Annotated in this window: 100 protein-coding genes, 1 tRNA gene and 2 pseudogenes (1 of these 103 running past the window's edge); 62 read left to right on the top strand and 41 right to left on the bottom strand. The window is 64.1% G+C overall.

The genetic code is table 11. From position 1 onward, the window contains the following. Nucleotides 1-116, bottom strand: partial view of a DUF6894 family protein gene (locus tag ABIB91_RS27505; protein WP_007600593.1) — the 5' portion only. The gene continues 118 nt to the left of window position 1, outside the view; only the first 116 of its 234 coding nucleotides appear in the window; it begins with the start codon at nt 114-116; its stop codon lies beyond the left edge, outside the window. Nucleotides 117-322: 206 nt separating this feature from the next. Between ABIB91_RS27505 and ABIB91_RS27500 the strand changes: the two genes are divergently transcribed. From ABIB91_RS27500 to ABIB91_RS27490, 3 genes are all read left to right on the top strand, one after another. Further along, nucleotides 323-2,395, top strand: a complete 2,073-nt coding sequence (locus ABIB91_RS27500; RefSeq protein ID WP_354168944.1) for a PQQ-dependent sugar dehydrogenase — start codon at nt 323-325, stop codon at nt 2,393-2,395. Then, entirely contained in the window at nt 2,352-3,293 is a 942-nt protein-coding gene (locus tag ABIB91_RS27495; protein WP_354168941.1) for an SMP-30/gluconolactonase/LRE family protein, read from the top strand. The genes ABIB91_RS27500 and ABIB91_RS27495 overlap by 44 nt, the downstream gene beginning before the upstream one ends. Nucleotides 3,294-3,419: 126 nt before the next feature. Beyond that, entirely contained in the window at nt 3,420-4,445 is a 1,026-nt protein-coding gene (locus ABIB91_RS27490) for a histone deacetylase family protein (protein ID WP_354168938.1), read from the top strand. A 170-nt stretch (nt 4,446-4,615) separates the two neighbouring features. Here ABIB91_RS27490 and ABIB91_RS27485 read toward each other — a convergent pair whose 3' ends face one another. The 4 genes from ABIB91_RS27485 to ABIB91_RS27470 all read right to left on the bottom strand — a co-directional run bounded on the left by ABIB91_RS27485 (nt 4,616) and on the right by ABIB91_RS27470 (nt 13,334). Then, nucleotides 4,616-5,593 (bottom strand): LLM class flavin-dependent oxidoreductase, encoded by a 978-nt coding sequence (locus ABIB91_RS27485; protein ID WP_354168935.1) that lies wholly within the window; start codon nt 5,591-5,593, stop codon nt 4,616-4,618. Next, nucleotides 5,590-6,321 carry a 4'-phosphopantetheinyl transferase family protein gene (locus ABIB91_RS27480; RefSeq protein WP_007600598.1) on the bottom strand — a complete coding sequence of 244 codons (732 nt, stop codon included), beginning with the start codon at nt 6,319-6,321 and terminating at the stop codon, nt 5,590-5,592. Before ABIB91_RS27480 ends, ABIB91_RS27485 begins: the two co-directional genes overlap by 4 nt. A 245-nt stretch (nt 6,322-6,566) precedes the next feature. Further along, nucleotides 6,567-6,737 (bottom strand): hypothetical protein, encoded by a 171-nt coding sequence (locus ABIB91_RS27475; RefSeq protein WP_162847227.1) that lies wholly within the window; start codon nt 6,735-6,737, stop codon nt 6,567-6,569. 141 nt (nt 6,738-6,878) lie between these two features. Further along, on the bottom strand, nt 6,879-13,334 hold the full coding sequence (locus ABIB91_RS27470; RefSeq protein WP_354168930.1) for a non-ribosomal peptide synthetase: 6,456 nt from the start codon (nt 13,332-13,334) through the stop codon (nt 6,879-6,881). 142 nt (nt 13,335-13,476) lie between these two features. Here ABIB91_RS27470 and ABIB91_RS27465 point away from each other — a divergent pair, with 142 nt between their 5' ends. The 3 genes from ABIB91_RS27465 (at nt 13,477) to ABIB91_RS27455 (ending at nt 18,783) form a co-directional block, all read left to right on the top strand. Next, nucleotides 13,477-16,941 (top strand): ATP-binding protein, encoded by a 3,465-nt coding sequence (locus ABIB91_RS27465; protein ID WP_354168927.1) that lies wholly within the window; start codon nt 13,477-13,479, stop codon nt 16,939-16,941. 1 nt (nt 16,942) lies between these two features. After that, the gene (locus tag ABIB91_RS27460) at nt 16,943-17,737 is read left to right on the top strand and encodes a protein-L-isoaspartate O-methyltransferase family protein (protein WP_354168924.1); all 795 of its coding nucleotides are present in this window, start codon (nt 16,943-16,945) and stop codon (nt 17,735-17,737) included. Nucleotides 17,738-17,832: 95 nt separating this feature from the next. Beyond that, nucleotides 17,833-18,783, top strand: a complete 951-nt coding sequence (locus tag ABIB91_RS27455; protein WP_354168921.1) for a DUF6492 family protein — start codon at nt 17,833-17,835, stop codon at nt 18,781-18,783. 12 nt (nt 18,784-18,795) lie between these two features. Here ABIB91_RS27455 and ABIB91_RS27450 read toward each other — a convergent pair whose 3' ends face one another. Beyond that, entirely contained in the window at nt 18,796-19,863 is a 1,068-nt protein-coding gene (locus tag ABIB91_RS27450) for an endo-1,4-beta-xylanase (protein WP_354168918.1), read from the bottom strand. A gap of 307 nt (nt 19,864-20,170) precedes the next feature. Here ABIB91_RS27450 and ABIB91_RS27445 point away from each other — a divergent pair, with 307 nt between their 5' ends. From ABIB91_RS27445 to ABIB91_RS27435, 3 genes are all read left to right on the top strand, one after another. Beyond that, nucleotides 20,171-21,607, top strand: a complete 1,437-nt coding sequence (locus ABIB91_RS27445) for a lipopolysaccharide biosynthesis protein (protein WP_354168915.1) — start codon at nt 20,171-20,173, stop codon at nt 21,605-21,607. Nucleotides 21,608-21,774: 167 nt separating this feature from the next. Continuing rightward, on the top strand, nt 21,775-22,824 hold the full coding sequence (locus ABIB91_RS27440) for a fatty acid desaturase (protein ID WP_354168912.1): 1,050 nt from the start codon (nt 21,775-21,777) through the stop codon (nt 22,822-22,824). Between the two features lie 320 nt (nt 22,825-23,144). Further along, nucleotides 23,145-24,704: a L,D-transpeptidase gene (locus ABIB91_RS27435; protein WP_354168909.1), complete on the top strand. Its 1,560-nt coding sequence runs from the start codon at nt 23,145-23,147 to the stop codon at nt 24,702-24,704. A 21-nt stretch (nt 24,705-24,725) separates the two neighbouring features. On the opposite strand, the gene ABIB91_RS27430 is transcribed toward ABIB91_RS27435, so the two are convergent. From ABIB91_RS27430 to ABIB91_RS27420, 3 genes are all read right to left on the bottom strand, one after another. Beyond that, entirely contained in the window at nt 24,726-25,541 is an 816-nt protein-coding gene (locus ABIB91_RS27430) for a class I SAM-dependent methyltransferase (RefSeq protein ID WP_354168906.1), read from the bottom strand. A gap of 115 nt (nt 25,542-25,656) precedes the next feature. Next, complete coding sequence (locus tag ABIB91_RS27425; RefSeq protein ID WP_219685325.1) at nt 25,657-26,193, bottom strand: VOC family protein; 537 nt, start codon at nt 26,191-26,193, stop codon at nt 25,657-25,659. 25 nt (nt 26,194-26,218) lie between these two features. Beyond that, nucleotides 26,219-27,208: a Bug family tripartite tricarboxylate transporter substrate binding protein gene (locus ABIB91_RS27420; RefSeq protein ID WP_007600616.1), complete on the bottom strand. Its 990-nt coding sequence runs from the start codon at nt 27,206-27,208 to the stop codon at nt 26,219-26,221. Between the two features lie 89 nt (nt 27,209-27,297). On the opposite strand from ABIB91_RS27420, the gene ABIB91_RS27415 reads away from it, so the two are divergent. From ABIB91_RS27415 to ABIB91_RS27405, 3 genes are read left to right on the top strand one after another with little or no spacing between them, the layout of a single operon-like run. Then, nucleotides 27,298-27,999: a TetR/AcrR family transcriptional regulator gene (locus ABIB91_RS27415; RefSeq protein ID WP_219685324.1), complete on the top strand. Its 702-nt coding sequence runs from the start codon at nt 27,298-27,300 to the stop codon at nt 27,997-27,999. Then, complete coding sequence (locus ABIB91_RS27410; RefSeq protein WP_219685323.1) at nt 27,977-28,537, top strand: carboxymuconolactone decarboxylase family protein; 561 nt, start codon at nt 27,977-27,979, stop codon at nt 28,535-28,537. Before ABIB91_RS27415 ends, ABIB91_RS27410 begins: the two co-directional genes overlap by 23 nt. Nucleotide 28,538: 1 nt before the next feature. Continuing rightward, on the top strand, nt 28,539-29,384 hold the full coding sequence (locus tag ABIB91_RS27405; RefSeq protein ID WP_354168900.1) for an SDR family NAD(P)-dependent oxidoreductase: 846 nt from the start codon (nt 28,539-28,541) through the stop codon (nt 29,382-29,384). A 15-nt stretch (nt 29,385-29,399) separates the two neighbouring features. On the opposite strand, the gene ABIB91_RS27400 is transcribed toward ABIB91_RS27405, so the two are convergent. Genes ABIB91_RS27400 through ABIB91_RS27385 form a run of 4 tightly spaced genes read right to left on the bottom strand, consistent with a single transcriptional unit; the run spans nt 29,400 to nt 31,944 of the window. Beyond that, nucleotides 29,400-29,909, bottom strand: coding sequence for a DoxX family protein (locus ABIB91_RS27400; protein WP_354168897.1), 510 nt, complete (start codon nt 29,907-29,909; stop codon nt 29,400-29,402). After that, the gene (locus tag ABIB91_RS27395) at nt 29,909-30,688 is read right to left on the bottom strand and encodes an HvfC/BufC N-terminal domain-containing protein (RefSeq protein ID WP_354168895.1); all 780 of its coding nucleotides are present in this window, start codon (nt 30,686-30,688) and stop codon (nt 29,909-29,911) included. The genes ABIB91_RS27400 and ABIB91_RS27395 overlap by 1 nt, the downstream gene beginning before the upstream one ends. Continuing rightward, nucleotides 30,678-31,592 (bottom strand): MNIO family bufferin maturase, encoded by a 915-nt coding sequence (bufB, locus tag ABIB91_RS27390; RefSeq protein WP_219685319.1) that lies wholly within the window; start codon nt 31,590-31,592, stop codon nt 30,678-30,680. Before bufB ends, ABIB91_RS27395 begins: the two co-directional genes overlap by 11 nt. A 46-nt stretch (nt 31,593-31,638) precedes the next feature. Further along, the gene (locus tag ABIB91_RS27385) at nt 31,639-31,944 is read right to left on the bottom strand and encodes a BufA1 family periplasmic bufferin-type metallophore (protein WP_007600627.1); all 306 of its coding nucleotides are present in this window, start codon (nt 31,942-31,944) and stop codon (nt 31,639-31,641) included. A 319-nt stretch (nt 31,945-32,263) separates the two neighbouring features. Here ABIB91_RS27385 and ABIB91_RS27380 point away from each other — a divergent pair, with 319 nt between their 5' ends. The 4 genes from ABIB91_RS27380 (at nt 32,264) to ABIB91_RS27365 (ending at nt 37,317) form a co-directional block, all read left to right on the top strand. Continuing rightward, the gene (locus ABIB91_RS27380) at nt 32,264-34,354 is read left to right on the top strand and encodes an adenylate/guanylate cyclase domain-containing protein (RefSeq protein WP_354168890.1); all 2,091 of its coding nucleotides are present in this window, start codon (nt 32,264-32,266) and stop codon (nt 34,352-34,354) included. Nucleotides 34,355-34,457: 103 nt separating this feature from the next. Further along, nucleotides 34,458-35,042 (top strand): HutD/Ves family protein, encoded by a 585-nt coding sequence (locus ABIB91_RS27375; protein ID WP_354168887.1) that lies wholly within the window; start codon nt 34,458-34,460, stop codon nt 35,040-35,042. Between the two features lie 143 nt (nt 35,043-35,185). Then, nucleotides 35,186-36,370, top strand: a complete 1,185-nt coding sequence (locus tag ABIB91_RS27370; protein WP_219685317.1) for an adenylate/guanylate cyclase domain-containing protein — start codon at nt 35,186-35,188, stop codon at nt 36,368-36,370. Nucleotides 36,371-36,519: 149 nt separating this feature from the next. Continuing rightward, entirely contained in the window at nt 36,520-37,317 is a 798-nt protein-coding gene (locus ABIB91_RS27365) for an adenylate/guanylate cyclase domain-containing protein (RefSeq protein ID WP_354168882.1), read from the top strand. A 30-nt stretch (nt 37,318-37,347) separates the two neighbouring features. On the opposite strand, the gene ABIB91_RS27360 is transcribed toward ABIB91_RS27365, so the two are convergent. Together ABIB91_RS27360 and ABIB91_RS27355 are read right to left on the bottom strand one after the other, a co-directional pair. Continuing rightward, nucleotides 37,348-38,349 carry an NADP-dependent oxidoreductase gene (locus ABIB91_RS27360; RefSeq protein WP_354168879.1) on the bottom strand — a complete coding sequence of 334 codons (1,002 nt, stop codon included), beginning with the start codon at nt 38,347-38,349 and terminating at the stop codon, nt 37,348-37,350. 47 nt (nt 38,350-38,396) lie between these two features. Beyond that, the gene (locus tag ABIB91_RS27355; protein ID WP_354168876.1) at nt 38,397-39,254 is read right to left on the bottom strand and encodes an oxidoreductase; all 858 of its coding nucleotides are present in this window, start codon (nt 39,252-39,254) and stop codon (nt 38,397-38,399) included. Nucleotides 39,255-39,369: 115 nt separating this feature from the next. Between ABIB91_RS27355 and ABIB91_RS27350 the strand changes: the two genes are divergently transcribed. From ABIB91_RS27350 to ABIB91_RS27330, 5 genes are all read left to right on the top strand, one after another. Beyond that, entirely contained in the window at nt 39,370-39,921 is a 552-nt protein-coding gene (locus ABIB91_RS27350; protein WP_354168873.1) for a TetR/AcrR family transcriptional regulator, read from the top strand. 73 nt (nt 39,922-39,994) lie between these two features. Further along, nucleotides 39,995-40,225, top strand: coding sequence for a hypothetical protein (locus ABIB91_RS27345; RefSeq protein ID WP_354168870.1), 231 nt, complete (start codon nt 39,995-39,997; stop codon nt 40,223-40,225). A 25-nt stretch (nt 40,226-40,250) separates the two neighbouring features. Continuing rightward, nucleotides 40,251-41,123, top strand: a complete 873-nt coding sequence (gene rpoH / locus ABIB91_RS27340) for an RNA polymerase sigma factor RpoH (protein WP_354168867.1) — start codon at nt 40,251-40,253, stop codon at nt 41,121-41,123. A 167-nt stretch (nt 41,124-41,290) separates the two neighbouring features. Beyond that, nucleotides 41,291-41,782: an Hsp20/alpha crystallin family protein gene (locus tag ABIB91_RS27335; RefSeq protein WP_354168864.1), complete on the top strand. Its 492-nt coding sequence runs from the start codon at nt 41,291-41,293 to the stop codon at nt 41,780-41,782. A gap of 154 nt (nt 41,783-41,936) precedes the next feature. After that, entirely contained in the window at nt 41,937-42,227 is a 291-nt protein-coding gene (locus tag ABIB91_RS27330; RefSeq protein WP_354168861.1) for a hypothetical protein, read from the top strand. A 466-nt stretch (nt 42,228-42,693) separates the two neighbouring features. Here the strand turns inward: ABIB91_RS27330 and ABIB91_RS27325 are convergent, their stop codons facing one another. The 4 genes from ABIB91_RS27325 to ABIB91_RS27310 form a co-directional block, all read right to left on the bottom strand. After that, nucleotides 42,694-42,927, bottom strand: a complete 234-nt coding sequence (locus tag ABIB91_RS27325; RefSeq protein ID WP_354168858.1) for a hypothetical protein — start codon at nt 42,925-42,927, stop codon at nt 42,694-42,696. A gap of 406 nt (nt 42,928-43,333) precedes the next feature. Beyond that, complete coding sequence (locus tag ABIB91_RS27320) at nt 43,334-43,462, bottom strand: hypothetical protein (protein WP_256379163.1); 129 nt, start codon at nt 43,460-43,462, stop codon at nt 43,334-43,336. A gap of 107 nt (nt 43,463-43,569) precedes the next feature. Beyond that, complete coding sequence (locus tag ABIB91_RS27315; protein ID WP_354168855.1) at nt 43,570-43,803, bottom strand: hypothetical protein; 234 nt, start codon at nt 43,801-43,803, stop codon at nt 43,570-43,572. 100 nt (nt 43,804-43,903) lie between these two features. Next, the gene (locus ABIB91_RS27310) at nt 43,904-45,544 is read right to left on the bottom strand and encodes an amidohydrolase (protein WP_354168852.1); all 1,641 of its coding nucleotides are present in this window, start codon (nt 45,542-45,544) and stop codon (nt 43,904-43,906) included. 189 nt (nt 45,545-45,733) lie between these two features. On the opposite strand from ABIB91_RS27310, the pseudogene ABIB91_RS27305 reads away from it, so the two are divergent. Beyond that, nucleotides 45,734-46,165, top strand: a pseudogene (locus tag ABIB91_RS27305) (3-carboxy-cis,cis-muconate cycloisomerase); the annotation flags it as partial. Here the strand turns inward: ABIB91_RS27305 and ABIB91_RS27300 are convergent. Continuing rightward, entirely contained in the window at nt 46,158-47,141 is a 984-nt protein-coding gene (locus ABIB91_RS27300) for a LysR family transcriptional regulator (protein WP_354168849.1), read from the bottom strand. The pseudogene ABIB91_RS27305 and the gene ABIB91_RS27300 sit on opposite strands and share 8 nt — an antisense overlap. A gap of 529 nt (nt 47,142-47,670) precedes the next feature. Here ABIB91_RS27300 and ABIB91_RS27295 point away from each other — a divergent pair. The 3 genes from ABIB91_RS27295 to ABIB91_RS27285 are packed head-to-tail and all read left to right on the top strand — an operon-like array spanning nt 47,671 to nt 50,164. Then, nucleotides 47,671-48,885 (top strand): ABC transporter substrate-binding protein, encoded by a 1,215-nt coding sequence (locus tag ABIB91_RS27295; protein WP_354168846.1) that lies wholly within the window; start codon nt 47,671-47,673, stop codon nt 48,883-48,885. Beyond that, nucleotides 48,861-49,601, top strand: coding sequence for a nitroreductase (locus tag ABIB91_RS27290; protein ID WP_354168843.1), 741 nt, complete (start codon nt 48,861-48,863; stop codon nt 49,599-49,601). The genes ABIB91_RS27295 and ABIB91_RS27290 overlap by 25 nt, the downstream gene beginning before the upstream one ends. Nucleotides 49,602-49,624: 23 nt before the next feature. Continuing rightward, nucleotides 49,625-50,164, top strand: a complete 540-nt coding sequence (locus ABIB91_RS27285; protein ID WP_354168840.1) for a 4-hydroxylaminobenzoate lyase — start codon at nt 49,625-49,627, stop codon at nt 50,162-50,164. Between the two features lie 632 nt (nt 50,165-50,796). Here the strand turns inward: ABIB91_RS27285 and ABIB91_RS27280 are convergent. The 3 genes from ABIB91_RS27280 to ABIB91_RS27270 form a co-directional block, all read right to left on the bottom strand. Continuing rightward, nucleotides 50,797-51,336, bottom strand: coding sequence for a PepSY domain-containing protein (locus ABIB91_RS27280; protein WP_354168838.1), 540 nt, complete (start codon nt 51,334-51,336; stop codon nt 50,797-50,799). 712 nt (nt 51,337-52,048) lie between these two features. Then, nucleotides 52,049-52,267 (bottom strand): hypothetical protein, encoded by a 219-nt coding sequence (locus ABIB91_RS27275; RefSeq protein WP_183259300.1) that lies wholly within the window; start codon nt 52,265-52,267, stop codon nt 52,049-52,051. A 1-nt stretch (nt 52,268) separates the two neighbouring features. After that, complete coding sequence (locus ABIB91_RS27270; protein WP_183259299.1) at nt 52,269-52,523, bottom strand: hypothetical protein; 255 nt, start codon at nt 52,521-52,523, stop codon at nt 52,269-52,271. A 181-nt stretch (nt 52,524-52,704) separates the two neighbouring features. On the opposite strand from ABIB91_RS27270, the gene ABIB91_RS27265 reads away from it, so the two are divergent. The 3 genes from ABIB91_RS27265 to ABIB91_RS27255 all read left to right on the top strand — a co-directional run bounded on the left by ABIB91_RS27265 (nt 52,705) and on the right by ABIB91_RS27255 (nt 54,081). Beyond that, a complete protein-coding gene (locus ABIB91_RS27265) occupies nt 52,705-52,980 on the top strand; it encodes a hypothetical protein (RefSeq protein ID WP_473405622.1) in 276 nt (91 codons plus the stop codon). A gap of 4 nt (nt 52,981-52,984) precedes the next feature. Beyond that, nucleotides 52,985-53,422 carry a hypothetical protein gene (locus tag ABIB91_RS27260; RefSeq protein ID WP_245289054.1) on the top strand — a complete coding sequence of 146 codons (438 nt, stop codon included), beginning with the start codon at nt 52,985-52,987 and terminating at the stop codon, nt 53,420-53,422. A 62-nt stretch (nt 53,423-53,484) separates the two neighbouring features. Next, nucleotides 53,485-54,081: a TetR/AcrR family transcriptional regulator gene (locus ABIB91_RS27255; RefSeq protein ID WP_354168835.1), complete on the top strand. Its 597-nt coding sequence runs from the start codon at nt 53,485-53,487 to the stop codon at nt 54,079-54,081. 19 nt (nt 54,082-54,100) lie between these two features. Here the strand turns inward: ABIB91_RS27255 and ABIB91_RS27250 are convergent, their stop codons facing one another. After that, entirely contained in the window at nt 54,101-54,763 is a 663-nt protein-coding gene (locus ABIB91_RS27250) for a TetR/AcrR family transcriptional regulator (RefSeq protein ID WP_354126279.1), read from the bottom strand. A gap of 205 nt (nt 54,764-54,968) precedes the next feature. Between ABIB91_RS27250 and ABIB91_RS27245 the strand changes: the two genes are divergently transcribed. From ABIB91_RS27245 to ABIB91_RS27205, 9 genes are all read left to right on the top strand, one after another. Further along, nucleotides 54,969-55,778: a sensor histidine kinase family protein gene (locus ABIB91_RS27245; RefSeq protein ID WP_354168832.1), complete on the top strand. Its 810-nt coding sequence runs from the start codon at nt 54,969-54,971 to the stop codon at nt 55,776-55,778. Beyond that, nucleotides 55,775-56,893, top strand: coding sequence for an efflux RND transporter periplasmic adaptor subunit (locus ABIB91_RS27240; protein WP_502917020.1), 1,119 nt, complete (start codon nt 55,775-55,777; stop codon nt 56,891-56,893). The genes ABIB91_RS27245 and ABIB91_RS27240 overlap by 4 nt, the downstream gene beginning before the upstream one ends. Further along, nucleotides 56,890-57,963, top strand: a complete 1,074-nt coding sequence (locus ABIB91_RS27235; RefSeq protein WP_354168830.1) for an efflux RND transporter periplasmic adaptor subunit — start codon at nt 56,890-56,892, stop codon at nt 57,961-57,963. Before ABIB91_RS27240 ends, ABIB91_RS27235 begins: the two co-directional genes overlap by 4 nt. Continuing rightward, nucleotides 57,960-61,124, top strand: coding sequence for an efflux RND transporter permease subunit (locus ABIB91_RS27230; protein ID WP_354168828.1), 3,165 nt, complete (start codon nt 57,960-57,962; stop codon nt 61,122-61,124). Before ABIB91_RS27235 ends, ABIB91_RS27230 begins: the two co-directional genes overlap by 4 nt. 13 nt (nt 61,125-61,137) lie before the next feature. After that, nucleotides 61,138-61,635, top strand: a complete 498-nt coding sequence (locus tag ABIB91_RS27225; RefSeq protein WP_354168826.1) for a hypothetical protein — start codon at nt 61,138-61,140, stop codon at nt 61,633-61,635. A gap of 194 nt (nt 61,636-61,829) precedes the next feature. Next, a complete protein-coding gene (locus ABIB91_RS27220; protein WP_354168824.1) occupies nt 61,830-62,831 on the top strand; it encodes a PAS domain-containing protein in 1,002 nt (333 codons plus the stop codon). Nucleotides 62,832-63,127: 296 nt separating this feature from the next. Then, on the top strand, nt 63,128-64,489 hold the full coding sequence (locus ABIB91_RS27215; protein ID WP_354168822.1) for a protoglobin domain-containing protein: 1,362 nt from the start codon (nt 63,128-63,130) through the stop codon (nt 64,487-64,489). A 76-nt stretch (nt 64,490-64,565) separates the two neighbouring features. Beyond that, nucleotides 64,566-65,930: a diguanylate cyclase domain-containing protein gene (locus tag ABIB91_RS27210; protein ID WP_354168820.1), complete on the top strand. Its 1,365-nt coding sequence runs from the start codon at nt 64,566-64,568 to the stop codon at nt 65,928-65,930. Continuing rightward, complete coding sequence (locus tag ABIB91_RS27205) at nt 65,927-66,742, top strand: putative bifunctional diguanylate cyclase/phosphodiesterase (RefSeq protein ID WP_354168818.1); 816 nt, start codon at nt 65,927-65,929, stop codon at nt 66,740-66,742. Before ABIB91_RS27210 ends, ABIB91_RS27205 begins: the two co-directional genes overlap by 4 nt. A gap of 85 nt (nt 66,743-66,827) precedes the next feature. Here the strand turns inward: ABIB91_RS27205 and ABIB91_RS27200 are convergent. After that, nucleotides 66,828-67,009, bottom strand: a pseudogene (locus ABIB91_RS27200) (SDR family NAD(P)-dependent oxidoreductase); the annotation flags it as partial. Nucleotides 67,010-67,231: 222 nt separating this feature from the next. On the opposite strand from ABIB91_RS27200, the gene ABIB91_RS27195 reads away from it, so the two are divergent. The 5 genes from ABIB91_RS27195 to ABIB91_RS27175 all read left to right on the top strand — a co-directional run bounded on the left by ABIB91_RS27195 (nt 67,232) and on the right by ABIB91_RS27175 (nt 71,359). Next, a complete protein-coding gene (locus tag ABIB91_RS27195; protein ID WP_354168816.1) occupies nt 67,232-68,383 on the top strand; it encodes a DUF3734 domain-containing protein in 1,152 nt (383 codons plus the stop codon). A 31-nt stretch (nt 68,384-68,414) separates the two neighbouring features. Then, nucleotides 68,415-69,206, top strand: coding sequence for an acetoacetate decarboxylase (locus ABIB91_RS27190; RefSeq protein ID WP_354168814.1), 792 nt, complete (start codon nt 68,415-68,417; stop codon nt 69,204-69,206). 86 nt (nt 69,207-69,292) lie between these two features. After that, a complete protein-coding gene (locus ABIB91_RS27185) occupies nt 69,293-70,081 on the top strand; it encodes a 3-hydroxybutyrate dehydrogenase (RefSeq protein ID WP_354168812.1) in 789 nt (262 codons plus the stop codon). 134 nt (nt 70,082-70,215) lie between these two features. Further along, nucleotides 70,216-70,578, top strand: coding sequence for a hypothetical protein (locus ABIB91_RS27180; protein WP_354168810.1), 363 nt, complete (start codon nt 70,216-70,218; stop codon nt 70,576-70,578). A 190-nt stretch (nt 70,579-70,768) separates the two neighbouring features. Then, nucleotides 70,769-71,359 (top strand): hypothetical protein, encoded by a 591-nt coding sequence (locus ABIB91_RS27175; RefSeq protein WP_354168808.1) that lies wholly within the window; start codon nt 70,769-70,771, stop codon nt 71,357-71,359. A gap of 188 nt (nt 71,360-71,547) precedes the next feature. On the opposite strand, the gene ABIB91_RS27170 is transcribed toward ABIB91_RS27175, so the two are convergent. From ABIB91_RS27170 to ABIB91_RS27160, 3 genes are all read right to left on the bottom strand, one after another. Further along, on the bottom strand, nt 71,548-72,012 hold the full coding sequence (locus tag ABIB91_RS27170; protein WP_354168806.1) for a hypothetical protein: 465 nt from the start codon (nt 72,010-72,012) through the stop codon (nt 71,548-71,550). 225 nt (nt 72,013-72,237) lie between these two features. Then, nucleotides 72,238-72,313 (bottom strand) — tRNA-Ile (locus tag ABIB91_RS27165). A gap of 381 nt (nt 72,314-72,694) precedes the next feature. Then, nucleotides 72,695-73,669 carry a Bug family tripartite tricarboxylate transporter substrate binding protein gene (locus tag ABIB91_RS27160; protein WP_354168804.1) on the bottom strand — a complete coding sequence of 325 codons (975 nt, stop codon included), beginning with the start codon at nt 73,667-73,669 and terminating at the stop codon, nt 72,695-72,697. Nucleotides 73,670-73,776: 107 nt separating this feature from the next. Between ABIB91_RS27160 and ABIB91_RS27155 the strand changes: the two genes are divergently transcribed. Beyond that, entirely contained in the window at nt 73,777-74,754 is a 978-nt protein-coding gene (locus ABIB91_RS27155) for a TAXI family TRAP transporter solute-binding subunit (protein ID WP_354168802.1), read from the top strand. A gap of 108 nt (nt 74,755-74,862) precedes the next feature. Here the strand turns inward: ABIB91_RS27155 and ABIB91_RS27150 are convergent, their stop codons facing one another. Together ABIB91_RS27150 and ABIB91_RS27145 are read right to left on the bottom strand one after the other, a co-directional pair. Beyond that, nucleotides 74,863-76,092 (bottom strand): ABC transporter substrate-binding protein, encoded by a 1,230-nt coding sequence (locus ABIB91_RS27150; protein ID WP_354168800.1) that lies wholly within the window; start codon nt 76,090-76,092, stop codon nt 74,863-74,865. 88 nt (nt 76,093-76,180) lie between these two features. After that, complete coding sequence (locus ABIB91_RS27145; RefSeq protein ID WP_354168798.1) at nt 76,181-77,074, bottom strand: substrate-binding domain-containing protein; 894 nt, start codon at nt 77,072-77,074, stop codon at nt 76,181-76,183. Between the two features lie 397 nt (nt 77,075-77,471). On the opposite strand from ABIB91_RS27145, the gene ABIB91_RS27140 reads away from it, so the two are divergent. From ABIB91_RS27140 to ABIB91_RS27130, 3 genes are read left to right on the top strand one after another with little or no spacing between them, the layout of a single operon-like run. After that, nucleotides 77,472-78,305, top strand: coding sequence for an ABC transporter substrate-binding protein (locus ABIB91_RS27140; RefSeq protein WP_007600660.1), 834 nt, complete (start codon nt 77,472-77,474; stop codon nt 78,303-78,305). Between the two features lie 54 nt (nt 78,306-78,359). Next, nucleotides 78,360-79,466 (top strand): molybdopterin-binding protein, encoded by a 1,107-nt coding sequence (locus ABIB91_RS27135; protein ID WP_354168795.1) that lies wholly within the window; start codon nt 78,360-78,362, stop codon nt 79,464-79,466. Between the two features lie 12 nt (nt 79,467-79,478). Then, the gene (locus tag ABIB91_RS27130; RefSeq protein WP_354168793.1) at nt 79,479-81,428 is read left to right on the top strand and encodes a molybdopterin biosynthesis protein; all 1,950 of its coding nucleotides are present in this window, start codon (nt 79,479-79,481) and stop codon (nt 81,426-81,428) included. Nucleotides 81,429-81,454: 26 nt separating this feature from the next. Here the strand turns inward: ABIB91_RS27130 and ABIB91_RS27125 are convergent, their stop codons facing one another. Genes ABIB91_RS27125 through fdhD form a run of 3 tightly spaced genes read right to left on the bottom strand, consistent with a single transcriptional unit; the run spans nt 81,455 to nt 83,257 of the window. Beyond that, nucleotides 81,455-81,688, bottom strand: coding sequence for a hypothetical protein (locus ABIB91_RS27125; RefSeq protein WP_354168791.1), 234 nt, complete (start codon nt 81,686-81,688; stop codon nt 81,455-81,457). A 56-nt stretch (nt 81,689-81,744) separates the two neighbouring features. Beyond that, nucleotides 81,745-82,386, bottom strand: a complete 642-nt coding sequence (mobA, locus tag ABIB91_RS27120) for a molybdenum cofactor guanylyltransferase MobA (protein WP_473367240.1) — start codon at nt 82,384-82,386, stop codon at nt 81,745-81,747. Continuing rightward, the gene (gene fdhD, locus ABIB91_RS27115; protein ID WP_007600665.1) at nt 82,367-83,257 is read right to left on the bottom strand and encodes a formate dehydrogenase accessory sulfurtransferase FdhD; all 891 of its coding nucleotides are present in this window, start codon (nt 83,255-83,257) and stop codon (nt 82,367-82,369) included. The genes mobA and fdhD overlap by 20 nt, the downstream gene beginning before the upstream one ends. A 208-nt stretch (nt 83,258-83,465) precedes the next feature. Here fdhD and mobB point away from each other — a divergent pair, with 208 nt between their 5' ends. From mobB to ybaK, 8 genes are all read left to right on the top strand, one after another. Next, on the top strand, nt 83,466-83,993 hold the full coding sequence (gene mobB / locus ABIB91_RS27110) for a molybdopterin-guanine dinucleotide biosynthesis protein B (RefSeq protein ID WP_354168786.1): 528 nt from the start codon (nt 83,466-83,468) through the stop codon (nt 83,991-83,993). 9 nt (nt 83,994-84,002) lie between these two features. Beyond that, complete coding sequence (locus ABIB91_RS27105; RefSeq protein ID WP_007600668.1) at nt 84,003-85,259, top strand: molybdopterin molybdotransferase MoeA; 1,257 nt, start codon at nt 84,003-84,005, stop codon at nt 85,257-85,259. A 66-nt stretch (nt 85,260-85,325) separates the two neighbouring features. Then, nucleotides 85,326-85,589 (top strand): sulfurtransferase TusA family protein, encoded by a 264-nt coding sequence (locus tag ABIB91_RS27100; protein WP_354168784.1) that lies wholly within the window; start codon nt 85,326-85,328, stop codon nt 85,587-85,589. Nucleotides 85,590-85,907: 318 nt separating this feature from the next. Further along, a complete protein-coding gene (locus ABIB91_RS27095) occupies nt 85,908-87,563 on the top strand; it encodes an OFA family MFS transporter (protein WP_219685301.1) in 1,656 nt (551 codons plus the stop codon). 91 nt (nt 87,564-87,654) lie between these two features. Next, nucleotides 87,655-87,942 (top strand): hypothetical protein, encoded by a 288-nt coding sequence (locus ABIB91_RS27090; protein ID WP_354168781.1) that lies wholly within the window; start codon nt 87,655-87,657, stop codon nt 87,940-87,942. 245 nt (nt 87,943-88,187) lie between these two features. Beyond that, nucleotides 88,188-89,897, top strand: coding sequence for an NADH-ubiquinone oxidoreductase-F iron-sulfur binding region domain-containing protein (locus tag ABIB91_RS27085; protein ID WP_354168779.1), 1,710 nt, complete (start codon nt 88,188-88,190; stop codon nt 89,895-89,897). Further along, nucleotides 89,894-92,662, top strand: coding sequence for a formate dehydrogenase subunit alpha (fdhF, locus tag ABIB91_RS27080; protein WP_007600675.1), 2,769 nt, complete (start codon nt 89,894-89,896; stop codon nt 92,660-92,662). Before ABIB91_RS27085 ends, fdhF begins: the two co-directional genes overlap by 4 nt. Nucleotides 92,663-92,895: 233 nt before the next feature. Further along, on the top strand, nt 92,896-93,369 hold the full coding sequence (gene ybaK / locus ABIB91_RS27075) for a Cys-tRNA(Pro) deacylase (RefSeq protein ID WP_354168776.1): 474 nt from the start codon (nt 92,896-92,898) through the stop codon (nt 93,367-93,369). A 13-nt stretch (nt 93,370-93,382) separates the two neighbouring features. Here the strand turns inward: ybaK and ABIB91_RS27070 are convergent, their stop codons facing one another. Then, nucleotides 93,383-94,078, bottom strand: a complete 696-nt coding sequence (locus ABIB91_RS27070; protein ID WP_354168774.1) for a GntR family transcriptional regulator — start codon at nt 94,076-94,078, stop codon at nt 93,383-93,385. Between the two features lie 159 nt (nt 94,079-94,237). Here ABIB91_RS27070 and tcuA point away from each other — a divergent pair, with 159 nt between their 5' ends. From tcuA to tcuB, 3 genes are read left to right on the top strand one after another with little or no spacing between them, the layout of a single operon-like run. Then, entirely contained in the window at nt 94,238-95,629 is a 1,392-nt protein-coding gene (tcuA, locus tag ABIB91_RS27065; protein WP_354168772.1) for an FAD-dependent tricarballylate dehydrogenase TcuA, read from the top strand. Between the two features lie 28 nt (nt 95,630-95,657). Continuing rightward, a complete protein-coding gene (locus ABIB91_RS27060; protein ID WP_354168770.1) occupies nt 95,658-96,686 on the top strand; it encodes an alpha/beta hydrolase in 1,029 nt (342 codons plus the stop codon). A gap of 4 nt (nt 96,687-96,690) precedes the next feature. Continuing rightward, nucleotides 96,691-97,797, top strand: coding sequence for a tricarballylate utilization 4Fe-4S protein TcuB (gene tcuB / locus ABIB91_RS27055; RefSeq protein WP_354168768.1), 1,107 nt, complete (start codon nt 96,691-96,693; stop codon nt 97,795-97,797). A gap of 1 nt (nt 97,798) precedes the next feature. On the opposite strand, the gene ABIB91_RS27050 is transcribed toward tcuB, so the two are convergent. Together ABIB91_RS27050 and ABIB91_RS27045 are read right to left on the bottom strand one after the other, a co-directional pair. Beyond that, the gene (locus ABIB91_RS27050) at nt 97,799-98,473 is read right to left on the bottom strand and encodes an esterase/lipase family protein (protein WP_007600685.1); all 675 of its coding nucleotides are present in this window, start codon (nt 98,471-98,473) and stop codon (nt 97,799-97,801) included. 5 nt (nt 98,474-98,478) lie between these two features. Beyond that, nucleotides 98,479-101,883 (bottom strand): acyl-[ACP]--phospholipid O-acyltransferase, encoded by a 3,405-nt coding sequence (locus tag ABIB91_RS27045; protein WP_354168765.1) that lies wholly within the window; start codon nt 101,881-101,883, stop codon nt 98,479-98,481. A 534-nt stretch (nt 101,884-102,417) separates the two neighbouring features. Between ABIB91_RS27045 and ABIB91_RS27040 the strand changes: the two genes are divergently transcribed. Then, nucleotides 102,418-103,038: a TetR/AcrR family transcriptional regulator gene (locus tag ABIB91_RS27040; RefSeq protein WP_354169027.1), complete on the top strand. Its 621-nt coding sequence runs from the start codon at nt 102,418-102,420 to the stop codon at nt 103,036-103,038. 14 nt (nt 103,039-103,052) lie between these two features. Here ABIB91_RS27040 and ABIB91_RS27035 read toward each other — a convergent pair whose 3' ends face one another. From ABIB91_RS27035 to ABIB91_RS27020, 4 genes are all read right to left on the bottom strand, one after another. Beyond that, entirely contained in the window at nt 103,053-104,360 is a 1,308-nt protein-coding gene (locus tag ABIB91_RS27035) for a GGDEF domain-containing protein (protein ID WP_354168763.1), read from the bottom strand. 247 nt (nt 104,361-104,607) lie between these two features. Then, nucleotides 104,608-105,912: a nicotinate phosphoribosyltransferase gene (gene pncB, locus ABIB91_RS27030; protein WP_354168761.1), complete on the bottom strand. Its 1,305-nt coding sequence runs from the start codon at nt 105,910-105,912 to the stop codon at nt 104,608-104,610. Nucleotides 105,913-106,599: 687 nt separating this feature from the next. Beyond that, nucleotides 106,600-107,442, bottom strand: a complete 843-nt coding sequence (locus ABIB91_RS27025) for an AAA family ATPase (protein WP_007600695.1) — start codon at nt 107,440-107,442, stop codon at nt 106,600-106,602. Between the two features lie 92 nt (nt 107,443-107,534). Continuing rightward, nucleotides 107,535-107,780 carry a GlsB/YeaQ/YmgE family stress response membrane protein gene (locus ABIB91_RS27020; RefSeq protein ID WP_007600697.1) on the bottom strand — a complete coding sequence of 82 codons (246 nt, stop codon included), beginning with the start codon at nt 107,778-107,780 and terminating at the stop codon, nt 107,535-107,537. Nucleotides 107,781-107,903: 123 nt separating this feature from the next. On the opposite strand from ABIB91_RS27020, the gene ABIB91_RS27015 reads away from it, so the two are divergent. The 3 genes from ABIB91_RS27015 to sseA all read left to right on the top strand — a co-directional run bounded on the left by ABIB91_RS27015 (nt 107,904) and on the right by sseA (nt 110,790). Beyond that, nucleotides 107,904-109,079, top strand: coding sequence for a vWA domain-containing protein (locus tag ABIB91_RS27015; RefSeq protein WP_007600698.1), 1,176 nt, complete (start codon nt 107,904-107,906; stop codon nt 109,077-109,079). A 217-nt stretch (nt 109,080-109,296) separates the two neighbouring features. After that, complete coding sequence (locus tag ABIB91_RS27010) at nt 109,297-109,710, top strand: rhodanese-like domain-containing protein (RefSeq protein ID WP_007613708.1); 414 nt, start codon at nt 109,297-109,299, stop codon at nt 109,708-109,710. Between the two features lie 222 nt (nt 109,711-109,932). Continuing rightward, a complete protein-coding gene (sseA, locus tag ABIB91_RS27005; protein WP_354168758.1) occupies nt 109,933-110,790 on the top strand; it encodes a 3-mercaptopyruvate sulfurtransferase in 858 nt (285 codons plus the stop codon). A 2-nt stretch (nt 110,791-110,792) separates the two neighbouring features. Here the strand turns inward: sseA and ABIB91_RS27000 are convergent, their stop codons facing one another. Next, nucleotides 110,793-111,635 (bottom strand): hypothetical protein, encoded by an 843-nt coding sequence (locus ABIB91_RS27000; RefSeq protein ID WP_354169024.1) that lies wholly within the window; start codon nt 111,633-111,635, stop codon nt 110,793-110,795. Nucleotides 111,636-111,957: 322 nt separating this feature from the next. Here ABIB91_RS27000 and ABIB91_RS26995 point away from each other — a divergent pair, with 322 nt between their 5' ends. After that, a complete protein-coding gene (locus ABIB91_RS26995) occupies nt 111,958-113,145 on the top strand; it encodes a L,D-transpeptidase family protein (protein ID WP_354168756.1) in 1,188 nt (395 codons plus the stop codon). Nucleotides 113,146-113,291 lie beyond the last annotated feature (146 nt).

Here is a 113,291-nt window from a genome sequence, read left to right as displayed (position 1 = left end):
GCGTTCATGATCTGGGCGGCACGGTCGCGCGCCTCGGTCAGGTTGGTCACGGCTGTGCCGCTGCGATCGATCAGCGTGCCCTCGGTATTGGAGCAGTGAAAATAGACCTGGACCATATGCGTCTCCTATTGGGAGCGATTGGGACGGCAAACCGATACCATTCCAAGCCTTCGCGAAACATTCGGGTCGAGCCCGGTAAGGGAATCTACGGAGATTGGTCGGCGCCAAGCCCCCTGCTGGTTTGATCACAAGGGGGTGTTGATCAACTGGACGGCGTTCCCGCGGCATGGAACAACCCTGGACGGAAAGTCCGGGAGGCGCCGTGAACCACCTCACATTTTGGCGTGAAAGCCGAAGCCTGCGCGCATGCGCGGGCGCCTTGGTGGTGCTCCTGACCCTCCCCTCGGTAGGCTCATCAGAACCGGTCCGCAAGAGCGGCTATGCGATCGGCACGGAGACCTGCGGCAGTGCCGATCTAGCTTTTCCCAAAATCCAGATCGACATGAAGGCGGGATTTTGTGCTGGCCTCGTCGCCAGCGAGGAAGATCGGCTGAAATTCCCGCGCGCGATCATCCAGGTGCCCGGTCGTGACCTGTTCGTGGTCGCTGACATGGCGGGCTGGGGCCATACCGATGGCCGGCTGCTGTTGCTCGACCCGCGTGCGCCCCAGGGACAGCGGTTCAGGGAGCTGCTGACTGCAATCGAATATCCGTTCGGTCTCGTGATCGGTCCGGACAAGAAGCTCTACGCCTCGAGCGCGGAGACGATCTTTCGGTTCGATCCGCTCGCCGACAACCCGCGCGACACGGTCGAGACCATCGTCCGTCACATGCCGGGCCGCCGGATCACATTGCCCGACGGCACCAGGCTCGAGGAGAGCGCGCACCCGCTCAAGCAGTTTGTGTTCGACAGGAACGGCCGGCTGTTCGTCAACATCGGCTCGCACAGCGACGACTGCATCACGCCGGCGCCGATCACGCGACCTTGCGCGGCGGCCGAGGGTGCTTCCGCGATGGCGTCGATCTGGCTGTTCACGCCGCCCCCGGGCGGTATCTTCCCGGCGTTGAAGCCTGGCGAACCCGACCCGCCGCACGGCGTCTATGCGCGCGGCCTGCGCAACTCGATGGCGCTGGCGCTGCACCCGAACTTTCCCGATGCGGGCTATGCCTTCCTGCAAGGCGAGAACGGCCGCGACCTGCCTGACATTTTCAAGCCGAACGAGGAGATCAACGCCATCGAGCAGGGCAGGCATTACGGTTGGCCTTATTGCTACGATTTGTCGACGCCGAGTCCCGAATTCAGGATCGTATTGCAGTCGGGGATCTACAAATCGCTGTGCACCGCCAACGCTCTCTACAAGGCGCCGTTCTCGCTGCTGCCGCCGCACGGCGCGCCGCTCGCGATGCTCTATTATCACGGCGCGAAATTTCCGGAGCTCGAGGGCAAGCTGCTGGTCGGCCTGCATGGCTATCGCCCGACCGGCAGCCGCGTCATCGTCTATGACGTCGACGACCACGGCTTCCCGAAGCCCGCCCCGGCGCCGGTGTCTTATCATGTCAGCTGCGCGGCCGATCCGACCCACAGCTTTCAGACCGAGGGTGGCGACGTCGCGGCCGCGCCGTTCGAGGAGCTGGTCGCAGGCTGGCACCGCGTCAACGGCGCGCGGCCGCAAGGTGCGCCCGTCGGCATGACGGTCGCGGAGGACGGCGCAATCTGGTTGGTCGAGGACAAGAACCAGACCGTGATCCGGATCGACCGCGCCGTGGGCGATGCGCCGCCGCCGTTGCCCTGCGACGTGCGGAGCCAGGCGCTGATCGACCAGCTCGCGGCCTTCGTTGCTCGGGATGCTCAGAACAGCGTCCGGCTCACCAATTTGCGCAAGGGCCTCGTCGAAAAACATTGCTTCGGCTGTCACTCGGATTTCGGCTTGAAGCCGGGCCAATCTGACGCTCAGAAGGACGCGACGGTGCTTCGCTTCATGCTGTCGCAGGATGGCTGGATCTATCCTGGTGATCCCGACTCCGGAAAGTTGCGCACGCGGCTTCGTGGGTTAGGCGCGGAGAAGCTGATGCCGCCGGGTGGCGAAGGCCTGCCGAAGGCCGAGCCTGGTTACACGCGCCTGCTCGACACGGCGGATCTGCTGGTGTCAAAAATGGTTCCAGGCATCCGGATGCGGATCAAGTCCGGCCCGCCGCAGCGCAAGTTCTTTGGCAAAACCAACAAGGAATGCGGCGAAATACCGGCTGCCAAGGTCGTCGTCGTGACACAAAGGAACGCTGTAGACAAACCCGGCTTCAGCCGCTTCTTCCGGCCGGCCGATCCCTATCTGAATGGCGAGTGCAGCGACGACGATGGCTATTACATCCGGCAGGAATTTCTGGTGCCTGTGCAGTAGCGTTGTTCTCGTCCTTGCGACGGCACCGGCACGAGCGGAAACAAAACTGTTCGAAAGCGTGCAGGTGACGCGATCAGGCGAATACACGTTTGGCATCGAAGGGCCGGCCGCCGATCTCGACGGCAATCTCTTCGTCGTCAATTTCGGCAAGCCCGGCACCATCGGCAAGCTGCCTGTCGGCGGCGCGGCGTCCGAGCCCTTCACGGCGCTGCCCGAGGGCAGCGTCGGCAATGCCATCCGCTTCGCGCGCGACGGCACCATGTTCATTGCCGACTACAAGAAGCACAACATCTTCGCGATCCCGAAGGGATCGACCGAGCCCGCCATCTGGTTTCACTCCGACGAGATGAACCAGCCCAACGACATCACCATCGCCCGCGACGGCACGATCTACGCGAGTGATCCGAACTGGAAAGGTCGCGAAGGCCACATCTGGCGCATCGCGAAGGCAGCCGACGGAACGGTGCAGGGACAGCTCATGTCGGCGCCGCGCGCGATGGGCACCACCAACGGTATCGATCTCAGCCCCGATGACAAGACGCTCTATGTCGGGGAATCCAGCAGCGGCCAGATCTGGTCCTACACGATCGGCGGCAACGAGCTCACCAGTCCAAAACTCGTCAAGGCGTTTCAGCCCGACAGCGTCGATGGCCTGCGCACCGACATGGCTGGCCGCCTCTATGTCGCGCGCATCCTCAAGGGCACCATCACGTTGATGAAGGCCAATGGCGCGGTCGAGCGGGAGATCGCGCTGAGGGCCAAGGAGCCGACCAACCTCGCTTTCGGCGGCCACGACGGCAAGACGATCTTCGTCACCCAGCGTCAGGGCGGCTTCGTCGAGTCGTTCCGCACCGACCAGCAGGGCCGCGAGCACTGCCTTCAGCGCGGGCGCTGCTGAGCTTCACGAGCGATCTGCTTCAGGCGCAGGGCGGTGTGACAGGAGCGGCATTCTTCTTGCTTGCATCTCGCCGCCGCGGGGATTTAGACATCTGTGACACCCTCAAAGCGACCACGGAGTGTTCGAGTGAAAGCCGTCCATACCGAGCTGCATCGCAGCCACGATCCGCAATTCTTCCTGGTTCGCGGTGTCATCAAGCGTACCACCGAGCAGCCCGAACGTGCCGACCGCCTGCTCAAAGGGCTCAAGGACGGCAAGCACCAACTGGTCGAGCCAACCACATTCGGGCAGGGGCCGCGTGCGCGCATCCACAGTCCGGAATATCTGTCGTTCCTGAGCGAGGCCTGGGACGCCTGGACCGCGCTCGGCGATTCCGGTCCGGAGATGATCGGCAACATCCATCCGGTGCGCCATGCCGCGACTTATCCCACCCATATCACCGGCAAGCTCGGCTGGCACACCGCCGACACCGCGGCGCCGATCGGCCCGGGCACCTGGGCCGCGGCCTGCGCTGCGACGGATGTTGCGGTCACCGCGGCACAGATGGTGATGGACGGCGAGGATGCGACCTATGCGCTCTGTCGGCCGCCCGGCCATCACGCCTATCGCGACATGGCCGGCGGCTTCTGCTTCCTCAACAACAGCGCGATCGCGGCGGCGCATCTGCGGCAGAAGCACGAGCGTGTCGTGATCCTCGATGTCGATGTCCATCACGGCAACGGCACGCAAGGCATCTTTTACGCGCGGCCGGACGTCTACACGGTCTCGATTCATGCCGATCCCGTCGCGTATTATCCTTACGTGTGGGGCTACGCACATGAGCGCGGCGAAGGTCCCGGCCTCGGCACAAATCTCAACATTCCCCTGGCGATCGGCACCGGAGATGACGGCTACATCCAGGCGATGGACGTCGCACGCAAGGCGATCGAGTCCTTTGCGCCTGGCGCCCTCGTCATCGCGCTCGGCCTCGACGCCTCCGAGCACGATCCGCTGAAGGGTCTCGCCGTCACCACGCGCGGCTTCCGCCGCATCGGCCAGGCCATCGCGAAGTTGGGCCTGCCGACCGTGTTCGTGCAGGAGGGCGGCTATCTCTCGGATATCCTCGGCGCGAACCTGACTTCCGTGCTGGCCGGATTCGAAGAGGCGCGATGAAGTTTACCTCTCCCCGCTTGCGGGGAGAGGTCGGAATTTGCGCGAGCAAATTCCGGGTGAGGGGGTACAGGTCTCAGGCATATCTCGCCCGCAGAGAGAGCCCCTCACCCCGACCCTCTCCCCGTAAGAACGGGGAGAGGGAGAAGAGGCACTTCCTTGATAATTCGATCTCAAAACATCCCGCTTGCCGCGAGCGCCTTGCAGACGTGCTGCATCTCGGTCTCGTCTGCGACCATGTCGAGCATGATCGTGGTCAGCCCCTTCGCGGCAAACTCCTTCAGCTTCGCGCCGATCTCCGCGTAGCTGCCGACGAGGTAGGGGCAGTCGGCCTGGAAGGTCAGGAACGGCAGCAGCCAATAGCCATTGTCCGCGAGCTCGCCGCTCTGGCCTTCGTAGAGGCGCCGTTTCCACACGGAATCGCTGTTCTCCACGGTGAGCACGAGCAGCTCGCGATCGTCGGCATTATCGCGGAAACGCGCCTTTGCCGCTTGCCGTGCCTCGTCGCGTCCCTCGCGGGCGAAAATTCCAAAATTCATGCCGGGCGCATCGAGGCCGCGGTCGAGATCGGGCGGCAGCATCTGCATCTTGATGCAGCCGGTCTCCTTTGCGACGCGCTGTGCCGGCTCGGACTGACCTGCGACGAGAAATTCCGGCATCAGCTCCGGCGGCAGGCGTGGTCGCAGTTGCAGGTTGCTTGCACGGTAGAACCGGCCCTCGAAAGTGGCCGGCCGCGGGCTTGCCAGCAGCTGGCGCATCAGCGCAATGAATTCGCCGAGCCGGACATAGCGGTCGGCATGCGACTGCTCGTCGCCGAGCCCCTGCAAATCGCTGACCGCCGTCCCCGTGATCATGTTGAGATAGACCTTGCGGCGGTGGAGCTGCGCAAAGGACGAGACGAATTTTGCCGCCGTGAACGGGTGCATGTAGACCGGATTGACCGCGATCAGCGGCGAGGACCTCGTCGTCTCGCTGATGATGTGCTGGGCCATCGCCCAAGGCTCGACGAACACGTCGTTGCCTTCGAACAGCAGGATGCCTTCGAAGCCGTTGCGGTCGGCGAACTGCGCCACTCGCATCAACTCACCGACATATTTCTTGGGGTCGCGGTTGCGCGAAATCGCGGGAAAGACACGCAGCCGCGGCGTCATTCAGCTGCCTCCTGCAGCGGCCACGCATTGCGCGTGATGGGAAGGCCGCCGCTGGCGCGGGAGCCGTCGGCGATCGCGAGACGATGCGAGGGCGACGGCGAGATCAGCTGGAATCGCCACCCTTGCGGATCGTCGGCGATATCGGGCTTGAAGCTGATCTCGATGGCCTCGCGCGATACCTGCATGGCGAAGGCGTCGAGCGGCAAATTGAGGCCGAAACCTCTGGCCTTCAGATAGGCTTCTTTCAGCGTCCAGTAGTCGAAGAAGCGCTCGGTCGCGGCGGGCTCCGGCAGCCCGCGCAGCGCTTCGACCTCTTCCGGCGCGAAGAACCGAAGCGCGGTCGACAGCGGCGCCACCCGACGCGACACGGTCTCGACGTCGACGCCGACGGTCTCATGCCCTGACACGACGCAGGCGACGCAGCCGTCGGCGTGCGACAGGCTGAAATGCAGCGTGCTCGAGGTCTTGGGCGATGCGACAAACGGCCGCCCGTAACGCCCGGCCGCAAATGACCAGTCGGTCGGTGCGACCTCAGGTGCGACGTGGGAGAGCGCAAGGCGCAACATCGCGTGCGCGAAAATATACTGTCGCTGGTGCCGCTCGAACACGAAGCGGTCGGCTCGTACCCGTTCGTCGACCGAGAGCAGGCGCCGGCACGTATCAACCGCATCCGGCGCGTCAAAAGTCTCGATCAGTCCGACAAACAGTTCAATTCTGTCGTCTGCCATCAATTGGGCCCATGGCGTCAGGCCGGGGCCAAATCCCCTGCCATGACGGAAGAATCAACTGAGCAAGAATCAACTGAGCGGACCGCTTCTAGCGGTCCACTCCGGCGAATCCTTGTCGATTGCTGGCCGGTTTACGGGCGCAAGCTTGTGCGAGACCCCAACTCGACACGCGAGCGGCCAAATCTGAAAACTGAAGCCCGAAAACTGAAGCCTGAAGATTCGTGCGGCGTCCCGGCCGACGAGTCTTACGTCTTCTTCTTCTTGGACTTCTTGGAGCCGCCCAGCATCGAAATGCTGGCGTCGACGTCCTTCAGCGCGGACTGCAGCTTCTTCTTCTCGGCGCCGAGCAACTTCTGCAGGGCCTTGCGGTCCTTGTCACTCAACGAGGTGCCCTTGGTAAATTTGATGAAACCCATAACGAACTCCCCGGTTGAAAATAATCGTCCAAATCAAAACGCGAGAATAATCTTGCGCGATGGCGCCAAATAATCAAGATGCAACTTGGTCATTCACAGCTTTGACGGGTGACCCCGTATTCGCCCGTGCTGTACGGCCGGTCATGCCGCCCTGCGATTGAGCAATCGGCCGAGTGGCGCATTGGGTTGGGCGAGGGCGGCCCCGAGCAGCGCGACGAGATCCTCCATCCACTGGCCGACCGTCGCGCCGCCGAGCAGCTCGCTCTTGTAATTGCATGAACCGGTGATTCCCGTCGGTCGCTCCTTGAGCATCAGCGACAGCCAGGTCTGGTCGATCGGCAGCACCGGCTGGCCTTCGCGGGCGATGTTGCCGATCGATCCCGTCGTGAGATCAGGCAGATCGAGCGGCTGGCGCAGCGGATTTTGCAGGGTGAAATAGACCTGGAGCAGCGAGGCCGGATTGACCCCCTCCTGCTCCAGATGGTCGGCCAGGATGTTGAACGGCAGCTCCTGGCGCGCATGCGCGTCAAGCACGCTCTGGCGGACCCGGACCACGGCCTGCACGAACGACAGCTCCGGCGTGATTTTGGTGCGAACGATCACCGTGTTCTCGAACGGACCGACGATCCGGTCGGTGTCCGGCTGGGCGCGATTGGCCATGGCGGTGGCGATCGAGATGTCGTGGCGGCCGGCCCGCGCCAGCAGCACGGCTTTCAAGCCGGTCAGCAGGCACATGAACAGCGTGCAATTGTGCTGGCCGGCGAAAGCCGCGAGCCGGCCGATCAGCTCACGATCCAGGCTGACGGGATGGTGCCCCCTGGACGGGCCCGGACTTGATCCGCCCTCGAAGAGGGGAGGCGCCCCGCGCAAATTCTCGGTCCAGTCGGCCGCCTGATGGCGGGCGGCATCGGTGCCGCACCACCAGCGCTGCCAGCGCGCCACGTCCGAAAAGGCCGGCGGCGATTTCGGCAGCGGCACCGAAGGATAGCCAGCCAAGGCCGCATAGCGGCTGGACAATTCCTCGAACAGCACGCCGATCGACCAGCCGTCGACAACGGCGTGGTGCAGCGTCAGCAGCAACACGTGATCGCAATCGTGGAGCCGCAACAGCCGGGCGCGCAGCAGCGGCGCGCGCGTGGTGTCGATCGGGACATAGGTCTCCTGTTCGATCAGGAGATCGATCTTGCGGAGCTCCAGCGCCTTGCGCCGCTTGTTGTTGTGGGGCTGGCCGTCGCCGATCGTCTCGACGGTCAGGACACGGCCGAGGGCGCCGGGCGCGGCGATGCGGCTGACGGGCTCCCCGCCGCTCCAGCCAAAATGGGTCCGCAGCGATTCGTGCCGGCGCACGATGTCATCGATCGCCTGCGCCAGGGCGGCCAGATTGAGCGGCCCCTGAAGACGGAAAGCGAAAGGCAGGTTGAACAGCGGCAGTCCGTGAAGATTCTGCTCGATCCGCAGCATCTGGTCCTGCGCGATCGAGAGCGTGGGAGGGCTGCCTTCGGCCAGGCTCGCTGTAGCCAGCCTTGCGAAACCTGCGGCCGGCTTGCGCGGCTTGGCCGCCACGGCCTCGTCTACCCGCCGGGCAAGCTCGTCGATCGTCGGTGCCTCGAAGATGGTCTTGATCGGCAGCGACACGCCGAGCGCCCGGGCGACGCGCGCCATGATTTGGCCCGCCAGCAGCGAGTGGCCGCCGAGGTCGAAGAAATTGTCGGTGACGCCGAGGCTCTCGATCTTCAGCAGGTCGATCCAGATGTCGGACAGCACCTTTTCGGTGAAGCGCCGCGCCGGCACGGTCGCATCCGGTCCGGACGTTTCCTGCTGCGCCGGCGCCAGCAGCGCGGTCCGGTCGATCTTGCCATGGGCATTGAGCGGCACCTGATCCAGGAACAGGAACGCGGACGGGATGGCATGGCCCGGCAGCCGGCTCTTCAGGAAGTCGCGCAGCTCGCTGGCGCTGCTCCGGCTGCCCGATCTTGCGACGATATGGGCAATCAGCCTGACATCGCCGCTTGCTTCGCGGCGCGGCTCGACGATGCCGGCGCGCACACTGGGATGGTCGGAAAGCGCGTTCTCGATCTCCTTGAGCTCGATACGGTAGCCGCGAACCTTGACCTGATGGTCGGCGCGACCGAGGCATTCGATGGTGCCGTCGGCACGGCGGCGGGCGAGGTCGCCGGTCCGGAACAGCCGGCTGCTTGCTTTGCGCGAGAACGGATCGGGTAGGAAGCGCTGCCGGTTCTGCGCGGGGTCGTTGACATAGCCGCGGCCGACACCGGCGCCGCCGATGCAGAGCTCGCCGGTCACGCCGACCGGCTGCGGCTGCAGGCTTGTGTCGAGCACGTAGAGCTGCATGTTCGGCAGCGGCGCGCCGACCGGGACGTTGCCCGTCGTGATCGCCGGCGCCTTGGTCAGGCGATGCAGCGAGACGTCGTCGGAACATTCCGAGGCACCGTAGGCATTGATCAGCGGCACTTTCGGACAGCGGGCGAACCAGGCCTTGCAGAGATCGACGGGCAGCGGTTCGCCGGTCGAGATCAGAAGGCGCAGCCTCGCAAAGGCGCGTCGGACCTGTGCCTCGTCCATGCGATCGAGGATCACACGCAGCAGCGACGGGACGATCTCGAGCACCGTGATACCCTCGCGCTCGATCTCGCGCGCGAGCAAAATCGGGTCCTGCACGATCGCGGTACCGCACACATGGACCCGCGCACCGACTATGGGCCCCGCGAGGAACTGCCACACCGAGATGACAAAACTCTGCGGCGCGGTCTGCGCGATCACGTCCCGGGACGTGAGTTTCAGCTCGGAGATGAGCGAGGCCAGATGGTTCGAAAGCCCGCGCTGCTCGATCATGACGCCCTTGGGCGCGCCGGACGACCCGGAAGTGTAGATGAGATAGCCAAGGCTCGACGCCGCGCGCCGCGTTGCACGGGCCGGCTTGGTCGACGCCGGCGCGATCGCGTCCTCGAGCTCGGCCACCTGAAGGCGCTCGACCAGCGGTTCGAGCAGCGCCTCCGCCATGGACGACTGCGACCGTCCGGTCAGCAGCATGCGGGCGCCGCTCGATCCGAGGATGGTTGCGAGCCGTGCCGGCGGCTGGTCGGGATCGAGATTGAGGAAGGCGGCGCCCACGCGTTGCACGGCGATCATCGCGGCAAGCAGGTCGGGTCCGCGCTCCGCAAGCAAGGCGACCACGGCCTCGGCGCCGACGCCTTCGAGGGTGAGCCAGCGCGCGGCCGCTTGGCTGCGGCGCGCCAGCTCGCGGTAGCTCAGGGATGTGCGGCCGTCCGACACGGCGATCGCGTTCGGCGTCTTCTTGGCCTGGCGGTCGAAACGTTCGCTCAAATTGCCGCGCGTGGCGAAATCGGCCGGCACGCCCCGGCCCTGCGCCAGCAGCTGCCGGCGTTCGGTCTCGCTCAGGAGCGACAGGTGCGAGATGCGCTGCTCCGGATCGGCGATGACGGATTTGAGCAGGGTTTTGAACTGAGCGGCCATGCCCTCGATCGACGCCGCGTCGAACAGATCGGTGGCGTATTCGAAGAAGCCGGTGAAACGGCCGTCGGCCTCGACCAGTTCGAGCGTGATGTCGAATCGCGCCACTTGTGGATCGATCTCGATCCGCCGCGTCGACAGACCGGAGAATCGTGCCGCCTCAATCGAGGCGTTCTGGAGGATGAACATGATCCGGAACAGCGGATTGCCGTCGCTCCTTCGCGCGATCTGAAGCGAGCGCAGGACCTCTTCGATCGGGAGGTCCTGGTTGCGATAGGCATCGAGCGTGACCTGCCGGACCCGGCGCAACATGTCGCCGAAGCTCGGATCGCCGCCGAAATCATTGCGCAGGATCAGGGTGTTGGCGAACAGTCCGATCAGGCGCTCGCTCTCGATCTGGTTGCGGTTGGCGATCAGCGATCCCGTCGCGACATCCTCGTGTCCGGTGTGGCGGAACAGCAGGCACTGGAACATTGCGAGCAGGGTCATGAAGGGCGTGACGCCCTGGTTCTGGCTCAGCGCACGCAGGTCGGCCGAGAGAGTTTTGGAGAATTCGAGATAGTGACGGGCACCGTGGCCGCTCCAGACCTCCGGCCTTGGCCGGTCGGTCCGCAGCGGCAGCGTGGTGACGCCGTCCAGTTGCGTCCGCCAGTAATCGAGCTGTTCGTTGGCGGCCGGCGTGTGCGCCCAGTTCTGCTGCCAGAGCCCAAAGTCGCGGTACTGGAAGGCGGGCGCAGGCAGTGTTGCCACGCCGTTCTTGCGCGCTGCCGAATAATGGGCGGCGAGTTCTTCCCAGAACAGCCGCTGCGACCAGCCGTCGGTGACGAGGTGATGGACGTTGACCACGAGCGCATGGCTGCTCTTGTCGAACGAGAGCAGCGTGACCTTCAGCGGCGGCTCGTGCGCAAGTTCGAACGGATGTTGCGCGAGCCGGAGCGCTTCGCGCCTGACAACAGCGGCCCGCTTGTCCGCGGGGCAGGGCTTGAGCTTGATCCGCTCGAACCGCGGCAGCGATTGCACGACAAGCTGCACCGGCTCGCCCTCGCGTTCGACGATGACCGACCGCAACGCCTCATGGCGCGCCGACACCGCGGCGAGGCCAGTAGAAAGTGCGGCGACGTCGAGCCCACCCTTGAGGAGCGCGACTTCGACGACGTTATAATTGTAGCGCGTGGGGTCGAGCCGCGAGAGCACGTACATCCGCTGCTGCTGGAACGACAGCGGCGCGTCTGCTTCCCCGGCCTGGCGCCAGGCCGGCAGCATCGTTTCGCGATGGGTTGCAGCGGTCTCGATCCGGGCCGCAAGCGCGGCGGGCGTGGCGCAATCGAAAACGTCCTCGAACGAGAAATCGACATTGAAGCGTTCGCGCAGGCGCGAGCGCATCTGCGTCACCGCGAGCGAGTCGGCGCCGAGCGCGAAGACATCCTGATCGCTCCCGACCTGCGGCAGCTCCAGCAAATTGGCCCAGATCCCGGCGAGCTCAGTCTCCAGCGCGTTGCACGGCAGACGGGCCGCCTCCTCGCCGCCGCCCACTGTTGCGATCAGCTCGGCCAGCGCATTGCGCTTGACCTTGCCGCTAGCGCCTTTCGGCAGCGTCGCGACGCTGCGGATCAGGCTCGGCACCTTGTAGGCCGCGAGCCGTTTCCGCGCGAACTGGCGCAAATGGTCCGAGGTCGCCTCGGAATTCGGCCGCAGCACCACGATTGCGGCGACGTTCTCGCCGAGCTTTTGGTGCGGGACGGCAAACACGCCGGCCTCCAGCACTGCCGGATGGCTGAGCAGAACCTCTTCCACCTCCAGAGGCGAGATCTTCTGCCCGCCGCGGTTGATGACGTCCTTGATACGGCCGACGATGAAGAGATAGCCGTCGGCGTCGAGATAGCCGAGATCGCCGGTCCTGAACCAACCGTTGCGGAAGGCGGCCTGCGTCGCCGCCTCGTCATTATAGTAGCCGCGGCTCATGTTGGGTCCGCGCAGCATGATCTCGCCGAGCTCGCCGCAGGCGAGCGCGCGGCCGGTCTCGTCCATGATGGCGATCTCGGGGCCCGCGGCGCGGCCGACCGATCCGACCTTGCGCAGCTCGAACGGGTTGGCCGCGATCTGCGAGGCCGCCTCCGTCATGCCGTAGGTTTCGAGCACGGGAACGCCGAACGTCGCCTCCAGCCCGTCGAGGATCGCAGGCGCAAGCGAGGCCGAGGCGGAGCGGATCACGCGCAGCGACGACGATCGGGCGAGATCCGGGTTGGCTTCCGCCGCCGTCAGCAGCGCGCGATGGATGGTCGGCACTGCGGTGTACCAGGTCGGTTGCAGCTGCCGCATCCAGCCGAAGAAGGAGGCTGCGTCGAAACCCTCGGTACAGATCACGCTGGAGCCCGCGGCCAGCGCCGTTAGCAGGCCGGAGATCAAACCATGGGCGTGAAACAGTGGCAGGACGTTGAGCAGACGATCGTGGGACGCAAGCGACAGCACGCGGCCGGCATTGTAGGCGGAGAGACACACGTTGCGATGCGTCAGCGGCACCATCTTCGGCCGCGCCGCGGTGCCCGAGGTCAGCAGGATGAACGCGTCATCGTCGCCGCGCGAGGCGCCGCTGCTGCTCGCCGGTCCAACAGCCGGCCCGACGAACGTGCAGCCGCCGAGATCGTCTTGCGCCCCCGGCACGAAATCGATCATGGCAATATCGAGCGCCTTGGCGACATCGCGGGCCGCCGAGTTCGTGTCGGCCCGGGTGACGAGCGCCGTCAGCTTCAATTCGCTGAAATAGCGTTGCAGCTCGTCCACCGTCAGATCGGGATTGACGGGGACGCAAGCGCAGCTCGAGGCGACCGCGATCAGGGCCAGTGCGCTGTCGGCACCGCGCGGCAGCGCAACCGCAATGCGGTCGGCAGGGGCGATGCCAAACCCGCGCAGCGTGCGGACGAGATCCTGCGTCCGCGCGCCAATCCCGCCGTAGTTGAGGACCGGCCGGCCGGGGGCGAGGAGGGCGGGGGCCGCCGGCGTCTTGCGGGCATGGAAATCGAGAAGACCGCCGATATCCGCGAATATCTCCGTTTCGGCCGTCGTGCTGGCCAATTCCTGCGGCGCTGGGCGTGTGGCGTCCGACAATTTCGTTCCCTTTTGATCCGATTGGGCTATTCTTCCAAGAAGTTAGGGAACGCGTCCAGTCTGAGGTGAAGTTTTGGGCCCAAAATCTGTGGTTGCGGGGCCCTAAGCCCTTCGACGGAGTGATTGGTCGGGCGGAATCACCATGCTGGAGAATGAGCCGGGCACGGGAGCGGAAGGCGGGCTGAAGCGCTGGCTCGAGGGTATCGGTCTTAGCCACTATACCGATCTCTTCGCGCAGCACCGTCTCGATCTCGACGTCATGGGAGACCTGACCGAATCCGATCTCGTCGAGCTTGGATTGCCGCTCGGCGATCGCAAGCGGCTCCAGCGAGCCATGACCGCGTTGTTCCGGGCCGAAACCGCTGAAAAGCCCAACGCGACGGCGCGCCCGCAAGTCCGGACGGAGGTCGGCGCCGAGCGGCGTCAGCTCACCACCATGTTCTGCGACATGGTGGATTCCACCTCGCTTTCGGTGCAGTTCGATCCGGAAGACGTGCGCGACATGATCGCGAGCTTCCGCGAAACCTGTGTCCGCGTGGTGAAGCATTACGAAGGTTTTGCCGCCCGCTTCGTCGGGGACGGTATTTTGGTCTATTTCGGCTATCCGACCGCACATGAGGACGACGCCGAGCGCGCCGTGCGAGCGGGGCTGGAAATCGTCCGGGTGCTGTCGACCGCCCGCGCGATCGAGCCACGTGGTGCGCTCAGCCACTCACCCGCCGTCCGCATCGGCATCGCGACCGGTCTCGTCGTGGTTGGGGACCTCGTCGGACAGGGCACCGAAGAGCGCGACTCCGCGGTCGGAGAAACCGTCAATCTCGCCGCGCGGCTGCAAAGTCTGGCGCCGCCCAACGGCGTGGTGATTTCCACGTCGACCCAGTCGCTGCTGAAGGGGAAGTTCGACTACCGCGATCTCGGCGTCCACGCGCTGAAGGGCATCTCGGAGAAGGCCCAGGCTTGGCACGTGATGCGCGCCTCGCGGGTGGAGACCCGCTTCGCCGCCGCGATGGGCACGCGGCTGACCCCGCTCGTCAACCGCGAGGAGGAGATTGCGCTGCTGATGGGGCGCTGGCAGCAGGCCAAGGAGGGCGAGGGCCAGGTCGTGGTCAAGTTCGGCGAGCCCGGCATCGGCAAGTCGCGCATCATCCAGGAAATCTTCGAACGGATCGCCGGTGACCGCCATGGACAGGTCTCGTTCCAGTGCTCGCCCTATTACACCTCCACGGCGTTCTATCCGTTCGCCGAGCAGCTCAAATACTCTCTCGGTCTCGATCGCGAAGATGCGTCCGTGCAGTCGCTGGCGAGCCTGGAGACCGCGATCGCTGCCGCTCATGGCGACATCGAGCAGGTTGCGCCGCTGCTTGCCGCGCTGTTGTCCATTCCGACCGGTGACCGCTATCCGCCGCTGGAGCTGTCGCCGCAGCAGCAAAAGGATGCGACCGTCGCGGCGCTGGTCAATCATTTCCTCGGCCTTGCGCGCGAGCAGCCGCTGGTGATCGCATTCGAGGATCTGCACTGGATCGACCCGACGTCCCGTGAGGTGATCGATCTCCTGGTCGACCGGGCACAGAACCGGGCAATCCTGGTCATCATCACCGCGCGCACCGAATTCCAGCCGAGCTGGAACGCCCATTCGCATATCACGACCCTGGTGCTGAGCCGGTTGAGCCGGCAGTTGCGCGCGACGCTGGTCGAGCGCGTGGCGGGACGCGAGCTTCCCAAGGAAGTCATCGAGGAGATCATCGTCAAGACCGACGGCGTGCCGCTGTTCCTGGAGGAGCTGACCAAGACGGTTCTCGAATCCAACCTCCTGACCGAACGGCACGGGCGCTACGTGCTGTCGGGCCCGTGGCGGCAGCTTGCGATCCCGGCGACGCTGACGGACTCGCTGATGGCGCGGCTGGACCGGATGGGGCCGTTCAAGCGGATCGCGCAGATCGGCGCCACTATCGGCCGCGAATTCTCCTACGAGACCCTGCACGCGGTCGCCAACACGCCCGCCGAACAGATCGAGGCCGCGCTCAATCATCTGGAGGAGGCCGGGCTGATCATGCGCCGCGGCCATCCGCCCGACGCGCTCTACTCCTTCAAGCACGTGATGATCCAGAACGCCGCGCATGCGAGCTTGCTGCACAGCGAGCGGCGCAAGCTGCATTCCCGGATCGCCCAGGTGCTCGCCGAGATGTATCCCGAGAAGACCGAGCGCGAACCGGAACTGCTCGCCCATCATATGACCGAATCCGGCCAGAGCGAGAGCGCCGCCAGCTTCTGGCTCAAGGCCGGCAAGCAGGCGGCCAAGAGTGGCGCCAATCTGGAGGCGATCGGGCATCTGGGCCGCGGCCTCAGCGTCGTGCAGGCCAATGCGCGCATGCAGGGCGCCGACGAGATGGAGCTCGAGCTGCGCATCGCGCTCGGCAACGCGCTGATCGCCGCCAAGGGCTATGCCGTGCAGGAGGTCGAGGAGAACTACGTTCGCGCCCTCGAACTCGGCCAGCAGCTCGACGATGACGAAAAGGCCTTCGCCGCCACGCGCGGGCTCTGGGTCTGTCATTTCATCCGCGCCGATCTGACCCGCGCGCACGATCTCAGCGTCGAGCTGTTGAAGTTCGCCAAGCGCGAGCGGCTGAACGAGGGGACGCAACCGGCGCAGCAGACCGGCTATCTGATCGAGGCGCATCGCTCGATCGCGATGACCATGCTCTATCGCGGGCGCTTTGCCGCGTCCCAGCATCATCTGCACCGCTGCATCGACCTCTACAGCCCCGACCTGCACTCCGATCTGATGGAGCGGCACGGCACCGATCCCGGCGTCGTCTCGCTGTCCTATCTCGGCTATCTGCTGTGGTTCCTCGGCCGGCCCGACGCGGCGCGCCAGCACAGCGAGCAGGCGATCGCGAACGCCGAGAAGATCCGCCACCCCTTCACGCTCGCCTTCGCGCTCGTGTTCGGCGCCTATCTCTGCCAGCATTTGCGCGATGTCGAGGGCACGCGCGACCACGCCAACCGTGCCATGATCATCGCCACCGAGCACAACTTCCTGCACTGGAAGCAGCAGGCGGCGATCCTGCGCGGCTGGGCGCTGGCGCAGCTCGGCGAGGCCGACGAAGGCCTCAGCCAGATGCGGTTCGGCCTCGACGAATACGAAGCGATGGATTCCTGGCTCGCCGGCTGCTGGTTTCGCTGCCTGCTTGCGGAGGCCTACGCCAAGGTCGGGATGCGCGATGCCGCCTTGCGCGCGCTGGACGGTGCGCTCGCGACCGCAAGACGGACCGGCGACCACTCCTACCTCGCCGAAGTCTACCGCCTGCAAGGCGAGATCACCCTGTCGGACGGGAATCCGGCCTCGGTGCAGGAGGCCGAGGACCTGTTCAACCTGTCGCTGGAGATCGCGCGCAAACAGGGCGCGCTGTCCTGGGAGCTTCGCACGGCCGTCAGCCTCGCGCGCCTGTCGCACGAAGGCGGCAAGCGCGAGCACGCTCGTCTCCTGCTCGTACCGATCCTCGGCAAGTTCAGCGAGGGCTTCTCCACGCCGGACCTGAAACAGGCGATGCAACTGATCGACGAGCTCGGCGCGGGCGCGCTTGTTCGTGAACAGGCCGATCCCTGAGATGAGCGATCTTGCCGCCGCGCGTGCGCGTTACGTGGAGCTGATCGCAAGGCGCGAGCGGATCTCTTCAACGCGCCTGCTCGAAGCCCTCGGCACTGTTCCGCGCGAAAAGTTTCTGGCGAAGGGACCGTGGCGCATCAAGAGCGAGGCGGCGCGCAACTATCGGTTGACGCCGGATGCCGATCCCGTTCATCTCCAGGACAATGTGCTGGTCGCGATCGATGCGCGCCGCAAGCTCGACACCGGACTGCCGAGCCTGTGGGCGCACTTCATCGATTTGCTCGACGTCGGCGAAAAAGACCGTGTGGTCCAGATCGGCTGCGGGCTCGGCTATTTCTCGGCCGTGCTGTCGAAGATCGTCGGCCCGAAGGGCAGGGTGCAGGCAATCGAATGCGACGAGCGGCTTGCGGCGCGGGCCGCGACCTATCTCGGCGCCTATCGCAACGTCGCGGTCGTCCATGGCGACGGATGCGAGGACATCCGCGAGCCCGCGGACGTGATCATCGTTCATGCCGGCTTCTCGCAGCCGCATCCGCTGTGGCTTCGGTCGCTTCGTCCGCGCGGCCGGCTTCTTGTACCCCTGACCCAGCGGGACCGCGAAGGCGCCGCGCTCAAGATCACCCGCAAGGGCAAGGGGTTCGAAGCCGAGGCGGTGCAGCAGATCCGGATCTTCCCCGGTCAGGGTCGAGGCGTGACCGCGCTCGACGACCGCGTCGCCGACTGGTGGCAGCGCGCCTCCGCACTGGCCCCGCTGCGCTTTCGCGGCATCGAGCAGGGGCTGCCGTCGGATGGCTAATGCTTCGTTTCATTTTACCTTGATTGCGAATGTAAGTATTCAACGCGTCTCTGCGCCGCTATGACAGCGGCCTGATCGCCATACGAGCGCGCGCCATGCCTTCCGTTGCCCTGCTGACCGCCAGCTACGCCAAGGATATCGAGCGCTTTTCGCTGCTCAGCGAGAGCATCGACACCTGGTTGACGGGCTACACGCGGCATTATGTTCTCGTTAACGATGAGGATCTGCCGCTGTTCGCGCGGTTCGCTTCCGACAAGCGCGTCATCGTTCCGGCCTCGCGCTATTTGCCGAAATGGCTGTGGGCGCTGCCGCCGGCTCTGCAGTTCATCAGCAAACGGCGCGTCTGGCTGTCGCTGCTGTCGTCACCTGTTCATGGCTGGCACATCCAGCAGATCCTCAAGATCGCCGGGGTCCTCAACGCGCCCGAGCAGCGCGTCTGCATCCTGGATTCGGACAATCTGTTCTTCCGCGAATTCGACGTCGGCCAGTATGCCGGCGCCGAGAAGACGCCGCTGTTGGTCACGCGCAACGGGATCGACGCCGCGCACCCCTTGCATGTCCTGTGGCTCCGCACCGTCGATCAGCTCCTTGGCATCAAGGACCGGTCCTTCCCTGCGGACGACTATGTCGGCAACGCGCTGGTCTGGGACAAGGACACCGCGCGTGCGATGACTGAGGCGATCAAGTCGGCGACGGGATTGAACTGGGTTCTGGCACTGTGCCGGAAGAAGAAGTTCTCGGAATATCTCATGTACGGCCATTTCGTCGCGAACGCGCCCGCGCATCTGGCCGCCCATCGGGTCACCGAAGACAGCATCGCGGTCTCGCATTGGGACGACACGCGCCTCGACCGCCCGGCCATCGAAGCGATGATGCGCGCCGCTTCGCCCGACCAGGTGGCGCTGTGCATCCAGTCCTATTCGTCGACCTCGATCGACGACATCCGCGACGTGTTCCGTCTCAGCTCGCGCGACCGTCGCGGTCCGAGCCTGTCTCCGGAGGACATGGGGGACGAGGTTCAATTCGAGGCTCCGAAGACGCGCTGAGACCCGGCGCCTTCACGCGTCTCTCGTGAACTTGCTGATCACGTTCATGAACGGCTTCGGCTTGAACTCGCCGTCGAGCGGCAAAGGACGGTTCGGCTGCTTGTCCGCCCGCGCAAATGTGCCGTTGATCCAGCTATAGCGGTCCGAGAGGCCCCAGGTCAGGATCGAGCGCACCGGTCCACTGGTCGAGATCGCGGTCAAGAGATCATCGACGCGCTTGGCGACGATGGCATCGCGCTCCGCCGGAGTCCCCGTCAGCTTCTGGTCGTCGACATCGAGCTCGGTGACGAGCACCTCGAGCCCCCAGGCGCGCAGCTCGGTGACGAATTCCGCGAGCCCATGGGTGTCGATCTCGAGCTCGGCATGCAGATGCGATTGCAGTCCCACGGCGTGCAACGGCACGCCCTGGTCGAGCAGGTCCATGATGAGATGACGGTAGGCCGCGCGTTTCGCGATGAACGTGTCCTTGGCCGACTCGATGTCGTATTCGTTGATTGCGAGCTTGACGAACGGATCGGCCGCGGCCGCCGTGCGGAACGCCAGCGGAATCCAGCGGTTGCCCAGATGCTGCGTCCAGAACGAGTCGCGGCGGTCTTTTGGACTGCGCGGATTGTCCGGGATCGGCTCGTTGACGACGTCCCACGACGTCAGCTTGTCCTTGTAATAGGAGACGACGGTGCCGATGTGGTCGACATAGGCGCGCTCGACGCCCTTGGTATCCTTGATCTGCTTGGTCCAGTCCGGAATGTCGTGATACCAGGCGAGCGCGTGGCCGCGCATCGTCAGGTCGTTCTGCCGGGCGAAATCCAGGATCGCGTCGGCACGTTCGAACGCAAAGGTGTGCGCGTCGGGCCGCAGCATCGGCCATTTCAGCTCGAGCACCGGAACCACCTGCGTGCAATAGGTGCTGATGGCTTCGCCAAGCCTGGGATCGGCTTGCAGGTCCCAGAGCGTGGCCGCGGCACCAAATCCCCGATAGCGCTGGGCGAGTTTCGACGCCGGCGCTGCGGACGCCGATGCGGCTGCCGTGAGTGCTGCGGCGCTGCCGAGGAGAAATTCGCGTCTGTCGAGCCTGGTCACGGCATTCCTTATCGGAGCCAACGCGCCATCGTACCAAGCGACGCCTTGCAACGCCGGGGTTTTCCCTTCTTGGGTTAACTTTGCCATCTCCGAATTACGGTTCCTTTCAGTGGTCGTGCCCCCCCACCAGGGAAGGGCAAATTTAACGCTAACCCGCGAAAGCGGCCTCAAAGCCGCATTCGCCGCCCGATCTCCAGACTTATGTGACATTCTTGAGAGATGCTGCGGCGCAATTCGTTCGCCCCGCCATGGTCCAATTGATGAACGGCCGTCACACTCGCAATAACGTTGCCGGTCCCGTGCTCGCATGCTGAACCGCCATTTCTCGATTTATCTCGTCGCCTACATCCTGCCTGCGGCGGTGGGCTTCTTCGCCGTCACGGCCTACACCCGGCTGCTGACGCCGGCGGAGTACGGCGTCTATGTCGTCGGCATCAGCCTGGCCGGCATTCTGGGCGCGATCTTCTTCGCCTGGATCAAGCTGTCGGTGTCGCGCTATCAGGCGATGTCGGCCGAGGTGGATTTTCGCGGCACTGCAATGGTTGCCTTCGCGCTGACCGTTGCCGTCCTCTGCGCCACCACGCCGCTGGTCTTCCTGTTCCGCAGCGATCTCAGCGTTGGGCTGTTGCTTGCCAGCATGTTCGTCGCGATCATGGCGAATGCCGTCGATGTCGGCCAGGAGTTCGAGCGCGCAAAACTGCGCCCTTACAGGTTCGCGGCGATCTCGATCGTGCGCAGCGTATCGAGCGTCGGTTTCGGCCTGCTCGGCATCTGGCTCGGCTGGGGTGGACTGGGACTGCTCGCCGCATTCGGCCTGGGTTCGCTCGCCGGGATCATCCTGAACCTCATTGGTGACCGCACCCGGATCGCGCGCTTTCAGCGCAGCCAGTTCATACAGCTCGCGCGCTACGGCCTGCCGCTGACGCTGGCCGGATTGTCGGTTGCGGTCTACTCGGCCTGCGACCGCCTCATCGTGGCTTATTTGCTCGGCAAGGACGCCGCCGGCATCTTTGGCGTCGCTGCCGATCTGCCGCGACAGTTCATGGTCATGATCGCCTCCAGCGTCGCCGCGGCGACCGTGCCACTGGTGTTCCGGTCATTGTCGGACAAAAACATCGAGACGACGCGGGAGCGGCTGACCGAGAGCCTCGAACTTCTGCTCGTCGTGGTCGCGCCCGTCGCCGTCTGGCTTGCGCTTGCGGCCGATCAGGTCGCCGGCACGCTCGTCGGCGTCGACTTCCGCGCCGGGGTCTCGGCATTGCTGCCGACCCTGGTGCTCGCGCGGTTGTTCGGCATCGCCAATCAATTCTACGTGCAGATCAGCTTCCAGCTTGCCGAGCGACCGTTCATGCTGGCGGCGCAGTCGTTCCTGACGCTGGTCGTCAGCGTGGCGTTGATGTTCGTGCTGGTGGCCGGCCATGGCCTCTACGGCGCGGCGCTGGCGACGCTTGCAACCGAAGCGATCGGCTTCCTCGTTGCCGTCGTCCTGATGCATCGCGCCCATCCGGTCCCGTTCGACCTCCACCGCCTCGCCGGCGTTGCCATCTCCGCCGCGGCGATGGCGGCTGCGATCCTCGTGGCACGATCCCAGGTCAACGGCATCGACCTCGTCGCGCTCATGGTCGTGAGCCTTGCGGGCGGCCTCGCTTATGTAGCTGCCGGCTGGCTGCTGAACGTCGCAAACGTCCGGACGCTGTCGCTGCGTTTCCTGCGAACCTTCAACCGCAAGGCGCTGGGCGTTTAAGCCGCGATATCTGACGAGGCTCGGCCTCACCGTCGGAAGCTCTGAGAGCGCCGCTTGGCCTGGCGATGGCTCGGTTCCGACCGGAAGCGCTTCAGGCGGAGGGCGTTTTTGTTGCGTCCATGGCCATAACCGTGCTTCTTGGGCCGCATGTCGGGAGCAGAGCAGATATGAGCCAAGGAATACCGGAAATCCGCGCATCGGCGCAGTTGCTTGCCCGCTATCGCGAGCCCGACAATGCGCGGGGTATCCTCGAACTGGCAATTACGGCGATACCGTTCGTCGTCATCTGGGCTCTGATCTGGGCCGCTCTTGACCAGGGCTATTGGTTTGCTCTCCTGCTGGAGGTGCCCGCGGCGGGTTTGCTGGTCCGCCTCTTCATGATCCAGCACGATTGCGGACACGGCTCTTTCTTCCGCGGCCGCCTTGCGAACGATTGGGTCGGCCGTGCCCTCGGCGTGATGACACTGACGCCATACGGCTACTGGCGGCGCAACCATGCAGGCCATCATGCGAACTCCGGCAATCTCGATCAAAGGGGCTTAGGCGACATCGACACGTTGACCACGCGCGAATTTCTCGGGCGGTCGCGATGGCGTCGGACGCTATATCGTTTGTATCGACATCCCCTGGTGATGTTTGGCGTCGGTCCCTCGTATTTGTTCATCTTGAAGCACCGATTGCCGGTCGGGATGATGCGTCGCGGCTGGAAACCCTGGCTGAGCACGATGGGCACGAACATCGCCCTCGCGGTTCTCGTCGTCACGATGATCCAGCTGGTCGGCTATGGGCCGTTCCTGCTCGTGCATCTGCCGATCATTGTTCTGGCGGCGTCGATCGGCGTCTGGCTGTTCTACGTCCAGCACCAGTTCGAGCACACGCATTGGGCCCACGACGAGACCTGGAATTTTCACGACGCTGCGCTGCACGGCAGCTCTCACTATCAATTGCCGGGCGTCCTGCGATGGTTCACGGCAAATATCGGCGTCCATCACATCCATCATTTGTCCAGTCGAATTCCCTACTATCGCTTGCAGGACGTGTTGCGCGACAATCCGCAGTTCGCTGGTGTCGGGCGGATTACGCTGCTCCAGAGTTTGCGGACCGTGCGGCTGACCTTGTGGGACGAGGAGCGGCAGCGGCTCGTCTCCTTTGGAGAGGCGGCCTTGTTCGGCAAGGCAGCCTTGTTTGAAAAGGCGGCCTTGACTCCAGTGGCTTAGCTTACGCCGCGGCCGCCGAATGGCGTGAATCCGCGCGATCGGAAGGCGATGGGCGTCTAGCGGTCGGTCAACGTGGCTTCGCCGTCCGACGCCGGGCGTTGGCAGCCGTGTCACCGACCCCCGGTCATTCTGCGCAGCGATAGACCGCCAGCTTCGGCTGCGCGCCGCCCTTCCGCCTGCGTCAACCGTCGTATATGAGATTTATCGCCGGAACGTGCCGAATGTCGCCACAGACGGAACGTAAGGCGGCTGCAATTTCTTAATTCAAAGATCGCAATCTGATCAATGACCGGCGGACTGGCATTTCGACCGAGGATGGCATGAGAAACCTGATGACAACGGCGCAATCTACCGTGGCGATGCGGCGTTGGGGGCCTCCCGGAATTGCGACCTTGGCGGCAATGCTCGCCTTTTTTGCGGCTGTGGCCCCGGCCAATGCGGCCAAGCAGGCGCGTCAGCCGGTCGAGGCGGTGGCGCCGCGCGAGGCCGGGGAGCCGATCATGGCGATCGTGTCGATCAAAAGCCAGCAGGTCACCTTCTACGACGCCGAGGGCTGGATTTTCCGCGCGCCGGTGTCCACCGGCACCACGGGACGCGAGACGCCGGCCGGCGTCTTCGCCATCGTCGAGAAGGACAAGGACCACCACTCGACCATGTATGACGACGCCTGGATGCCGAACATGCAGCGCATCACCTGGAACGGCATCGCGCTGCATGGCGGGCCGCTGCCCGGCTACGCCGCTTCGCATGGCTGCGTGCGGATGCCGTTCGGCTTCGCGGAGGGCCTGTTCGACAAGACCAACATCGGGATGCGGGTGATCATCTCGCCGAACGACGCGGCGCCGATCGACATCGTTCATCCCGCATTGTTCATGCCGAAGCGGGACGCCATTGCGGCGGCGCCGGGCCGGATCGGCAGGCTCTCCGGCGAGGCCGAGGAGGCGACAAGGGCGGCCGACGAGGCCAAGAAGGACGCGACTTTGGCCGCGAAAGAGGCGGCATCGCTGCCGGCTTCGCTGCGCAAGCTGGAACAGCAGAAGACCCGCGCTGACGCCGAGCGCGCCTTCGCCGACAAGCAGCTCGCGGCCGCCAGGACCGATCAGGCCCGCGCCAAGGCCGAGGAGCTGAAGCAGAAGGCCGCCACCAAGGCCGCCGACGCGGCGACGCAGCTCGATGCCGCCAAGGCCGCCGCACAGCCGAAGCGCGATGCGGTCGCGGCCACGAAAGAGGCGGCCAAGGCGGCAGCGGCCAGGAAGGCCGACGCCGTGAAGGCTGCGACCGACGCAAAGCTCGCGCTCGAGCCGGTCTCGGTCTACATCAGCCGCGCGACGCAGAAGCTCTATGTGCGGCGGAATACGCACAAGCCGGCACCGGACGGCGGCGGCGAGGTGTTCGACACCAGCATCGAAGTTCCCGTCGCGATCCGCAATCCGGATCAGCCACTCGGCACGCACATCTTCACGGCAATGGCGAAGAACGACACGGGTCTGCGCTGGAGCGTGGTCACGATCGACGACGGCGACAACGCCAGGAACGCGCTCGATCGCATCACCATCCCGCAGGAGGTGCTCGATCGCATTGCGCCGACCGCGTTGCCGCGCTCCTCGATCATCATCTCGGACGAGCCGCTGAGCAGCGAGACCAACTACCGCACCGAGTTCGTCGCGGTGCTGAGCAACCAGCCCCAGGGCGGTTTCATTACGCGCAAGCCGACCGCGCCTCCGATGGCCATGGCGAGCGACGACGGCTGGGACAATGGCGGCAACGGTTTCGGCTTCTTCTTCCAGCGCGATCCGAACCCGCAGCCGGTCAATCCGCGCCGGCGCGGCCAATATCAATATTATCAGCCGGCGCAGCCGATGCAGCGGGGCTTCTGGTAGGGGCGGGTAGATCGAAGCCCGTCACGACCGCCGCGCCTCGATCACGATAGCCTGGATCTTGCCCTCGATCGGTCCGGACCCATGGCGCGTCCGGATCGCCTCGGCAACGATGTCGGTCGCAGCCTGAAGCTTGCTGGCATCGCGTGCCTCGATCTCACTGCGCAGCGGCGTACCCTGGCAGAGCGCGATCGCGACGTGCTCGGGTGATGGCGCGCGGCTTATTTCAGGTCGCGTTTCGATCGATATGTCACGGAAGCCTGCGCGTTCGAGGTCGGTTCTGATGACGGCCGTGTCGTGATAGCCGTGCGGCGTCCGGGCCATGAAACGGGGCGGGTCGTCGGGAAACAGCTTTTCGAGCGCGACCGTGGCTTCATGCGTCAGCACATTGTCTTCGATGCGATCCCAGACGTTGAACACGAACGTGCCATTGCCGTTGAGGACGCGCTTCACTTCCCCGTAGGCCTTGACGCGGTCCGGAAAGAACATGGCGCCGAACTGGCAGCACACCACGTCGAATTCGGCGTCGTCGAAGGGCAGGGCCGATCCGTCGGCCTGACGCCACGAGATGCGATCGTCATCCGCCTGGCGCTGCGCCGCGACGGCGAGCATCGGCTCGTTGAGGTCGGTCGCGACATAACGGACGCCGCGCGGCAGCGCCGCCGCGACCGCGCGCGTCAAAGCACCGGTGCCTGCCGCGATCTCGAGCAGCACGGAGGGAGACCGGGCCGCGACACGTCTTGCGATGTCCTCGGCGTAGACGGCGAAGATCAGCGGGACCAGATATTCGTCGTAGAGTTTCGGGATCGAGCCGGCGAAAACCTTGTCAGTGTTGGACATGCTTGCCTCGCTGAAGGTTCGGACACGAAGCTCACGTTACCATGGATTGCCGTCTCCCGCGCCAGCAGCGCGGTGAACCCGGCCGGTTGTTGCATCGCCTTGCCGGCCGCCGGCGTCATCGGCTCCCGCCGACCTCCCGGATCGGCCGCGTGCCGTCCCAGCTCAAAGCCGCCTGCCGGACCTTCTCAAAGAACGGCCCCTTGGTGCCGCTGATGTCGGAGATCTCGATTACGGTCCCAGGATGGGCCTGGGTGTCGAAATAGGCAAAGCGGCCCTTGTCGCCGCCGATCTGGCCCTCGTGGCCGATCCTGTAGCCGAGCCCGAGCGCCCTGTCGTAGAGCGCCTGGTAGTCGTGGCTCCAGTAGGACATGTGCTGGAGGCCTTCGTGGCCGGACTCGAGGAATTCCCTGTACAGCGAGGGCGCGTCGTTGCGCTGCTGGATCAGCTCGATCTGGAGGTCGCCGGAATTGGCCAGCGCGATGCTCATCTCGACCGCGGAGTTTTCGCCGCGATGGCGAAACCAGTCGGTCTTGACGCGGTCCATGTAGTACCAGGGACCGACGCCCATCACCTCGATCCAGTGCTTCATCGCGGCGTGGATGTCCCGCACCACATATCCGTTCTGGCGCACCGCGCCGAAGATGCGGCTCATGCCAGCGCTCCTCTTGTCAGCTTGATCACTTGACCTCGATGCCCGCGTCCTTGGCAACTTGCTTCCAGGCCGCGATGTCGCGGGCGTTGATGTCACGCTGCTCGTCGCCGGGTACGAATTGCGGCGTGATGCCGAGCCCCAGCAGCTTCTCCTTGACCTCGGCATCGGCGAGCGCGTCCTTCAATGCCGCCGACAGCTTTCTTGCGATCGGTTCGGCAAGGCCCGCAGGCGCATACATCGCCCAGGACAGGCTGCGGTCGAACGGCACGCCCTGTTCCTTGTAGCTTGCGACATCCGGCAGGCTCGGCGAGCGTTCGCCGCAGGCGGCCAGCGCCTTGATCGAGCCGTCCTTCACCAGCGGAGTCGCGGTCGCCATGTCGAGTGTCGCCAGCGAGATGTGGCCGCCGAGCAAATCGCCGGCCAATTTGGCGATGCCGTTGAACGGCACGTGGTCCATCTTGATTCCGGTCTGCTGCATCAGGATTTCCGCGCAGAATTGTCCGGTCGAGCCGACGCCCCAGCTTCCGTACTGGATCGGCTCGCCCTTCCTGGCCAACGCGATCAGGCCCTTGATGTCGTCGGCCGCAAAATCCTTGGTCGCCACCAGCATGATCGAGGACGTGCCGATGCGCCCGATCGTGGTGAAATCCTTGATCGAATCGTAGGGCAGTTTCGGATAGATCGCCGGCGCCAGCACATGCGTGGTCATGCCGCCGACGGTGATAGTGTAGCCGTCATTCGCCGACGCCGCGACCATCTGGGTGCCGAGCGTGCCGGCGGCCCCGGTGTGGTTCTCGATATAGACGCTCTGTCCGAGCGTCTTGCCCATCCTGTCGCCGAGCAGCCGCCCGATCACGTCGCCGCCGCCACCGGCCGCATAGGGCAGCAGCATCCTGATCTTGTGGGTGGGATAGGCGGCCGGATCCTCGGCGCGCGCAGGCAGCATTGCCGAGGACGTTACGACCAATGACAATGTTGCGGCGCGCAGCAGACGAAAATGAACGAAGCGCGCCATGACCTAGTCTCCCCAGATTGCTCTCCGCTTCTTTTGAGAGCGGAGTTGAAGCGGTTGACTAGCGAACGATCGTTCGTTAGTCAAGCCGAATGGCTGTTCACACCACCAGCGCGGCGGAAGCGGCTGCGCCCACGACCCGCGCGCGCATCCTCGCCGAGGCGCTCGATCTGTTCGCGCAGAGCGGCTATGGCGGCGCCTCGATGCGCGAGCTCGCGCGTCGCGTCGGCATTCGCGAGAGCAGCCTCTACAATCACTTCGCCGGCAAGGCCGCGATCCTCGAGGCGATCGTCAGCGAGCACGGTCCGGCCAGCTCGGCGAGCCGGCTGGAAGAACCGCGCTACAAGCAGCTCGCGCGCCAGCCCGCCGCGTTCTGCCGCCAGTTTGCATTGGATCTGGTCGAGCAATGGTCGGATCCGCGCGAGCACCAGTTCCAGAAAGTCATCACCGCCGAGCGCAATCGCGTGCCCGGCATCCGCGCCAAATTCGCCGATCATTTCTATGCGCGCGAGCAGAGCATGATGACGGATTATTTCCGCGGCTTTGCGCTCGCCGGTCTGGTCTCGACGCCGGATCCGCGTGAGACCGCGCGGCTGTTTGCGGCCGGGCTGATCTACATCCGTCTCGAGCATTACGTGATGGGCGCGGCACCGTCGTCGCGGGCGAAGGTGATCGAGGCGATCGACCGCTATCTCGCCTTCTTCCTGTCGCTGATCGCGGCGGATGGCGGGACAAACGACAACAAGAAACGCAAAGCCAAGGGAGAGAATCGTGGCAAGGCTGCCCCTGATTGATCCGGAGACGACCAGCGGCGACATCCGCGCCTCGTTCGACCGCATGCCGGTCAAGCTGAATATTTTCCGCATGATGGCGCACGCCGAAGCCAACATGATCCCGGCGATGCGGCTGGGCAATTCGATCCTGCACAAACAGAAGCTCAGTGCGGTCAATCGCGAGCTCCTGATCCTCCAGGCAGCCCAGCTCGAAGGTGGCGCCTATGAATGGCGCCAGCACGTGCCGATCGCGCTTGGCGTCGGCTGCACGCAAGCACAGATCGACGCGGTCGAGCGCGCCGACTACGATGCCGCCGGCTTGAGCGAGGCCGAGCGCGCGCTGCTGAAATTCGGCCGCGAAGTGGTCGAGAACGTCCGCGTTCCCGAGGCGATCTTCGCCGCCATGCGCGAGCATTTCAGCGACCAGGAGATCGTCGAATCCATCGTTGCGCTCGGCTTCTACATGATGATGGCGCGCGTCACCGAGGCGACCGAAACGGATCTCGATCCCGCGGCCGGCATGGCGGTCTATGACGGCGGCAAGAAGCCGGGCGCCTGAGATGACGGATACCGATAGCAAGCGGGACCGCTACGTCCGCCCGCCGAGTGCGGAATCGCTGGGCGAAGCGCTAGGCAGGGGGCGCCTTAAGGGGCGCCGCATCCTGATCGTCGGCGGTGGCCAGCGCGTGTTCGACGCCGCCACCGATCCGATCGGCAACGGCCGCGCCATGAGCATTCTTTGCGCTCGCGAGGGCGCCAAGGTCGCGGTCGCCGATCGCAACCGCACCTCGGCCGAGCACACCGTCAAGCGCATCACCGACGAAGGCGGCGAAGCCTTTGCGATTGCCGCCGACGTCACCTCGGAGGCCGAAATCGTGCGCATGATCGAGGAGGCGCATCGCGCCATGGGCGGGCTCGACGGCATGGTGCTCAACATCGGCACCTTCGGCAAGGTCGGGCTCGATGCCGTCAGCCCCGAGGAGTGGAATGCGATCTACGACGTCAACGTTCGCGGGCCCATGCTGTGCTGCCGCGCGGGCCTGCCGAAATTCGACGACGGCGGATCGATCGTCTTCATCTCCTCGATCGCCGCGCTGAAGGCCGGCTCGCAGATGGCGGTGTATGATTCCTCGAAAGCCGCGCTCGGCGGCCTGATGCGCAACATCGCCCATCTCGGATCGCGCCGCGGCATTCGCGCCAACCTGGTCTATCCCGGCCTCGTCGACACGCCGAACGGCCGCGAAGCCGGCGCCGGCCGCCCCTCGCGCGGCAAGGGCCAAATCCCGTTCGGCCGCCAGGCCACCGCCTGGGAGGTCGCCTATGCCGTGCTGTTCTTCCTCTCGGACGAGAGCGTCTACGTCACCGCGCAGGCGCTCGCGGTCGATAGCGGGCTGAGCGGGATGTGAGAGGGCGCCTCGCGCCTATGGCTCGGGCGTGCGCGCTCGGCAGATCAGGTGGTCGAGCGAGACCCGGCCCGGCCCGTAAGCCATGATGCCGAGCGCCATCGCCGCCCAGGTGGTGTGGATCGGCCAGCCGTCAGGCACAGTCAGCTCGACAATGACAGTCATGAACAGCAGCCCGAGCGCCGCAAACCGCGTGCCGAGGCCGAGCAGGAGCAGGATCGGGAACATGATTTCCCCACATCCGGAGAGAAAGGCCATGACGGTCGGCGCCGGATAGTGATAGGGCCCGCCCGGCAGATGCAGCATGAACTCGTCGCTGAACAAGGTCACGGCAGTGTCGTTGAGCCTGAGGAAGCCTGCCCATTTGAGCATGCCGGAACGCCAGAACGGCACCGCCAGCGCGACGCGGAGCACGAGCTGAACGATCGACGGCGAGGCGATGGCCTGCACGAGATGATTGGCCTTGTCGACGAGGAGCCCGAGTGCGGGCAGGCCGCCACCGGCCTGCATGCGTTGGTCCGTGATCATCAGACGTCTCCGAAAGCGATTGAGGTGAAGGCGCCCGCCTCGATCAGGCCGGTGATGTTCGAAGCGAGATCGAAGTCGGCCGCGGCGTCCAGTGCGCGTGCAGCGGCCTCGCCGAGCGGCCGACCAGACATCAGGCTGCTCGCGAATGCGGCACCGCCGGGCGGAAGATGCCGGACCTCGACATCGAATTCGGCGCGCGTGACCAACGCGTCCTCCGGTGTCGCAGCGTCGATGCGCCCGACCGGCGACGTATCGCGGTTGGCGGAAAATATCGTCACCGCCGCGAATTGCGACCGCACGATTCCCGCCGCCGGGTGCGGTATGAGAACGAGATCGCCGAGCCGCTCCGGTGCAACCGCGGCAAGCTGCGCCGGCGACAGCGGTGCTGCGTCGGCGGCGTGATAGGCATCGAGCCAGGCCCGCTCGATGCGTGCGACATCTGCGAGCCATGGCATCATCTGCGCATGTTCATATTGCGCGATGAAGACGGGGAAGTCGCGGCCGTAGTCGAACAGCAGCGGTGAGATCGGCGGCGTCTGGCGAACATGGAAGCGCGCCATAGCACGGAAGAAGTCGGTGCCGGTGATGCGCTGCACCGCCGGATAGATCGCGGCGAGCGCGTCGATCAGGCTGACCGTGACATTGTTGCGGTAGACATCGTAGCGCTTGCCGGGGGCCTTGCCGTTCGGACCGGCCACGATCTCAGGCGCAGGGCGCACCGGGTCGAGCAGCGCCGGTGCAAAGGCTGCGGCAAAGCAAAGGTCAGGCTCAGGCGGCATGACGATCTCCCGTCAGCCCGACCGGGCGGTAACGATCGAGGATCGCCTGCGCAGCGGCGGCTTCCGCTTGCAGGACCGGCCAATCCGGGATCTTGCTGTCCCACTCGATCAGCGTCGGCACCGGAGCGCGGCGCTGGATGACGATCTCGTACAGCTTCCACACGGCGTCCGCGACCGGGCCGTCATGGCTGTCGATCAGCAGCAGGTCGCCTTCGTCGTCGGCCTGCTCGGCATGGCCGGCGAGATGAATCTCTCCGACGCGGGACAGCGGAAAGTCCGCGAGGTAGTCGAGCGCCGAGAACCCGTGATTGGTTGCTGATACGAAGACATTGTTGATATCGAGCAGCAGTCCGCAGCCGGTGCGTTCGGCAACAGTGCGGATGAAATCGGTCTCGCTCATGGACGATTCGCGAAAAGCGACATAGGTCGACGGGTTTTCCAGCAGTAGCGGACGACGGATCGCGTCCTGCACCTGATCGATGTGATCGCAGACATTTCGGAGCGTCGCCGCGGTATAGGGCAGTGGCAACAGGTCGTTGAAGAAGCTGGTCTCATGCGTCGACCAGGCGAGATGCTCGGATACCAGCGCGGGCTGGTAACGCGCCACCAGTCCGCGAAAGCGGGCCAGATGCGCCTTGTCGAGCGGCTGCGGTCCGCCGATCGACATGCACACGCCATGCAGCGAGACGGGATGGTCGCGGCGGATCGCTTCCAGTGCGCGATGCGGCGGTCCGCCTGCGCCCATATAGTTCTCGGCGTGGACCTCGAAGAAGCCGCGCTGCGGTTTCGTGCTCAGGATCGCCTGAAGGTGTTCGGGCTTGAAGCTCGTCCCGGCGACGCCGCCGAGGGACGCGGAATAGCGGAGGGGCACCGCAGACATGTCAGGCGCGATTGCCGTCGTCATGGTTTCTCTCCGCTCTTCCCTGTTGTGGTGGTCGCGACGCAGCGCGTCAGACCGGCTTGAGCGAGCCCTTCTTGCCGCCCGGCAGCTCGATGCTGGTGCAGGTGCCGCCCTGGACGAATTTCCAGGCATTGCCCTGGAAGTCGGCGGTCGAGGTGCCCTGGCAGGTCGTGCCTGGTCCGGCCGCGCAATCGTTCTGGCCCTTGAGGGCGACGCCGAAGCATTTTTCCTTCTTGGCGGCGACGGCCGCGTCGCCCTCGGCCTTGGTCAGCGGAGCAGCAGTGGCCAGAGTCGCCAGTGCGGTCGACATGGCGCCGGCGAGAACGAGCGTGGTCACGGCAAGTTTGGCAGACATTGAAGTTTCTCCTGTTCGAGATGGCATCGCCTGGCAGGCGAAGAGCGCCTTGTTCGGTTCGCCTCGCACCCGGCTCGCGTTACCAATCAAGTAGGTCACGAGTTCGTGAGGCGGTTAGACGGGCGCACGGGCTGTGCGCTTGGATCGGATTAGCGGGTGACTGGCCGGTCAATCCAATGCCTAGTCTCTATCGAGACCTTAGCCGGAGAGCATTGGCGGCGGGGCGCGATGGATGCCACAGGTAACGAATGCATACGCGCTGCGTAGAGCGGTAACAGGAGGTGGCCAGTCGCCGCTTTGCCGGAGAACGGAAACAGCGATGAATGTTGATCCCGGACGGCACCTGCGCGCGATCGCGAAGCTGACGGTCAGCATTCGGCTCGCCGTCTCGGCGCTGGTCCTGACCGCGATCCTTTTGACCGCGGCTCTCTCCAGCCTCCTGTGGTGGCGCACGGCGGAGACGGCGAGCCGGCAGCTCGCATCGACCATCAACGAGCAGATCGTGGCCGCCGTCCGCAAGGAGGTGGCCGCGATCGTCGACGAGGCGCGTGCCGCCCACACCGCGATCCGCACCCTGTTCCTGCAGAACGTGCTCGACACCCGCGAGGCCGACAAGCGCGAATTCGTGTTCCTGTCGCAACTGCAATCGCAGGCGACGATCTCCTGGGTCGCCTTTGGCTGGCCCGACGGGACCTTCTTCGCCGCGCACAAGCTCGGCGACCGCCGCCTGGAGATGATGGAGATCTCGCTGACCGATCATGCCGGCCAGCGTCGCATCGACGAATACGACGTGGTGCCCGGCGACATCGAATTCGCCAATCGCCGTTTCGAGCCGACCGATTTTCGGGTCGCCGATCGCACCTGGTTCAAGACCGGGCTGGCGGCCGGGGAGCCGGAGTGGTTCAAGGTCATGGACCATCCGACCGGCGAGCGGCCGTCGATTGCCTTTGCCGGACCTATCGACGTGTACCAGGAGCGGCAAGGCGTGCTCGCGGTCATCATCGAATACACCAGGCTCGCACGCTTCCTGTCGCAGCTCGAGGTCGGGCGCACCGGAACGGCTTTCATCATCGACGGCAGTGGTGAGCTGATCGCGGCGCCCGACAAGGATGCCGACGAGCTGCACGTTGCGAAGGGCGATACGACGCTGCTACCGCTGGCGCGGATGGCGCTCGTGAAGGCGGGCGAGGATGGTCGCAAGGAAGCCTGGCGAAGCCGGCTGACATCGGGTGGCGCGGCTTACGAAGTGGCGCTCACGCCGCTGCCGTTTCCCGGCTGGTCGCTGGCGACCGTGATCCCCGAGGCCGAGTTTCTCGGTCCGGTCGAGACGACATTGCGCCGCCTGATCCTCGGCCTTGCCATCGGCGCCGTGCTCGCAGCGCTGGCCTCGGCGATGCTGGCGCGTTCCGTCATCGCCGCGCCGCTGTCGCGTGTCGTCGGCGAGCTCCGTCATGTCGAAGCCTTCGCGCTGGAGCAGGTCCGCCGCCATCCGTCGCGGCTGAAGGAGATCGCGAGCCTGTCGGGCGCGATCGCCGAGATGGCGGCCGGCCTGTCGGCGTTTCGCAAGTTCATCCCGGCCGATCTGGTCCGCTCGCTGTTGCGCCAGGGCGTCGAGGCAAGACCCGGTGGCAGCATGCAGGAGCTCAGCGTGATGTTCGTCGACATCGCCGGCTTCACCGGGCTGTCCGAGCGGCTCGGCGATCGCGTGGTGCCGTTGCTGTCGCGCTATCTCGACCTCGCCTCCGAGGCCGTTGTCGCGAATGGCGGCACCATCGACAAGTTCATCGGCGACGCCGTCATGGCGTTCTGGGGCGCGCCGCAGCCGCAGGCCGACCACGCGCTGCGCTGCTGCCGCGCGGCGCTCGGCTGTTGCAGGGCAATCTCGGCGTCGGGCCTTGCCGACGATCTCGGCCAGCCGCTCCAGATCCGGATCGGGATCAACTCCGGCCGCATGCTGGTCGGCAATATCGGCTCGGAACTGCGCTTGAACTACACCGTGATCGGGGATGCCGTGAACGTCGCAAGCCGCCTCGAGGGCGCCAACAAATCCTACGGCACGCAAATCCTCGTTGGCGAAGCGACCGAACGTCTCGCACGCGGCGCCATCGTCACGCGCGAGATCGACAGCATCGCCGTGTATGGACGCGAGGAGGGTTTTGCGGTCTACGAATTGGTCGGACTCGTCGGAGAGGACGGCGGCGAGACGCTCGATTGGATCGTCCGCTATGAACAGGGCCTCGCGAACTATCGCGCGCGCCGGTTTGCGGCTGCACTCGCTGATTTTGAAGCCGTGCTGAACATGCGCGGCTCGGATCGTCCGGCTGAATTGATGCGCGATCGCTGCCGGCAGTTGGTTGAGAGCGCGCCTGATGTTGCGTGGCGCCCGGTCGCGGCACTGACGACCAAGTAGTCGCGAAAGATTGGCGTGCTGCGGGAAGCGAGCTGGCTACAAACCTATCTGCATGATACGCAGCTGACACCCGCCCTCCTACGCTCCCGGACCACCTCGAGACATGAAAACCACCCTGCTGAAACCCGAAGACTATACCCGCTCGCCCTGGAAGAACGGCGGCGGCATCTTCACCGATATCGCGGATGCCCATCGCGCCGATTCCAGCGTGAGGGATTGGGACAGCCTGCTGTGGCGCTTTGCTTCCACGCCGATCGTGGCGGCCGGGCCATTCTCCCATATGCCCGGCATCGACCGTTTGCAGATGGTGGTCGGCGGCCGCGGGTTGGTGCTGAAGTCGCCCACGCAGGAATTCGACGAGCGCGAGCCGTTCACCACGGTGCGTTTCACCGGCGAGCTCGAGATCGTCACCGAGCTCCAGGAAGGGCCAGTCGAAGTCGTGAATTTGATGGGCCGGCGCGGTGCGGTCGCGCTTGAGCTCGAAGCGCTCAGGGCGCCCGGTGACCGGCGATTGCCCGCCGGCACGCATCTCATCTACGCGGCGCATGGCGACTGCGACATCCGTCTCGACGGCACGGATTTTGCGATTTCGCACGAAAACACCTTGAAGGTCGAACTGACCGGAGCATCGGCGCTTGCGCTCGTCTCGGGGCTGGCCGTGCTGGGGTCTATCCAGGTCGTCGGCTGAACGGCGTTCCCGCCGATCAGAGCGATGCGTACAATCCATGCAACTGGCTAGGTTGACGCCGTCGCGCCGGAGCACGATATCTGCCTTGATGCAGACCGCCGCCCAAAACACGATGTGGACGGCCAGGATATGAACGGGCAGATATGACCGCGCCAGAGAAGAAATCCGCCACGCTGTCCGACGGCGTCGTCGATTGGCTGATCAACGGCACGCGCGACCAGCGCTTCATCGACAATATCTTTGCCGAGATGTGCATCCGGCTTCAGCAGGCCGGCATTCCGCTGGCGCGGTCGACGCTTCACGTGCTGATCCACCATCCGCAATGGCTGGGCGCCCGCTTCATGTGGTCCGACGGCATGCGCGAGGCGGAGATTGCACGGGTCGACCATGACGTCCGCGAGCGGTCCGAGTTCATCGGCAGTCCCGCCAACGAAATGTTCGACGGCGCGACCGAGTTGCGCGAAAATCTCGAGCAGGACCCAGCGCTCGGCCGCAAGCACGCGCTCTACCGCGAGATGCGCGCGCAGGGCCTCACCGACTATGTGGCCTGGCCGCTCTATCATACGCTCGGCAAGCGCCATCTCGTCACCTTTGCGACCAACCGGCCCGGCGGCTTCGACGACACCCACGTCGCCGCCCTCAAGAACCTGTTGCCTGTGCTGGCGCTGGTCAGCGAAATCCGCGTCAAAAATCGCCTGGCGCGAACGCTGCTCGAGACTTATGTCGGCTCCCACGCCGGCGAGCTCATCCTGGCCGGCGCCACGCGGCGGGGCACCGGCACGACGGTGCGCGCCGCGATCATGATTTGCGATCTGCGCGACTTCACCAAGATTTCCGACAACTGGCCGCGCGACGACGTCATCGATCTGCTCAACGATTATTTCGACGCGATGTCGGAGCCGATCGCGCGGCATGGCGGCGAGATCCTGAAATTCATCGGTGACGGCCTGCTCGCCATCTTTCCGCTGAGCGAGCCCAAGGCCTGCGCAAACCTGCTGCATGCCGTGACCGAAGCCCGTCAGGCGATGATCGCGTTGAACGCGCGCAACGACGGCACCGGCCGAGCGCCGCTGAACTACGGCATCGGCGTCCATGTCGGCGACGTCATGTACGGCAATATCGGATCGTCCACCCGGCTCGACTTCACCGTGATCGGTCCCGCCGTCAACATGGCCTCGCGACTCGAAGCTTTGACCAAGCAATTGGGAAAGAAAGTGCTGCTGTCACGCGATTTCGCCGAGCTGGTCGAGCGAGAGTTCGAGCTGGAGCATGTCGGCAAATATGAGGTGCGCGGCTTCAGCGATCCGATCGAGCTTTTTGCGTTTTGAAGGTGACGGACACCCCGGCTAAGCAGCGGGCGATCTTCGAGTCATGTTGCCAACGCAGGATTGTGTGATTACGCTCGGGGCGAAGCCAGCCAAGCGTTTCATCCACCCAAGCGTTCCATCCAAGCGTGTCATCAATCGGCCGCACGTTCATGCCAAAATTCCTCCGCATCGGAATCCATCAGTCGAACGTATCGGGTTACACGTCGAAAGCGTGGTGTGTCCGGCGCGTTGGCACCGCGATCCTCCTGAAATGGGGCGCCGTGGAAGTCCAGGGCGCCGGTGACGGACGAAAGGTCTACTGGACGCGTCTGCCGCAGCAGAAGACAATTCGCTGCGGCAGCGCGCAGCGGGCCCAGGACTACGCCAAAGCCGCGATCGCGCGGCGCCGCAACCATCGCTATGAACCGCTGGCCGGCACGATAGTGCTCCGGCGCCGACCGGCCGCGGGCAACATCGAGCTCAAGCGGGCCCTCGCCACGATCCTGATCGTCGATATCGTCGGCTCCACCGCAAAAGCCGCAAAGCTCGGCGATGTCCGCTGGACCAAAATCATGGGCCATTATTACGCGGCGGTCCGCAAGGAGCTGAAGAGCTCGCGCGGCAAGGAAGTCACGACGACGGGCGACGGCGTGCTGGCGACGTTCAAGACGCCGGCTGCCGGAATCAATTGCGCGACCGCGATCCAGAAGGCCGTGCGTACGCTCGGCCTCGAGATCAGGGTCGGCCTGCATGCCGGCGAATACACCGTGAGCGGCACCGAGGCGGTCGGCCTCGCCTTCCACATCGGCACCCGCGTCGCCGCAAAGGCGCGCGCCGGTGAAGTCTTGGTCTCTAGCGCGGTCAAGGAGCTACTGGCGCCGCAGTCCGGGATCCGTTTCAGGGATCACGGCGTGCATCAGCTCAAGGGCGTGCCGGAGCGATGGCGGCTGTGGCGGGTGGACGGCTGAGACGATTGCGCGCGGGCCGCATCGGCGCCCTCATCTCATCTGGACGACGATTTTCCCCCTGGCCCGTCCCTTTTCGAGATAGGCCAGCGCCTCTTTCGCCTGTGCGAACGGAAAGATCTTGTCGATCACCGGCCGGATACGCTCGGACTTGAGCAGCTCGCCGATCTCGGCGAGTTGGAGGCCGTCCGGGTGCACGAACACGAACGAATAGTCCGCGCCGATTTTGCCGGCTTGGCGGATGATCTTGCGGCTCAGCAATCCGAACAGCAGCACCATGACGAAGTTCATCCCGCGGGCGCGCGCGAACGCGGCGTCCGGCGGCCCGACTAGCGAAGCAATCCTGCTCCCCCGCTTCAGGATCCGAAGCGATGTCTCGACTGCGTCGCCCCTGAGTGTACCCAGCACCGCGTCATAATCCCGCAGCACCGCCTCGAATTGCTGGGTCTTGTAGTCGACCACCTCGTCAGCCCCGAGGCTGCGCACCAGATCGATATTTCCGGTGCTGGTCGTCGTCCCCACTTTCGCTCCGAGATATTTCGCGAGCTGGATCGCAAACGTGCCGATCCCGCCGGCGCCCGCGGGAATGAACACCTTCTGGCCGGGCTTCAGAAGAACGCGCTCCCTAAGCGCTTGCCACGATGTCAGGCCGACCATCGGGATCGAGGCCGCCTGCACGAAGTCCAGATTCGCAGGCTTGAGCGCGGCGGCATCCTCCGGCACGATCGCGAATTCGGCGAGAGCGCCGGTGCCGAGATCGAAGATGCTGGCAAAGACGGCATCGCCCGGCTTGAAGCGGGTCACGCGGTTTCCGACCTCGACGACGATGCCCGCGAGATCGCTGCCCAGTGTGGCCGGCAGTTGAAACTTGAGGATCGGCTTGAACGTTCCCTTCGGAATCATGTTGTCGATCGGGTTCAACCCCGCGGCGTGAACCTGGACCATGATTTCGTTCGGCTTCGGCGTCGGCCGCGGGATCTCGGCCAACGCGATCTGGTCCGGCTTGCCGTAGCGCTTGAAGACGAGTGCTTTCATTTTTTCTCTCGGTCCGGAGGTTCTTCGCACTGGCAAGCTTGCCGCCGTCAGAAAGCCCGCGCCGTGCGGGCGGGCTGCGGCGCCGCCATCGCATCGAGCCGCAAATCCTTTCGAAGCCCGGCATCCACCAGGGCTGCAGGCGCAAACCGCCGCAGAAACCGCAGGCGCTTCGCAAGGCTGCCGGCCGCGTATTTGAGTTGCGGGCGCGCCGCGCTTGCCGCCTTCAGCACGGTCTCGGCCACTACGCCGGGCTGTTCGGCCGTCGCCATCACCTCGTTCACCCGCTTGGTCACGCCGGCGCGCGCCTCGCGATATTCCTCGAGCGTGGCGTCGGGCTCCATGAAGTTCGCGTCGAACGGCGTCTTGGTGTAGGCGGGCTCGACCACGGAGACGCGGATGCCCCGCGTGCGCAGTTCATGGTCGAGCGATTCCGAATAGCCTGCCACCGCGTGCTTGGTCGCGGCGTAGAGCGCGCCAAAAGGCATCGGCAGAAAGCCGAGCACCGAGCCGATATTGATGATGCGGCCGCTGCCTTGGCGGCGCATGTGCGGCACGACGGCGCGCGTCATCCGGATCATGCCGAAGAAGTTCGTCTCGAAAATCGCACGCGCCTGCTCCATCGAGCTCTCTTCCGCGCCGGCAGGCGCAACGCCGAAGCCGGCATTGTTCACCAGCAGGTCGATGCGGCCCTCGCGCCGGATCACTTCGCCGACGGCGGCTTCCACCGATGCATCGCTGGTGACGTCGAGGGCCAGCATCTCGAACGCCTGCTTGCCAGACTGTGCGCCCCGCCTGCTGGTGCCGAAAACCTTGTAGCCGGCGTTCGCGAGCCGCTCTGCCGTGGCCTGGCCGATGCCTGAGGAGGCGCCGGTCACCAGCGCGATCTTCGGTGTGATCCTGTTCATAATGCCTCTCCGACGCCACTACCGGGCCTGAAATCGTTTGATTACGATCGTAACGATTGATATACATGACGATCGTAATTATAAAAGTCAAGCCCCGTGCCCAAGGATCGGTCCCATGCGCGTCTCAAAGGAACAGGCTGCCAAAAATCGCGAGCATATTCTCGAGACCGCCTCGCGCCTGCTGCGGGAGCGCGGCATCGCTGGCGTCGGTGTCGACGCGCTCGCCGAGGCGGCCGGGATGACGCACGGCAGCCTGTACAGTCAGTTCGGCTCCAAGGAGCGGCTGGTCGAGGAAGCCGTGGCCCATGCGATCAAGGCCAAAGGCCAGGAATTGCCCGAGGCCTTCGCGCTCGAGGACTATGTTTCGCAATATCTCTCGCCGGGGCATCGCGACGATCCCGCCGCCGGCTGCCCCTTCGCTGCGCTCGCCTGTGAGGTGTCACGTCAAAGCGGCGGCCTGAGGCAGCGCTTCACCGCCGGCGTGCGCGGCACGATCGCCCTGCTGAGCAGCCGGATGGCCTCCACGCTGAAGCCGCGCCAGCGCGAGGACAAGGCGCTCGCCGCAGCCGCATCCATGGTCGGCGCCCTCGTGCTCGCCCGCGCCGTGGACGATCCCAAGCTGTCGGACGATATTCTTCGCGCGACGAGGAATTCGCTGGGAGGGTGAGACCGCGTCTCGGCGGGACGCCGAAAGTCCGGAACAAAATTCCGGTGTCGACGTTCGATGTCGCGGATAGCCAATGGCAATGGCTGCCGATCTTCGACATCGATACACGTTTCGAACGCGCATGGATGATGACAGCGATCTGGTGCTCGGCATGTTGGCCCTGGCCGTCGCTGCCCTCCTATTGGTGGCGGGCGAGCTCTATCTCGTGACGCGGCCGGAGCCGCCGCAAACCCACGCGCCGGCCCGACCGGTCGTAACGTCGTCGGCCGAAACCTTTTTTTGTCATGTCGATTTTGCAGCGTAAGCAGACAAACTCGAAGAGGTGGGCAATGGGAAGCACTGCAACTGTTCCGATGCTGTCGCCTGAGGGCGGATTGGCACATTACCTGGCGGAAATTCGCAAGTTTCCGATGCTGCGGCCCGACCAGGAAATCGCCTATGCCAAGCGATGGCGCGAGCACGGCGACCGCGAGGCAGCCTATCATCTCGTCACAAGCCATCTGCGGCTCGTTGCCAGGATTGCGATGGGATATCGCGGCTACGGCCTGCCGGTTGCGGACATCATTTCCGAAGAAAACGTCGGCCTGATGCACGCCGTCAAGCGCTTCGAGCCGGAGCGCGGCTTTCGGCTTGCGACCTACGCGATGTGGTGGATCAAGGCGTCGATCCAGGAATACATCCTGCGGTCCTGGTCGCTGGTCAAGATCGCCAACAGCGGGGCGCAGAAGAAGCTGTTCTTCAAGCTTCGCAGGACCAAGGCGGAAATCTCCGCCCTGGAGGATGGTGATCTCCGCCCCGAGCACGCCAGCCAGATCGCGCGGCGGCTCGGCGTGCAGGAGAACGACGTGATCGAGATGAACCGGCGCCTCGGCGGCGACCTGTCGCTCAACGCTTTGGTGCGCGACGCCGACGGCGGCGAAGTCCAGGACTGGCTCGTCGACCCCGCATCCAGTCCTGAAGCCGAATACGCCGAGCAGGAAGAAACCAGACGGAGGCGTGACGCCCTCGCCGGCGCGCTGGCCGTCCTCAAGCCGCGCGAGCGCGACATTCTCGAGGCGCGCTGGCTCTCCGAGCCGCCGCTGAGACTTGAGCAGCTCGCGGCACGGTATGGCGTTTCACGCGAGCGGGTGCGGCAGATCGAAATGCGCGCGTTCGAAAAGGTTCGCGCTGCCATCGGGGGGCGCTTGGCAGCCGGCTCTTGAAACCAAATCGCCGCCTCCTAATTCTTTTGGCAGCCCCGACCGAAACATCGAGCACAAGCAGATGCCTGACGAGTTGATCGTCCGGGCTTTGTAGCGCGTGCGTGGCTCTCGCCGCGCGCTGAGCTGCGCCAATCGACAACCAAGACAGGAGATAAGGAGAAACGACAATGGCACTACGTGATCTCATTCCGTGGAACAACGGCTCACGCAACATGGCCGCTCAGCGCGGCGAAGCCGGCAATCCGCTGCTTGCGCTTCACCGCGAGATGAACCGGCTGTTCGACGACGCTTTCCGCAGCTTTGATCTCGGCCCGTTCGGTTCCTCGACCGCAATGGGCTGGCCGAACGTCGAACTCGACGAGAGCGACAAGGAGGTCAAGGTCGTCGCCGAGCTTCCCGGTCTCGAACAGAAGGACGTCAACGTCGAGCTTGCAAACGGCGTGCTGACGATCAGTGGCGAGAAGAAGAGCGAAACGGAAGACAAGGAACGTCTCTTCAGCGAGCGCTACTATGGCCGTTTCGAGCGGCGCATTCCGGTCGATGACGTCGACCAGGACAAGGTCGCGGCTTCCTTCAACAACGGTGTCCTCACCGTCACCCTGCCGAAGTCACCGGCGGCACAACAGAAGGTGAAGCGCATCGCGATCAACAGCAAGTAAGCATGGCCGCGGGCGGGAGCCACCGCTCTCGCCCGCGCGCGGCCGGCGTCTGCATTCGCGTCGATCAGTTGCCTGCAAAATTTTCCGGAACGCTCGGAAACTTCAATTCCGGTCTGGCGTTTTGCGGTCGGTTTCCAAGTTCTGGGAGTCGCACATGAAGAAACTTGCTTTAGTCCTCACGTTGATCTCGGCCCTGTTCGTGACGGCGGCTTCGCCGGCGGAAGCCCATGCTTGGCGCGGCGGCTGGCACGGCCATTGGGGAGGCCCGGGTATCGGCTTCGGTCTTGTTGCCGGTGCGCTTGCGGCGGGGCTCGCGGCCGATGCCTATTATGGCCCGCGCTACTATGGCCCGCCCTACGGCTACTATGGACCGCGCGTCGTGCGGCGGGCCTACTATGTGCCTTACGCCTACGCTCCGCCGCCCTATTGGGATCCCTGGTGGTGACGAGACAAGGCCCGGACCATCGTCCGGGCCTTTAGCGTGAGGGCAATCGGTCAATCGCAGCGCGCCTATTTGCGTTCGCTCCGGTGGAGCCGGACCCCGGCATGGCCTGCTGGCCTCCTTGCGTTTGCCTTGTGTCGTTGTCGCCTGGCCGCGTCGTCGACGATTTGGCCGGTGCGTTCGCGCCGCCGCCATTGTTGTCCGATGACGTGTTGAGGCTGGAGGCTCCCGCTCCCGTCGCGCCGCCGGTGCCAGAGGAGTCGATGCTCGACCCGGTCCTGGACGCACCCGCGCCGCCTTGCGCGAATGCGGCAGGGGGGAATGCGAGAGCCGCAACGAGCCCTCCGAGAACAAGCGCTTTCATGTCCGCTCCTTTTGCTTGACGTCTTCACATGCCGTGCCGAGGCAAAGATCTCGTCACGCACCTGTTCCTGCGCGGGCGCGGAAATCCGCACCAGCGACGATTAAGTCATCCCGGACTCATCGCGCGCGAGGCGATTATTTCCTGCGCTTGCGGCGTCAGCTCATAGTGGTCGCCGGCTTTCACCAGCCAGCCCGCCTCGATCATGCGTCGCGTCATGCCTGCGCTGCACAGCGGGTGGCTGCCGCCGGGATGAAACAGCGCGCCCTCGCGTTCGATCAGGTAGCCGTAGAGCCGCGCCTGTCGAAGCGGGTTTTGCATCCCTGGTGTGGGCGCCTCCATGGTCTTTCGCGCAGTGCTCCATGATGGGCTGAGATGACCGGCCGATCCCCGTCAGGCGGCCCCGGCCTGTGGCCCGGGGGCGGGGCTTCGAGCCGAGGCCGCCATTGCCGGAATCGCAAGGACCGGCGCGGCCCAATACGCAACGGGCCCAAGTCGTTCCTACAAAGTCGTTCCTACAAAGTCGTTCCTGCAAACCTGATGTCCCGGTCCTTACGCCTTGCGCGTCGGTTTGGTCATCTGCACCTCCCTGAAAAGACCGCAACGCGCCTTGCCGCAGGAAGTGCCAATCGAGGTTGGAGCGAGGCGGCTGATCGGGGCGAACATCAGGTTGGTGTTCGCGCTGGACTGAAGGTTTGCGCAGTTTGACTGCCTCCACCTCGGCATCGGAGAGGCCGGCAGCCCAACATCACCGCACGCCCGTGCCTTTGCAGCGCTGGCACTTCACCACCTTGTCGCCCTTCTTGAGCAGGCCTTTGCCCTCACAGTTCTTGCATTTCTGCTTCTTCTTGATGTTCGGGCCTTTTTCACTGGCCATGGATGGCTCCTGCCGCGGAAGGGGGGACGGGCGCCTTGTATAGGATATTGAACCCGCGAAAGCGGCAGAAATCATCAAAAGTGCTGTGCCGTAATCCCGGCGTTCGATCAGGGACGTCCGCGAATACTCGCGCTGGACGGGCTGCCGACCGTCTGGATCGGCTCACCGGCCGCGCGGTCCAGCGGTGGGTGCGGCCTGGCGAGGCCGACTGTTCCGGGAGCTGCGTCGTTGCTGACCGCAGGCATGTTGACGCGCTCCATCGTGATCGCAGATGCAACCACGACGACAACGGCGAGGGCGATAGCACTCAAAACCAGGGTCATCCGATTCTGGTCTTCCATCGTGAGACCTCCGCGAAACGGCTCGCGGGGATAATGCCGGATCGGCGATTTAGTTGCTCTCGCCCGGTTCAGGCTGCGCCGCACACCAGGTCTCCAGCTCCTATTTCGCGCTCGCGAAAGCATCCGCTGCGTAGACGACCTTGCCGCCCACGACCGTCAGCAGAGACGCCGTGGCGCCAATTTGCTCGACGGGGACGGACATGAAATCCCGATCGAGAATCGCGAAGTCGGCGAGCTTGCCGGTCTCTAACGTGCCGCGCCGCGTCTCGTCGAAGCAGAACCACGCGCTTCCCACCGTGTAGAGGCGCAAGGCATCTTCGCGGCTGGGTGTTTCGTCCGGGCCGCGCGTCGACAGTCCGCCGACGGTCTTGCCGTCGAGCATCCATTGCAGCGCCACGAACGGATTGTAGGATGCGACCCGATGCGCATCCGTGCCGGCCCCGACATGGACCCCCATGCGCAACGCCGTGACGAGGGGTGGCATGCTGCGCGCGGCTTCGCCGACCTGCGCCACGATACGGTCGCCTCCGAGATACATCGCGTCCTGCATGGTCCAGCCGACCCCAAGGGCTTTCATGCGCGTCAGTGTTTCAGGCGAGGTGTTGTCGAGATGGGCGATGGACCAGCGCAGGGGCGCGAGCGGCGTCTCCTTGTTGACCTCATCATAGAGGTCCAGGAGGTGATGGACGGATTTGTCTTCCTGCCAGTGGATGGTGACGGTCAGCCCTTGTTTGGCCGCCCAGCGAATGATCTCGCGGAACTTGTCCTTGGCGGCCGCGTCGGGCGCATTGTTGTTGTACATGGCGCCGGTGATCCGCTCGCCTAGTCCGTTGAACCGCAGCATGTCGTCGCCGAATCCCATCGGCAGGAACGGCGTGAGGGACTTGTACTCCTCGAATTCCGCGCCGACATTCTGGGCGAACAGACTGTAGGCAACCCGCACCGAGAGTGATTTCTCACGCCAGAGCTTTTGCAAGGCGGCGTAATGGCTGGGATAAATGCTGAAGCCGCCGGGATCCACGATCCCGGTCACGCCGAGACGATTGAGCTCCGTGAAGAACTGCCGGGTCCCGGCGCCATTCTCCTCGAGATTCGGCCTCGGCAGCCGATCGAACAGCGCGGAGATACTGACAATGGAGCCGTTGAGCCAGCCCGTGGCGTCGCCCGATGCGGCTGTGATACCGGTCGGCAACTGATCCGCGGACATCCCGAGGGCTTGTTGCGCCTTTGGCGTCATCAGCACCGCCGAATAGAACAGCTGGATGTAAGCCGGATTGTCGGGAACGGCCGACATCACCTCGGCGAGCGTTGGCCGCCGCTTCTCAGTAAACTGCAATTCGCTCCAGCCGCCGGCCACGATGATCCAGGATGCCGGGCGCGCTGTTGCCGCCTGGCGCAAGCGTTCCATGGCCTCAGGGATAGTCTTTGCGCCGATCCAGTTGACCTCGGTTGCGTAGGTGAGGCCGGCGCGCACGGCGTGAATATGGGAGTCGATCAATCCCGGAATGATCGTGCGTCCCCCTGCGTCGACACGGCGGGTCGCGGGCCCGATCAGGCCTTCCATGGCGTCGTTGCCGCCAATTGCAATGATCTTGCCGTCGCGGACTGCGAGAGCCTGCGCGATCGTCGATGCGGGATCCAGCGTCACGAGCTTTGCGTTCGTGACAACGAGGTCGGCCTTTTGTGCGTAAGCCAAACTGGCCCAGCACGAGATCACCAAAATCGTCAGAAGCTTTCGCATCATCAGTCCCGACATGAGAGAGGCCGAAGCGGCGCCGCACATCCGCCGCTGGATGCGCTCGCGGAGATCGCGTGTCGCAACAGGGAGTGTCGCGATCCTGGCTATGTCTGGCACCAACAAAATGAGCCGGTCCACCGGAAAATTCGGTGACGGCTCAAGCGATTGATTTTACAGCCCCGCCTTCGCCCGGAGTCCTTTGAGCCGTCAGGCCAGGGGCGGGGCGGCTCTTCCGACGATGCCGCATAAACGCAATCCCGTGGCGGCCGCGAGCGCACTGGCGGCGGCCACGATGGCTCCGAACCTGGCTGCGACGATTTTCGCCGCTCAAGTCCAGGAGCACGAACGGAGCGCCGGAGCCTGGCACGCGGAATGGCCAACCCTGCCGCCGCTTCTCGCCGTCACGTCGGGGGCGATTGCCGCCGTAGTCGACATCGCGCTCGCAAATACGCGGCCGCCGCAAAGCTTCATTTGCGCAGCGTGCTGGCGAGCGATCCGAAAGTGACTGCACAGCTCGATCCGGACCGGATCGCGGAGCTTTTCGAGCCTGGCACCTATCAAGGAGTCTCTCAGGCCATGATCGACCGCTTGCTCGCGTCCCTCGAAGGCCGCTGCATCACGTAACGGCGACGGCGCGGAGGTGTTCCGTTGCCCGTCTCATGACTTCATGCAGCCACTCTTGCGATGCGTCGCCTTCATGGCGCTCGTGCCAGAGTGTCCGGACTTCGAGGCGTGTCGTCGGATATGGAAGCTCGTGAATTGAGATCGGGTTGGTAAGGGCAAAGGAGTTGGCCAGAGGCCGCGGGACGATGGCGGAAAGCCCCGAACCATCCAGAAAAGCCGGGAGTGCGAGAAAGTGGGGGAGGGAGACGGCAATCCTCGGCACCCGTTCTGACGCGGTCATCGCCCGTTCGAACGAGGCTCGGTCGTACATTTCGGATCTACGCGCCAGGCCGCGTTCCGAGATAAATCCGTCAATGGCTCCCTCCGGTTCGCCTCCAAACGAGACGACAACGATGGGCAGCTCGGAAAGTGTCTCGGTGGTGAGCTGGCCGAGGTGCTGCGATGAATGCGTGACAAGGACGTCGTCGTATTCGAACAGGAAACCCGACTTGAACCGCGAGGGGACGGCGGAGAAGGTACCGACAGCAGCGTCAATCCTGCCGAGATCAATCTGCTCCGCGAGATCGATCCGTGTGACCGGCTTGATCACGATATCGACGTGTGGCGCGTCGGTTCTCAAGATGTGGAGAAGGCGGGGAGCGACAACCATCGTGGTGAAGTCGTTTGCTGCGATCGTCAATTTCTTGGTCGATGTCTCCGGGTCGAACTTGGGTAGCTCGATCGCCTGTTCGAGGGATTTCAGCGCTTCCCGGACCAGCGGCGCCATAGCCACCGCCCTGGCGGTTGGTTGCATGCCTGTCGCCGTGCGGACGAACAGCTCATCGTCCAACATTTCTCGCAGGCGCGCGAGCGAATGGCTCACGGCGGACTGGCTCAGGCAGACCTTCTGACTGGCCCGCAGAACGCTACGTTCCTCCATCACGGCGTCAAAGACGCGAAGCAGATTCAAGTCCAGTGTATTGAAGGAACCCATCATGTCCGAACCGTGCCAAGGGCAGCGGACGGCACCGCGGGCCCTGAAGATGCTTTCATCGAAAATCGGCCATTTCCGAACCGAAATAGTTGGTTCGATATTCGTTCGCCCGTGACGGCGAGCGTAACCATCCTTGCTAGACCGGAATGTAAAGGTTTCCAAGTGTCATTGAGCGGGGTCCTGAGGGCTTCTATGTTGCGAAGAGGTGGCCGCGATGCGCTTGCCGGTAACATGTAAGCGCATTTCATCTCTTGGCTCGGGAAGACCTAACGGGGCACAGGAAAGGTGCCGCCGCGACCTGCAGGGGGAGACCGAAACCGCCGGCAGATTTCGGAATGGCACCGGTGTCGTTTTGACGCCGCGGGACCGAACAAACGCACTGACCGGGCTTTTTGGCTGCTTTTGCCTGAATCAGCAGGGTATCGGCTGGGTTTCGTCCAACTGAATGAGGCGCATTTTCACCCTGAAGTACTTTCACTTCCGCTGTTCGTCACTCTGCTCAATATCGCAATACTGGCAAACGGAGGGAATCATGGTTGGCGGAAAGCGACTAGGGGCGACGATTTTGTGCCTCGTGGCGGTTGTCGGTTTGAATCGGGCGAACGCTCAGGCGACAGGTCCCTTGAAGCTCGGCGTGTTGACGGACATGTCGTCGCTCTACGCGGATAATGGAGGCCCTGGCTCCGTCGTAGCGGCTCAGATGGCGATCGATGATTTCGGTGGTAGCGTTCTCGGCAGGAAGATCGAACTCATTGCCGCGGACCACCAGAACAAGGCCGACGTCGGCGGCGTGATCGCGCGCCGCTGGATTGAAAATGAAAATATTGAAGCAATATTGGATGTGCCTAATTCGGCCGTTGCGCTCGCGGTCCAGGGTATCACCCGTGAGAAGAAGAAACCGTTTCTCGCTACCGGCGCAGCCACCTCGCGTTTGACCGGGGATGAATGCTCGCAAACCGGGATCCATTGGACCTACGACACCTATGCGCTTTCGCAAGGAACCACCAAGGCGGTCTCCAAGCTAGGTGTGAAGTCGTGGTTTTTTCTGTCGGCCGATTACTCGTTGGGCGCGCAACTTGAGGCCGACAGTCGCAAGGTCATCGATGCGGAGGGGGGCAAGGTCGTCGGCTCTGTGAAGCATCCGATTAATACGCCGGATTTTTCGTCCTTCCTCTTGCAGGCTCAATCGTCGAAGGCTGAAGCGATCGCGCTGGCCGATGCGGGTGGCGACTTCATCAACGTCGTCAAGCAGGCCGGTGAATTCGGTGTGACTAGGACTCAGAAGCTGGTGGGTCTTCTAGTGTTCATCGCAGACATCAACAGTCTCGGGTTGCCGAGTGCCCAGGGGTTGATACTGAGCTCGGCGTTCTATTGGGATCTCAATGACGATACGCGCGCCTGGTCGAAGCGCTTCATCGACAAGACCAACAAAGTTCCGACGATGATTCATGCCGGTACCTACGGCGCCGTTATGCATTACCTCAAGGCAGTGGCGGCCGTTAGTTCGGTTGACGGTCCGACGATTGCTTCGAAAATGCGCGAGACTCCCGTCAACGATTTCATGACCAAGAACGGCAAGATCCGAGAGGATGGCCGCCTGGTCAGAGACATGTATCTCTTCAGGGTTAAGAAGCCCGAGGAATCCAAGTACAGGTTCGACTATTATCAGCTTCTGGCAACAATACCGGGCAATGAAGCTTTCAAACCTCAGGAGCAGGGTGGATGTCCTCTGGTAAGCAAGAAGTAGTCGCCAAGGCCTCCCCGCAGCGCGGCAGCGAAGGGCGGGAGCCTGTCGACAGGATCATAACGGGTCGCTTCGCCAATCGGTCCTTTACGAGCCGAGCGGTCCCAAAGCAGACGATCGAAGACATTCTCAACGTCGCCAGATTCGCGCCGAGCGGAGCCAATATCCAACCTTGGAATGTTTACGTCCTCGGTGGGAACAAGAAGGAAGAGATCTCGCGGGCGCTACTTGAAGCCCACGAGAATGCCAGGGATCAACATAAGTCCGAGTACCAGTACTACGCCACGGAGCTGCCTGAGCCTTATCTGTCGCGGCGCAATCAGTTTGGTCGTCTCTTCTATGGATCGCTCGGAATCGAGCAGGCGGACTTGGTGGCTCGTGCAGGTCAAACCTCGAAGAACTATGGGTTCTTCGGCGCACCGGTTGGGCTGATCGTCACCATCGATAGGCGGCTGCAAGTCGGAAGTTGGCTCGACCTGGGAATGTTCGTCCAAAATGTAATGATCGCAGCGGGCGCACGGGGCCTTCAGTCTTGCCCGCAAGAGACGTTCTCGAAGTATCACATTGTGCTTAGGGAATTTCTTCCGATCCCTGCCGAGCAAATGGTCGTCTGCGGCGTTTCAATCGGCTTTGCGGAAGAGGAGTTGGTGAGTTCAGGCAGATTGATGCCAAGAGCCGCTGTGAGCGAATTCACAAGGTTTATCGGCTTCGAAGACTGACCACGAGCGAAAGGATAGGATCGATGGGACACCGGGAAGACTTAATTCAACGCAGTATTCCATTTCTTCAGGAGGTCAAGGACATGACCCCGGGCGCAGACATGGAGAAGTGGCTGAACAAGAAGTACGGTGAAAACAGCGAGCTCTATAAGGACCTCGCCAGGCTGATAAAGCTCGGCGTGAAGGAAGGGTGGGCTGCCAATCAGGAAGTGGATGGACCCAACTACCGGCGCAGCAGGATACTGGAGCCATCGCCTGAGAGCTTCCATTTCAGCATCACGGCCGTCTACATGGACAGCAAGGACCCTAAACGATTCAAGGACGAGCACGACGACGACGTACTGCGCGGCCAGTATCATGGCCACCCCTATGGAGAGCTGAATGTAGTCATTCCGATCGATGAGGGCGCAGAGCTCAAAGGCTTGCAGGGCTGGCAAGGACCGGGTTGGACCGCGCCGGATCCTGGAAGCCGGCATTATCCCGAGGTAAGAGGGGGAGCCGTGATTGCCCTGTTCTACCTGCCGGCGGGCCGCATCTCGTACGATTTCGAAGCGCCGAAGTAATTGTTGCCGGCCGCTGGTTTGCAGATTGCTTGAGGTGACCTGTAGCCGGGCTACCCTGAAATTTTAATAATGACAACCCAAGTGAGAAACATGACATTCGTCTACCCGCGCGAAAGTACCGAGGAAAGCTTCGCCCCGCACTGACGGAGAACCCAACGCAGGAATTGGCAGACAGTTGTTCAGTCGGCAGCAGTTTTCGTTGCTGGCGATCGGGTGAGCAAACCTGCAAGCGCACCGTCACGCACGGCCCGCTTGTCGTAGGTGCCATTGAGATGACTTGGTTATTTGCGTCGAGATCGTTCCTGATCCCGTTGGAATTTCTGACGGCGTAATCGACAGGTCATCACTTGTGGGGCCACTTTGAAAACGACTCGGCTATCCCTTTGATACTCCACGACCCCACATTTTGAAAACGACTCGGTTTTGACTTTAAGAACGACTCGATCCCCCCGGTTTTCGCTTTGAAAACGACTCGATCGCGTAAGCTATTCAGTACGCTGCGGGAATCGACACCTTTTTTTTGTGCGAGCCGGCCGCTTTGTGGGGACGCAGGCCACGCACCTCGGCACTCGCACCGGCCCCGGCGCGGTAGATGCACTGTCGATCGCGGTGCATACCACCGCTGCAGCGGCCTAGCGGTGCGTCGACTCGCGACGCCCGACCTTGGGCGGCTCGAGCAGCACTTCCTTCAAGCGGTCGCCGGCAGCGACGACGACAACGAAATTGAGCTTGCCGTCCTGCTTCATCAGTCCGCCAGCGAGCGCTTTTCCCTCCGCCGCTTTCTCCGCGACCCGCACCGCATCCGACAGCTCCTGCTTGATCCATTTCAGGGCGACGACGTTGGCGAGGTCTTCTCGATCGAGCTCCTTCAATGACGATGCAACCTCGCGCTGCGACACGCTCCCGGTGCTCGCATCTATCACGTTCTCGTAGATATGCTCGTTCTTGACCGTGCGCACGCGGTAGACGGGTGGACCGGATATCTCGAAGTTGACGTCAGCGGTTCTTGAGCCGTCGTGCAGGCGCTCGGCGATCGTCATCGCCTGATCCAGCGGCACGCGGGTGGCACGGAACTGCTCGAGCACATGGCGCATGGTGGCTTCATCGACATCGTCCAGCGCGGCGGCGCTTTGCCGTGCAGCGTCGGAAGGAGCCGGAGTGATGTCGGCCATCGCTCCCGTCCCGGTCGCGACGGCGGAGCAAAACAGGAGGGCAAGCAACTGTATTTTTGGCATCGGATAAGTCCTATGGTTTTCATTCATGGCTGGGGATTAGTTCGGCGCCCACGCATACCGGCAATGACGGCGCTCGCGGATCGATGAACCGCAAGCACCAGGGCCGTTTGCGAAAGCAGAATGCGGAGCGTGCCGCCGCTTTACGGGATGCGCGCGAGCGAGTTTGCGCTCTCGCGCTCCGATCTCCTCTCGACTGGCGGTTTGGCCTGCGTGGTCGTGAACGTCCGGCTCCGATTGCGCCAGGCTTTGCCGAAGGCGCAGATCAGTCGGCTGCGTCGGAGTTTCGTCGCTACTTTCGAGGTGAGTTTCGGCCAGCCGGGATGGAGCTTCGGCAGCGATGTCATGCTCGGCAGCCCTCGCGTGCAGTTCGAACCCGCTGGTATCGATGACGACCGCCTCCGGTGCCTTGGTGTCGGAGCGGATCCGGATCGGCGGCAGCGCAGAACGCGAGTCCGTGAGTGGACTCGGCGCAGGAGCAGGCAGCGTCCAACCGGCTGCCAGAAGCAGCAAGAGCAGCGCGCCTCCAACCCAGAGAAAATAGCCCCGCAGGGGTAGCTCCGGTTCGACGAGGCCGCTCGCACTTCGTGACAGCATGGATTGCCTGCTCATGGCAGCTCGATCCTGGACATGGCACGAGACCTTCTCATTGTCAGATGCCCCAGGGTCGCGGATGCCGGCGCGCGAGCTGGGCATCGAGATACCCGCGCTCGTCGATCCATTCGACCGGGCAATAGGCCATGGCTTTCGGATCGATCTCGTGCCCGTCCCGCTTGAGGGCTGTGCGCGTGCCCGTGAGGCCGGTCCACACTGGATGGCCGGTGGCCGGATCCGGGTGCATGACGTCGAAGACTTCGATCACGCCGAGCATGTCAGAATTTCCGCCAGGATTGTCGTGGGGTGCAACCGAGCGTCGTCGAAGGCATCCGGAGCCCGGTCGGCTCGCCACATCGCAGCGGCGCGGGCTCCCGGTCGGCAAGCTCGTGAAGCCAGGCGAGTGCCCCGATGGTCACCGTCAGCAGCAGGCTCATGCCCACGAGCGACAAGGCCACCATGAAGTTGAGAGATGCGAGTGCAATTCCGGGCCAGGGATTTTCCCTTGCGAGCGTCAACAGCAGGCTTGACATCGTTCCACCATTAAATAAACTATACCGTATATTTCGCATACCGCATGGGGCGCGAAAGTGTCAAGTGCAGAGACTCACAAGCGCGTGTTCGCGCTGCTCGGCCGCGGGGCTTCGGGTCCTGCGATGCGCGGTCGAATGACTCAACCGGTGAAAGGGATCGGATATGTTTAGGAAGCGAGCGGTGCTCGTCGGTGCGACGTTAATTTCAGTGGCCAGTGCGGCGTTCGCGCAGGAGGACCGCGGCACGGCCGAGCAGAGGGCCGCCTGCGCGCCTGACGCGTTTCGCCTGTGCATCGGCTACATTCCCGACCCCACCGGTGTGGAAGCCTGTCTCCGGCAAAGAAGGTCGGACCTGAGCGAAGCTTGCGGAGCCGTCTTCGACCAGGCAGCCGCCGCCGCAGCCTCGATCAGAACGATGGAAGCGCGCCGGCATCGCGGCGCAAAAGATGAGGAGTGATCGCATGAACACGATCTATTTCCCCGCTTTCGCCGCGTTCGGAGGCTCGGCCTTCGGAGCGATTTCCACGATCGTGACGGGGTGGGCGACCCGCCGTCGGAGGGTACGCGAACGCCATCATGCTCACGCGTTCGTCAAACGTGAAAAGCTGTATCGATGCTTCATCGAGGAGGCGTCCCGGCTCTATGCGGACGCGCTGACCAGCGACAAATCGGAGATTCCGGCACTGGTGAATTTGTATGCGCTGATCGGACGTATGCGGATACTGTCCGACGACGAGGTGGTCCATGCCGCAGAGCGGGCGGGACGGCTGATCATCGAGACCTACCTTGCACCGAATACGTCGTTCGTCGACCTGCCGGGCTTCCTCGAGGAGATGGATCCGCTGCGTGAATTCGGCGAGGCGTGCCGGCGCGAGGTGCAGGCGATTCCGCCGCATTGAGGCCGGAGATGAACCAGACCCAGGCATCCCCGGGCGGATCGCCGTGCCCTCACGAAAGAATCGTGAAGGCCGCCATTCGACTGTACCGGGCCATCGGCTATCGGAAGACGACCGTTGCGGACATCGCCCGCAGCGCCTCGATGTCCCCGGCAAATATCTACCGGTTCTTTCCTTCCCGCCAGGCGGTGGAGGAGGCCGTGGTGGCTGGACTCCTCGGCGAGGTGTGCGCCGGCGCGGGAATCGAGGCCCGCAGTGATGTCTCGGGCGAAGGGCGCCTGGAGGCCGCTTTTTGGACGATCTGCCAGCGGCATGAACATAGGCTGGCGCACGATTCGAGGCTGCACGAACTGGTGGTTGCCGCAGGACAAGCGAATTGGCCGGTCGTCTTATCCTACGGCGAGAGGGTCCGCGGCCTCGTCGGGTCGATCATCGCGGCCGGGCAGGCGAGTGGCGAATTCCGGGCAGGATGCCCGACGGCGCTGGCCCGCTGCACGTGCGAGGCAATGGGTGCATACCTCGATCCGTCGCGCATGAGAACGACGGCTGGTAGGGCGGCCTTCGACGAGATGATGAGCTTCTGCTCGGGCGCGCTCCGCAGCGCCGCGCCGGCGCAGGTCGCCGGCCAGCCGCTGCACTACCGCGCGACGTGCCGGGCCTAGCGGCTGGCGAAGGTGCGGTTCAAGGCGTCCAATCCGCCTCGCACGCCGAGAGGAAAAACCGGACGCGTTCCCGCACGAAAGACGGCAACTCCCGTCGCAGGTCTTTCGGCGTTTCTCCCACCAGTGAACGGAAAAGCATCGGGAGCAGGATCAGATCCAGGAAGATCTGAGCGGTGGCGATGCTGCGCTTGCCCGTGAAGGGTCCTTTTGGCGCGCGCGCGACCTTCTGGGTTGTCTCGTTCAGCAGCTGAGAAATGGCACCCACGGAGCGGTCCCGCGCGGCGTCGTGGACGTTGCGGCTCAGCTCCGGGAAACGCTGCGCTTCCGCGATCGTGGCGCGAACCATCCCCAGCGATTCTTCGATTACCTTCTCCACGATCGCGGTGCCCAGGCTCATGAGCTTGTCCTGCAGGGTGCGGCCCTCGGGCTCGAAGTTTTCGAAATCCGACAGGCCGCTGATGGTCCGGGCCACCACGGCCGCGAACAGCGCCTCCTTGCCCTGGAAATGCGCGTAGATCGTCGGCTTGCTCGCAGGGGCCAGTTCGGAAATGTCGTCGATGCTGGCGCTGCGGTAGCCCTTGTCGAGAAAAAGCTGCTGGGCCGCATCGAGGATCCGGGCCTGGACGTCGCCGGCGAATTCCTTCGCCGGTCGGCCCCGTTTCGGGGTGGTCTTCTTCGTCATCGACGTTCTCCCATTCACGAGTCTGTGCGTACGCAGATGGCACTTGACATAGGCGCCGCCGAAAGGCAAGAAAAAGAAAATATACGGTATAGTTTGATTAACGCTTTGCAGCGCCTACGGGTGATCGGGGCCGCAAAAGCCTGCGCGCCGCGGCCGATCATCCGATCCACTCCAGGAGAACGCAGTGCCGGTTTTGAGCCAAGATTTGCATCGTCTGCCGGAAGGCGTCCTGTTGCGGGAATCGCACCACAGGGTCGCGGACGGCGTCGCCTCGGCGCTCGATCTGGTCTCGGCTGCGATCATCCGGGCCGAAGGGGCCGAAGCGAAGGCCGCCTTGAACGATGTGGCCTCCCTGCTGCACGGACATGCCGAAGTGCATCTGATGCTCGCGCGGCCTCAGGGCGAAGCCCTCATCGATGCCGCAGCGCACGTCCATAAGTTGGGCTGCGCGATGCGCCGGTCCCGACTGGACGGCATGAGGATTCAGCTGATCTTCGACACCGAGTGCGTCCCCCTTCAGTCGGAGCGGTGCTGGCGGCTGGGTCTGATCGTCCATGACCTGATCGCGACGGCGGCCAAACACGCCTGTTTCGATGCGCGTGCCGGTGAGATCAAGGTCAAGCTGACCCGTCGCGGCGCACTGGTGAACTGCGTCGTGCTGGACAACGGCTCGCGTTCCGTGCGGTCGGATGCCGGACGGCGCGTTCGGACCGACAACGACCTGGCGAGGAGTCTGGGCGGTCGGATCGAGCAGGGTTTCGGCAGCGAGTTCACGTCGGTCGTTCTCTCGTTTCCGCTGACCGAGCGAGAGCGGCAGACGAATTGGGGGATGGCGACGCGGCGCATGAGGTTGACGCGGCCCGTCAAGGCCAAGTCGGCCGACACCGCGGCTCTTCCTCCGCCTGCTGCCGTCTCGCACCAGGCCAATCATCCCGTTGCAGCCAAGCCGGATCCGAAACCGTCCGATGCCTTGGGTCAGCTGTTCTCATCCCCCAACCGCATGGTCGCGCTATGAAACCTCCCTGTCCGAAATTCGTCCGTGAGAAGCGCTTGGTGAAGCCCATCGGCGGACTGACGCTCGCGCTCGTCGCCGCCGCGCTCGCAGGCTGCGACGATCACGCGGCCGCTCCCGCTGCCCGCGCCGCCTTCGTGCGCACGGAAATCGTGCAGCCGAAGGATCGGCAAGCCTCCCTCACCTTGACCGGGGAGGTCCAGCCTCGCTTCCGCGCCGATCTGTCGTTCCGTGTCAGCGGACGTGTGATCGCGCGCTTCGTCGAAGTCGGGACCCACGTCGAGGCGGGCGAGGTGCTGGCACTGCTCGACCCGGCCGAGCAGGAGGCCGATGTCGATGCCGCGACGGCCGCAGTGCTGGCGGCCGAAGCCCAGCTACGTGTGGCGAAGACGACTTTCGAGCGCCAGAAGTCGCTGATCGCAAGCGGCTTCACCACGCGCACGGCCTACGACCAGGCGCAGGAAGGATTGCGAACCGCTGAAGGTGCGCTTGAATCGGCGCGAGCGTTGCTGGGGACGTCGAAAGACGCCCTCGGCTACACCGCGCTGCGGGCCGAGGCAGACGGCGTCGTCACCTCCCGCAACCTCGAAACCGGTCAAGTCGTACAGGCGGCGCAGCCGGTCTTTTCGCTGGCGCAAGACGGCGAACGGGACGCGGTCTTCGATGTGTACGAGTCGATGTTTCTTGGAAATGCCGACGGCGGCGACGTTTCGTTGAGGCTGGTGGCCGACTCGGGCGTGACCGCGAACGGCGAGGTTCGAGAGATCTCTCCGGCCGTCGATCCGAGGAGTTCGACCATTCGGGTGAAGGTGGCGATCAAGGCTCCGCCCCCCACGATGACGCTTGGAAGCGCCGTCGCGGGAACGGTGAAAGTGAAGGCCGAGCGGCAGGTCGCCCTGCCATGGAACGCCTTGATGGCGGCGGGCAACAGACCCGCGGTCTGGACCGTCGATCCGGCGACGCGGATCGCCTCCCTGAAGCCGGTGATCGTCGGTGGGTACGAGGCCGGCGAAGTGTTGATCAAGGCGGGTCTCGAGCCGGGCGAGCGAGTGGTGGTGGACGGTGGCAAGCTCCTGAGCGTGGGCCAGCCCGTGACTTACGAAGGAGATCACTCATGACGAGCCCCGTGACTATGGCGGGCGCGCTGGCATGCGCGCTTGCGCTTGCCGGATGTCAGCAGGAAGCGAACGCGCCTGAGCCGACGCGTCCCGTCCAATCGATGCTTCTCGAAGCCGATCATTCCGCCGATATGGTCGCAGTGGGCGTTATCGAGCCGCGCTACAAGACCAATCTCGGGTTCCGCGTGCTGGGACGCCTGACGAGCCGTCCCGTCTACGTCGGTGATCTCGTCAATGAGGGGCAGACGATCGGCACCATCGACGCGACGGCCCTCGAACTCGCCGTTCGCGCCGCCAAAGGACAGCTTGCCAAGGCCGAGGCGCAGTTCGCGACGGTTCGAGCGACGGAGGAACGGCAGCGGACGCTCATCACCACCGACGCCACCACGAAGCAGACCCTGGACAATGCCGAGCAGGCGCGCGCCGGCGGCGAAGCAACGGTAGCGCGCGAACAGGCAAATCTGACCAAGGCGATGGAGCAGCTCGGCTATTCGCAGATCAAGGCCGACTTCGCCGGCGTGGTCACCGCAATCGGGGCGGAAGTCGGCCAGGTGGTGTCTCCTGGTCAAACCGTGGTGACGATCGCAAGGCCGGATGTTCGCGAAGCTGTTGTCGATCTCGGCGAGGACTTTCCGCTGCCGCTCGAGGTCGGTCTGCCATTCACGGTCGGCCTGCAGCTTCTGCCCGCTGTTCAGGTGCGAGGGACCGTCCGGGAGATTGCGCCCCAAGCTGACGCGGTCACCCGACTGAGGCGCGTCCGCATTGCCCTGGACAATCCGCCCGACAGCTTTCGGCTGGGCGCGACGGTGACCGCCAAGCTCGACAGGACTCAACCCCGGGCCCTGCACGTGCCTGCCTCGGCACTGTTCGCCAAGGACGGCGCAAATTTCGTCTGGGTCGTCGATCAGCCCGCCAACACGGCCTCGCTGCAAAAGGTCGACGTCGTTGCCGATCTAACCGGTGCCCGGATCGTCGACGGTGTTGCCCCCGGCGCCCGCGTCGTCACCGCCGGAATCCACAGCCTCAAGCAAGGACAGCAAGTCCGCATCGAACAGGATCAGAAGCCATGAAGTCGTTCAACCTCTCCGACTGGGCGCTCGGTCATCGTTCGCTCGTCTGGTATTTCATGATCGCCTTCATGGCGGCGGGCCTGTTTGCGTACCTTCAGCTGGGCCGGCAGGAAGACCCCGACTTCACCATCAAAACCATGGTGATCCAGGCGCAGTGGCCGGGTGCCTCGCCCGCGGAGATGACCCGGCAGGTCACCGACAGGATCGAGAAGAAGCTCGAGGAGCTGGAATCGCTCGACTACACCAAGAGCGTCACCGTCGCCGGCCAGACCACCGTCTTCGTCTATCTGCGCGACACCACCAAGGCCGCCGACGTGAAGCCGACCTGGATCCGGGTCCGCAACATGATCGCGGACATCAAGGGCGAGTTTCCGCAAGGGGTGATCGGGCCGGGCTTCAACGACCGCTTCGGCGACGTGTTCGGCAACATCTATGCGTTCACCAGCGACGGCTTGAGCCAGCGTCAGCTGCGCGATCACGTCGAAGACATCCGCGCCAAGGTGCTGACCGTGCCGGACGTCGGCAAGGTCGACATTCTCGGTGCGCAGGACGAGGTGATCTATCTCGAATTCTCGACCCGGAAGATCGCGGCCCTTGGCCTCGATGTCCACGCCATCATGGCCTCGCTGCAGGGGCAGAATGCGGTCGCGCCCTCCGGTGTGTTCCAGGAAGGGCCGGAGCGGATCAGCGTGCGGGTGAACGGCCAGTTCACCTCGGAGGCAAGCCTGAAGGCGGTCAACCTCCGCATCAACGACCGCTTCTTTCCCCTGACCGACGTCGCAACCATCACGCGCGGCTATGAGGATCCGGCCAAGACGTTGTTCAGGTACAACGGCGAGCCTGCGATCGCGCTTGCCATCGGCATGAAGTCCGGCGCCAACCTGCTTCACTTCGGCGAGGCGCTGAAGGAGGAAATGACCAGGATCGTCGCCGACCTGCCGATCGGCGTCGGCGTTCACCAGGTCGCCGATCAGCCCGTCATCGTCGAGCATGCCGTCTCCGGCTTCACGGAAGCGCTGTTCGAGGCCGTGATCATCGTGCTCGGCATCAGCTTTCTCAGCCTGGGCTTGCGCGCAGGCCTGGTGGTCGCCGTCGCGATCCCGCTGGTGCTCGCCATCACCTTCGTCGTGATGGCCTATGCCGGGATCTCGCTCCAGCGGATTTCGCTTGGCGCGCTGATCATCGCGCTGGGCCTGCTGGTCGACGACGCCATGATAGCCGTCGAAATGATGGTGGCGCGGCTAGAGATCGGCGAGCCCCTGGAGAAGGCCGCGACCCACGTCTATACGTCCACCGCGTTTCCGATGCTGACGGGCACGCTGGTCACGGTGGCCGGGTTCATCCCGATCGGGCTCAACAGCAGCAATGCCGGCGAGTTCACCTTCACGCTGTTCGTGGTGATCGCAGTCTCCCTAATCGTGTCCTGGATCGTCGCGGTGCTGTTCACGCCGCTGCTCGGGGTCACGATCCTGCCCGCCAAAATGAAGGGCCATCATGGAGAGAAGGGCCGCGTGGCGCAGTTGTTTGCGCGTCTGCTCCTGTTCTGCATGCATCATCGCTGGACCACCATCTCGGTGACGGCCGCAGCCTTCCTTGTCGCCTTGTTCGGTCTTCAATTCGTGCAGCAACAGTTCTTCCCGTCCTCGGACCGCGCCGAGCTCGTGATCGACTGGAATTTGCCGCAGAACGCCTCCATCGCCGACACCAACGTGCAGATGGCGCGATTCGAGCGCGAACAGCTTCAGGACAACCATTCGGTCGATCACTGGTCGACCTATGTCGGGACCGGCTCGCCGCGTTTCGTCCTGTCTTTCGACGTGCAGACGGCCAACACCTGGTTCGGCCAGATGGTGGTCGTGACCAAGGGCGGCATCAAGGCGCGCGACCAGGTCAAGGCGCAGTTCGAGTCCTACCTGAAGAAGACGTTCCCCGGCACCGACACCTACGTCAAGCTGCTCGAGGTCGGCCCTCCGGTCGGGCGTCCCGTGCAGTACCGCTTGAGCGGGCCTGACATCGCCAAGCTGCGGGATCTTTCCCAGAAGCTTGCCGGGATCGTCCGGAGCAGCCCCGGTCTGGGCAACGTCGTGTTCGACTGGATGGAGCCGGCTCGCGTCGTCAAGGTGGACGTTCTCCAGGACAAGGCGCGCCAACTCGGCGTGACCTCGGAGGACATCGCCACTACGCTGAATTCGGTGCTCGAGGGCACGCCGATCACCCAGGTGCGCGACAGCATCTACCTGGTCAATGTCACCGGACGGGCGACCGCGGCGGAACGAGCGTCCATCGACACTCTGCGCGATCTGCAGTTGACGGGCGTCGGTGGTCAGTCCGTGCCCCTCGGGGCCGTGGCCAACCTGCGTTACGAGCTCGAGCAGCCGACGATCTGGCGGCGCGCGCGGATCCCGACCATCACGTTGAAGGCGGGCATCGTCGGCAGCGCGCAGCCCAAGACCGTGGTCGATCAGCTCGCGCCGAAGGTGGCGGAGTTCACGAAGGAGCTGCCGGCGGGGTACTCGGTGAATATCGGCGGCTCGGTGGAGGAGAGCGCCAAGAGCCAGGCGCCGATCGTGGCCATCGTTCCGCTCATGCTGTTCGTCATGGCGACGGTGCTGATGATTCAGCTGCAGAGCTTCCATCGCCTGTTCCTGGTGTTCGCGGTCGCCCCGCTCGCCGTGATCGGCGTCGTCATGGCTCTGTTGCCGAGCGGAGCGCCCCTCGGCTTCGTCGCCATCCTCGGCGTTCTCGCCCTGATCGGCATTCTGGTGCGCAACTCCGTGATCCTGATTGTGCAGATTGAGGACCTCAGGAAGGAGGGGCGCCCAGCCTGGAACGCCGTGGTGGAGGCGACCGAGCATCGCATGCGGCCGATTCTGCTGACGGCCGCCGCCGCAAGTCTCGCTCTGATTCCGATCGCGCGCGAGATCTTCTGGGGCCCGATGGCCTACGCGATGATGGGCGGCATCATCGTCGGCACGCTGCTGACGCTGTTGTTCCTGCCGGCGCTGTATGTGGCCTGGTTCCGCATTCAGCCCGATCTCGACCATGAAACATCCGCGGAGGAGCCCGCCGCGCCTGCGCACGACACCCGGCGTCCGGAGGCGCCGACGCCGGCATCCGTTCCCGCGTCCAAGCCGACGCCGGTCCTCGAAACACAGTCCTGAGAGAGAGAACGCCATGAAACGAATGACACTGATGCTGTCGCTCACCGCGACGCTCGCAACATTGACGCTGTCGACGCACGCCGCGTTCGCGCAGTTCCCTCCGCCGCCGCCCATCGCGGGGCCTCCGCCGATTGCGGCCGGCGGACCGTCTCCGCTGGCAGCCGGAGGACCCCGGGCATTCGCGGGCCGTCCTCCGATCGTGCCAGGCAGCGCACCACGCGCCGCGCTGGGCGGTGCGGCGCATCGTTTTGGTGCCGGACCCGCCTCGCGGGGCGCCGTCGCAGCGACGGGTCGCAGCCCGGCGCTGACAAGTGCGGTTCGCGGCACATCCATCACCTACAACCGTTTCGGCGGCTATGGCCGCTATGGCGGACCCCGATACGGTCGCAGCGCGGCGTATGGCGCCGGCGCTTACGCCGGCTATGCCTATGGCGGCTCGAGCTCGTACTATTCCGATAACGACTGCTATTACGTCTACAGCCGCCACAGCCGCACTCTCGTCTGCAACTAGCTGAAATGAGGAACGGCTCTGGCGCGTTCTTCGCGTCGCAACTTTCGACGTGATTTGTGCTTCCGAGCACCTCTCTTTACCGTGCACGGTTAACCGCGAGGGCCATTGGCGGTCCGGATCGATGCACTCAGGGGCGCTGGACAAGCCTCCCAAGTTCGGTACTTTGCGCGCCAACCATGAGACAAGAGCAAGAAATGTTGAACCTCCTGCGAGAGGGGGCCGAAGAGACTTTCGGCGTTATCGAACGTGAGTTGCGATGCGGGTTCTGGAGCTGGAATCTGCGTAGTACCGAGATGCGGTGGTCCCGGGGGTACTATGATCTTCTGGGCGTGGAGCCAGGGAAGCTCTCTCCGTCTTTCGCAGCGATACTTCAGGTGACGCATCCGGAAGATCGAGCTCAGCAGGCCGAAGTTGAGCGCATCATCAAGAAGGCCTCCACGATCAGACGCAAGTTTCGCGTCATCCGTCCGGGCGGCAATATCGTCTGGATCTATTGCCAGATCATCATTTTTGTCGACTCAGAAGGCCGCTCCGAAAAGGCACTTGGAGTATGCACTGACATCACTGTCAGAGAGGATCAGCTGAACACGCTTCGGGTCGCAGACGAACGCTATCAGGCCCTCGTCAAGGCGACCGGGGCCGTGGTGTGGAGCGCCAAGTCCGATGGCCGGATTTATCAGGTCATCAATTGCGATCAGAGTGGGGGCCTCAACGCGGTTTCGCTGGAGTCCGGGTGGCTCGAAATCGTTCATCCTGATGACAGGCAAAGGGTCATAAGGGCTCAAGAGGAAGCTGGCAGGGAAAAGCGCAGCTATGAGGTGGTGCATCGGATTCGTCGGTCCGACGGCGGCTTCAAATGGAAGCGATCAACAGGTCTCCCTCTCCTGGATGATGGCGGCCAGATCAAAGAATGGCTTGGGATCAGTGTTGATCTGGAGCGGGCGCGAGCGAAAGACGGAAGTCAATGCATCACCGGCGCACAAATCAGAGCAGCACGAGGACTGGTTCGATGGTCTGTGATGGACCTGGCGCACGCTGCGGGAATTACGCGAGCGACTATACGGCGCCTCGAGGAGACGGACGCGACTTTGCCGCAAATCGACCCGGCGCTCGCGTCAATCGAAGCCGCTCTTTCGGAAGCCGGAGTCGAATTCATCTTTCCCGAGGCTGGTAAACCTGGCGTTCGGCCCCGCTAAATTGGTTGCTCGACGCTTGTGTCTCGGCAATTTCGGCCGGGTATCGTTCGATCCGAACCACATGTGAGCCAATCTGGCTGTTGATCACCAAAGCTGCTCAACGCGCGCGGCCAGATGGCGCAGTCTGCCCAAGGTATGCGGCCAAGTTTGCCTAACGGAAGGTTAGCTGGCTCGCACTATTGTTCTGCAATCGCTTCAAGTTGATCTCAATTTTCGCGGTCGAACCGCTGGCGAGCAACTGTTCGCACGCTCTGACTGAATTTCTGCAACTCAGATCATTTCAAGGAGCCCATACGATGTCCTCAGCCGCTGCATTAGCTCCCAATAACGCAGAGCAGGATCGGGAAGCAAGGATGCGCTTCATGGGCATCACCGCCCGAACCGGCGAGCTGCTTCGCGAATTCTGGAAGATTGCCGAACCAGCGCTGCCGGATATCCTTGAGGGCTTCTATCGCCATGTCGGTGGGGAGCGCCAGCTCGCGATCTTGATCGGCGACAACATTCCTCGATTGAAGAAAGCCCAGGGGACGCATTGGGCGCGGCTGTTCAACGGCCGTTTCGACCACGAGTATATGCAAGGTGTTCGTACCATCGGTATGGTCCACAACAGGATTGGCCTTGAGCCGCGCTGGTATATCGGGGCCTACAACTTTGTTCTGAGCAAGCTTGTTGCGCTGGCCGTTCGGCGCTATCGCTGGCAAACGGGCCATCTTTCGGAACTGCTTGCCGCAGTGAATTGTGCGGTCATGCTCGATATGGAAATTGCGATTTCCGTCTACCAGGAAGCCATGCTCGCCGAGCGCGAGAAGAGGCAGGAGAAGGTGTCCACCGCCATCCAGAGCTTTGATGGAAGAATAAGGACGGTACTGGATACGGTCAGCGGATCGGCGAGGAATTTACAAAGCGCCGCAAACGCATTGGCTTCGAGCGCCTCGCAGTCGACCCAGCAGTCGACCGCTGTCGCGGCAGCGTCCGAAGAGGCGTCCGCAAATGTGCAGGCGGTTGCGGCTTCGACGGAGCAGCTCACCTCGTCGATCAAGGAGATCAGTCGGCAAGTGTCGGAGTCTACGCGGATCGCGCAGGCAGCAGTGGACCAGGCTGCTCGCTCCGGCACGACCATTCAGGGGCTCGCCAAAGCGGCCCAGCGGATCGGCGATGTCGTCGAACTGATCAGCTCGATTGCCGGACAAACCAATCTGCTCGCCCTCAATGCGACCATCGAGGCTGCGCGGGCCGGCGAAGCCGGACGCGGCTTCGCAGTCGTTGCATCTGAGGTCAAAGCGCTTGCGGAGCAGACTGCGAAGGCGACGGGCGAAATTGGCGCGCAGATCCAGGCGATCCAGGGCGCAACCAAGGAGTCAGTTGGGGCGATTCAGGACATTGGGGGGACGATTGGCTCGGTGAGCGAAATCGCAACGATGATCGCGGCGGCCGTCGAGGAACAAGGGGTTGCGACGGCTGAGATCGCGCGAAACATCCAACAGGCCGCCCGCGGCACGCAGGAGGTGTCCGGCAACATCTCCGGCGTGAGCCAGGCGGCAACGGACACGCGGATGACGGCGAGCGGGCTGCTGCAGGCATCGGATGAACTGTCGGGCCAAGCCGAAGCAGTTCGCTCTGAAGTGGAGCAGTTTCTCGCGGTCATCCGCGCGGCTTAGCCTTCCGGCCGGCAATCGATGTAAGCGGGAATTGTGAACACTGTCTTGGTGCGAAGCATGTGTAGGTACAAGTAGCATGAAGAGTTCATCTCCAGACCAGCGCACCAACAATACCACCACTGCGTATCGAACAAGCCCGGAAGAACCGATCCAAAATTATGCCGCAGAAATGGATTGGCAGGCCCTGCTGCGCACCGCCATCGAAAGCAGCTCTCATGGCCTCTGCATCTTCGACAATCAGCTTCGACTGGTGATTGCCAACGAGCATCACCGGAACATGTATGGCTTAGCTGAAAGCCAGGCCCGACCTGGACTATCGGTCTACGAGATCTTGAAGAATAGGCTTGCCCGGGTCAGTGGCGAGGTGACGGGGGCCGATCACTTGGCCCAGTGTATTGCCGCGATCAAGGACCGCCTGCCCTTCAACGCGAGCTACCAGCTTCGCAGCGGCACCTTAATCGCCGTTGAGATGCACCCGATGCCCGATGGCGGACTGGTCGAAAGGCACAGGGACATCACCGAACTCCGAATTGCCGAAATGCGTGCCGAGCAGGCGCGACAGGAATTGCTTGAAAAGCAATATGCACTTGACCAGGCCGTCATCGTCGCAGTTACAGATCTGCGCGGCACCATCACTTATGCAAACGACAGGTTTTGCCAAATCAGCGGCTACTCGCGGACGGAATTGCTCGGAAGCAACCACCGCATGCTGAAATCTGGACTGCACTCGCGGCAGGTTTTTCGCGAGATGTACCGGTGCATCGCGCGGGGGGACGTCTGGCGCGGCGAGCTCTGCAACAGGTCGAAGGGTGGCGAGCTCTACTGGGTTGACACGGTCATCACCCCGCAACTCGGCCCGGAAGGGAAGCCGATTGCATACATGGCGATCCGGATCGACGTCACGGCCAGAAAGAAGGCCGAGGCGCAGATATATTATGCTGCGCGGCACGATGCGCTGACCGGCCTGCTCAATCGGGCCGCGCTCATGGAGGAGCTGGCGGAACGCATCGCCCGATCGCAACAGGAAGAAAAAACGTTGACGGTCTACATGCTCGACCTTGACGGTTTCAAGGTCGTGAACGATACGCTTGGCCACGCCGCAGGCGACGTTCTTTTGAAAGAGGTTAGCGAGCGCCTGGGGCGCCTTGCTTCGCCTGGCGATCTCATCGCCCGCTTGGGTGGAGATGAATTTGCGATTGTGCAAATGGGCTCCTCGGATCAACGTGAGAGAGCCATGATGTTGGGTGTCGATCTGCTCGATGCCATGGCGAAGCCTTTCGCCGTTCAGACGCAAGAGATCTCGGTCGGTGCCAGCATCGGAATTTCGCTTGCGCCCGCCGATGGGCTTACACCCTCCGAGCTGCTGCACAAGGCGGACCTTGCGCTCTACGCGGCAAGGCCGAGGGCCGAAACGGCTTCCAGTTCTTCGAGGAAAACATGAGCCGACGGGCGATGTCACGCAACCAACTGGTAAATGATCTCCGTGCGGCGCTGAAGCGTGACGAATTCCAGTTGCATTACCAGCCGATCCTCGATTCCAAGTCGCTTCGCCTCCACGGGATGGAGGCGCTCGTCCGATGGCAACATCCAACGGATGGGTTGCTGTTTCCGGACCTGTTCATCGGAATCGCGGAAGAAACAGGACTAATGCAACCACTCGGCCGCTGGATACTTAAGCGCGCCTGCACTGATGCTTTGTCTTGGCCCGACGATGTCAGGGTCGCCGTGAATCTTTCGGCCGCCCAGTTTCGAGGTGCAACCCTCTTCGAGGTCGTGCTCGGCGTGCTCTTGGAGACCGGTCTGCCCCCGCATCGGCTCGAGCTGGAAATTACCGAATCGATGCTCTTGCAGGAGAAGCATGAAAATCTTCTCCTGTTCCGCCAGCTCAAGAGCATCGGCATTTCGATCGCGCTGGATGACTTCGGGGTGGGGTATGCCTCGCTGGCCTCGTTCGTCTCGTTTCCGTTCGACAAGGTCAAAATCGACAGATCTTTCACGAAAGACATTCTGACCAAGTCAGCGAACAGGGCGGTCGTTGCCTCGATCATGACCTTGGCGCACGGCTTAGGCGTGGAAGTGACGGCTGAAGGCGTGGAGACTCCGGAACAGCTTGAATACCTGAGACACGAAGGTGTCCACCAGCTACAGGGCTACTTGCTGGGGAAGCCTTGCGCGCCCGAAAGCCTGGACCTTGGCAATTTCACCCGCCGGTACGCGAGCGGTTGCGCTCGGAACCGCAAAGAGGTTTCCTGACAAAATCAACTTTGCACACCCGCAATTGAGCTGCCATCTGCTGCTTGCCATAGGGCCGCGCCTGGCGGCAACTGCACAAACGTCATGCAAGCTCCAGCGCGAGGCTCTTGCCAGCGATTCCGTGCTTGGCCGCGACGTGGGCTGACTTGAACGGCGAGGCGACGCGCGAATCGCCGAAGCCGTGCTGATAATCCGGCCCCAGCCGCGCTTCTTCATGCCGGGCACCGCGGCACGGATGGCATGGAACGCGGCGGACAGGTTGATCGCGCCAGGCGCCGATCGTTGCCGGCGTGATCTCGACCATGAAACATCCGCGGTGGCCGACGGCTCCGTAGCCGGGACACATCAACCGCAGCACGCGGATGTGAACGCGATCGTCTTGACTACTTAATAAACTATACCGTATATTTCATTAAACGATTAGCTGTGCGGGTCCGGTCGGCCGGACGAGCCGCTGGCTTGAACAACCGCAAATCAAGGGCAAGAACCATGAACTTTCAGCCTCGACAAAACCTCGCGACCGCCGACCGGCGTCTGCCGTTCGATTGCATCGCCCTGCTGTTGCAGGGCGGCGGCGCCTTGGGGGCCTACCAGGGAGGCGTCTACGAGGCCTTGGCCGAAGCCGACATCCATCCCGACTGGATCGCGGGCATTTCGATCGGGGCGATCAATGCCGCGATCATCGCCGGCAATCCGCCGAACGCCCGGGTCGACCGGCTTCGCGAATTTTGGACGCAGGTGACGCTGGACGCGCCGTTCACCGATCTGATGAACGGCGATCACAACCGCAATTTTCTCAATCAGGTGAATGCGGGCTTTGCGGCGGTGTTCGGGGCGAACGGATTTTTTTCCGCGCGGCCGTTCGCGCCGTGGCTGCAAGCGGGTGGAACGCTTGCAGCCACCAGCATCTACGACACCAGGGCGCTGAAGACGACGCTGGAGCGCCTGGTCGATTTCGATCGCATCAACGCCGGTCTGACGCGGTTCAGCGCAGGGGCCGTGAACGTGAGGACCGGCAATATGGTCTATTTCGACACTGCCACCCATACCATCCGGCCGGAGCACATCCTGGCGAGTGGAGCGCTGCCGCCGGGGTTTCCGGCGGTCGAAATCGATGGCGAACAATATTGGGATGGCGGCCTCGTATCCAACACTCCGTTGCAGTGGGTGATCGAGTGCGGCGCCCGTCAGGACACGCTTGTGTTTCAGGTCGACCTCTGGAGCGCGCGCGGCCAGATCCCGGGCAACATGGCGGAAGTGATCACTCGTCAGAAGGAGATCCAATACTCCAGTCGCACGCGGGCGAGCACGGACCAGTTCAAGAGCCTGCATCGGTTGCAGCGAGACCTGGCGGCTCTCTTGAGCAGGCTGCCGGAAGACCTGCGCGATCAGGAGGACGTCAAGCTGCTCAGGACCGCTGCCTCTAACAACGTGCACAGCCTGGTCCACCTGATCTATCGCGCGCGGGACTACGAAGGCCACTCCAAGGACTACGAGTTTTCCCGTCTGTCGATGCAGGATCATTGGCGCGCCGGCTATCACGACGCCTTGCGCACCCTTCGGCATCCCGAGGTGCTGGCCCGCCCGACGAGTGCGGACGGCGTCTCCACGTTCGATCTTGAGCACGACGGTCGCGAATAGGCCGGCTCTTCCCAGTCACAGGACAATTCAAATGCGCGAGAGTGAAGTCGTGAGGCGTGCGTTCGCCATGCCGCTGACGAATCCGGCATATCCGCCGGGACCGTATCGTTTCGTCGACCGGGAGTACCTGATCATCACCTATCGAACCGATCCGGCGAAGCTGCGATCGGTCGTCCCGGCTCCGCTTGAACTCGACGAGCACGAAGCGCTGGTCAAGTACGAATTCATCCGCATGCCGGATTCCAACGGTTTCGGCGACTATACCGAGAGCGGCCAGGTCATCCCTGTGTCGTTCCGCGGTCGCAAGGGCGGCTACACCCACTGCATGTTCCTGAACGATGAGGGACCGATCGCGGGCGGCCGGGAGCTCTGGGGCTTTCCGAAAAAGCTCGGCCAACCGACGTTGCGGACCGAACTCGATACGCTCATCGGCACGCTCGATTACGGTCCGCTGCGGGTGGCGACCGGCACGATGGGATACAAGCACCGCGAGGCCGACCTGGCGCAGGTCAAGGCCGCTCTGCAGGAGCCGAACTTCCTGCTCAAGATCATTCCGCACGTCGACGGCAGCCCGCGGATCTGCGAGCTCGTCGAATACCACCTCGAGCAGCTTGTCTTGAAAGGCGCGTGGACCGGACCCGCCGCGCTCTCCTTGATGCCTCACGCCCTCGCTCCGGTGTCCGATTTGCCGGTGCTCGAGATCGTGTCCGCGGTCCACATCCGTGCAGACCTTACGCTGGGATTGGGCAAGGTCGTCCACGACTATCTGCAGCAGCCGGGCCGACGTCCCGTCGGGCGCTACGAGAGAGCCCTGGTCACCTGAGTGACAGTCTCGACGGACTGCGTAGGTCCGGAAACACCGCGGCTGCGAGCCGCAACATCCTCACGGATCAAACAAGGAAAGGCCAAATGAGTATTCTGAAAGGTAAAGTCGCAGTCGTGACCGGCTCCACCAGCGGCATCGGTCTCGCGTATGCTCGTGCTTTCGCGGGCGCCGGGGCCAACGTCGTGCTCAATGGAATGGGGGCGCGGGCCGATGTCGAGAACGAGCGCTCTGCGATCGAGAGGGAATTTGGCGTCAAGGCGGCCTATTCGGCTGCGGACATGGACAGCCCGGACCAGATCGCCGAGCTCATCGCGCTGGCGGAAAGCACCTTCGGCAGCGTCGATGTCCTCGTGAACAATGCGGGCGTCCAGCACGTCGCCCCTGTGGAGGATTTTCCGGTCGACAAGTGGAATGCGATCATCGGGATCAACCTGTCGTCCGCCTTCCACGCCATCCGTGCAGCGGTGCCCGGCATGAAGAAGCGCGGTTGGGGCCGGATCATCACCACGGCCTCGGCGCATTCGATCGTCGCTTCGCCCTTCAAGTCGGCCTACGTCGCGGCCAAGCACGGCATCGTGGGACTCACCAAGACGGTGGCGCTGGAGCTCGCCCGGTCCAAGATCACCTGCAACTGCATCAGCCCCGGATACGTCTGGACACCGCTAGTCGAGAAGCAGATCCCGAACACGATGGTGGCGCGCAACATGAGGAGGGACGAGGTGATCAGCGAGGTCCTGCTCGCGGCCCAGCCGACGAAGGAATTCGTCACGGTGGAACAGGTGGCTTCGCTGGCGCTGTTCCTGTGCAGCCAGGACGCCGCCCAGATCACCGGCGCCAACCTTTCCGTCGACGGCGGTTGGACCGCCGCATAGCCCGCAGAAAACGTCAGAGACCGAGAGGCTGATCGCAAAAGAATTTTCGCGAACACCTGCGCTTGATCAAGCGCCGATGCTCCGACCTACGACCTCTTAGTGCCAACATCAACAACTCATGTGGAGAGAAGATCATGAACAAGCGACTAATCGCGAGTGTCGTCGGCTGTGCGTGCCTTACCATGGCGACGGCCGCCGAGGCCCGAACCTCTTACGATGGATCCTGGGATCTCCTTTTCGTCACGCAGCGCGGCAGCTGTGATCCGACCTACAGCTTTACCGTGAACATAAACGACGGCTTCGTCACGCATCCCAATCTGGTGAAGTTTGCCGGGCACGTCGGACGTTCGGGCGCGGTTCACGCCTCGGTTACGGTCCACGACAAATACGCAGCAGGGTCCGGGAGGTTGACGCGAGACGCCGGTCGCGGGAGCTGGAGTGGCCACGCAGCGGGCGGGCGCTGCTCGGGATATTGGACCGCGCAGCGAAACGGGTAGGAAGCAAGGTCCGGGATTTTGCTCCGAAACCGCTCAGACCCTGCATCGGCGCGGCGTTTGCGAACCGGCGCGTCGCGCCAGTGCGCCGGGGATGGATGCCGGAGCGGCGAGGCTAGTTGATCCTGGTCAAAGTGCAGCAGGCGCAGGATGCGTACGCTGATCGCGTCAGTGAAACCGATGGAGACGAGCGATGAGCACGCAAGCGAACTTTCAGTCCTGGGCTAAGGAGCGGCTCGACGAAATGGAAGCCACGCTCACCTTTCTCGATGGCAAAGCGGGGGAGGTGCAGGCGGAGCTTCGAGCCAAGGCCGACGAACTTCGCGCCGACCTTCGGGCCAAGCAAAGTGAGTTCCGAATTACGGTGAAGAAGCACGCCGAGGCGAACGAAGCGGCCTTCGTTGCCGCCAAGGGAAAACTGGAATCGGATTGGAAGGCGTTCGAGGCCGATGTGGCGAAATACGTCGATGGCTTCAGCAAGCGGGTCGAACAGCAGCGGGCCGCTTTCGAGGTTCAGGCCGCAGCCCAACTGAACGCCTGGCGCGAAGCGGCCGACAAGATCGCCAGCGATGGGAAGCAGTTTGCTGCAGAGCGTCGGGCCGATTTAGACGAGGCCGTGAAGCGCATGAAGGCCGAGGCGGCCGAGGCGGAGGGAAAACTCCAGAAGCTAAGCCACGCCGGAGCGCAGTCGTGGTCCGCCCTGATGGTGGCTCTGGCCGAAACGCGGACCAGCTTCGATCGCGCCAACCAGGCCGCCCAGGAGGCGTTCAAACGAGCGGCCTGAGACTGGTACCTTTCGAGGGAGACTGCCGCGAGGCGGCCTCCCTCTGTTCACTCACTCACCGGCCGGCTCGGATGGTCGGCGCTCTCCGCAACGCGTCGAAGCGGCAGGTCGGCGAGGTCGACTTGACGCTGTGTCAATTGGTCGAACGGTCAGATCCACGGATCTAGCTGCTGCTTGATGACGATTGCTTAGGTCGCCCCTGCATGTTGGCTGACAGAAAGCTGAGGCGCATCGGAGGGTACCTTGCTCAACCAACCATCCAGCCACTTCGCCTTCTTGCGAAAGAGCCCGGCGCGGTCTGGATCTTCAGCAACTATCCGCTTCAGCGACCGAGCGGCGGCCGACTCCGCGAAAGTGACGACTTCATGTGAGAGATCGACTTGAAGCCCGAATTCCCGGACCAGACGCGCGATCTCGCGGTCGTTCAGCTCGCCGAGGTGCACCAGGGGCTCTCTAGAGGTATCGTGGCAAAGCGCCCAGCCTCGACCGAGAGCGCGTCCGCTGATGGTCCAGAAATCTGCATGGAACAGCGACGGCAATCCTGACCCCATCAGATAGATGGGTTTGCCGACCGACTGCATCTTCGACGTGAAGAACCGCCCTACCTTGATCGAGAGCCGCCCTGAACGCGATGTCGGCGACATGAACTTCATGGAAGACATGCTTCGTGAGAGCTTTGTTCATGGATGATGCCTCTGAAAGCTGGATTAGACCCCCCTCGGTTTTTTCGCGCTCAAGAATCGGCGAAAAAAATCGAGGTGAAATTCGATAGACGCGTCAGGGGGATGTGAGATCGAGTCGTTTTCAAAACGAAATCGAGTCGTTCTTAAAGTGGAAATCGAGTCGTTTTCAAAGTGTCCGCACATTCAAACACCAACTGGTGGGCCCGGCAGGACTCGAACCTGCAACCAGACCGTTATGAGCGGCCGGCTCTAACCATTGAGCTACAGGCCCCGCCGCGAGACGGCCGCGAAAGCGGCGGCCGGCAACGGTGCGCGGTTCGTTTACAGGGACGGAGCCGGGGGTGCAATGCTGGCTCCGGCGGACAGAAATGCCGGCGCGGCAAGGCTTGTGATTTTTGAATAACCGAAATTGCCGATGATGCCCTTATAGTCCTGTTTTGCCCGGCGGCGCAAGCCCACCTTCGCCGAGCCTTCGCCCCCGCACTCTGGCAATCGCGCCAGGGGGCTCGTTTTTTCGATTCCGTAACCCCTTGTGATCCCTAGATCTTTCTACTGTGCATGGGGTTGTTTTCGCACATTTTGTTGGGAGGGGGTCTTCCGATCCCCTCCGATGTCGCGTTGGGCGCTGTCGGCTCGCGGCAGTTCCACAGGCCTAGTCCACCGACACGCCGGCGAACTCCACCACCTTGCGCCACTTCTCGGTCTCGTCGGTGACGAGCTTGCCGAACTCGGCCGGCGTCATCGGCTTGGGGATGCCGCCGGTCTCGGTGAGGCGCGCGACCAGCTTCGGGTCCTTCAGCGCCTCGTTGACGGCCTTGTTGAGGATCTCGATCACGTCGGCCGGCGTGCCCTTCGGCGCGGAGATGCCGTAGAAGCCGACCGATTCGAAGCCGGGCAATGTCTCGGCGATCGCGGGAACGTCAGGCACGCTCGGCCAGCGCTGCGGCGAGGTCACGCCGAGCGCACGGACATTGCCGCCCTTGGCCTGCTCCATCGCGGAGGGGAGGTTGTCGAAGATCAGCTGCACCTTGTTGGAGATGATGTCGGGGAACGCGATCGCAGATCCCCGATAGGGCACGTGCACCATGTCGCACTTGGTCATCACCTTGAACAGCTCCGCCGACATGTGCACCGAGGTGCCGTTGCCGGACGAGGCAAAGGAGATCTTGCCCGGGTTGGCCTTGCAGTAGTCGATGAACTCCTGAACCGTCTTGGCGGGAAACGCATTGGAGACGACCAGCATGTTGGTGAGCTGCATGATGCTGGCGACCGGCACGGTGTCGCGCAAAAAGTCGAACGGCAGCTTCTTGTAGAGTGAGGTCGAGATCGCGTTGTTGGGCGCGACGAACAGCAGCGTGTAGCCGTCCGGCGGTGAGTTGATCGCGGCACCGGCCGCGATGTTGCCGCCGGAGCCGGCGCGGTTCTCGACGATGAATTGCTGGCCGAAGCGGTCCGACAGCCAGTTCGCCATGATCCGCGCCACGATGTCGACCGGGCCGCCGGCGGAGAAGCCGATGATCCAGTGCACGGGACGGTCGGGATAAGCGGCGGAGGCGGGAGGTGCGGCGCCCAACAGCGTTGAAAGGAAAACCAGCCCGAAAACACTGTTACGCAAAATTCGCAACATGACGCCTCCCATTGTTCTATTGTCGTTGGGCTGCATGCTTTCACAAAATCGGGGCGCTGCCTACATCGCCCCAAGTCGATGTTGACGCGCCCCCGCCGGGACCGACCATGAAATTCGCGATCACCCTTGTTCTCGGCGCGGCGCTGCTTGCAAGCCCCGCGGCCGCTCAAACCGGAGGCAACGCCATTCCGACCAACACACCCAGCCTGACGATCAGCTTGGGCACCGCGACGCCCGGCGGCGGCTTTCCGCTCTATGGCAACGCCTTTGCGCAAGTGATGAACGCGGCCGATCCGCAAGTCATCATCGCCCCGCGCAACACCAAGGGCAGCAACGAGAACATTCCGCTGCTGGAAAAAGGCGAGCTCGATCTCGCTCTGGTCGCGGGCGAGCCGGCCTATGAGGCTTTTGCCGGCATCGGCCGCGCGCCGGTACGGTTGAAAATTCTCACGGCGATCTATTCCAACCCCGGCATGTTCGTGGTGCGCACGGACAGTCCGTACAAGACCATTCGCGATCTGGTCGGTCAGCCCGTCGCATTCGGCGCCAAAGGCTCGGGCCTGCCGATCCTGGCGCGCTATGTGCTCGATGGTCTCGGGTTGAAGCAAGACGAGGATTTCAAGGCCGTCTATCTCGACCGCGCCGGCGACGGCCCCGCGATGGTCGAGGATGGCCGTGTCGCCGCACTTTGGGGCGCCGGCATCGGCTGGCCCGGTTTTGCCGCGGTGGCCTCGAGCGCGTCAGGCGCGCGCTTCATCGCGCCCAGCGCCGAGGAGATCGCGCGCATCCGCGCCAAGCATGCGTTCCTCAAGCCGCTCACCGTGCCGGCCGGCAGCTATCCGAACCAGTCCGAGCCGATCGCCTCGCTGGGGTCCTGGAGTTTTGTGCTGACGCGCGAAGATCTGCCCGACGATGTCGCCTACCGGCTCGCGAAGACGCTGCACGGCGTCGAGCCGACATTCTGCAAGCAGCTCGCCCAAGCCTGCGAGACCACGGCGGCAAACACCGTCGCGGCCGCGCCGAAGCCCGAGCTGATCCATCCCGGCGTGATCAAGTATTTTCGCGAGATCGGGGTGGTGAAGTGATCGCGCAGCGGTCATTCCGGGGCGGTCCGCAGGACCGAACCCGGAATCTCGAGATTCCGGGCTCGGTGCTTTGCACCGCCCCGGAATGAGGATCGCTTTAAGCGATCCTCACTTCTTCACCATCGCACACGCCGGGTCCGGCGGACCGAACGCCTTGTCGCCCGAGATCGTCGTGAGGATCTTGTAATAGTCCCACGGATATTTGCTCTCCTCCGGCGTCTTCACCTGCACCAGCCAGAGGTCGTGCACCATCAGATTGTCATCGCGTAAGCGGCCGTTGCGGGCGAAGAAATCCTCGATCGGCTTTTCCCGCATCTTGGCTGCGACCTTGAGCGGATCGTCGGTGCCGGTGTCCTTGATGGCGTTGAGATAGTGCATCACGCTCGAATAGACGCCGGCCTGCCACATCGACGGCATCTTGTTCATCTTGGCGAAGTAGCGCTTCGACCATTCGCGGGTCTTGTCGTCCATGTCCCAATAGAACGAGGTCGTCAGCAACAGCCCTTGGGCCGCCTGCAGGCCGAGGCCGTGAATGTCGGTGATCAGCGCAAGCAGTGCCGCCATCTGTTGGCCGCCCTTGAACACGCCGAACTCGGAGCCGGTCTTGATCTCGTTCATGTTGTTGGGCGGACCCGCCGCGATGCCGATGATCTTGGCCTTGGAGGCCTGCGCCTGCAGCACGAACGAGGAGAGGTCGGGCGTTGCCAGCGGCGGCTTCACCGAGCCCAGCACCTTGCCGCCATTGGCGGTCACGACCGCCGAGGCGTCGCGCTCCAGCGAATGGCCGAACGCATAATCGTCGGTGATGAAGAACCAGCTGTCGCCGCCGCGCTTGACCACCGCGTCAGCGGTGCCGACCGCGAGCGCGCGGGTGTCGAACACCCACTGGATCGCGTAAGGCGAACAGAACTTGCCGTGGAAATCCGCGGTGCCGGTGGAGTGGGTGATGAACAGCCGCTTCTTCTCGTTGGCCATGTTCTGCACCGCGAGCCCGACCGCGGAGACCGGCACGTCAACGATCAGATCGACCTGGTCGACGTCGTACCAGCGCCGTGCAATCGCGCCGCCGATGTCGGCCTTGAGCTGGTGGTCGCCGACGACGATGCTGATCGGCTTGCCGAGCACGGTGCCGCCGAAATCGTCGATCGCCATCTGCGCCGCCGTCACCGAGCCCTGGCCGGTCGGCGCCGAGGCCGGACCGTTCATGTCGGTGAGCACGCCGATCTTGACAACGTCGTCGGACACCTGCGCCATTGCGGCGCCCGGCAGCAGCGTCGCCGTCATGAACGTTGCTGCAAAGCCGGCAGCGACCGGCAGTCCAAATCTCGTTGGCATCATATTCGTCCTCCCCTGATCCGGCGCGTTGGCCGGTGTTGGCCCGGCTGAATTGGTTTCTTTTGCAACTATTTGGGGGCGGGCGTCAACGTCAGGCGGCGAAGCGGATTTGTCCGGCCGGCGAGGGATCGTAGCCGGTCAGCTCCGCGGCGCGCTGGAGCAACCGCTTTTCGCTGAGGAACCGGATCAGGCCCTGCATCGCGGGCCGGAAATAGCTGCGATGCCGCATCGCGAGGTCGAAGTTTTCCCAGACCAGCGGCACGAAATCGAGGCCGGCCGAGCGCGCGGACGCACGCGTCGCGATTCCGCAATCGGCTTGTCCCGCGCGGACGATCTCGGCGAGATCCGGCCCGGTCAGGGCCGGCGTATCGATCCGACGCAAATCGCGCGTCGACGCGGCGGCGCGCTTGAGCAGCACATCGAGCAGCATCTGCGCGCCCGTGCCCTGTTGCCGCATCGCCATCCTGGCCCCGAGCGCGAGCACGTCGGAAAGGCCGCGCAGCCGCTTGGGATTGCCCGGCGGCAGCACGAGACCTTGCTCGCGGCGCACGAACGCGACCAGCAATGCATCATGCAGGTCCGGAGCGTCTCGCAGGACGGTTGCATTGGCATCGGCGGCAAGATTGCCGTCGGCATCGAGGCTGTGGAAGTGCATCGCCACGGCCATCACCTCGTCGCGCTGCAACCGCTCGAGCCCGCGCGCGCTGCCCTCGCTCATCGAGCCCAGGCCCGAGCCGGATTCGCGCAGCCCCCAATCCAGAAGCTCGTCCTGGCTGCCGCCGACGACCGGCGGCGGCTCCGCGATCAGCATGCCGGCCGGGCGCGCCAGTCCGGACAGCACCCAGAGGTCGAGCTCGTGCCGCGGGAAGAGCCACTTTCCGGTCACCTTGGTGCAGGGGATCGCACCGGTGGTGACGAGTTCGTAAAGCTTGCGTTCGCCAAGCCGAAGATAATCGGCGGCTTCGCTGGTCGTCAGGAATTCCATCCTGCATTCCTATGCAAATTCTTGCTTCTTTTTGACGTTCGACGCAGGTGGAATTCTGCATTTCAAGTTTTGTCCGCCACGACCATGCCTGATCATCTCGCTGCTTTGCAACACATCCTCACGCGCGATCTCTGCTTTGGTGAACGATCCTGAATCGCTCGTGTGGTGCCCATCTTGCGGGCTGTCGCGCGCGCAACTGCGATGGGCATATGCCGCTCCGCGCGTTGCCGAGATTTCCCGAGTCGTCGGCGCGCGGGTAAAGTTCGCCGCCGGTAGTGGTTTTATCCGCCCTCTATCTGTTGTTGTCTGCATCCGGCGCGGCAACGAGCAAACGCGTCACGAGTGCGGCGCAATCGATCATCATCATGATCGCGTCATAGCCAGTGGGAACCCGATCATGGCCGTCCGCCGCCTCTCCGTTGCACTCGTGCTTCTCTGCGGCCTTGCCGCAGGCGTTGCGGCGTCATCCGCGGAGGACCGCGCGATCGTGCTTGCCACGACCACAGCGACGCAGGAGTCCGGCCTGCTCGATTACCTGCTGCCGATCTTCCGTGAGAAGACCGGCATCGACGTGACCGTGATCGCGCGGCGCGCCGACGAGGTGCTCGAGGGGGCACGAAGGGGCGAAGTCGACGTCGTGCTGATGCATGCACGGCCGCAGGAGGAGAAATTCGTTGCCGACGGTTTTGCGGTGAAGCGCTTTGACGTGATGTACAACGACTATGTGCTGATCGGGCCGAAGAGCGATCCCGCCGGCGTGAAGGGCAAGGACATCGCGACCGCGCTGAAGGCGATCGAGGCCAAGGGCGCGCCGTTCGTGACGCGCGGCGACCGTTCGGGCACCCATGCCGCCGAGCTCGCGCTCTGGATCGTCGCCGGCATCGACATCGCGAGCACCAAAGGCGGCTGGTATCGCGAGGCCAAGCAGGGCATGGCCTCCGCCCTCGATGCAGCGCGCACAGCGAACGCCTATGTGCTGTCCGACCGCGGCAGCTGGATCGCTTTTCGGGAGCGCGGCGATCTCGACGTCGTCGTCGAAGGCGACAAGCGTCTGCTCAATCAGTACGGCGTGATGCTGGTGAACCCCGCGAAGTTTCCGAACGTGAAGAAGGAGCTGGGGCAAGACTTCGTCGACTGGCTGATCTCGCCTGACGGGCAGGCGGCGATCGCCGGATACAAGGTCGACGGACAACAACTGTTCTTCCCCAATGCGGACAAGTCGGGCGGCTGACGTTCGTATCGCCAGCGGTTGCCAAACCGGGCGATGCATGGTCCATCATGGCGCATGACCCAGCGCCTGCCGCCCTTGCTGACGCCGCTCGACGCCGCGCTCGCCGCGTTGCTGAAGGGGCTCGATCCGCTCGCGCCGGTGGAGTTGCAGCTGACTGAAGCGGCCGGCTGCATCGCGGCGGGCAATCCGCTGCTCGCGGCCCGACCGTCCCGTGACGTCGCTGCCGCCGACGGCTGGGCGTTTTGGGCCAATGATCTGGTCGGCGCGTCCTCCTATTCACCGCTGCCTCTCGCAACAGCGCCCGCCTGGGTCGATGCCGGCGACGCGATGCCGGCGGGATGCGACTGTGTGCTCGATGCCGACGCAGTCGAGATGTCTGGTCCGCTCGTCCAGGTGTTGGCGGAGAGCGCACCGGGGCAGGGCGTCAGGCGCGCCGGAAGTGACATCGACGGACGCACCCCTGCCGCGGCAGAGGGGTATCCGGTCGGTCCTGGCGCTCTGCTGCTTGCGCGCGCCGCCGGACTGGACCGACTGAGCGTGCGGCGTCCGCGACTGCGCATTGTCAATGTACCAAGTGCAACGCTGACCATGCATCTGATTGCGGACATCGCACGCACCGCAGGGCTGGATGTGCAAACGCACGAGGCCGGCGCGCGCGACGCGGGATCGATCGCGGAGGCGATCGGAGCGCCCACCTGCGATCTCCTGCTGACGATCGGCGGCAGCGGTGTCGGTCGCAACGATGCAGCGGTCACGGCGCTGGCCCAGCGTGGTGACGTGATCGCCCATGGTCTTGCGCTCCAGCCCGGACGCACCGCCGCGATCGGGCGGCTCGGAACCATTCCTGTCGTCGCCTTGCCCGGATCGCCGGAACATGCGCTTGCGGTCTGGCTTGCGCTCGTGCTGCCGCTCCTCGACCGTCTGTCAGCGCGGCTGCCGCGCCGACCGATAGCCTTGTCGCTCGCGCGAAAAATTGCATCCAGCGTCGGCATCGCCGAAATGGTCCTGCTGGCCGAGGAACATCATGCGTGGGTGCCACTTGCGGTAGGAGAATGGCCGCTCCAGGCAATTGCCCGCGCGGATGCATGGCTGCTTGTTCCCGCCAGTCACGAGGGATTTGCAGCGGGCGCGCCGGTCGATGCCTATCTGATGCGGGAATGATATGGGTTTAGCATGACCATGATCCCGCAATCGCAAGTCCGCAGCGCGCTCGAACAGGAACAGTTCCTCAAAATCCTTTCCCGCGAGGAGGCGCTGGCACGCTTCGAGGCCGCGCTGTTCCCGCGCGCTCTTTCGAGCGAAACGCGCAAGCTCGGTGCTGCGCTTGGCGCGTCGCTCGCTGAAGACATCACTGCGCCGATCGACGTGCCGCCGTTCGACCGTTCCAATGTCGATGGCTTTGCGGTGCGCTCTGCGGATCTTGCGACAGCCGGCGAAGGCGCGCCGGTTCGCCTCGGGCTGAATGGCGAGACCATTCACTGCGGCACCGTACCGGCGGTGCAAGTCGCCGCGGGAACGGCAACGCCGATTGCCACCGGCGGTCCGCTGCCGCGCGGTGCCGATGCCGTGATCATGGTCGAGCATACCCAGCCGGCGGGGTCCGGTGCGATCGACGTCCGTCGCGCGGCCTCGCCCGGGCAATTCATATCCTACGCAGGATCCGATATCGCGCGTGGCGAGGCGCTGCTGCGCGCCGGCACCATCATCGGCTCACGCGAGGTCGGCATGCTGGCGGCTTGTGGTATTGCCGAGGTGAGCGTCGTGCGCAAACCTCGTGTTGCCGTGATCTCCACCGGTGACGAACTGGTTCAGCCGGGCGAGGTGCTCGCGCCCGCTGCGATCTACGATACCAACGGCGCGATCGTCACTGCTGCGATCGACGAGAACGGCGGAGAGGCGGTTTTCCTTGGCGCCATTCCGGACGACGAAGCTCAGCTCGAAGCCGCCATGAGGGGTGCGCTGGCGGACGCCGACATGCTGGTGCTCTCCGGCGGCACGTCGAAAGGCGCGGGCGACCTGTCCCATCGCATCATCGGCTGGCTCGGCCAGCCCGGCATCATCGCGCATGGCATTGCGCTCAAGCCCGGCAAGCCGCTGTGCCTTGCGGTGTGTGACGGCAAGCCGGTGGTGATCCTGCCGGGTTTTCCGACTTCGGCGATGTTCACCTTTCACGACATGATCGTACCGGTGCTGCGCAAAATGGCCGGACTGCCGCCGCGTTCCGATGCCAAGGTGAACGCGACCGTGCCGGTGCGCATTGCTTCCGAGCTCGGCCGCACCGAATTCGTCATGGTCTCGCTGGTCGAAGGCAAGGACGGCTTGATCGCCTATCCCTCCGGCAAGGGGTCCGGTGCGATCACGTCATTCGCGCAGGCCGACGGCTTTCTGCGCATCGACGCACTCGCTGACAAGATGCCGGCCGGGACCGAGGCCGAGGTGACGCTGTTTACGCCGCATGTGCGGGTGCCCGATCTCGTTATCGTCGGCAGCCATTGCACCGGCCTCGATCTCGTCACGGCGCAACTCGCGCATGCCGGCCTGACCGTGCGCTCGATCGCCGTCGGCAGCCTCGGCGGACTTGCGGCGGCGCGGCGCGGTGAATGCGATCTGGCGCCGATCCATCTGCTCGACGAAAAGAGCGAGACTTACAATACGCCTTACCTCGCCGAAGGACTCGAGCTCGTGCCGGGCTGGCGGCGGATGCAGGGCATCGTGTTCCGCAAGGGCGACAAGCGTTTTGAAGGCCACAGCGCGAAGGATGCCGTGGCCGCGGCGCTCGCTGATCCCTCCTGCATCATGGTCAACCGCAACCAAGGCGCCGGCACGCGCATCCTGATCGACCGGTTGCTCGGTGGTGCGCGCCCGGAGGGCTATTGGAACCAGCCACGCTCGCACAATGCGGTGGCCGCGGCGGTCGCACAGCACCGCGCCGATTGGGGCATGACCATTGCGCCGGTCGCCAACGCGGTTGGCCTCGGTTTCATTCCGCTCGCGGAGGAACATTATGACTTCGCGCTGGTGACGGCGCGCAAGCAGCGTCCGGCAGTGCGGGCCTTTCTCGATGCGCTCGGCTCGGACGAAGCGCGCGCCGCGCTGGAGCGCGCCGGCTTCCGACCGGCGTAGTCTGGCATCGTTCGGTCAGCGCTCCGCTACGAGGTTTGGATTGTCTCCCCGCCGGTCTGTTCGCGCACGCGCTGCCGCTCCTCGGCTTCGGCAAGTGCGCGCTGCGCGGCGGGCGGCAGCGGGCCCTCAACGATTTCAGGCTTGCTCCGCCACTTCGTGTCGTCGACTGCGACCGAGCAATCGAGTGCGAAATCGATCACTTCGAAGATAACGTTCAAGAGGGGGGCCGTCATGGCTGATCCGGGCAATGTCCCGATCATTGGTCGCTCGCGTTCTCGTCTCGGTTCACGGCCCGCGAACCCAAGCTCACGCGGCCTTAAGCGGCGTCATCCAGTGCGGTCAGCCGTTCCGCTTCCGCGATATCTTCAACGGTGTTGGCATTGAAGAACGGATCGAGCGGCTCCGTCGGCCACGTCACGGTCGCGAGCGGGTAGCGCGCGGTCCAGCGGTCGATCTTGCGGAGGTCTTCGACCACCAGCGCATGACGCAGTTCGTCGCGCAAGCCAACGCGCCACAGGCCGATCACCGGATGCGATTGATCGCCTGATGCCGCAACGGCGAGCTCGGCATTCGCCGCGATGCGTTTTTCATGCAAGCGCGCGACCAGATCGCGCGGCAGGAACGGGCAATCGCAGGCGGCACTGAGCACCCACTTCACCTCGGGCCGGTTCGCCGCGGTCCAGTCGAGCGCGGCAAGGATGCCGGCGAGCGGGCCGGGAAAGCCGGGCACGTCGTCGGCGATGACCTGCAAACCGAACGCGGCGAAGCGGGCGGGATCGCCGTTGGCATTGAGGATCAGCCCGCTGCATTGGGGCGATAGGCGCGCGATCACGCGTTCCAGAATGGTGCGGCCGCCAATGGTGCGCATCGGCTTGTCGCCGCCGCCCATACGCCGCGCGAGGCCGCCGGCGAGCAGCACGCCTTGCGTGGTCGGAAAGCTAGTCGTCACCACCTTCACCCTTGCGCTTGTGCTTGGCCGATTCTTCCTCGACGTAAGCGAGGTTCTGGTCGTAGACGATGCGCTCTGCCCCCGACAACGCGATGAACCGTTTGCCGCGGGCGCGGCCGACCAGCGTCAAGCCCACCTGCCGGGCGAGATCGACACCCCAGGCGGTGAAGCCGGAGCGCGACACCAGGATCGGAATGCCCATGCGGACCGTCTTGATCACCATCTCCGAGGTGAGCCGTCCCGTGGTGTAGAGGATCTTGTCGGATGCATCGACGCCGTGGCGGTACATCCAGCCCGCGATCTTGTCGACGGCGTTGTGACGGCCGACATCCTCGGTGTAGCAGAGCGGCTCGCCCTCCCTGCACAGCACGCAGCCGTGGATCGCACCAGCCTCCAGATAGAGCGAGGGCATGGTGTTGATGGTCTGAGTCATCTGGTAGAGCCAGGAGGTGCGCAGCTCGGCCTTCGGCAGCGCCACGCTCTCGACCGCCTCCAGCAGATCGCCGAAGGCGGTGCCCTGCGCGCAGCCCGAGGTCTGTGTGCGCTTCTTCAACTTGGCTTCGAAATTGGTGTGGTGCTCGGTGCGCACCACCACCACTTGGAGGTCGTCGTCGTATTCGACCTCGGTGACCGCGTCATTATACTTCAGCATATTCTGGTTGAGCAAATAGCCCAGCGCCAGATATTCCGGATAGTCGCCGATCGTCATCATGGTGACGATCTCCTGCGAATTCAGGTAGAGCGTCAGCGGGCGCTCCACCGGCACCTTGATCTCGATCCTGGCGCCGGACTGGTCGGTCCCGGTCACGCTCTCGGTGAGGCGCGGGTCCTCGGTGTCAGGGACGATCAGGGGCACGGGGGCTTTGTCGATCTTCATCATGGCCGCGACGTTAGCATGACATTCGGGTCAAGCCGATATAAGCATGCTAGCGAGAGAACGAAATGCCGCCTATTCGTCATTGCGAGCGAAGCGAAGCAATCCAGGCTGCCGCCGTGGATGCATTCCTGGATTGATTCGCTGCGCTCGCAATGACGGAGAAGAGAGTGGTTCCATCAAGGACCGGGTCGCTCGCGGAGACGGAGCTGGAATGAAAGTCATCGGCCTTGCAGGCTGGAGCGGTGCGGGCAAGACCACGCTGTTGACGCGGCTGATCCCGCATTTCAATGCGCTTGGCTTGCGCGTCTCGGTCATCAAGCATGCGCATCACCAGTTCGACGTCGACGTGCCCGGCAAGGATTCCTGGCGCCATCGCGAGGCCGGCGCGGCCGAGGTGCTGGTTGCTTCGTCAAATCGCTGGGCGCTGATGCACGAATTGCGCGGGGCGGCGGAGCCGCGTCTGCCGGAACTGTTGAGCAAATTGTCGGCGGTCGATCTCGTCGTGGTCGAGGGTTTCAAGCGCGAGCCGCATCGCAAGATCGAGGTGCATCGCGCCGCCAACGACAAGCCGTTGCTGTTTCCCGATGATCCAGGAATTTTCGGGATCGCGGCCGACGTCGCCATTGAAACCCGACTGCCGTCCGTCCATCTCGACGATATCGCTGCCGCCGCGGAATTGCTGCTGCGCGCCGCGATGCCGGTCGAGGAAGCGGTCGCGAAAAGCGCTGCGATGCGCTGACGAGGCACCATGGCGCAACTGTCGGACGATTGTTTTGCCTTCGGCGGACCGATGATGTCGGTCGACGAGGCCGTTGGCCTGATCACGACGCGCGTCAACGCGATTGTCGATCTCGAAACCGTGGCGCTCATTGATGCAGATGGGCGGGTGCTGGCCCGCGATATCGCGGCACCGCTGCCGCTGCCGCCCTTCACCAATTCCGCCGTCGATGGCTACGCCGTGCGCAACGCAGATCTTCCTGATAGCGTTGAGCGGGCATTCCCGCTCGACGGCCGCATCCAGGCCGGCGGTCTGGCACTGGCGCTGATCAAGGCCGGCCACACCGCGCGCATCTTCACCGGCGCGCCGATGCCGCCGGACGCCGAAACCGTCTTCATGCAGGAAGATGTCCGCATCGACGAGGCCGGTCGAATTGTGCTGCCGCCGGGGCTGAAGCCGGGCGCGAATGTCCGCCCTGCGGGAGAGGACATTCCCCAGGGCCACATCGCGCTGCGCGCAGGCCAGCGCTTGCTGCCGCAACATGTCGCGCTCGCGGCGGCGTTCGGCCTGGTCCGGCTCGACGTCGTCAGGCGCATCCGCGTCGCAGTGTTCTCGACTGGTGATGAACTGGCCTCGCCCGGCGAGCCGCGCGCGGCCTCGCAGCTGTTCGACTCCAATCGCTTCATGCTGATGGCGATGCTGCGCCGGCTCGGCTGCGAAGTCAGCGATCTCGGCATCTTGCGCGACGAGCGGACGTTGCTCGCGAATGGCTTGAAGCAAGTCGCAGGTAGTCACGATCTGATCCTCACCACCGGCGGCGTCTCGACCGGAGAGGAGGATCACGTCAAGGCGGCCGTCGAAAGCATCGGCTCGCTGGTGTTGTGGCGGATGGCGATTAAGCCGGGACGGCCCGTGGCGATGGGCATCATCGAGGGAACGCCGCTGATCGGATTGCCGGGCAATCCCGTCGCGAGTTTCGTCACCTTCGTGCATGTGGTGCGGCCGACGGTGCTCGCGCTTGCGGGCAGCCTGCCGGAGCCGCCGTTGCCGATCCCGGTGCGCGCGGCATTCACCTACAAGAAGAAGGCGGGGCGTCGCGAATATGTTCGCGCTTCCTTGCGGCGCACGCCGGACGGTGCACTCGAGGCCATCAAGTTTCCACGCGAGGGCGCTGGGCTGTTGTCCTCACTGGTCGACACCGACGGCCTCATCGAGCTCGATGAGGAGGTCACGCGTGTCGAGCCGGGGCAGAGCGTGGGTTTCTTGTCCTATGCCGATCTGCTCTGAGTCTTGGCGTTGCGTTGGCGCTGTCCTGGCGTTGACGCCATCGGCCCCTCCCGCCATGTTGCGCCGATGACCAGAACGACGCTCGATCTCACCGGACTGAAATGCCCGCTGCCCGCCCTGAAGACGCGCAAAGCGCTGAAGCCCTTGCAGCCGGGCGATCAGCTCGAAGTGCACTGCACGGATCCCCTGTCGGTGATTGACATTCCAAACCTGATCCGGGAGACCGGCGACATGGTGGAGATCACCGAGCGCAACGACGCGCGCATCGTGTTCTTGATTGAGAAGGCCGATCGGTCGATAGAAAACATCAATGGTGCGCCGCCCACTTAGCCGGCGGTCACTCGGTTGATACCTACCTTTTGTCTATCGACATCGATCATCACTTCTGCCCCAATTGACTTCCTCCGCCGAGACGCGGAGGTCGAGTCTTGCCTGCGATATGCGGAGCAAATGGGCCATCGAAAGAAGCCCGACCGTGGCGTCGGGCATAGCCCCCAAGGTTAGGGGTTTAACGTCTCGGATGCGCGTGACGATCCTGGCGCGCGTCGATCATTGTGCGGAGCAGCAGGGACAAAGGCTGCGCTGCAGGCTGAGGAACAGGACCGTCGTGGCAGGCCGTTCAGAAGCGCGGCTTTAGGGGAGGAATGCATGTCTACCATCGAGAGCGCGGGAACACTTTCGGGTGCCGGCGCAGGTTTTCTGGATCGCGAGCGGACCATCGCGACCGCCGGGTTCAATCGCTGGCTGGTGCCGCCGGCTGCGCTGTGCATCCATCTCTGCATCGGCATGGCCTACGGCTTCTCGGTGTTCTGGCTGCCGCTGTCGCGCGCGATCGGAGTGACCGCGCCGAAGGCGTGCGCAGACATGTCGCTGTTTCAAGAGCTGTTCACGACCAGCTGCGACTGGAAGGTCGCCAGCATGGGGTGGATGTACACGCTCTTTTTCGTGCTGCTCGGTATCGCGGCTGCGGTCTGGGGCGGCTGGCTGGAGCGCGTAGGCCCGCGCAAGGCCGGCTTCGTCTCGGCGCTGTGCTGGTGCGGCGGCCTCTTCCTCGGTGCGATCGGGGTTTACACCCATCAGCTCTGGCTGTTGTGGCTGGGTTCGGGCGTGATCGGCGGCATCGGTCTCGGCCTTGGCTATATCTCGCCGGTGTCCACGCTGGTGAAATGGTTTCCGGACCGCCGCGGCATGGCGACCGGCATGGCCATCATGGGCTTCGGCGGCGGCGCCATGATCGGCGCGCCGCTGGCGAACCTCTTGATGAACTACTTCAAGACCCCGACCTCGGTCGGCGTCTGGGAGACCTTCGTCACGATGGGCGTCATCTACTTCGTGTTCATGATGATCGGCGCGTTCCGCTATCGCTTGCCGCCGCCCGGCTGGCAGCCCGAGGGCTGGACCGCGCCGTCGAAGGCCAACGCGATGATCTCAAAGGCCAACGTCCATCTCAACGACGCGCACAAGACGCCGCAGTTCTGGCTGATCTGGTGGGTGCTGTGCCTGAACGTGTCAGCCGGCATCGGCGTGATCGGCATGGCCTCGCCGATGCTCCAGGAGATCTTCGCCGGCAAGCTGATCGGCCTGCCTAACGTCGGCTTCAACGCGCTTGATGCGGGACAGAAGGCGCAGATCGCCGCGATCGCCGCGGGCTTCGCCGGATTGCTGTCGCTGTTCAACATCGGCGGCCGCTTCTTCTGGGCATCGCTGTCGGACAAGATCGGGCGCAAGAACACCTACTATACGTTCTTCATCCTCGGCATCGCGCTTTACGCGCTGGCGCCGACTTTTGCGGCGATGGGTTCGAAGCTCCTGTTCGTGCTTGGCTTCGGCATCATCCTGTCGATGTATGGCGGCGGCTTCGCCACCGTGCCGGCCTATCTCGCCGACATGTTCGGAACCCAGTTCGTCGGCGCCATCCATGGCCGGCTGCTGACGGCGTGGTCCACCGCGGGCATCATCGGCCCCGTCGTGGTGAACTACATCCGCGAGTTCCAGCTCGCGGCGGGCGTGCCGCGCGACCAGCTCTACAACACGACCATGTACATTCTCTGCGCGATGCTGATCGCCGGTCTGATCTGCAACTACCTGATCAAGCCGGTCGATTCGAAATGGCACATGAAGGAGGCCGATGTCGCCAAGTTGCAGGCGGCAAGCGCCAGCGCCGCAGCCGCGGGGCCGCACGGCTCCTACGGCATCGGTTTTGGCGGGCTTGACGCCAAGGCGGCGCTGTTCTGGGCCTTCGTCGGCGTTCCCCTGCTTTGGGGTGTCTGGAAGACATTGGAGAGCGCGGTCAAGATCTTCTGACCGCCGTCGAGACAGAAGCGGGATGCCCATCAGGCGTCCCGCTTCGTTGGCCTTTCAGACATCATCAGGAATGGGACTTAGGGGGATTGAAATGATTCGCACCCGAATTTGTATTCGAACTTGCCTTGCGGCCGTGTTGCTCGTCGCTGGCCTTCATGCCGCATCCGCGCAGACGACGACGCCGCCGGCGGCGCCTGCTGCAGCGACGGAAGCCAAGCCTGGCAAGATGAAGCTCACCATGCAGAAGCTGAAGGACATGAAGGCGAAGTGGGCGGCCAACAAGCCGAAGCTCAAGGCCTGCCGCGCCGACGTGAAAGCCAAGGGCCTCACCGGCGATGACCGCTGGTTCTACATCGAAGAGTGCATGAGCAAGACCTGAGATCGGGTTCCGTTCGACGCTTGCGTAAAGGGGCATGGCGGGCGACCGCCTGCCTCCTAAATCATTCTAGAGACGCTCTAAATTGTCTTGCATCTGGCATGCCAGAGATTAGAGTTGCGTCGAATTTGGCTTGATCGGCGGGACAAGGGAACCGGTGGTTCCGCTGATCGAATCAGGAAACGAAGGCGCATCGCTTGGCGATCCGGCCTAGACTCATCACGCATTGAAGAGAACGCGACGTCTCCATGAGCAGCAACGACGACGTTCACAAGGTTCGCGAGTTCGAGCATCCCGGCCAGGGACGGAAGCGCGCCAAGTCCACGCCCAAGGGGCGGCAGGTTGATCCCACCGCCGCGCATGAGATCGCGCAGCTGCTCGGCGACAGGCCGCGGCGTCGCGACCTGTTGATCGAATATCTGCACCTGATCCAGGACAAGTACCGCCAGATCGCGGCCGCGCATCTCGCCGCGCTCGCCGACGAGATGAAGCTCGCGTTCGCGGAGGTGTTCGAGACCGCAACCTTTTACGCGCATTTCGACGTGGTGAAGGAGGGCGAGCCCGATATCGCGCCGCTGACCATCCGCGTCTGCGATTCGCTGACCTGCGCGATGCTCGGCGGAGAGAAGCTGCTTGCCGATTTGCAGGACGCGTCGGGTCCCGGCATCCGCGTGGTGCGCGCGCCCTGCGTCGGTCGCTGTGATACGGCGCCCGCCGCGGAAGTCGGACACAACTTTGTTGACCACGCCACGGTCGCCAATGTGATGGCGGCGGCGAAGGCAGGCGACACCCACGCGCATCTGCCCGAATATATCGGCTATGACGCCTATGTCGCCGGCGGCGGCTACAAGCTGCTCAATCGCCTGCGCTCGGGCGTGCTGCCGACGGACGACCTGCTGAAGGCGCTCGACGACGCCTCGTTGCGCGGTCTCGGCGGCGCCGGCTTCCCGACGGGACGCAAATGGCGCGCGGTGCTGGGTGAACCCGGCCCGCGGCTGATGGCGATCAACGGCGACGAGGGCGAGCCCGGCACGTTCAAGGATCGCGTCTATCTCGAAAGCGATCCGCACCGCTTCCTCGAGGGCATGCTGATCGGCGCCCATGTGGTGCAGGCCTCGGATATCTACATCTACCTGCGCGATGAATATCCGGCATCGCGCGAAATCCTCGAACGCGAGATTGCAAAGCTGCCGCCGGGCGGTCCGACGCTGCATATGCGCCGCGGCGCCGGCGCCTATATCTGCGGCGAGGAATCCTCGCTGCTGGAAAGCATCGAGGGCAAGCGCGGCCTGCCCAGGCACAAGCCGCCTTATCCATTCCAGGTCGGCCTGTTCGGCCTGCCGACCTTGATCAACAATATCGAGACCTTGTGGTGGGTGCGCGATATCGTCGAGAAGGGCGCCGACTGGTGGAAGGGCCACGGCCGCCATGAGCGGCACGGCCTACGCAGCTTCTCGGTCTCGGGCCGCATCAAGAACCCCGGCATGAAACTCGCGCCTGCTGGCATCACCGTGCGCGAGTTGATCGACGAATATTGCGGTGGCATGGCCGACGGCCATCAATTCTATGCGTACCTCCCGGGTGGTGCGTCCGGCGGCATCCTGCCGGCGGCGATGGACGACATCCCGCTCGATTTCGGCACGCTTGAAAAATACGGCTGCTTCATCGGCTCTGCCGCGATCGTGATCCTGTCGCAAAAGGACAGCGTGCGCGCGGCCGCGTTGAATCTGATGAAGTTCTTCGAGGACGAGAGCTGCGGCCAGTGCACGCCGTGTCGCGTCGGAACCCAGAAGGCCGCACTGCTGATGCAGCAACCGGTCTGGAACCGCGCTCTCCTGGACGAATTGAGCCAGGCGATGCGCGATGCCTCGATCTGCGGGCTTGGACAGGCGGCATCGAATCCGCTTGCCACCGTGATTAAATATTTCCCTGACGAGTTCAAGGAAGCGGCCGAATGACGAAGATTACGTTCGAGCTCGACGGCAAGCAGGTCGAGGCCAATGCAGGCGAGACGATCTGGCAGGTCGCAAAACGCCAGGGTCGCGAGATTCCGCATCTGTGCTATTCGCCCGCGCCGGACTATCGTCCCGACGGCAATTGCCGCGCCTGCATGGTCGAGATCGAGGGCGAGCGCGTGCTCGCGGCGTCCTGCAAGCGCACGCCATCGGTCGGCATGAAGGTGAAGACGGAGAGCGCGCGCGCGGTTTCCGCGCAAAAAATGGTCATGGAGCTGCTGGTTGCCGATCAGCCGGCGCGCGAGACCTCGCACGATCCGGAGTCCAAATTCTGGCATTGGGCCGAAACCACTGGGGTCACCGAGAGCCGCTTCCCCGCCGCCGAGCGTTGGGCGACCGACGCCAGCCATCCGGCGATGCGCGTCAATCTCGATGCCTGCATCCAGTGCGGCCTCTGCGTGCGCGCTTGCCGCGAGGTCCAGGTCAACGACGTCATCGGCATGGCCTATCGCAGCCACGGCTCGAAAATCGTGTTCGATTTCGACGATCCCATGGGCGAGTCCACCTGCGTCGCCTGCGGCGAATGCGTTCAGGCCTGTCCGACCGGGGCCCTGATGCCGGCCGTAATGCTGGACGAGAAGCAGACCCGTGTCGTCTATGCCGACAAGAAGGTGGATTCGCTTTGCCCGTTCTGCGGCGTCGGCTGCCAAGTGACCTATGAGGTCAAGGACGAGAAGGTGATCTATGCCGAGGGCCGCGATGGCCCGGCCAACCGCAACCGTCTTTGCGTCAAGGGCCGCTTCGGCTTCGACTACATCCACCATCCGCATCGACTGACCAAGCCGCTGGTGCGGCTGCCGAATGCGAAGAAGGATTCCAACGACCAGGTTGATCCCGCCAATCCGTTCACGCATTTCCGCGAAGCGAGCTGGGAAGAAGCGCTCGACATCGCGGCCAGGGGCCTCGTCAAGATCCGCGACGAGAAGGGTGTGAAGGCGCTGGCCGGCTTCGGCTCGGCCAAGGGCTCGAACGAGGAGGCCTATCTGTTCCAGAAGCTGGTGCGCACCGGCTTCGGCTCCAACAACGTCGACCATTGCACCCGCCTGTGCCACGCCTCGTCGGTCGCGGCGCTGTTCGAAGGCCTGAGCTCGGGCGCCGTGTCGGCGCCGTTCTCGGCGGCGATGGACGCCGAGGTCATCATCGTAATCGGCGCCAACCCCACCGTGAACCATCCGGTCGCTGCGACTTTCATCAAGAACGCGGTCAAGCAGAACGGCGCGAAACTGTTTGTGATGGATCCGCGCCGTCAGACGCTGTCGCGTCATGCGACCAAGCATCTGCAGTTCAAGCCGGGCTCGGACGTCGCCATGCTGAACGCGATGATCCACACGATCATCACCGAAGGGCTGACCGACGATCAGTACATCGCCGGCTACACCGAGGGGTTCGAGGACCTCAAGGAGAAGATCAAGGAGTTCACGCCGGAGAAGATGGAGCCGATCTGCGGTGTCCCGGCGCAGACCCTGCGTGAGGTCGCGCGAACCTATGCGCGGGCAAAATCGTCGATCATCTTCTGGGGCATGGGCATCAGCCAGCATGTCCACGGCACCGACAATGCGCGCTGCCTGATTGCGCTGGCGCTGATCACCGGCCAGGTCGGCCGGCCCGGCACCGGCCTGCATCCGCTGCGCGGCCAGAACAACGTGCAGGGCGCTTCCGATGCCGGTCTGATCCCGATGTTCCTGCCGGACTATCAGCCGGTCGGCCGCGACGACATGCGCGGTGCCTTCGAGAAGCTGTGGGGCCAGGATCTCGATCCCGTGCGCGGCCTGACCGTGGTCGAGATCATGAACGCGATCCATGCCGGCGAGATCAAGGGCATGTATATCGAGGGCGAGAACCCCGCGATGTCCGATCCCGATCTCCAGCACGCGCGCCAGGCGCTTGCCATGCTCGATCATCTCGTGGTGCAGGACCTCTTCGTCACGGAGACCGCATTCCACGCCGACGTCATCCTGCCGGCCTCGGCGTTTGCCGAAAAGGAAGGCTCCTTCACCAACACCGATCGTCGCGTGCAGCTCGCGCGCCAGGTGATCAAGCCGCCGGGCGATGCGCGGCAGGATCTCTGGATCATCCAGGAGATCGGCAAGCGCATGGGGCTGCCGTGGAATTATGCTGGTCCCGGCGAGGTCTTCACCGAGATGGCGGAGTTGATGCCGTCGCTGAAGAACATCACCTGGGAACGTCTGGTCCGCGAGGGCGCGGTCACCTATCCCGTCGACGGTCCCGACGTGCCCGGCAACGAGATCATCTTCACCACGGGATTTCCGACCGCGAGCGGCCGCGGCAAGATCGTTCCGGCCCACGTCATCCCGCCGGACGAGATTCCCGACGCCGAGTATCCGATGGTGCTCTCGACCGGCCGCGTGCTCGAGCATTGGCACACTGGCTCGATGACCCGCCGCGCGCAGGTGCTCGACCAGATCGAGCCGGAGGCGGTCGCGTTCATGTCGCCGAAGGACATGCACAGGAAGAAGCTCGCGCCGGGCGATTTCATCCGGCTCGAGACCCGCCGCGGCGCGGTCGAGGTCAAGGTCCGCTCCGACCGCGACGTTCCCGAGAACATGGTGTTCATGCCGTTCTGCTACGCGGAGGCGGCGGCCAATCTCCTGACCAACCCGGCGCTCGATCCATTCGGCAAGATCCCGGAGTTCAAGTTCTGCGCGGCCAGGGCCGAGCGCGCCGAGCTGCGGGACGCGGCGGAGTAGGGCGGCAGCGGTCGTTAGGCGGCGCAGGGATCCCACACCCCGGTGTCGTCCTGGCGAAAGCCAGGACCCATACCGCGTGATCCATCGATGTGGATGGTCGCAGTACCGAACTAGGAGTCTTCGCCAACGCCTCCCTGGGGTAATGGGTCCTGGCTTTCGCCAGGACGGCTCGGGGAGAGACTGCGCCGTACTCGTCCCTTCGCTCCTCGCAGCAGCGGTGCTAGACATCGCATATGTCCAAAGCCACCCCCGCCACACGCGCCCTCACAGCCGCCAGTGTAGCCTTCACCGTCCACTCTTACGACTACGATCCCGACGCCGAAAGCATCGGCCTCCAGGCGGCTGCCGCACTCGGCGAGGACCCCGCGCGCGTGTTGAAGACGCTGATGGCGCTGGTCGACGGCAAGCCGGTCTGCGTGATCGTCCCGTCCGATCAGGAAGTCTCGATGAAGAAGCTCGCCGCTGCTGTTAGCGGCAAGTCGGCGCAGATGATGAAGCCGCCGGAGGCCGAGCGACTCACCGGCTACAAGGTTGGCGGCATCAGCCCGTTCGGGCAGCGGAAGCCCATACGCACCGTGATCGAGCAGAGCGCGCTCGCGCATAACTACGTGTACGTGAATGGCGGTCAGCGTGGGCTGCAGGTGCGGCTCAGTCCAGCCGATGTGCCGGACGTGTTGAAGGCGATTGCCGCAGAACTGGTCGCCTGAGTGCGGCGCCCTGCTACTGCTTTTGCAACAGCTTCAGCCGACAGCGCAGCGCTTCGCGGATGTGTGCACGCGCGAGCTGCTCCGCTTGGCCGCCGTCGCGAACCGCGATGGCGTCGATGATGGCCTGGTGCTCGCGGTGGCTGGTCGAAGGGCGGCCGGATACGGTGAACGTAGTCGGACCGAGCAGAGCGATCCAGTCCTGCAATTCCCGCGAAGCGTTGTCGAGATAGCGGTTGCGCGCGGCGCGGCAGATCGCTTCGTGGAAGGCGCGGTTGAGCCTTGCCATTTCTCCTGCCATCTCGCCCGCGTCGGTCTCGGACGCTTCGACGAAAGCCTGCTCGATATCCCTGAGTGCATCGACCTCGGGCGCCGAGGCGTGCTCGGCGGCAAGTCGGGCGGCGGCGCCCTCCATGATCTCACGCATGGCGTAGAGTTCGAGCACCTCGGAGATGTCGAGGTTGCGCACGATCAGACCGCGGCCGCCGGCAGGTTCGACGAACCCGCGGGCCGCAAGCCGCCCCAGAGCCTCCCGCACCGGCGTGCGGCTGACCTTCAGCCGCTGGGCGACCTCTTCCTCGCGCAGGCGGTCGCCGGCGCGGTAGCTGCCGGCCTGCAGCGCCTCGCAGAGCGAGCGGAACACGGCTTCGCCGAGCGCCACGCCGCCGCCGCGCGCGATCGAGCCGCCTGCCTTTGTCGGGCGTCTTGCCATCCATCCTCGTGCTCGCCACGCGCATCCTGCCCATGCAGCGATGGCGCTTGCTGGATTTCTGTATATCTCTGTATACAAAAGTGCGCAATGGCGAACCGGATTGACCGGGGCCGCCTGCGGGGCAGAATGTCTCCGACTTCGTCGCATCGGGCAGACGGCATGAGCAGCAAATACGATGTGCTGGTGATCGGCGGCGGCAACGCGGCACTGTGTGCGGCGATCAGCGCGCGACGCGGTGGTGCGTCGGTGCTGGTGCTCGAAGGCGCGCCAAAATTCTATCGTGGCGGCAACACGCGCCACACCCGCAATATGCGCTGCGCGCATGACGAGGCGACCGAAATCCTCACCGGCCCCTACACCGAGGAGGAGTTCTGGGAGGATCTCCTGCGCGTCACCGGCGGCCAGACCGACGAGATACTCGCCCGGCACATGATCCGCGAGTCCAAGGACATTTTGAACTGGATCGTCGAGCAGGGCGTGCGCTGGCAGCCCTCGCTTGGCGGCACGCTGAGCCTCGGTCGCACCAACTCCTTCTTTCTCGGGGGCGGCCGCGCGATGTTGAACGCACTTTATCTCACCGCCGAGAAGCTCGGCGTCGAAGTCGAATACGACGCCGAGGTCACCGACCTCGTGATCGAGGACGGCATGTTTCTCGCCGCCTGCCTCAAGCGGCCTATCAAGGGCGACACCGAGATACGCGCGACGTCACTGGTCGCCGCCGCCGGCGGGTTCGAGGCCAACATCGAATGGCTGAAGCAATATTGGGGCGAGGCCGCCGACAATTTCCTGATCCGCGGCACGCCCTATAACCGCGGCTCAATCCTGAAGATGCTGCTCGCCAAGGGCGTGCAGGAGGTCGGCGACCCCACCCAGTGCCATGCGGTCGCGATCGACGCGCGCGCGCCGAAATTCGACGGCGGCATCATCACGCGGCACGATTCCGTCGTGTTTGGCATCGTTGTCAACAAGCACGCGCAGCGCTTCTATGATGAAGGTGAGGACATCTGGCCGAAGCGTTACGCGATCTGGGGCCGGCTGGTGGCCGCGCAGCCCGACCAGATCGCCTACATCATCTTCGATTCCACCGTGGTCACGAGCTTCATGCCGACGCTGTTCCCGCCGATCGCAGGGCAGACGATTGCCGAGCTCGCCGGCAAGCTCGAGCTCGATCCGGCCGCGCTGGAAAAGACCATCACCGAATTCAATGCCGCGGTGCGGCCCGGCACCTTCGACCACACCATTCTGGACGATTGCCGCACCGAAGGCATCACACCGCCGAAGACGCATTGGGCGAGGCGGATCGAGACGCCGCCCTACCTTGCCTATCCGGTGCGGCCCGGCATCACCTTCACCTATCTCGGCACGCGCGTGACCAGGGAGGCGCGGATGCTGATGGCTGACGGCAAGCCGTCGGCCAACATGTTCGCGGCCGGCGAGATCATGGCCGGCAACGTGCTCGGCAAGGGCTATGCCGCCGGCATGGGCATGACCATCGGCAGCGTGTTCGGACGGATCGCAGGACGGGAAGCGGCACGCCACGCCAAGAACTAGGACGAAGAAAAGACACGAGGGAGGAACCATGTCACGCATTGCCATTGCCTCGACCGCGGCGCTGCTGATCGTCGGCCACGCCCACGCGGCCGAGCCGATCACGCTGCGAGACATGGGTTCGTTCCATGTCGGTGGGCGTCTTGTCGAAATCTCCGGCAAGCCGGTGAGGGAGGTCGTGTTCGCGCCCGGCGGAGTGCCGGCCAAGGTCGATCCCAACGGCACGTATCAGGTCGAGCAGATGTACGTGCAGTATTTCCTGCCGGCAAACGAGAAGGGTGCCTATCCTTTGCTGATGTGGCACGGCGGCGGATTGACCGGCGTCACCTACGAGACCACGCCTGACGGACGCGAAGGCTGGCTGAATTATTTTCTGCGCAAGGGGTGGGCGGTCTATAACTCCGACGCGGTAGAGCGCGGACGCGCGGGCTGGGCGCAGTACCCCGATATTTTCAAGAGCGAGCCGGTCTTCCTGACCACGGCCAATCCGTTCGAGCGTTTCCGCATCGGCGATGGACCGAACTCCTACGATCCCGATCCCGCCAAGCGAAAATTGTTGCCGGGCAACCAATTCCCCGTCGAGGGTTACGAGAATTTCGTCAAGCAGAACGTGCCCCGCTGGACCACGACCGACGATGCGACCATCGCCGCCTATATCGCCGAGATCGATCGCGTCGGCCCCTCGGTGCTGCTGTTCCACAGCCAAGCCGGCACCTTCGGCTTCAAGGTCGCGCAAGCCCGCCCCGACAAGGTGAAGGCGCTGATTGCGATCGAGCCGGCCGGCATCGGCGATCCCGCCAAAGCGGATGTGCTGAAGAACATTCCGACCCTCATCATCTACGGCGACTATATCGAGCGCGATTCGCGCTGGCCCAAGATCCGCGCCAACGGCATCGCCTTTGCGGACGCCGTCAAGGCGGCCGGGGGCAGCGTCGGCATCGTCGATCTCCCGCAGGCCGGCATCAAGGGCAATTCGCATATGGTGATGATGGACAAGAACAACCTCGAGGTCGCAGCCCTGATCCAGAAATGGCTCGAGAGCAAAGGCCTGACGAAGTAAAGCCATGCACGGAACCAAAATTCTGGACGAAGCCGACCGCCTGATGACGGTCTGCAATTCCTGCCGTTACTGCGAGGGTCTTTGCGCGGTATTTCCCGCCATGGAGATGCGTCGCGCCTTTTCCGACGGCGACCTCAATTATCTCGCCAATCTCTGCCATGGCTGCGGCGCCTGCTACGTCGACTGCCAGTTCTCGCCGCCGCACGAATTCAACGTCAACGTTCCGCAGACGCTGGCGATCGCGCGCGCGGAATCCTACGCGGCCTATGCCTGGCCGCAGGCGCTGTCCGGTGTCTTCGCGCGTAACGGTCTCGTCATCAGCATCGTCGCCGCGCTCAGCATGGCCGCCTTCATCCTCGGCTTCGCGGCCCTGAACGACCGCACCGTGCTGTTCGGCGTGCACACCGGCCCCGGCGCTTTCTACAAGTTGATGCCGCACAACGCGATGGCGGCGTTGTTCAGCGCGGCCTTCCTTTATGCGATCTTCGCGCTGGTGATGAGCGTGCGCGCGTTCTGGCGGGATATCGGTCCACCGATCGGCGGCCGTGCGGACGGTGGCTCGATCTTTCAGGCGATGCGGGACGCTGGTGAGTTGCGCTATCTCCATGGTGGCGGCGTCGGCTGCTACAATGAGGATGACAAGCCGACCGACCGGCGCAAGCTTTTCCATCACCTGACCTTCTACGGCTTCCTGCTCTGCTTCGCCGCGACCTCGGTCGCCACGCTGTATCACTATCTGCTCGGGCGCGAGGCGCCGTATCCGTGGTGGGATCTGCCGGTGGTGCTCGGCACGCTCGGTGGCATCGGTCTGATCATCGGGCCGATCGGCCTGTTCGTCGCCAAGATGCGGCGCGATCCGGCGCTGCTCGACGAGCAGCGCTATGGCATGGATGTCGGCTTTATCGCCATGTTGTTCCTCACCGGCTTCACCGGCATGCTGCTTCTGATTCTGCGCGAGACTGCAGCCATGGGGCCGCTGCTGGCGCTGCATTTGGGTGCAGTGTTCGCGCTGTTCGTCACCATGCCGTACGGCAAGTTCGTGCACGGCATCTATCGCTTCGCGGCACTGGTGCGTTACGCGCAGGAGCGACGCAGCGATGCCGGTTCTTGATTCAGATGGTGCGGAAGCGGCCATCGCGCAGGAAAGCGATGGTCTGTTCGATGGCGGCGGCGTGACGCGGAAGTCCGGTATGGGACGCCTTCACGACGATATGGTCGGCCATGCCGGCGACCATCGCGCTTTGCACTGAGACCCGTCCGTCATTTGGCTTCGGCAGAACCAAGAGGCCGGCGACGGGATCGATGAAGCGGTTTCCCGCGATCACGCCGACGGGATAGTCCACCGCGGGCAGGGCGTCAGACCGGGGCGTGGACGTGGTGGTGAGCTCGAGTCCGGCGGGTCCGTAGAATGCGCTGTAGAGGCGATATCCGCTCAGGAGATCGGCGACCTCGCTGCCGCCGTTTGGCGTGCCCAGCATCACCACGCCGGCAAGCCGGTCCGGACGATATTTCGCGATATAGGCGCGCGTCACCAGACCGCCCATCGAATGCGCGACGAAATGCAGCGGCGCCTCACGCTCGGCGAAGCGGGCGACTTCCAGGTGAATATCGTCCGCGAGCGCCGTGATCGTCTTGCGGCGGCTGGCATAGTCGATGTTGAGCGTTGCAAAGCCGCTGGCCCGGAGCGCCCGTTCCAGTCTGATCAGGGACGCCGAGGTGCGCGCGATGCCGTGAAGCAGAACCACTCCAGGGCATCGCGCCTCGCTTGATTGAGACGCCTCGTGCATCTCTCTTACGCCACCTCGCGCTCCGGCGCGGATGCCTGCTCGCGGGCCATCGTCGTTGCGGTGACGTAGTCGGTCTTGCCGGTGCCGAGCAATGGCACCTTGTCGACCACCATGATCGCTGCGGGAACGGTCAGCTCGGACGCGCCGATCGTCTTTGCGTGGCCCTGCATGGCGCTACGCTCGGCGTTCTTTTCCGTCGTCAGCAGCACGATGCGCTCGCCCTTGCGCGGGTCCGGGATCGACACCGCGACCGATGCGGCCTGCGGCCACAGCGTCGTCGCGATGTTCTCGACCGCCGACAGCGAGACCATTTCGCCGGCGATCTTGGCAAAGCGCTTGGCGCGTCCCTTGATGGTGATGAAGCCGGCCGGGTCGATCGCGACGATGTCGCCGGTGTCGTGCCAACCCTCGGCGAGCGGTTCGAGAACGCCCGGATTTTCGGCCCGCAAGTATCCGAGCATCACGTTCGGTCCGCGCACCGACAGGCGTCCACCTTCCTCGATGCCGGGGACGGGGTCGAGGCGGCTTTCCATCAGCGGCGACAGGCGGCCGACCGTGCCGGGACGATTGGCCATGGGCGTGTTCATCGCCAGCACCGGCGCGGTCTCGGTGACGCCATAGCCTTCGAGGATGCGGATGCCGTAGCGCTCCATGAAGACCTGCCGGGTGCGATCCTTGACCGCCTCGGCGCCGGCGATCACCAGGCGCAGCGTACGGAAGTCGTAGGCATGCGCCGAGCGGGCGTAGCCGGTGAGGAACGTGTCGGTGCCGAACAGGATCGTGGCGCCGGTCTGGTAGATAAGCTCGGGCACGATCCGATAGTGCAGCGGCGAGGGGTACATGTAGATCGGAATGCCCGCGAGCAGCGGCATCATCATTCCGCCTGTAAGCCCAAACGAGTGGAACACCGGCAGCACGTTGAACACCTTGTCATTGGCGTTGGCATCGACCCGCGCCAGTGCCTGTGCAGCGTTCGCAAGGATATTGCGGTGGGACAGCACGACGCCCTTGGGCGTGCCTTCCGAGCCCGACGTGAACAGCACGACGGCCGGATCGCTCGCCTGGCGGACGACGCGCGGCGCAGTGCCGGCGAGCAGGCCCTTGATCTTGTCGGCCGCGCCGATCGAGGCGCGGACATCCTCGAGATAGACGACGCGAACTTCCGCGGAGATTGCCGCCATCAGCTTGTCGAGCTTGCCCTTCTCGATGAAAGCTTTCGACGTCAGCACGGTCTTGACCTGTGCGGCTTTCATGGCGGCGAGCACGTTGACCGGGCCGGCCGAGAAGTTCAGCATCGCCGGCACCCCGCCGATATTTTGCAGCGCCATGAAGACGACGGCAACGCCTGCGGAATTCGGCAGCAGCACGCCGACATTCTCACCGACAGCGGTGCCGTTCTCCAGCTTCCGGCTCAAGACCTGCGCGCCCAGGATCAGCTTGCGATAGGTCAGCTTGGTGCCGAGCGCGTCCTCGATGATGACCTTGCCGGTGTCGCGGTCGCGATAGGCGTGTCCGAGCGCTTCGAAGAGAGTGTGATCGAGCATGGCGTTCTTCACCATGGCGTCGATCATCACGTCCTGAAGTGCTGCGCCCGCGGCATTGCGGCGCGCTTTGCCCTTGAGCGACGGATCGACCGGCAGCTTGACCGGCGGCAGGATGGTGACGGTCACCCGCGGAAACCACGTGCGCTTGATCTGGCTGCCGTTGAGATAGCTGAGATGCGAACGCTGGGCGCCTTCGATGCGGATCGGGACGACGACCGCGTCGGCCTTGTCCGCGATCATCGCTGTGCCGTCATAGACCTTCATCAGCGAGCCGGAGACGGTGATGCGTCCTTCCGGGAAGATCACCACCGGCTCTCCGGCGGCGACGAGCTTGATGAGGTCGCGCGCGGCCAGCGGCTTGCTGGGGTCCATGGTGTAGTGCTTGACCACCCGCAGGAACGGCTTGGCCCACCAGGCCTTGGCGATGCCGGTATCAACCGCGAAGCTCGCGTCGATCGGCAGCACGGCGTGCAGCAGCGGGCCGTCGATCAGGCTGACATGGTTGGGCGCGATCAGCATGCGCGTGCCAGCAGGCGGCAGGTTCTCCAGCCCGCGGACCTCGGTGCGGAACAGCGCGCGGAACAGCAGCCCGCCAAAGTCGCGAACGCCTTCCTTGCCCCACTTCGTCAGCACGAACCAGACTGCGCCGAAGCTGGCGACGCCGAGGCCGAAGAAAATCCAGCCGATGTGCAATCCGCCGGCCTGCAACAGCGCGACGAACAGCGAGCCGGCTACCATGAAGGCGGCCTGCAGCACGTTTCCGGCGGCGATGATGCGGGCGCGCTCGGAGGGGGCGGACCAGGCCTGGACGGCGGCGAAGGAAGGCACGACGAACAGCCCGCCGCCGAATGCGAAGGCGACGAAATCGACCAGCATGCGCAGGCCCGCGAACGAGGTCGCGAAGTCGGCGGCGGTGATGTCCTGGCCCTTGGCGGTCACGCCGATCGCCCAGGCGAGGTCGAGGCCGGCAAACCCCATCATGATGGCGCCGATCGGCACCAGCGCGAGGTTCGGGCGAACATGGCTCAGATTCGCGGCGAACAGCGAGCCGATGGCAATGCCGATTGCGAAGATCGCGAGACACAACGTCACCACGCCCTCGGTGCCACCGATGACCTCCTTGACCAGCGCCGGCAGCAGCGAGAGCACGATGGCGCCCACCAGCCAGAACCAGGAGACGATCACGGTGCCGTCCCACAGCCGATGGTCGGCGTGCAAGGTCTTCAACAGGCCGAGCGTCGAGGTCCAGGGATTGGCGTTGACCGGCAGATCGGGTGCGGACGGCGTCGTCGCGGGAATGCGGGAGGCGAAGGCCCAGGACAGCAGGGCCAGCACGACCACGGCCGATGCGACCCAGCCCATATGCGCGGAGCCGGCCACGAACTGGCCGCCGGCAACGGTGCCGAGCAGGATGGCCATGAAGGTCGCGCCTTCGACCAGCGCGTTGCCGGTCGCGAGCTCGCCGAGCTCGAGCTGGTCCGGCAGCATCGAATATTTCACGGGACCGAACAGCGCGGCGATGACGCCGAACAGTGCGAGCGCTGCGAACAGCAGCGGCACCGAGTGCAGGAAGAAACCGGCCGCGGCAAAGCCCGCGGCAAAGATCTCGGCGAATTTGAGCCGCCTTGCGACGACGGATTTGACATATTTGTCGGCGAGCTGGCCGCCGAGCCCGGACAGGATGAAGTAGGGGAAGATGAAGACGGCGCCCGCGACCGTCACCAGCGCATCTCCGTGGCCGGTCGCGGCACTGTAAAGCAGGATGATGACGAGTGCGTTCTTGAGCACGTTGTCGTTCAGCGCCGAGAAGAATTGCGCCCAGAACAGCGGCGCGAAGCGGCGTGACGACATCAAATCCCTGATCATGACTAGTCCTGTTTTGGAAACGCTGTCTGAGGTTGTTTCATTGTCCGATGGGCGTCGGGACCGGAGGAGATGCGACGGGCATTTGCGGGTTGACGACGATCGTCCCCGGCCTGCTCTACGCCTTTGCCTTCCGATCCTGTTGGTCTCCGCGTGGCGACATTTGGTTCGCAAATGGTTGGTCGCGGCTCTATCACGCTCCGGCAAGGAGGCGTGCGCGCCTCAGGTGAGATGGGCGAGGCGGCGAAAGGGCGAGAGGCGGCCGAGCAGGTTAAAGCGGCGGCCCTCACGACGAACGCGGCGGTTGGCCCGCCACATCCGGAAGGTCGCGCGGCGCTCGGTCAGGACGCCGGCAATGTCGCAGGCATTTGCGATGCGATCGATCGGCCCCATTGCGAGCCGCAGGAGGGCGCGGCCAAATCCGGTCACGAGAGCTGTGGCGTCATCGACGAAGGTGGAGGCGATATCAACAGCGAGGGTTTGCATTTTGAAGGTCTCCGGGCTAACTTGAACATTGTTCAGATGAGTAGCCTGAAAATGAACAATGTTCAAGACGAATCGTTGCGAGACCGAAAAAAATCTCGACGGCGGCAGCAGATCGTGGAGATCGCTCGCAGCATTATTGCCACTAAAGGGCTGAAATCGTTGAAAGTCCGGGACGTCGCTGACGCCGCCGGCTGCTCGGTTGGAAGTGTCTATAACGAGTTCGGCGACTTCGACGGCGTAATCCTGACCGTGAATCGGGAGACCGTTAATGCCCTAACGGTGCGGCTGGGCCAAGTTCCAGCCGAGGATCCGGTTCGCCAGCTCCATGGGCTGGCTGCGACCTACCTCGAATTCTTCGCGGAGCACGCCAATCTGCTGCGCTCGCTGTTCGAACATCGGATGGAGGACGACCGCCCTTACCCCGATGACATCCTTCAGATGGTGATGGAGGCCTTCGCGCTGATGCATGCGCCCCTGGTGCGGCTGCTTCCGAAGGCAGACGACGTGCAGATCGCGCTGCTGTCACGCACACTGTTTTCCGCCGTGCACGGGATCATCTCGCTCGGCCTCGAAGAGCGCATGGTGGCCGTACCGCCGCAGATGCTGCGCCAGCAGGTCGAACAATTTCTGGATGCGCATCTCGCGGGGCTCGGGATTCTGCCAATGCGATAACGTGCTGAGCGCTGCTATGCGCTGGCGGCCTTGCGCTGCCGCGAGGTGACGACGACGACGTCCGTCGTCCCGTTGTCGACCTGAACACGGTTGCGTCCGTTCTCCTTGGCGCGATAGCAGGCGGCATCCGCGCGCCGCATCGCGTCCTCGAGCGTGGCGTTGCCGTCGGTGATGCAGGCAACGCCGATACTGGCCGTCACTGCAAAGCAACGATCGTCCCAGGCGAAGACGGATAGCTCGAGCGACCGGCGCAGCCATTCGGCGATATCCACGGCGTCGTACGGCGTGCATCGGGGAAGGATTAAGCCGAATTCGTCACCGCCGAGCCGGGCCACCAAATCATGCGGCCGCCGCTCCTGTAGCAGGAGGCGCGAAATCTGGCGGAGCAGACGGTCGCCGGCGAGGTGACCGCAACTGTCGTTGACGTCCTTGAACTGGTCGAGATCGAGCAGGATCAGGCCCAGCGAACCCGCCGCGGTGTCGTCCAGCTCGCTTTGCAGGCGCGCCTCGAAGGCGCGACGGTTGGACAAGCCGGTCAGCCAGTCGTGCGACGCCTGCCAGGCCAGGCGCTCCTTCTCGGCATGCAGGGCATCCTCGAAAGCCTGTCGTTGCAGCACCAATCGCCGCGTGTGCCAGATCAGGAGCAGGATCAGCGTCACGGCTGTGACGATATTGACGCCAGTCAGCGTCATCTTGATGGCGCGCGAGCCTTCGCCGAGGACGGTGGAGAACCGGTTGGCGTGCACCGTGAACTGAGTGTTGAGCTCCGACAGCCGCGACGACAACAATTGCAGGCGGTTGCCGTCCTGAACCGGCCCGTTCTTCGACTCTGACCGGATGACCTCGCCGAACACGCTCAGCTCCAGCAGCATGGGGTCGGTGGCGGCCCACTCGCGGATCGCTTCCTTGAGAAAGCTGACCTGTTTGAAGTAGCGAAACAGCCAAATCAGTCCCGGCACGTCATCGGGATGGTTGCCGCCTTGCAGGAAGCCGATGCGGGCGGCCTCGACGTCGACCGGATCGCGCTCGAGCGCCCAGCGCGCGAACTCGTCGCCGATGGGAACGGCCAGCGAGGTCTGATATTGCGCAAACTGGCTGGCGTCGCCCGAATGCAGATAGAGATTGAGGAAATAGACGGCGTTCTTCTGCGAGCGCGACCATAGCGCTTCGCCCGCGACATAGGCGCGGACCGAGGACATAACCTCCAGGCTGAATCCGGCGATCGCCGCCTGCAGCAGAACGACCGTGACGAAAGGCGAGACGAGTTTGACGACGTGAAGGAAGTTGCGTCCCTTCGTTGACGGCGCTGTTCTGCGAAACACGTTGCGTTTCCCCAAGTCGCTCAACGACCCCAGCGGAGCGATCCGCTCATAACGCGGATTACGCGCGAAAGGTGCTTAACTCGACTTGAAAATGCCAGGAGACCGCGTCGCAGGGTGAAGGCGTTGTGAAGCGGATGCTTGCAGATCGCCGCAAATGCGGTCGAACCGGAACCGACGTGGCATCGGCGAGCCGATGTCGCGCATTTGCCCTGAGTGGTTTACCGGATGGAGAGAGATTGCTCTGGCGCTAGACCAGCACCGGCTTGCGCACGCGACCGGCGTCGCCGAAGACGCGCAAATAGCGCTCGATCTCCGAAGGCAGGCCGGTCGCCTTCTCGGGATTGTCAGAAAGCTTGACGGCCGGATGTCCGTCGACCGACGACACCTTGCAGACCAGCGAGATCGGATCGAGGTTGAACGAGCCGTCCGGCGTGCAGCCGACGAAATCATTGGTGAGATTGGTGCCCCAGCCGAAGGAGAGCCGCACCCGGCCGTTGAAGTGGTGGTAGGTCTCCTCGATCGAGCCAACGTCCATCGCGTCGGAGAACACCAGCAGCTTGTCCCTGGGATTGCGGCCCTTCTGCTCCCACCATTTGATGATCTCCTCACCGGCCTGGATCGGCGGTGCGCTGTCAGGGCGGAAGCCGGTCCAGTCTGCGACCCATTCCGGCGCATCGCGCAGGAAAGCCTTGGTACCGAAAGCGTCGGGCAGCGCGATCAGGAGGTTGCCGCCATAGGTCTGGCGCCACTGGTCGAGGATGCGATAGGGCGCCCAGCGCAATTCCTCGTCGTCCTTGGCGAGCGCCGCGGCGACCATCGGCAGTTCATGGGCGTTGGTACCGATGGCTTCGAGATCGTTGTCCATCGCGAGCAGCACGTTGGAGGTGCCGATGAAGGACGGGCCCAGGCCTTCCTTCACGGCCTCCACGCACCAGCGCTGCCAAAGGAAGCCATGGCGGCGACGGGTGCCGAAATCGGAGAGCCGCAAGCCATCCAGTTTGCGCAGCCGCTCCACCTTGGTCCAAAGCTTGGCCTTGGCGCGGGCATAGAGCACGTCGAGCTCGAAGCGGCCGCGGCCCTTCATCGCTGCGCGCGAGCGCAATTCGTTGAGAATGGCGAGCGCAGGAATCTCCCACATCGTGGTATGGCTCCACGGCCCGTGGAAGTGCAGCTCGTACTGGCCTTCGACCTTGCGCAGCTCGTATTCGGGCAGCCGGAATTCGGCGAGCCAGCGGATGAAGTCCGCCGAGAACATGTGGGTCTTGCCGTAGAAAGTGTTACCGGCAAGCCAGATCAGCTCTTTCTTGGTGAAGCGGATGGTGCGGGCGTGGTCGAGCTGGGCGCGCAGCTCGCCCTCGTCGATGATTTCGGCGAGCCGCACATGGCGCGATCGGTTGATGACCGAGAATGTCACCTGCTGATGCGGGTAAGATTCCCGAATCATTTGCAACATCAATAGTTTGTAGAAGTCGGTATCAAGCAGGCTGCGGATGATGGGATCCAGCCGCCAGCTGTGATTATAGGTTCGGCTCGCAATGTCGGTCACTGTCATGGGGGAATTCTAGCGTGGCTCCCGGTGCGCAACCAGTGGATTTGGCGAAGGGCAGGTCACCGCCGAGCATCCGGTTGCGCGAGGGCGGCTCGAAATCGCCCAGAGATCCCGTTCGCGTACCGGTCTGCGGATGGCCGGGTGGCCTACCTGGCCTCGGACCTCCCGCGAGCGTGACGCGGGGGCCGTGCCGATCGTTGCCCGTGTTGAGCGTATTCGCGATTGGAACGAGGAGAGAAAGGACCGACGGCGTTACCGAGAACAGGTTCGACGAACTGGTCGCCGACCGTTGCCGGCCGAGGAGCAGGGCGGCGTCGCCGGCATATCGAACGACCATTTGCCGGCAAATGGGAACGGGCCTTCGACACCGATGAGTGGTCCGGCGCCAAGGAAGCTCGCGCGCGTATCGCGCAATGTCGAGAGCGTTGTGGAAAAGCTGGTGATCGCCGGAAAGCCAGGCAACGCAACACCAGTGCTCGTCGCAGCCCGGACGTCCGAGCTTGAGCTCCGGGTGACGAATTCGGCAACGCGAAGGCTTGCGGCATATGCCCGCGACGGATTTCTGGCCCGTTGCGAAACAGCAGCGATCGCCAGGACTACGGAATTGTCCTGCTGTGATCGGGCCCCCGGTCCAGGCAGATTCGCTCGTCGCGCGTTCGCCTTGCGATTGCGAGCGTGCAGAGCCGTTGTCTACACTTCCCGTCGGCTCAGAAACGCCAGCCGCTCGAACAGATGCACGTCCTGCTCGTTCTTGAGCAGCGCACCGTGCAGCGGCGGGATCAGCTTGCGCGGATCGCGTTCGCGCAACTGCTCGACGCTCATGTCTTCGTTGAGCAGCAGCTTGAGCCAGTCGAGCAGCTCCGAGGTCGACGGCTTCTTCTTCAACCCGGGCACTTCGCGGACCTCGAAGAAGATGCGCAGGGCTTCCTCGACCAGCCGCTTCTTGATGCCGGGGAAGTGGACATCGACGATCCGGGTCATGGTATCGGCATCGGGGAACTTGATGTAGTGGAAGAAGCAGCGGCGCAGGAACGCGTCCGGCAGCTCCTTCTCGTTGTTGGAGGTGATCATCATGATCGGGCGCTGCTTGGCCTTGATCGTCTCGCCGGTCTCGTAGACATGGAATTCCATGCGGTCGAGCTCGAGCAAGAGATCGTTCGGGAATTCGATATCGGCCTTGTCGATCTCGTCGATCAGCAGCACCGGGCGCTGCTCGGCGGTGAAGGCATCCCACAGCTTGCCGCGCTTGATGTAGTTCTTGATGTCGGACACGCGCGCATCGCCGAGTTGGCTGTCGCGCAGGCGCGACACCGCGTCGTATTCGTAGAGGCCTTGCTGTGCCTTGGTGGTGGACTTGATGTGCCAGGTCAGAAGCGGGGCGTTCAGCGCCTTCGCCACTTCCTCCGCCAGCACCGTCTTGCCGGTGCCGGGCTCGCCCTTGATGAGCAGCGGGCGCTCCAGCACGATCGAGGCATTGACCGCGACCTTGAGATCGTCGGTCGCAACATAGTCCTTGGTGCCGGTAAATTTCATCGCGCGTCCTTGTTGGTCGTCGTCCCGGCATTGCCCCGGTCGCGACATGGGAACGGCCGCGCGTGGCGGCCGTTCCTGGTTCGGTCAGGCTTTCAGACCCGTTTTATCAGCGAAAGGATGACGAGCACAATCACCGCGCCGATCGTGGCATCCACGATGGCTCCGACCGTGCCCGTTGCGAGCTGGATGTGCAGCTGAGGCAGAATCCAGCCGGCCACGAGTGCACCGATGATGCCGACGACGATGTTGCCGATCAGCCCAAATCCCGCCCCGTGGACAATCTTGCCGGCAAGCCAGCCTGCGATCGCGCCAATGATGAGCGCTGCGAGAATTCCCATTGCAAACGTCCCCAAAACAACCCCGTGAGACCGCCAATTCTAGAGCAAAAAGCCTCCCGGTCCAGCGCAGAGCAGTGGCCTCCGCCCCTTGACGTTCGCCCCCCGACGGGCAATCTGTCACCCATGTTCCTGCAATTCTTCACTTCTCTGCGCGATGCGCAGGTCCCCGTGACGCTGCGCGAATACCTCACGCTGATGGAGGCGCTCGATGCTGATCTGTCGGACTATTCGGTCGAGAATTTCTATTATCTGTCGCGCACCTCGCTGGTGAAGGACGAGCGCAACCTCGACAAGTTCGATCGCGTCTTCGGCACCGTGTTCAAGGGACTGGAAAGCCTGCTCGACGCCATGGAGGGGGCCGAGATCCCCGAGGAATGGCTGAAGAAGCTCGCCGAGAAATACCTGACCGACGACGAGAAGAAGCAGATCGAGGCCATGGGCTGGGACAAGCTCATGGAGACCCTGAAGAAGCGCCTCGAGGAGCAGAAGGGCCGCCATCAGGGCGGCTCGAAATGGATCGGCACGGCGGGCACCTCGCCGTTCGGCGCCCATGGCTACAATCCCGAAGGCATACGCATCGGCCAGCACAAGAACCGCAACAACCGCGCCGTGAAGGTGTGGGACAAGCGCGAGTTCAAAGACCTCGACGGCAATGTCGAGCTCGGCATCCGCAACATCAAGGTGGCGCTGCGGCGCCTGCGCAAATTCGCGCGCACCGGCGCGCCTGATGAACTCGACCTCGACACCACCATCCGCGAAACCGCCAATCACGGCTATCTCGACGTGCACATGCGGCCCGAGCGCCGCAACGCGGTGAAGCTGCTGGTGTTCTTCGACATCGGCGGCTCGATGGACGCGCATATCGAGCAGGTGGAGGAGTTGTTCTCGGCGGCGAAGAGCGAGTTCAAGCACATGGAATATTTCTACTTCCACAACTGCCTCTATGAAGGCGTGTGGAAGCAGAACAAGCGCCGCTTCACCGACCGCACCCCGACCTGGGACGTGCTGCACAAATACCCGCACGACTACAAGATCGTGTTCGTCGGTGACGCCTCGATGTCGCCTTACGAGATCATGGTACCCGGCGGCTCGGTCGAGCACGTCAACGAGGAGCCCGGCTCGGTCTGGCTCGACCGCATCATCCGCACCTATCCGCATGCGGTGTGGCTCAACCCTGTGCAGCAGAAGCATTGGGACTATTCGGAATCCACCACCATCATCAAACGCATCTTCGCCAACCGCATGTATCCGATCACGATCGAGGGGCTCGAGGGTGCGATGAAGGAATTGACGCACTAGCTGATGACGAGGCGCTCCATCGGCGATGGGATCGCGCTCCCTCCCCCGCTTGCGGGGGAGGGTCGGGAAGAGGGTCTCTCCACGGGCGACGCTCCCCTAGAGGAGAGAGCCCTCACCCGCGTCGCTTCGCTCCGCGACCTCTCCCGCAAGCGGGAGAGGTGACCACCGCCTCCGGCAGATCGCCTGGGATCGGCGACAGAACAAGAGGGAGAGCCACATGCCCCAGACCATCACCCGCGGCATCAAGGCGCTGATCGACGAGGCCAATGCCGAGATCGAGACGCTCACCGCCAAGGACGCCATCGAGATCTCGAAGAACGGCGACGTCGTTATCGTCGATATCCGCGATCCCCGCGAGATCGAACGCGACGGCCGCATCCCCGGCGCGTTCGCCTGCACCCGTGGCATGCTCGAATTCTGGATCGATCCGCAGAGCCCTTATGCCAAGCCGGTGTTCCAGGAGGACAAGAAGTTCGTCTTCCATTGCGCCGGCGGCCTGCGCTCCGCGCTCGCCGCCAAGACCGCGCAGGACATGGGCCTCAAGCCCGTCGCCCACATCGCCGGCGGCTACGCCGCCTGGCGCGACGCCGGCGGGCCGGTGGAGCAATGGGAGCCGAAGAAGAAGGGGTGAGGGTCCTGCGCTGCCGCTCCAATTTTCGGCGTCATTCCCCGAAGGCGGGGAATCCAGCACGCCGCGGCCTATCGATTGAAGCACAATCGTCTCGGCGTACTGGATCGCCCGTTCCTAGTGCGCAATTGCGCACTGGCCGGGCGATGACAGCGGAATTTGCCGCGCGCCGTATCAAACTCTCTCGCGCTGCGCGCGCACCGTAATGACTGCAAGGAAAAGCCAATGACCACCCCCACCGATCCCCTCGTCTCCACCGAATGGCTCGCCGCCCACATCAACGATGCCAACGTCAAGGTGCTCGACGCCAGCTTCAAGCTGCCGGGCGTTCTGCCGCTGCCGAAGGACGATTACCTCGCCGCGCATCTGCCGGGCGCGGTGTTCTTCGACGTCGATGCGGTCTCGGACCATTCCAACCCGCTGCCGCACATGTATCCGAGCGCCGAGCAGTTCGGCCGCGACGTCGGCCAACTCGGCATCTCCAATGCCGATACTGTCGTGCTCTACGATGCCGGCGGCTGGGTCGCTGCTCCCCGCGCGTGGTGGATGTTCCTGGCCTTCGGCCACGGCAATGTGCGCATTCTCAATGGCGGCCTGAAGAAGTGGCGCGCCGAGGGGCGTCCGGTCGAAAGTGGCGAGGCGAAGCCGAAGCCCGCGACGTTCAAGGCGAGCTACGATTCCAAGCGCGTGCGTAGCATGCAGCAATTGATCGCCAACGTCGAAAGCCGTGTCGAGCAGGTGATCGACGCGCGCGCCGCCGACCGGTTCGAGGGCCGGGCGCCCGAGCCGCGCGCGGGCATTCGTTCCGGCCATATCCCGGGCGCTCGCAACGTGCCCTATAACCTGCTGTTCGACGCCGCGACCGGCACGATGAAGCCGCTCGATGATCTCCGCGCCGCCTTCACGAACGCCGGCGTCAAGCTCGATGCGCCGATTGTGACGAGCTGCGGCTCCGGGGTCTCTGCCGGCGTGCTGACGCTGGCGCTTTATCGCCTCGGCATCACCGACACCGCGCTCTACGACGGCTCATGGTCAGAATGGGGCCAGGAAAAGGGACCGCCAATCGCAACGGGGCCGGCGTAACCCTACTGACGTGCGCGCGCGGTCGTCGTTGCGGCGAGGGTGGGTTGCGGCTGCCCGAACGCGTCGAGTTGCTGAACCGGCGGCGGCGGACGCCGGACAATGCGGCGGCGCTTCTTCACCCGGTGCGCCCGCGGCTTGGTCGCCTTGCTCTCCGGCGAACTGCTGTCGGCCTTAGCGTCGGCTTTGGCCTTCGCCGGCGGATCCTTCCAGGCCGTGGTCGCCAGGTCATTCAATGCGGCGAACTTCGCGCTCGCCATGTCGAACGTGGACGAAGCCGAGGCTCCGCTGGGGGCGGCAGGTGTTGGCTTGCTCGTGAGAGCGATCGAAACCGGCTTGGCCTCGGCGATGGGTGCGCTGGCGTCGGCCGGAGTAAGCGTGTTGCTTGAAGCCGGCGCCGTGGCGTCCGTCGTCGTCTCGGCCTTGGTCTCGGCATTGGCCGGTTCGGCCGGGACGTCAGCCGGAGGTGCAACGACCTGCGGCTGAAATTCGGTCTCGGTTGTCACCACGACGACCGGCTCGGGCTCGCTCATCGGCAGCGCGATGGTCGGGACTTGATCGCGCAGCGACGGCGTCGGATCGGTGGCTGCTTCCGGCTCGGCGCGCAGGACCGCGAGCACCGGCTGGGCCGGCTCGGGAGCTTGTGCAAACACCTGCTCCTGCGGACCATTCCGCCAGGAGGGGTTGCTGACATACTGCTCATGGCTCGCCCGCAGCAGCGCGGCGGCGCCCAGGCCGAATACCAGGATGGAGGCTGACAGCAGGATCGCGGCAAACAGAAAGCGAAAGCCGGGAAGCATCGAGGGATTGCGAATTTCCGCCCCGGCGGCGAAGTGGCCAGGGCCCATGAGCCATCTGAACGCGGTGACGGTACTGCTTGCCGCGTTCGCCACGCGGGGGATCGAAGCTCAAAGCGGCGGCGAATCAGGCTGATTCGAACATACCGCAACGATTCCGCGCCGTTCCGTAAAAAACAGAGCCGGCTAGTCCAGCAATCTCGGGCGTGGGCTGATTTTCGTCCCGTGATGCAAGGAGGCAACGGTAGTCTTGCGGATCACAAATCGGCAAATCGGGCACAAATCCGCCTGTAATGTCTTGAATGTGCCGCTATCTTCCGTCATCTGGCCGTTAACGGTCCGGACGGGGCCCGGGGACTATACAAGAGCGATGATGATCAAACATTTTCTGACGATATGCGCTGCCGCAACAGTCGCTGCGGCGGGAACCTCGCTCGCGCAGGCCCAGAGCTATCCGGTCCAGCAGGCGCCGAGCTATGGCGCGCCGGCCGAATATCGGCCCGGCGACCGCGCGCCGAATTTCGACGCTATGGACGATGAAGACGATTCGATGCCGCAGGCAGCGCTGCCGCCGCCCGGCCCGGATCCGCGCTACGGCCGTCCGCCCGGCGCTCCCCCGGTGTATTCCGCCGCGCCGCCCCAGGGTCCGGTGATGTCGCCGGATGATCCCCGTTATGGCCGTCCCGCAGGTGCCCCCGTCTACTCGGCTGCGCCGCCGCAGGGTCCCGTGACGTCGCCCGACGATCCGCGCTATGGCCGCCCTGCCGGCCCGCCCGCGGTGATCTACGCCGATCGTCCGGCACAGGCGCCCGGCAGTGACGGCCCGCGTCCGCCCGAGGCGGTCGGTGGTCCCGGCGCGACCGGAACGGTCCAGGCCGGTCAGCCGCCCGTGGGTGCCGACGGTCGGCCGATGGCGATCGCCTCGCTGCCGCCCGAGGAGCAGCCTGACGCCGCTCCGGCGCAGCTGCCGCAGAACCTGCGCCGCCAGGAGGTCTCGCTGGCGACCAAGGAGCCGGCCGGAACGCTCATCGTCGATACCCCGAATACCTACCTCTATTACGTGCTCGGCAACGGTCGTGCGATCCGCTACGGCGTCCGCGTCGGCCGCGACGGCTTCACCTGGACGGGCGTGCAGAAGATCACCCGCAAAGCCGAGTGGCCGGATTGGCATCCGCCGACCGAGATGATCGAGCGACAGCCCTATCTGCCGCGCTTCATGGCCGGCGGTCCCGGCAATCCGCTCGGCGCCCGCGCGATGTATCTCGGCTCGACCGTCTACCGCATCCACGGCACCAACCAGCCCTCGACCATCGGCAAGTTCGTGTCCTCCGGCTGCATCGGCATGCTGAACGAGGACGTCTCCGACCTGTTCGATCGCGTCAAGGTCGGCACCCGCGTGGTCGTGATGCCGGGTGGTCCGCCGCCGGGAACTGCGACCGCATCCGCCGCGCCCGTGCCCGGCGCTGCCGGCCCCGCTCCGATGGCCGCGCAGGCCGGCCCGGTCGGAGGCACCCAGCCGACAGTGGTGCCGCCGCTGCCCGCACCGGTCACCGTGCGCTGAATCGGCCTCGCAAGAATTGATCTGATGACGGGGGGGGGGGGGGGGGGGGGGCCCCGCCGGGCAAGTTGGGGGAAGCCCGGCACGAGATGAGGCGGCGCATAAAGAGGCGCCCCCACCACAACAAAGGGGGGGGGGTTTAGGCGGTT

The sequence above is a fragment of the Bradyrhizobium sp. JR4.3 genome (assembly GCF_040547695.1).
GTDB lineage: Bacteria > Pseudomonadota > Alphaproteobacteria > Rhizobiales > Xanthobacteraceae > Bradyrhizobium > Bradyrhizobium canariense.
This window is presented reverse-complemented; position numbering and strand designations above follow the sequence as displayed.

Excerpts from the sequence above, each read along its gene's own strand:
- ABIB91_RS27495 (WP_354168941.1), top strand. The coding sequence starts at position 2,352 with ATGGCTATTACATCCGGCAGGAATTTCTGGTGCCTGTGCAGTAGCGTT.
- ABIB91_RS27485 (WP_354168935.1), bottom strand. The coding sequence starts at position 5,593 with ATGACGCCGCGGCTGCGTGTCTTTCCCGCGATTTCGCGCAACCGCGAC.
- ABIB91_RS27480 (WP_007600598.1), bottom strand. The coding sequence starts at position 6,321 with ATGGCAGACGACAGAATTGAACTGTTTGTCGGACTGATCGAGACTTTT.
- ABIB91_RS27475 (WP_162847227.1), bottom strand. The coding sequence starts at position 6,737 with ATGGGTTTCATCAAATTTACCAAGGGCACCTCGTTGAGTGACAAGGAC.
- ABIB91_RS27465 (WP_354168927.1), top strand. The coding sequence starts at position 13,477 with ATGCTGGAGAATGAGCCGGGCACGGGAGCGGAAGGCGGGCTGAAGCGC.
- ABIB91_RS27460 (WP_354168924.1), top strand. The coding sequence starts at position 16,943 with ATGAGCGATCTTGCCGCCGCGCGTGCGCGTTACGTGGAGCTGATCGCA.
- ABIB91_RS27455 (WP_354168921.1), top strand. The coding sequence starts at position 17,833 with ATGCCTTCCGTTGCCCTGCTGACCGCCAGCTACGCCAAGGATATCGAG.
- ABIB91_RS27445 (WP_354168915.1), top strand. The coding sequence starts at position 20,171 with ATGCTGAACCGCCATTTCTCGATTTATCTCGTCGCCTACATCCTGCCT.
- ABIB91_RS27440 (WP_354168912.1), top strand. The coding sequence starts at position 21,775 with ATGAGCCAAGGAATACCGGAAATCCGCGCATCGGCGCAGTTGCTTGCC.
- ABIB91_RS27435 (WP_354168909.1), top strand. The coding sequence starts at position 23,145 with ATGAGAAACCTGATGACAACGGCGCAATCTACCGTGGCGATGCGGCGT.
- ABIB91_RS27430 (WP_354168906.1), bottom strand. The coding sequence starts at position 25,541 with ATGTCCAACACTGACAAGGTTTTCGCCGGCTCGATCCCGAAACTCTAC.
- ABIB91_RS27425 (WP_219685325.1), bottom strand. The coding sequence starts at position 26,193 with ATGAGCCGCATCTTCGGCGCGGTGCGCCAGAACGGATATGTGGTGCGG.
- ABIB91_RS27420 (WP_007600616.1), bottom strand. The coding sequence starts at position 27,208 with ATGGCGCGCTTCGTTCATTTTCGTCTGCTGCGCGCCGCAACATTGTCA.
- ABIB91_RS27415 (WP_219685324.1), top strand. The coding sequence starts at position 27,298 with ATGGCTGTTCACACCACCAGCGCGGCGGAAGCGGCTGCGCCCACGACC.
- ABIB91_RS27405 (WP_354168900.1), top strand. The coding sequence starts at position 28,539 with ATGACGGATACCGATAGCAAGCGGGACCGCTACGTCCGCCCGCCGAGT.
- ABIB91_RS27400 (WP_354168897.1), bottom strand. The coding sequence starts at position 29,909 with ATGATCACGGACCAACGCATGCAGGCCGGTGGCGGCCTGCCCGCACTC.
- ABIB91_RS27395 (WP_354168895.1), bottom strand. The coding sequence starts at position 30,688 with ATGCCGCCTGAGCCTGACCTTTGCTTTGCCGCAGCCTTTGCACCGGCG.
- bufB (WP_219685319.1), bottom strand. The coding sequence starts at position 31,592 with ATGACGACGGCAATCGCGCCTGACATGTCTGCGGTGCCCCTCCGCTAT.
- ABIB91_RS27385 (WP_007600627.1), bottom strand. The coding sequence starts at position 31,944 with ATGTCTGCCAAACTTGCCGTGACCACGCTCGTTCTCGCCGGCGCCATG.
- ABIB91_RS27380 (WP_354168890.1), top strand. The coding sequence starts at position 32,264 with ATGAATGTTGATCCCGGACGGCACCTGCGCGCGATCGCGAAGCTGACG.
- ABIB91_RS27375 (WP_354168887.1), top strand. The coding sequence starts at position 34,458 with ATGAAAACCACCCTGCTGAAACCCGAAGACTATACCCGCTCGCCCTGG.
- ABIB91_RS27370 (WP_219685317.1), top strand. The coding sequence starts at position 35,186 with ATGACCGCGCCAGAGAAGAAATCCGCCACGCTGTCCGACGGCGTCGTC.
- ABIB91_RS27365 (WP_354168882.1), top strand. The coding sequence starts at position 36,520 with ATGCCAAAATTCCTCCGCATCGGAATCCATCAGTCGAACGTATCGGGT.
- ABIB91_RS27360 (WP_354168879.1), bottom strand. The coding sequence starts at position 38,349 with ATGAAAGCACTCGTCTTCAAGCGCTACGGCAAGCCGGACCAGATCGCG.
- ABIB91_RS27355 (WP_354168876.1), bottom strand. The coding sequence starts at position 39,254 with ATGAACAGGATCACACCGAAGATCGCGCTGGTGACCGGCGCCTCCTCA.
- ABIB91_RS27350 (WP_354168873.1), top strand. The coding sequence starts at position 39,370 with ATGCGCGTCTCAAAGGAACAGGCTGCCAAAAATCGCGAGCATATTCTC.
- ABIB91_RS27345 (WP_354168870.1), top strand. The coding sequence starts at position 39,995 with ATGGCAATGGCTGCCGATCTTCGACATCGATACACGTTTCGAACGCGC.
- rpoH (WP_354168867.1), top strand. The coding sequence starts at position 40,251 with ATGGGAAGCACTGCAACTGTTCCGATGCTGTCGCCTGAGGGCGGATTG.
- ABIB91_RS27335 (WP_354168864.1), top strand. The coding sequence starts at position 41,291 with ATGGCACTACGTGATCTCATTCCGTGGAACAACGGCTCACGCAACATG.
- ABIB91_RS27330 (WP_354168861.1), top strand. The coding sequence starts at position 41,937 with ATGAAGAAACTTGCTTTAGTCCTCACGTTGATCTCGGCCCTGTTCGTG.
- ABIB91_RS27325 (WP_354168858.1), bottom strand. The coding sequence starts at position 42,927 with ATGGAGGCGCCCACACCAGGGATGCAAAACCCGCTTCGACAGGCGCGG.
- ABIB91_RS27320 (WP_256379163.1), bottom strand. The coding sequence starts at position 43,462 with ATGGCCAGTGAAAAAGGCCCGAACATCAAGAAGAAGCAGAAATGCAAG.
- ABIB91_RS27315 (WP_354168855.1), bottom strand. The coding sequence starts at position 43,803 with ATGGAAGACCAGAATCGGATGACCCTGGTTTTGAGTGCTATCGCCCTC.
- ABIB91_RS27310 (WP_354168852.1), bottom strand. The coding sequence starts at position 45,544 with ATGCGAAAGCTTCTGACGATTTTGGTGATCTCGTGCTGGGCCAGTTTG.
- ABIB91_RS27300 (WP_354168849.1), bottom strand. The coding sequence starts at position 47,141 with ATGATGGGTTCCTTCAATACACTGGACTTGAATCTGCTTCGCGTCTTT.
- ABIB91_RS27295 (WP_354168846.1), top strand. The coding sequence starts at position 47,671 with ATGGTTGGCGGAAAGCGACTAGGGGCGACGATTTTGTGCCTCGTGGCG.
- ABIB91_RS27290 (WP_354168843.1), top strand. The coding sequence starts at position 48,861 with ATGTCCTCTGGTAAGCAAGAAGTAGTCGCCAAGGCCTCCCCGCAGCGC.
- ABIB91_RS27285 (WP_354168840.1), top strand. The coding sequence starts at position 49,625 with ATGGGACACCGGGAAGACTTAATTCAACGCAGTATTCCATTTCTTCAG.
- ABIB91_RS27280 (WP_354168838.1), bottom strand. The coding sequence starts at position 51,336 with ATGGCCGACATCACTCCGGCTCCTTCCGACGCTGCACGGCAAAGCGCC.
- ABIB91_RS27275 (WP_183259300.1), bottom strand. The coding sequence starts at position 52,267 with ATGCTCGGCGTGATCGAAGTCTTCGACGTCATGCACCCGGATCCGGCC.
- ABIB91_RS27270 (WP_183259299.1), bottom strand. The coding sequence starts at position 52,523 with ATGTCAAGCCTGCTGTTGACGCTCGCAAGGGAAAATCCCTGGCCCGGA.
- ABIB91_RS27260 (WP_245289054.1), top strand. The coding sequence starts at position 52,985 with ATGAACACGATCTATTTCCCCGCTTTCGCCGCGTTCGGAGGCTCGGCC.
- ABIB91_RS27250 (WP_354126279.1), bottom strand. The coding sequence starts at position 54,763 with ATGACGAAGAAGACCACCCCGAAACGGGGCCGACCGGCGAAGGAATTC.
- ABIB91_RS27240 (WP_502917020.1), top strand. The coding sequence starts at position 55,775 with ATGAAACCTCCCTGTCCGAAATTCGTCCGTGAGAAGCGCTTGGTGAAG.
- ABIB91_RS27235 (WP_354168830.1), top strand. The coding sequence starts at position 56,890 with ATGACGAGCCCCGTGACTATGGCGGGCGCGCTGGCATGCGCGCTTGCG.
- ABIB91_RS27230 (WP_354168828.1), top strand. The coding sequence starts at position 57,960 with ATGAAGTCGTTCAACCTCTCCGACTGGGCGCTCGGTCATCGTTCGCTC.
- ABIB91_RS27225 (WP_354168826.1), top strand. The coding sequence starts at position 61,138 with ATGAAACGAATGACACTGATGCTGTCGCTCACCGCGACGCTCGCAACA.
- ABIB91_RS27220 (WP_354168824.1), top strand. The coding sequence starts at position 61,830 with ATGTTGAACCTCCTGCGAGAGGGGGCCGAAGAGACTTTCGGCGTTATC.
- ABIB91_RS27215 (WP_354168822.1), top strand. The coding sequence starts at position 63,128 with ATGTCCTCAGCCGCTGCATTAGCTCCCAATAACGCAGAGCAGGATCGG.
- ABIB91_RS27210 (WP_354168820.1), top strand. The coding sequence starts at position 64,566 with ATGAAGAGTTCATCTCCAGACCAGCGCACCAACAATACCACCACTGCG.
- ABIB91_RS27205 (WP_354168818.1), top strand. The coding sequence starts at position 65,927 with ATGAGCCGACGGGCGATGTCACGCAACCAACTGGTAAATGATCTCCGT.
- ABIB91_RS27195 (WP_354168816.1), top strand. The coding sequence starts at position 67,232 with ATGAACTTTCAGCCTCGACAAAACCTCGCGACCGCCGACCGGCGTCTG.
- ABIB91_RS27190 (WP_354168814.1), top strand. The coding sequence starts at position 68,415 with ATGCGCGAGAGTGAAGTCGTGAGGCGTGCGTTCGCCATGCCGCTGACG.
- ABIB91_RS27185 (WP_354168812.1), top strand. The coding sequence starts at position 69,293 with ATGAGTATTCTGAAAGGTAAAGTCGCAGTCGTGACCGGCTCCACCAGC.
- ABIB91_RS27180 (WP_354168810.1), top strand. The coding sequence starts at position 70,216 with ATGAACAAGCGACTAATCGCGAGTGTCGTCGGCTGTGCGTGCCTTACC.
- ABIB91_RS27175 (WP_354168808.1), top strand. The coding sequence starts at position 70,769 with ATGAGCACGCAAGCGAACTTTCAGTCCTGGGCTAAGGAGCGGCTCGAC.
- ABIB91_RS27170 (WP_354168806.1), bottom strand. The coding sequence starts at position 72,012 with ATGAAGTTCATGTCGCCGACATCGCGTTCAGGGCGGCTCTCGATCAAG.
- ABIB91_RS27160 (WP_354168804.1), bottom strand. The coding sequence starts at position 73,669 with ATGTTGCGAATTTTGCGTAACAGTGTTTTCGGGCTGGTTTTCCTTTCA.
- ABIB91_RS27155 (WP_354168802.1), top strand. The coding sequence starts at position 73,777 with ATGAAATTCGCGATCACCCTTGTTCTCGGCGCGGCGCTGCTTGCAAGC.
- ABIB91_RS27150 (WP_354168800.1), bottom strand. The coding sequence starts at position 76,092 with ATGATGCCAACGAGATTTGGACTGCCGGTCGCTGCCGGCTTTGCAGCA.
- ABIB91_RS27145 (WP_354168798.1), bottom strand. The coding sequence starts at position 77,074 with ATGGAATTCCTGACGACCAGCGAAGCCGCCGATTATCTTCGGCTTGGC.
- ABIB91_RS27140 (WP_007600660.1), top strand. The coding sequence starts at position 77,472 with ATGGCCGTCCGCCGCCTCTCCGTTGCACTCGTGCTTCTCTGCGGCCTT.
- ABIB91_RS27135 (WP_354168795.1), top strand. The coding sequence starts at position 78,360 with ATGACCCAGCGCCTGCCGCCCTTGCTGACGCCGCTCGACGCCGCGCTC.
- ABIB91_RS27130 (WP_354168793.1), top strand. The coding sequence starts at position 79,479 with ATGACCATGATCCCGCAATCGCAAGTCCGCAGCGCGCTCGAACAGGAA.
- ABIB91_RS27125 (WP_354168791.1), bottom strand. The coding sequence starts at position 81,688 with ATGATCGGGACATTGCCCGGATCAGCCATGACGGCCCCCCTCTTGAAC.
- fdhD (WP_007600665.1), bottom strand. The coding sequence starts at position 83,257 with ATGATGAAGATCGACAAAGCCCCCGTGCCCCTGATCGTCCCTGACACC.
- mobB (WP_354168786.1), top strand. The coding sequence starts at position 83,466 with ATGAAAGTCATCGGCCTTGCAGGCTGGAGCGGTGCGGGCAAGACCACG.
- ABIB91_RS27105 (WP_007600668.1), top strand. The coding sequence starts at position 84,003 with ATGGCGCAACTGTCGGACGATTGTTTTGCCTTCGGCGGACCGATGATG.
- ABIB91_RS27100 (WP_354168784.1), top strand. The coding sequence starts at position 85,326 with ATGACCAGAACGACGCTCGATCTCACCGGACTGAAATGCCCGCTGCCC.
- ABIB91_RS27095 (WP_219685301.1), top strand. The coding sequence starts at position 85,908 with ATGTCTACCATCGAGAGCGCGGGAACACTTTCGGGTGCCGGCGCAGGT.
- ABIB91_RS27090 (WP_354168781.1), top strand. The coding sequence starts at position 87,655 with ATGATTCGCACCCGAATTTGTATTCGAACTTGCCTTGCGGCCGTGTTG.
- ABIB91_RS27085 (WP_354168779.1), top strand. The coding sequence starts at position 88,188 with ATGAGCAGCAACGACGACGTTCACAAGGTTCGCGAGTTCGAGCATCCC.
- fdhF (WP_007600675.1), top strand. The coding sequence starts at position 89,894 with ATGACGAAGATTACGTTCGAGCTCGACGGCAAGCAGGTCGAGGCCAAT.
- ybaK (WP_354168776.1), top strand. The coding sequence starts at position 92,896 with ATGTCCAAAGCCACCCCCGCCACACGCGCCCTCACAGCCGCCAGTGTA.
- ABIB91_RS27070 (WP_354168774.1), bottom strand. The coding sequence starts at position 94,078 with ATGGCAAGACGCCCGACAAAGGCAGGCGGCTCGATCGCGCGCGGCGGC.
- tcuA (WP_354168772.1), top strand. The coding sequence starts at position 94,238 with ATGAGCAGCAAATACGATGTGCTGGTGATCGGCGGCGGCAACGCGGCA.
- ABIB91_RS27060 (WP_354168770.1), top strand. The coding sequence starts at position 95,658 with ATGTCACGCATTGCCATTGCCTCGACCGCGGCGCTGCTGATCGTCGGC.
- tcuB (WP_354168768.1), top strand. The coding sequence starts at position 96,691 with ATGCACGGAACCAAAATTCTGGACGAAGCCGACCGCCTGATGACGGTC.
- ABIB91_RS27050 (WP_007600685.1), bottom strand. The coding sequence starts at position 98,473 with ATGCACGAGGCGTCTCAATCAAGCGAGGCGCGATGCCCTGGAGTGGTT.
- ABIB91_RS27045 (WP_354168765.1), bottom strand. The coding sequence starts at position 101,883 with ATGATCAGGGATTTGATGTCGTCACGCCGCTTCGCGCCGCTGTTCTGG.
- ABIB91_RS27040 (WP_354169027.1), top strand. The coding sequence starts at position 102,418 with ATGAACAATGTTCAAGACGAATCGTTGCGAGACCGAAAAAAATCTCGA.
- pncB (WP_354168761.1), bottom strand. The coding sequence starts at position 105,912 with ATGACAGTGACCGACATTGCGAGCCGAACCTATAATCACAGCTGGCGG.
- ABIB91_RS27025 (WP_007600695.1), bottom strand. The coding sequence starts at position 107,442 with ATGAAATTTACCGGCACCAAGGACTATGTTGCGACCGACGATCTCAAG.
- ABIB91_RS27020 (WP_007600697.1), bottom strand. The coding sequence starts at position 107,780 with ATGGGAATTCTCGCAGCGCTCATCATTGGCGCGATCGCAGGCTGGCTT.
- ABIB91_RS27015 (WP_007600698.1), top strand. The coding sequence starts at position 107,904 with ATGTTCCTGCAATTCTTCACTTCTCTGCGCGATGCGCAGGTCCCCGTG.
- ABIB91_RS27010 (WP_007613708.1), top strand. The coding sequence starts at position 109,297 with ATGCCCCAGACCATCACCCGCGGCATCAAGGCGCTGATCGACGAGGCC.
- sseA (WP_354168758.1), top strand. The coding sequence starts at position 109,933 with ATGACCACCCCCACCGATCCCCTCGTCTCCACCGAATGGCTCGCCGCC.
- ABIB91_RS27000 (WP_354169024.1), bottom strand. The coding sequence starts at position 111,635 with ATGGGCCCTGGCCACTTCGCCGCCGGGGCGGAAATTCGCAATCCCTCG.
- ABIB91_RS26995 (WP_354168756.1), top strand. The coding sequence starts at position 111,958 with ATGATCAAACATTTTCTGACGATATGCGCTGCCGCAACAGTCGCTGCG.